Origin of the sequence: Microbacterium sp. Cr-K20, assembly GCF_000708325.1 — a bacterium.
GTDB lineage: Bacteria > Actinomycetota > Actinomycetes > Actinomycetales > Microbacteriaceae > Microbacterium.
On the sequence record NZ_JARE01000004.1, the window covers coordinates 54,362 to 163,864 of the forward strand.

The following is a 109,503-nucleotide window of genomic DNA, read 5'->3' on the forward strand; positions in this document are numbered from 1 at the left end:
GCACGTGCTGACGTTCGACCAGCTCAACGCATACGACGTGCTCGTCTCCGACGACATCGTCTTCACCCAGGCCGCGCTCGAGGGCTTCATCGCCTCCAAGTCCGGCGCCAACCAGGAGGTCTCCGCATGAGCGAGCAGGCATCTGTTCTCCAGACGGCCCTGAACAAGGACCCGCGCGACATCATCCTGAAGCCGGTCGTGTCCGAGAAGAGCTACGGGCTCATCGATGAAGGAAAGTACACCTTCCTCGTCGACCCGCGCGCTTCGAAGACCGAGATCAAGCTCGCCATCGAGAAGATCTTCGGCGTCAAGGTCGCAGGGGTCAACACCCTCAACCGCGTCGGCAAGGCTCGTCGCACCCGCTTCGGCACCGGCAAGCGCAAGGACACCAAGCGCGCCATCGTCACCCTGAAGTCGGGCACCATCGACATCTTCACGGCAATCGGCTGACCCGGGGGATAAGGACAATAATGGCTATTCGCAAGTACAAGCCCACGACCCCGGGCCGTCGCGGCTCGTCGGTGGCTGACTTCGCCGAGATCACTCGATCGACGCCGGAGAAGTCGCTGCTGCGCCCGCTCTCGAAGACCGGTGGTCGCAACAACCAGGGCCGCATCACGACCCGTCACATCGGTGGTGGCCACAAGCGCCAGTACCGCGTCATCGACTTCCGTCGTAACGACAAGGACGGCGTCAACGCCAAGGTCGCTCACATCGAGTACGACCCCAACCGCACCGCGCGCATCGCGCTGCTGCACTACTTCGACGGTGAGAAGCGCTACATCCTCGCTCCGGCGAAGCTGAAGCAGGGCGACATCGTCGAGTCGGGTGCCGGGGCTGACATCAAGCCGGGCAACAACCTCCCGCTGAAGAACATCCCCACGGGTACCGTCATCCACGCGATCGAGCTCCGCCCCGGTGGCGGCGCGAAGATGGCACGTTCGGCCGGTGCATCCGTCCGTCTCGTCGCCAAGGACGGCCCCTACGCCCAGCTGCGTCTCCCCTCGGGCGAGATCCGCAACGTCGATGCGCGCTGCCGCGCGACCATCGGCGAGGTCGGCAACGCCGAGCAGTCGAACATCAACTGGGGCAAGGCCGGTCGCATGCGCTGGAAGGGCGTCCGCCCGACCGTGCGTGGTGTCGCGATGAACCCGGTGGACCACCCGCACGGTGGTGGTGAGGGTAAGACCTCTGGTGGTCGTCACCCCGTCTCCCCGTGGGGCCAGGCTGAGGGTCGTACCCGTCATGCCAACAAGGAAAGCGACAAGTACATCGTGCGTCGTCGTAACGCCGGCAAGAAGCGTAAGTAGGAGTAAGAGAAGATGCCTCGCAGTCTTAAGAAGGGCCCCTTCGTCGACGATCACCTGCTTCGCAAGGTGGTCGTGCAGAACGAAGCCGGCACCAAGAACGTCATCAAGACCTGGTCCCGTCGGTCCATGATCATCCCGGCCATGCTGGGTCACACGATCGCGGTCCACGACGGACGCAAGCACATCCCTGTGTTCGTGTCCGAGACCATGGTCGGTCACAAGCTGGGCGAGTTCGCGCCCACCCGCACCTTCCGCGGCCACGAGAAGGACGACAAGAAGGGGCGGCGCCGCTAATGGTCGAATCGATCGCACGCGTGCGACACATCCGCGTGACCCCTCAGAAGGCTCGTCGTGTCGTCGCGCTCATCAAGGGCAAGCAGGCCCAGGAGGCTCTGGCGATCCTGAAGTTCGCACAGCAGAGCGCCAGCGAGCCGATCTACAAGCTTGTCGCGTCGGCCATGGCCAACGCGCAGGTCAAGGCAGATCGCGACGGCGAGTTCCTCGACGAGAAGGACCTGTACGTGGCCAACGCGTACGTCGACGAGGGCACCACGCTCAAGCGTTTCCAGCCCCGTGCACAGGGTCGCGCTTTCCAGATCAAGAAGCGCACGAGCCACATCACGGTCGTGCTCTCGACGCCTGAGGCAGCTCCGGCCGCCGCGGGCGACAGCAACAAGAAGGCGAGCAAGTAATGGGACAGAAGGTAAACCCGTACGGCTTCCGTCTCGGCATCACGACGGACCACGTCTCGCGTTGGTTCTCTGACTCGACGAAGCCGGGTCAGCGTTACGCCGACTACGTCGCCGAGGACATCAAGATCCGCAACCTGCTCAAGACGCAGCTCGACCGCGCCGGTGTCTCGAACATCGAGATCGAGCGCACCCGTGACCGCGTCCGCGTCGACATCCACACCGCCCGTCCGGGCATCGTGATCGGTCGTCGTGGCGCCGAGGCCGAGCGCATCCGCGGCGACCTCGAGAAGCTCTCGGGCAAGCAGATCCAGCTGAACATCCTCGAGGTCAAGAACCCCGAGGCCGACGCTCAGCTCGTCGCACAGGGCATCGCCGAGCAGCTCTCTGCTCGCGTGGCGTTCCGTCGTGCGATGCGCAAGGGTCTGCAGGGCGCTCAGCGCGCCGGCGCCAAGGGCATCCGCATCCAGGTCTCCGGCCGCCTCGGCGGCGCCGAGATGAGCCGCTCGGAGTTCTACCGCGAAGGTCGTGTGCCGCTGCACACGCTGCGCGCGAACATCGACTACGGCTTCTACGAGGCGAAGACCACCTTCGGCCGCATCGGCGTGAAGGTCTGGATCTACAAGGGCGACCTGACCGCCAAGGAGCTCGCTCGCGAGCAGGCCAACGCACCCAAGGCTCGTCGTGACGACCGTGGTGGCGACCGCCGCCGTGCCCCGCGCAACGAGGCACCTGTCGCAGAAGGAGCGTCGGCATAATGCTCATCCCCCGTAAGGTCAAGTTCCGCAAGCAGCACCACCCGGGTCGCTCGGGCCAGGCAACCGGCGGCACGAAGGTCTCCTTCGGCGAGTACGGCATCCAGGCTCTGACCCCCGCTTACGTGACGAACCGTCAGATCGAGTCCGCTCGTATCGCGATGACCCGTCACATCAAGCGTGGTGGAAAGGTGTGGATCAACATCTACCCCGACCGTCCGCTCACGAAGAAGCCTGCCGAGACCCGCATGGGTTCCGGTAAGGGTTCTCCCGAGTGGTGGGTCGCCAACGTCAAGCCGGGCCGTGTCCTCTTCGAGGTCGCGGGTGTCGACGAGGAGCTCGCTCGCGAAGCTCTGACCCGTGCAATTCACAAGCTGCCGCTCAAGGCACGCATCATCAAGCGCGAGGAGGGCGACGCGTAATGGCGATCGGCACCAAGGAGCTCGCCCCGGCAGAGCTCGATACATTCGAAGACCAGCGCCTCGTTGAGGAGCTGCGCAAGGCCAAGGAGGAGCTGTTCAACCTCCGTTTCCAGTCGGCCACCGGCCAGCTGGAGAGCCACGGCCGCATCCGCGCCGTCAAGCGCGACATCGCGCGCCTCTACACCGTGATCCGCGAACGTGAGCTGGGCATCCGTGCGACGCCCGCTCCGGTCGAGGCTCCGGCCAAGAAGGCGACCAAGTCGAAGGCGAAGAAGGCGGACTCCGCCGACGACGCCGTGAAGGAAGAGGCTGAGTGATGGCCACCAAGAAGGAAGCGACTGTGGAGACGCAGGCCGCAGGACACGAGTCGTCCGAGCACGACGTCCGCGACTCCGCTGCCCGCGGTTACCGCAAGGCACGTCGCGGCTACGTCGTCAGCGACAAGATGGACAAGACCATCGTGGTCGAGGTCGAGGACCGCGTGAAGCACCCGCTTTACGGCAAGGTCATCCGCCGCACCTCGAAGGTCAAGGCGCACGATGAGGCGAACTCCGCCGGCATCGGCGACCTGGTCCTGATCAACGAGACCCGCCCGCTGAGCGCCACGAAGCGCTGGCGTCTGGTGGAGATTCTGGAGAAGGCCAAGTGATTCAGCAGGAATCCCGACTCAAGGTCGCCGACAACACCGGCGCCAAGGAGCTCCTCACGATTCGTGTCCTCGGTGGCTCGAAGCGTCGTTACGCCGGTCTCGGCGACACCATCGTCGCGACCGTCAAGGACGCGATCCCCGGTGGCAACGTGAAGAAGGGCGACGTCGTCAAGGCGGTCATCGTCCGCACCAAGAAGGAGGTCCGTCGTCCGGACGGCTCCTACATCAAGTTCGACGAGAACGCCGCAGTGATCCTGAAGAACGACGGGGAGCCCCGCGGCACCCGTATCTTCGGGCCGGTCGGTCGTGAGCTTCGTGACAAGAAGTTCATGAAGATCGTCTCGCTGGCGCCGGAGGTCATCTAATCATGGCGAAGATCAAGAAGGGTGACCTGGTTCAGGTCATCACCGGTGCCACGCAGGAGCGTGGCGGCGACCGTGGCAAGCAGGGCAAGGTCCTCGACGTCCTCGGTGACAAGAACCGCGTGATCGTCGAAGGCGTGAACTACGTCACCAAGCACACCCGCGTCGGACAGACGCAGCGTGGCACCAAGACCGGAGGCATCGAGACCGTCGAAGCCTCCATCCACATCTCGAACGTCGCACTCGTCGACCCTTCGACCAAGAAGCCGACCAAGGTCGGCCACCGGGTCGAGGAGCAGACCAAGGACGGCGTCAAGCGCACCGTCCGCGTGCGGTACGCGAAGAAGAGCGGTAAGGACCTCTGATGAGCACCGACACTGCCGCGCCGGCTGGCAAGATCCAGCCGCGCCTGAAGCAGAAGTACAACAGCGAGATCAAGAAGGCTCTGCAGGACGAGTTCGGTTACGCGAACGTCATGCAGATCCCCGGACTGGTCAAGGTCGTCGTGAACACCGGTGTCGGCGAGGCAGCTCGCGACAGCAAGGTGATCGATGGCGCGGTCGACGACCTCACCAAGATCACCGGCCAGAAGCCGATCGTCACGAAGGCCCGTAAGTCCATCGCGCAGTTCAAGCTGCGTGAGGGCCAGGCCATCGGCGCGCACGTCACCCTCCGCGGTGACCGCGCGTGGGAGTTCGTGGACCGTCTCGTCTCGCTGGCCCTGCCCCGTATCCGCGACTTCCGCGGTCTCTCGGGCAAGCAGTTCGACGGCAACGGCAACTACACCTTCGGTCTCCAGGAGCAGAGCGTGTTCCACGAGATCGATCAGGACAAGATCGACCGGGTTCGCGGTTTCGACATCACCGTCGTCACCACCGCGAAGACGGATGACGAGGGACGGGCACTGCTCCGTCACCTCGGCTTCCCGTTCCGCTCGGAAGACGCACAGGCGTGACCCTTCGACAGGCTCAGGGACCCATGGGTTGCTGAGCCTGTCGAAGTACTCGCCGACATGCACCTACAATTGAAGATTGCGTGTCATCGCAGGCCGTCTGTCGTGTAACGGCAGCCGGAACCTCATGAACAAAGGAAAACAACAATGACAATGACAGACCCGGTCGCAGATCTGCTGACCCGTCTGCGTAACGCGAACTCGGCGCACCACGATTCCGTGACCCTGCCGTCGAGCAAGCTCAAGACGAACATCGCTCAGATCCTCCAGCAGGAGGGCTACATCGCCGGCTGGGAGACCTCTGACGCTCGCGTCGGACAGAACCTCACGCTGACGCTGAAGTACGGCCCCAACCGTGAGCGCTCGATCGCTGGTATCAAGCGCGTCTCGAAGCCCGGCCTCCGCGTCTACGCGAAGTCCACCGAGCTCCCCACGGTCCTCGGCGGCCTCGGCGTGGCCATCCTGTCCACCTCCTCCGGTCTCCTCACCGACCGTCAGGCTGAGCAGAAGGGCGTGGGCGGAGAAGTTCTCGCCTACGTGTGGTAATTCGAAATGTCGCGTATTGGACGACTTCCCATCGACGTTCCCGCGGGCGTGACCGTTTCGGTCGCAGGCCGCGTGGTCTCGGTGAAGGGCCCCAAGGGTGAGCTCACCCTCACGGTGGCCAACCCCATCGAGGTCGCGGTCGAGGAGAACCAGGTTCTGGTCTCCCGTCCCGACGACGAGCGCGAGTCTCGGTCGCTTCACGGCCTGACCCGCACGCTCATCAACAACAACATCATCGGCGTGACCCAGGGCTACACCAAGGGTCTCGAGGTCGTCGGCACCGGTTACCGCGTGCAGCAGAAGGGGAGCTCGGTCGAGTTCGCCCTCGGCTTCTCGCACCCGGTCCTGATCGACCCGCCCGCCGGCATCACGCTCACGGTCGAGGGCACCACCAAGCTCACCGTCAGCGGGATCGACAAGCAGGCTGTCGGCGAGGCAGCTGCCAACATCCGCAAGATCCGCAAGCCCGAGCCGTACAAGGGCAAGGGTGTGCGCTACGCCGGCGAGAACGTGCGTCGCAAGGCCGGAAAGAGTGGTAAGTAACCATGGCTCTCAAGTCAAAGTCTGACGCCCGCGCGCGTCGTCACGCCCGCCTTCGCAAGAAGGTCGTCGGCACCGAGGTGCGTCCGCGCCTCGTCGTCAACCGCTCGGCCCGCCACGTCTTCGTGCAGCTGGTCGACGACAGCAAGGGTCACACCGTCGCGTCGGCTTCGACGCTCGAGACCGACCTGCGTTCGCTCGAGGGTGACAAGACCGCCAAGGCCCGCAAGGTCGGCGAGCTCCTCGCCGAGCGTGCGAAGGCTGCCGGCGTTTCCGAGGCAGTGTTCGACCGTGGCGGCAACCGCTACGCCGGTCGTGTCGCCGCCATCGCCGACGGCGCCCGCGAAGGGGGTCTGGCACTGTGAGTGACAACAAGGAGAACGAAGTGACCGAAGCGGCAGCTGCCACTTCCGAGACGGCTGCGGGCACCACGCAGGCAGAGCCGGCTCGCGATCAGCGTGATGGCCGCCGCGGTGGCCGCGGTGACCGCAACCAGGGTGGCCGCGACCGCAACTCGCGCGACCGTGGTGACAACCAGTTCCTGGAGCGCGTCGTCACGATCAACCGTGTCTCGAAGGTCGTGAAGGGTGGTCGTCGCTTCAGCTTCACCGCCCTCGTGGTCGTCGGTGACGGCAACGGTCTGGTCGGCGTCGGCTACGGCAAGGCCCGAGAGGTCCCCCTGGCGATCTCGAAGGGTGTCGAAGAGGCCAAGCGCAACTTCTTCCGCGTTCCGCGCGTCGGCAGCACCATCCCGCACCCCGTGCAGGGTGAGGCCGCCGCAGGTGTGGTCCTGCTCCGTCCGGCCGCTGCCGGTACCGGTGTCATCGCCGGTGGTCCGGTCCGCGCCGTGCTCGAGTGCGCCGGTATCCACGACGTGCTGTCGAAGTCGCTCGGCTCGTCGAACACGATCAACATCGTGCACGCGACGGTCACGGCCCTGAAGCAGCTCGAGGAGCCTCGTGCGGTCGCCGCGCGTCGTGGCCTCGAGTTCGACCAGGTCGCCCCTGCCCGCCTCGTGCGTGCAGAGGCCGAGGCCATCGCCGCACAGAAGGTAGGTGCCTGATGGCCGCGCGACTGAAGGTCACGCAGATCAAGTCCAAGGTGAGCGAGAAGCAGAACCAGCGTGACACGCTGCGCAGCCTCGGTCTCAAGCGGATCGGTGACACCACCGTCCGCCCCGACGACGCGCAGACGCGCGGTTACGTCAAGACCGTCGCACACCTCGTCAAGGTTGAGGAGATCGACTAATGGCTGAGAAGAACGAGGCCGTCGAGGCTGAGAAGGCCCCGAAGAAGGCTGCAGCTCCCAAGGCTGCCGCTGAGAAGAAGCCCGCCGCGAAGAAGGCTCCGGCCAAGACCGCTGCGTCCGCCGCCAAGGCTGACGCTCCGGCCAAGAAGCCGGCCGCCAAGAAGGCTGCGCCTGCGAAGGATGCTCCGGCATCCCGCCCCGGCGTCCTGAAGGTGCACCACCTGCGTCCGGTCCCCGGATCCAACACCGCCAAGACTCGCGTCGGCCGTGGTGAGGGCTCCAAGGGTAAGACCGCCGGTCGTGGTACCAAGGGCACCAAGGCGCGCAACACCGTTCGCGTCGGCTTCGAGGGTGGGCAGATGCCGCTGCACATGCGCACCCCGAAGCTGCGCGGGTTCAAGAACCCGTTCCGCGTCGAGTACCAGGTCGTGAACCTGGAGAAGCTCGCGGAGCTGTACCCCAAGGGTGGCGATGTCACCATCGGCGACCTGGTCGCCAAGGGTGCCGTTCGCAAGAACGAGAAGGTCAAGGTTCTCGGAAACGGCGACATCGCCGTGAAGCTCACCGTTTCGGTCGACAAGGTCTCGGGTTCTGCCGAGCAGAAGATCGTCGCGGCGGGCGGATCCGTCAAGTAACCGCAAGATGAGAGGGGCCGGAGATTCTCCGGCCCCTCTCGTCGTTTCACACTCCGAGACCTCGCTCTGGGGCCGCATCCGGCGGGCCTGGTATCGGTGACGAATTCCGGGAACCCCGGATTGCGTTACCCTGGTCTTTCAGCCGTCCTTCGGGAATCGGCAACTTTTCAGGAGGAACGTCCTTGTTTAGCGCCATCGCGCGGATCTTCCGCACCCCGGACCTGCGTCGGAAGATCGGTTTCACCCTCGCCATCATCGCGATCTACCGTCTCGGCTCCAACGTCCCTGCGCCGTTCGTGAACTTCCCGAACGTCGAGGAGTGCCTCGCGGCGAACGCGGGCACCGACGGCCTGCTCGGACTGGTCAACCTCTTCTCCGGCGGCGCGCTGCTGCAGCTGTCGATCTTCGCGCTCGGCGTCATGCCGTACATCACGGCGACGATCATCACCCAGCTCCTTCGCGTGGTGATCCCGCACTTCGAGGCGCTGCACAAGGAAGGACAGGCCGGTCAGGCCCGTCTGACCCAGTACACCCGGTACCTCACCATCGCGCTCGCGCTCCTCCAGTCGACGACGCTCGTGACGGTGGCGCGAAGCGGCCAGCTGTTCGGATCCACCGATCTCGCCGCCTGCCAGCAGCTGCTGACCAATGACGTGTGGTGGGCGCAGCTGCTCATCATCATGACCATGACGGCCGGTACCGGTCTCATCATGTGGTTCGCCGAGCTGGTCACCGAGCGCGGCATCGGCAACGGCATGTCGCTGCTCATCTTCACCTCCATCGCCGCGACGTTCCCCGGTGCCATGGGCCTCATCTGGCAGACCAAGGGCTTCGAGGTCTTCCTCCTCGTGCTGCTGGTGGGAATCATCGTCATGGGGCTCGTCGTCTTCGTCGAGCAATCCCAGCGACGGATCCCCGTGCAGTACGCCAAGCGCATGGTCGGTCGCCGCACGTACGGCGGCACCAACACGTACATCCCGATCAAGGTGAACATGGCGGGTGTGATCCCCGTGATCTTCGCGTCGTCGCTGCTGTACATCCCGGCTCTCATCGCGCAGTTCAACACTCCGCAGGACGGATCCACGCCGCCCGAGTGGGTCAGCTGGATCACCGCGAACTTCACCACGGGCAACAGCCCGGTGTACATGGCCGCCTACTTCCTGCTGATCATCGGCTTTACCTACTTCTACGTGGCGATCACGTTCAACCCGGTCGAGGTCGCGGACAACATGAAGAAGTACGGCGGGTTCATCCCCGGCATCCGTGCGGGTCGCCCGACCGCCGAGTACCTCGACTACGTGCTCACCCGCATCACGCTCCCGGGCTCGCTGTACCTCGGTCTGATCGCGCTCATCCCGCTGATCGCACTGGCCACGGTCGGCGCGAACCAGAACTTCCCGTTCGGCGGCGCCTCGATCCTCATCATCGTGGGTGTGGGTCTCGAGACGGTCAAGCAGATCGACGCTCAGCTGCAGCAGCGACACTATGAAGGGCTCCTCCGATGACAGCATCCGCACGTCTTCTCATCGTCGGCCCGCAGGGCTCCGGCAAGGGCACGCAGGGCGTGCGCATCGCCGAGTCCTACGGCATCCCGGTCGTCTCGACCGGTGACATCTTCCGCGCGAACATCAAGGAGGGGACGCCGCTGGGCCAGCAGGTCACGGCGATCCTCGACAAGGGTGACCTCGTTCCGGACGAGCTGACGAGCGAGATCGTGCGCGACCGGCTGTCGCAGGACGATGCAGCCCACGGGTTCCTGCTCGACGGGTACCCGCGCAACACTGCGCAGGTCGCCCACCTGGAGTCGTTCCTCGCGGGGCGGGGGGAGTCGCTCGACGCGGTCATCCTCCTCGACGTGCCGCGCGAGGAGAGCCTGGAGCGTCTGACGCTCCGCGCCACCGAGCAGGGCCGTTCGGATGACACCCCGGAGGCCATCGGCCACCGTCTCGACATCTACGAGCGGGAGACCGCTCCGATCATCGAGGTGTACGGTGCCAAGGGCATCGTCGACCGCATCGACGGTACCGGCGCTCTCGACGACGTCACCGAGCGGATCACGGCGGCTCTGGCCGCCCGCGGCCTGCGCCTCGCGGCCTCCGCCTCCTGAGATGTTCCGCCGGTCGATCTACAAGACCCCGGCTCAGCTGCGAGCGATGGTCGAGCCGGGGCTCATCACGGCCGCAGCGCTGGATGCCGTCCGCCCGCTGATCAAGGCCGGCGTGACGACCCTCGAGCTGGACGCGATGGCCAACCGCACGATCCTGGCCCGCGGCGCGGAGTCGAACTTCCAGCTGGTGCGCGGCTACCATCACACGACGTGCATCTCGGTGAACGAGCAGGTCGTGCACGGGATCCCGGGTGAGCGCGTGCTGCAGCCCGGCGACATCGTCTCGGTCGACTGCGGCGCGCAGTTCAAGGGCTGGAACGGCGACAGCGCGATCACGGTCGTGGTTCCCGACCCGGAGCGGCCGGAACTGGTCGCGCAGCGCGAAGAGCTCTCCCGAGTGACCGAGGGATCCATGTGGGCGGGGATCGCCGCGATGGCATCCGTCTCGTCGATCGATGAGATCGGCGCGGCCATCCAGGACTACATCGAGGCTCAGGGCCCATCGGCGGTGTCGGGAGAGTCGTACGGCATCCTCCGCGAGTACGTCGGGCACGGCATCGGCCGCAAGATGCACGAAGCCCCCAGCGTCTTCAACTACCGCACGCCGGACCGTGGCGAAGAGGTCAAACCCGGTCTCGTGCTCGCGATCGAGCCGATGGTCACCGCGGGTGGGGATTCGACGTTCATCGAGGATGATGACTGGACCGTCACGACGGTCGACGGCACGGACGGCTCCCATTGGGAACATAGCGTCGCCCTGCATGATGGGGGTATCTGGGTGCTGACTGCGCCCGATGGCGGAAGAGCCCGACTCGCTCCATTCGGAGTCGAGCCTCGAGAGATCGGAAAGTAATGGCAGCGGCGAAGAGCAACACCAACTGGTTCGCGATCGGCGTCTCCATCGCCGTGGTCGTGGTGCTGGTGGCGATCGGTGGACTCGTGGTGTTCCTCAACAACCAGGCCACCTCGCCCGGCGCGGCACCGAAGGCCAACGACACGTTCAACTCAGAGACCGGTGCGATCTCGTTCGGTGACGGCGAGGACACTGTCGCGGTCTTCGTCGACTTCCAGTGCCCGATCTGCGCCAGCTTCGAAGAGCAGTACGGCGAGCAGCTGGAAGCCGCTGCCGCCGACGGTCGCATCACCCTCGAGTACCACCCCATCGCGATTCTGGACCGCTACTCGCAGGGCACCGAGTACTCGTCTCGCTCCGCCGGCGCGGCCTTCTGCGTTGCGGAGTCGAACCCGGATCTCTACCTCGACTACTCCAAGACGCTGTTCGACAACCAGCCGGCGGAGAACTCCGCGGGTCTCACCACGGATCAGCTCGCCGACTTCGCATCGCAGGTCGGCGCTGACGATGCGGTCTCGTGCATCACTGACGAGACCTATCGCAAGTTCGGAGCGGCGCAGGCGAAGGCTCATGAAATCGGCGGCACGCCGACCATCGAGGTCAACGGCAAGCGCCTCGACCTGCAGGCCGGCGAGATCACCGAGATGGAGAAGCTGATCGGTTGATCCGACAGCTGTCCGCCACGGGCGGTCAAGTTGCCGGATGACTCCGGAGCGTCTAACATAGATCTTTGGTGCTTTGTGCCTTGATTCGGCGTGTCCGTCGGCGCAGCACCACAAACCCAATCACCCACCGCAGATCGACCGATCTGCAGAAGCGTCAGCGAGGCTATGGCTAAGAAAGACGGTGTCATCGAGATCGAGGGCGTGATCTCCGAGGCTCTGCCCAACGCGATGTTCCGCGTTGAGCTCAGCAACGGACACAAGGTCCTTGCAACGATCTCCGGCAAGATGCGGCAGAACTACATCCGTATCATCCCCGAGGACCGTGTGGTCGTGGAGCTCAGCCCCTACGACCTGACCCGCGGCCGTATCGTCTACCGCTACCGCTGATCGGTCGAGAAGTAACGGCCTGCCCCTGCCTGGGGCGGTACGAAGACAGCGAACAGGAAACATCATGAAGGTCAACCCCAGCGTCAAGCCCATCTGCGATCACTGCAAGGTGATCCGCCGTCACGGCCGCGTCATGGTGATCTGCAAGAGCAACCCGCGTCACAAGCAGCGCCAGGGCTGAGTCCCCGGCGGGCCCGCCGATCCGCTCGACGGGCCCGAGCTGCGCGGCATCGCTCACGCACATCTCATAACTGAAAACACAACGGCAGGATCAGAACCCGCGGAAGCGGGGGACACCTCGGGGCGGAGGCCCGGGCACCGATCCTGTTCCACACCTCCACAACACCCAGGAGAACCGCATGGCACGTCTTGCCGGCGTTGACATCCCGCGCGACAAGCGCGTGGTGATCGCCCTTACCTACATCTACGGCGTCGGCCGTACCCGCTCGGTCGAGATCCTCAAGGCGACGGAGATCGACGAGAGCATCCGCGTGAAGGACCTCAGCGACGACCAGCTGATCGCCCTCCGCGACCACATCGAAGGCAACTACAAGGTGGAGGGTGACCTGCGCCGCGAGGTTGCAGCAGACATCCGCCGCAAGGTCGAGATCGGCTCCTACGAGGGCATCCGCCACCGTCGTGGTCTCCCGGTCCGTGGTCAGCGCACCAAGACCAACGCCCGTACCCGCAAGGGCCCGAAGCGCACCGTCGCAGGCAAGAAGAAGGCCCGCTAAGCGCGGCCCCAGGGACTAGGAGAACACTTTCATGGCTGCACCCAAGGCCGCCGCGCGCAAGCCGCGCCGCAAGGAAAAGAAGAACATCGCGCTGGGCCAGGCCCACATCAAGTCGACGTTCAACAACACGATCGTCTCGATCACCGACCCGTCCGGCGCTGTCATCGCCTGGGCATCGTCGGGTGGCGTGGGCTTCAAGGGCTCCCGCAAGTCGACCCCGTACGCCGCCGGTATGGCTGCCGAGTCCGCAGCCCGCCAGGCCGCGGAGCACGGCGTCAAGAAGGTCGACGTCCTCGTGAAGGGTCCGGGCTCCGGCCGCGAGACCGCGATCCGCTCGCTGCAGGCCGCAGGCCTCGAGGTGGGTTCGATCCAGGACGTCACCCCCCAGGCGCACAACGGCTGCCGTCCGCCGAAGCGTCGCCGCGTCTGATACGCGCCTCGAGCCGCTCGGCCCATTCGTGGTCCGAGCGGCTCGACGCCCGCGTACGGGCATCGACTTCCACAACTCAAAACCTCACCCCACCACATGTCATATAGCGGGCATGTGATCGAAAGGAACACAGAGTGCTTATTGCACAGCGTCCCACACTGACCGAGGAAAAGATCGTCGAGAACCGTAGCCGGTTCATCATCGAGCCTCTGGAGCCCGGCTTCGGTTACACGATCGGCAACGCGCTGCGCCGCAGCCTGCTGTCGTCGATCCCCGGTGCTGCTGTCACCAGCGTTCGCATCGACGGCGTGCTGCACGAGTTCAGCACCATCCCCGGCGTGAAGGAGGATGTCACCGAGATCATCCTCAACATCAAGCAGCTGGTCGTCTCCTCGGAGCGCGACGAGCCCATCACGGCGTACCTGCGCAAGACCGGTTCGGGCGAGGTCACCGCCGCCGACATCTCGGCTCCGGCCGGTGTCGAGGTGCAGAACCCCGAGCTCGTCATCGCGACGCTGAACGAGACCGCGAAGTTCGAGCTCGAGCTCACGATCGAGCGTGGCCGTGGCTACGTCTCGGCGACGCAGAACCGCAACGAGTACGCCGAGGCCGGTCAGATCCCGATCGACTCGATCTACTCGCCGGTCCTCAAGGTGAGCTACCGCGTCGAGGCGACTCGTGCCGGTGAGCGTACCGACTTCGACAAGCTCGTCCTCGACGTCGAGACGAAGTCGGCGATCAGCCCCCGCGACGCCGTCGCGTCGGCTGCGAAGACGCTCACCGAGCTGTTCGGTCTCGCCCGCGAGCTGAACGTCGAGGCCGAGGGCATCGAGATCGGCCCGGCGCCGGTGGAGGCTGTGAACTCCAGCGAGCTGTCGATGCCGATCGAAGACCTCGACCTGTCGGTCCGCTCGTACAACTGCCTGAAGCGTGAGGGCATCAACACTGTTTCGGAGCTCGTCGCCCTGTCGGAGACGCAGCTCATGAACATCCGCAATTTCGGCCAGAAGTCGGTCGACGAGGTGCGCGACAAGCTCATCTCGCTCGGTCTGTCGCTCAAGGATTCGGTGCCCGGTTTCGACGGCGCCCACTTCTACGGCGGCAGCGAAGACGAGTCCTTCTGAAACCCGACCTTTCTGACCAGGAGTTAGACGATTATGCCCAAGCCCACTAAGGGTCCCCGCCTCGGAGGCGGCCCCGCACACGAGCGCCTGATGCTTGCCAACCTCGCGGCGGCGCTCTACACCCACAAGTCGATCAAGACGACCGAGACCAAGGCCAAGCGCCTTCGTCCGCTCGCCGAGCGTCTGATCACCTTCGCCAAGCGTGGCGACCTGCACGCGCGTCGTCGCGTGCTGTCGGTCATCGGTGACAAGGAAGTCGTGCACATCCTGTTCTCCGAGATCGCACCGCTCGTCGCCGAGCGCGAGGGTGGCTACACCCGCATCACGAAGGTCGGCAACCGCAAGGGCGACAACGCTCCGATGGCCGTGATCGAGCTCGTTCTCGAGCCCGTCACCCCGAAGGCGAAGTCGACCAAGAAGGCTGCTGCTGCGCCGAAGGCCGAGAAGGCCGAGAAGGCGGAGAAGCCCGCCGAGGTCGTCGAGGAGACCCCCGCTGAGGAGGCTCCCGCCGAGGACGCAGCCGAGGCCGGCGCCGAGTCGCAGGCCGAAGGCGAAGCAGCCGAGGCTGCCGCTGAGGACGCTGTCGAGAAGAAGTCCGAGTAAGCACTTCGCTCACGAAGAAGCCCGCCGCCCCATTCGGGGTGGCGGGCTTCTTCGTTTGCCGGGCGACGGGGCGCGGCGGGATCGTATCACGGTGACGGGGGAGTGACCGAGACGACGATCGAGGTCATCGCGTCACTGGCGTTGATGTAGCGATGCGGCTGGCGGGAGTCGAAGGTGATCGACTCGCTGCCCACGATGATGTACGTCTGCCCCGCGATCTCGACGGTGAGTTCCCCGCTGATGACGAAGACGCACTCGGTCGACGGGTGGCCCCAGGGGTGTGCGGAGCTCGCGGCCCCCGGGGGGATGTCGGCGGTGAGGACTTCGAGGTCGCCGCGTCCCGGCGTCAGTCGCTCGTAGACGAAGCCCGCGTCGGATCCGCTGAGTCGATGCCGGGCGCCCGGCCGGCTGACGGACACGTTGGGGGCATCCGGATCGCTGAACAGCGTGGCGATCGAGGCTTCGAACACCTGGGCGAGCTTGCGCAGCGAACCGAGACTCGGGTCGGCCGAGCCGCTCTCGATCTGGCTGAGCATGCTGACCGAGAGGCCGGACAGGTCGGAGAGCTGCCGCAGGGTGAGACCCTTTGCGGCCCTGAGGGATTTGAGGCGTTCGCCGAGCACGTGATTCATCGATCCTTTCGATCGAACGGATGACTGTTGCATGTTCGATTTCAATGTGATTGTATCTTTTAATCGGATTGAAAATCTCGATCAGATTGAAATCCGTTCCCCCGAACGCGCGAGCAACCGGATCAACTTCCCAGAACTCTACTGCGTCCTGCCCCCTGATCACAGGAAGATCGACGATGACTTCATCCTTCGCGAAACCCCTCGCACTGGCCTCATCTCTCGCCGTCGCCGCACTCGTGCTCGCCGGTTGTTCAGCTTCATCGAACAATGCAGCCTCGGGCGGCGGTGGGACCCTCACGGTCGACACCTCGTTCGTGCTGAAGACCCTCGACCCGGGACTCGTCTACGAGCAGACCGGCAACATCATCGTGCACGCGCTGTACGACACGCTCGTGACGTACGAGGGCTCCGACGTCACCACTGTCGTGCCGGAACTCGCCAGCGAGTGGGTGCAGTCCGACGACGGCACGACCTGGACCTTCACGTTGAACCCGGACGCCACGTTCGCCGACGGCTCCGCGGTGACCGCGGAGGACGTCGTGTTCAGCCTCACGCGCCTGCAGAACCTCAAGGGGTCCTCCTCCCAGACCGTCGAGGGGCTGACCTTCGCCGCGGACGGTGACGACACCGTCGTCGTGACCAGCCCGACCCCGAACCCGAACGTCCCGGTCGTCCTCGCGATGCCCGCGGCGAGCATCCTGAACGCCGAGGAGGCGGAGAAGCTCGGCGCGACCGACGCGGCCGATGCAGCCTCCGCGGACACGATCGGCACGCAGCTCGACGAGGTCAGCCTCGGTTCCGGTCCGTACAAGATCAAGAGCTACGACTCGAGCTCGAAGGTCGTGCTCGAGGTGAACGAGGACTACTGGGGCGACGCCCCGGCCTACTCGCGCGTGGTCGTGCAGAACGTCGACGTCCAGAACCAGAAGCTCACGATCTCGCGCGCAAAGGCAGACGAGATCGCCCTGGATCTCTCCGGTCCACAGGCGGCCGAGCTCTCTGACGACCTCCAGGTCTCCGGGGTCGCCGACACCTCCTACTTCCTCAGCGTGAACCAGGACCCCGCCGTCTCGGAGATCACCTCCAACCCGGCGTTCCTCGCGGCGCTGCGTGCCAGCGTCGACGGTGCGGGGATCGCCGAGATCTTCGGCGAGGGCGCGACGGCCGCGGCCGGGCTCGTTCCGCCCGCATTCGGCGGCGCGCTCGACGAGTCCGAGGTGCAGCCGCAGGACATCGAGAAGGCGAAGTCGCTGCTCGAGGAGGCGGGCATCCCCGCACCGAAGGTGAACCTCGTGTATCCGGCGATCACCTATCGTGGCGTCGACCTCGGCACCATCGTCACGAAGGTGCAGCAGGACGCGAAGAAGGCCGGCATCGAGATCGAACTCCAGCCCGAGCCGATCAACGTCTTCCTGCAGTCGCAGTCCGAGGGCAAGAACGAGATCAACTTCTCGCCGAACAGCCTGAACTACCCGGCCGCGGACTCGCTCGTGAACAACATGGCACCCGCCGCCTCGACCTCGACCCGCGCGGGATGGACCGTGGAGCGCGCAGATCCGCGCGCCGTCGAGGCCAGCGACGCCGTGAACGCCGAGGTGACGCCGGAAGGCCGTGCCGAGGCGATGATCGCCTGGCAGAAGGTCATGAACGAGACTTCGCCCTTCGTGGTCCTCGCGAACAACGCCGGCATCGTCGTCGCCACCTCGAACCTGGTCGGTGCGTCTTACACGCCGGCAGGCTGGACGGTCGACCTCGCGGCCATCTCCGCGAAGTAGTCCGCCGCGGTCGGCCGCCTGTCCCTCCTGTCGGGCGGCCGACCTCCGGTTCTCACCACCTCACCGAAGGCGAACGAGCAATGCCAGCCCTCCTGCAGATGATCGGCCGCCGGCTGATCAGCGCGATCATCCTCCTCTGGGGGGTCACCGTCGTGACCTTCGCGCTCATGACCATCGTCCCCGGGGACCCGGCCGCCGCGAACCTGTCGCAGCAGGCCTACGACGACCCCGAGCTGCGTGCCGCGTTCGAGCAGAAATGGGGGCTGGACCAGCCCATCTGGGTGCAGTACGGCCGCTACATCGCGAACCTCTTCCAGGGTGATCTCGGTATCTCGCAGCAGACCCACCGCCCGATCACCCAGGACCTCGCGCAGTACATCCCCGCGACGCTCGAGGTGGCGCTGCCCGCCATGATCCTCGCGATCGTCATCGCCGTCGCGCTGGGCATGATCGCCGCCACCCGCAAGGGCTCGGCCATCGACGGCGGCATCCGCGGCGTGTCCCTCGTCGGGCTCTCGACCCCGCCGTTCTGGCTCGCCCTGGTCGCTCTGTACGTCTTCTTCTACGCGCTCGGACTCGTCCCCAACGGCGGGCGACTGAGCAACGAATACGACCCGCCGCCCACCGTCACCGGTATGTACACGCTGGACGCCGTGTTCGCCGGGCAGTGGGACGTGTTCGCCGACGCCGTCTGGCACCTCATCCTCCCCGTCGGCATCCTCACCGCGCTCACCGTCTCGGGCCTGCTGCGCTTCGTGCGCTCCGCCATGATCGAGGTGCTGGACGCCGAGTACATCCGCGCCGCCACCGCGAAGGGCCTCCCGGCGCGGACGATCACCTGGCGCCACGTCTTCAAAGCGGGACTGCTGCCGGTGCTCACGGTGACCGGGCTGATGTTCGCCTCGCTGCTCGGTGGCGCCGTGCTCGTCGAGCAGGTGCTCTCGTGGCCGGGGCTCGGCCAGTACGCCTACAAGAGCGCCCTCTCGCTCGATCTGCAGGCGATCCTCGGCGTGACGCTGTTCATCGCCGTCGTCTACACCCTGATCAACCTCCTCGTCGACGTGCTCTACACGATCGTGGACCCCCGGATCGGAGCGAAATGACCATCCTGTCCTCCGACCGGCTCGCCGTCGCGAAGGAGCCGCGTCGTCGCGGATTCCGTCGCAACCGCCGGTTCACCCCGCGCACGTCGTTCTGGACGCCCGTGACCGTGATCTCCTTCGGTGTGATCGCCGCGTGGATCCTCGCGGCGCTCCTCGCCCCGGTCATCGCGCCGTACGACCCGCTCGAGACGAGCGGACCGTTCCTGGATGCGCCGTCCGCCGCGCACTGGATGGGCACGGACGACCTCGGTCGCGACGTGCTGAGCCGAGTGATCTACGGTGCCCAGCTCTCGCTGCCCCTCGCCCTCGCGATCGTCGTGTTCTCGCTGCTCGTCGGCGGAACCGTCGGCCTCGCGGCCGGGTACTTCGGCAAGGCGGCGGACAACGTGCTGATGCGCGTGGCCGACCTCGTGCTCGCGTTCCCGCAGATCATCCTCGCCATGGCGGTCGCCGCGGCCTTCGGGCCGAGCGTCGGAAACGCCGTGCTCGCCCTCGTGATCGTCTCCTGGCCGCTGTACGCGCGGATCATCCGCAGCTCGGTGCTCAGCGTGCGCGAGCAGGAATACGTCTTCTCCGGACGCCTGCTCGGGTCGACGACCCTGAAGTCCATCGTCAAGGACGTCATCCCCAACAGCGCCGGCCCGGCGCTCGTGATGGCGACGATCGAGCTCGGCAACGCCATCCTCATGCTCGCCGCGCTGTCGTTCCTGGGCCTCGGCCCCCGGCCCCCGGCTGCGGAATGGGGTGCGATGATCGCCCTCGGCTCGCAGAATCTCGGGAACTGGTGGATCAGCCTGTTCCCCGGCCTCGCGATCCTCACGATCGTGATGGCCTTCAACCTGCTGGGAGACGCCGTTCAGGACTACCTGGATCCGCGCTCACGAAATGCGAGGAAGCGATGAGCGACGCGACGCTGCTCTCGATCGAGGACCTCTCCGTCGTCATGCCGACGCCGGAGGGCGAGATCGAGCTCGTGCACGACACGAGCATCCGGATCGGACAGGGTGAGGTCGTCGGCCTCGCCGGCGAGAGCGGCTCGGGAAAGAGCATGACGGCCTCGGCGGTCATGGGCATCCTTCCCGAGGGCGCGACCGCCTCCGGCCGGGTCCTGTTCGAGGGGCGTGATCTGCTGACCCTCAGCACCCGGGAGCTCAACGAGGTGCGCGGCAATCGCATCTCCATCGTGTTCCAGGATCCGACCGCCGCACTGCACCCGCTGCTGCGGATCGGCACGCAGATCACCGAGCACCTCATCCACCACACCGGTGTGAGCCAGAAGCAGGCGCAGGCGCGAGCGATCGAGCTGCTCGATCTCGTGCGCATCCGCGACCCGCACCAGGCGATCACGGCGTATCCGCACCAGTTCTCCGGAGGCATGCGGCAGCGTGCGGCCATCGCGATCGCGCTCGCGTGCGAGCCCCGCCTGCTGATCGCCGACGAGCCCACCACCGCGCTCGACGTCACGGTGCAGGCCGGCATCCTCCGCCTGTTCGACCGTCTGGCGCGCGAGACGGGGGTGTCGATGCTGTTCATCACGCACGACCTCGGGGTGATGAGCGCGATCGCCGACCGGACCTACATCTTCAAGGAGGGCACCGTCGTCGAGCACGGTCCGACGAACGAGATCCTCAACACGCCGTCGCACGAGTACACCCGCGCGCTGATCGCATCCAGGGCGCAGTCGCTCGCCGCGCAGCGCACCCACCGAGGAGGCGCACGATGAGCGCGTTGGAGATCGACGACGTCGTCGTCACGCACCGCCGGCGCGGCGCCCCGCCCGTGCACGCGGTGAAGGGCGTCTCGCTGACCGTCGAACGCGGCCGGATCGTCGGACTCGTGGGGGAGTCGGGATGCGGAAAGTCGTCGCTCGCCCGGGTCGCCGTGGGGATCGACCGTCCGACCTCCGGCACGGTGCGCTTCGACGGAGAGCCGCTGCATCCGCTCACGATGCGCCGCCGCCCGAGCCGCGACCGCGGGTTGCAGATGGTGTTCCAGAACCCGTATGCCTCGCTGAGTCCCCGTCGCTCGATCGGAGCGCAGCTGCTGGATGGCGCTCCCGATGCGCTCGAACGATCCGCCCGTGCTGCCGAGGTCTCACGACTGCTGCGACTGGTCGGACTCGACGAGTCGGCCGCCTCTCGCTACCCCACCCAGTTCTCGGGTGGTCAGCGGCAACGGCTCGCGATCGCCCGTGCGCTCGCCGCCCAGCCCAGCGTGGTCGTCGCCGATGAGCCGGTCACGGCCCTCGATGCCTTCTCGTCGGCGCAGATCGTCGAGCTGCTGCAGGGCCTCGTCCGCGAACTCGGCATGGCGATGCTGTTCATCTCGCACGACCTGTCGTTGGTGCGGGCGATCGCCGACGAGACCGCGGTGATGTACGCGGGTGAGATCATCGAGCGCGGGCCCAGCGAACAGCTGTGGCAGCACGCAGAGCACCCCTACACGCAGCGCCTCATCGATGCCATCCCGGAGATCGGCCCGACGAAGCGGCTGCCGGGCAGAGAAGAAGACCTCGCGGAGGCCGTCGCGGCCCCCGCCACGGGAGGAGAAGCATGATCACCATCGCCGAGGACCGCCGCGTCCTCCTCACCGGAGCCCGCATCTTCGACGGGCGCTCCGAGCACCTGCGGGACGGGAACGACATCCTCGTCGACGCCGACGGAGTGATCGCGGGGCTCGGCGCCACCGGCACCCTCGACGCCGGCGACGCACGGGTCATCGACCTGGCCGGCCGGATCCTCAGCCCGGGGTTGATCAACATGCACGTGCACCTGGGGCTCGCGCTTCCCGGGACCGCAGGGGCGGAGATCGCCTCCAAGGGCGACCCCGACCTGCTGCTGGTGATGGCCGACAGTGCCCGACGCACCCTGCATGCCGGCGTCACCACCGCGCGGCTGGTCGGCGAGAGCCGCTACCTCGACTTCGCCCTGCGCCGCGGCATCGACGCCGGGATCATCGCGGGCCCACGGCTGTACACCGCCGGACACGCACTGTGCTGCACCGGTGGGCACGGGTGGGAGTCCGATGCGCTGGAGGGCGACGGCGCCGACGACCTGCGCCGACTGACGCGGCTGCAGATCCGCCACGGCGCCGACCTGATCAAGGTCTGCATCTCGGGCGGGATCGCGGGGGAGCACGAGCAGATCGACACCCCGCAGCTGACCGACGACGAGATGGCCGCCGTCATCCAGACCGCGCATGACTGGGGCCGCAAGGTCACCGCGCACGTCGGGCCGTCCGAGACGCTGCGGCGTGCCATCGAGCTCGGCCTGGACTGCGTCGAGCACGGCTACGAGCTCACCCGCGAGGTCACCGACCTGATGAGCGATCGCGGCGTCTGGTACGTGCCGACCATCACGGTCAGCCGGTGCGAGGAGTTCTTCGACGCGCAGGGCGTGCCCACCTGGATGAAGGAGCGTGCGCTCGGTGCGGGGCCGCGTCACTGGGAGAGCCTCGAGAACGCGATCGCGAGCGGGGTGCGCATCGCCATGGGCACCGACATGCCGCCCGCCGCGGACTTCGACGGCACGACCGCGACGGTGCGCGAGATGGAGTTCATGGTCGACGCGGGCATGAACTCGCTGGACGTCATGCGCTCGGCCACCTCGTCCGCGGCGGAGCTGCTCGGAGCTGACGACCTCGGCGTCGTCGAGGTCGGTGCGAGGGCGGACTTCATCGCCACGGACGCGGATCCGACAGCGGATGTGGCTGCGCTGCGCGGAATCGACTGGGTCATGCAGGGCGGCGCCGTGCTGCGGGACGACCGGGCCGGACGGTGAACACCCCGACCTCGGGCACCTCGACCGTGCGCATCGCCGACGAGTACGTCGCGACACTCGCCGACCACGAGCCGGCCGCTGCGCAGGCGCTGGGCGTCACCGCGCAGGATCGACTGCCCGATCTCAGCGCCGAGTGGGCGGTCGAACGCCGCGCGCTCGCCGTGCGCACGCGCGACGCGCTGGCGACCGTCGAACCGACGACGGAGGATGCAGCGCTGCACGCCGCTCTTCGGGAGCGCATGGACAGCGACATCGCCCTGTTCGACACCGGCTTCACTGCGCGGCTGCTCGCACCGCTGGCGACACCGGTGCATCTGGTGCGCGAGGCGTTCGACGACGTCACCGTCACGGATGACGCCGCCGGCGACGAGATCATCACCCGCCTGTCGGGGGTGCCCCGGGCGCTGACCCAGCTCGACGACCGCCTGAAGTGGGCGCGCGCGGCGGGGGAGCGCGGCGAATTCATCGGCACCGGCATCGCCGCGGAACGGCAGGTGCGTGAGGTCGCGGATCAGATCGCGGGCTGGATCGACCCCGACGGAGTCGACTACTTCCGATCCCTCCGCGCGACAGATCTGTCCGCCTCCCGCCGCATCGCCCTGGATCGTGCGGCACTCGCGGCGACCGACGCGATGGCGGGGTTCGAGCGGATGCTGCGCGACGAACTGCTGCCCCATGCGCCACGGCAGGATGCCGTCGGTGAGAGCGTCTATCGCGCGACCGCGCAGAGCTTCCTCGGCACCGAGCTCGACCTCGACGAGGTGTACGACTACGGCTGGCACGAACTCGATCGACTGTGGCGGCAGGCGCGCGGTGTCGCGGGAGAGATCCTCGGCACCGGCGCGCCGGCAGACGTCTCGGTCGCTGCACGCACGCTCGCGCAGGACCCGGGGCACCGCGTCGATGCGGACGACGTCGTCGGCTGGCTGCGCGATCGCCTGGACTGGACCCTGGATCGGGTCGACGGCACGGCCTTCGCGCTGCCCGCGGATGTGCGCGATGTCGACATCGTCGTTCCGCGGGCCGCGAAGGGCGTCGTCTACTACACGCCCGGAGCGCCCGACGGCTCGGCGCGCAGCAAGATCGTCTGGACGATCCCCGCCGGAGCGACGTCGGTGCCGACCTGGCAGGAACTCACGAGTCTCCACCATGAGGGCGTCCCCGGGCACCACCTCGAGCATGCGGTGAACCGGGCCAATGCGTCCCTGCACCCCTGGCAGCGCTACCTGTGCGAGATCCACGGGTATGCCGAGGGCTGGGCGCATTACTCGGAGGCGCTGTCGGACGAGCTGGGTCTGCTGCGCGATGCCCCGGAACGGCTGGGGATGCTGCTCGGACAGCTGTGGCGCACGGTGCGCATCGTCGCCGACATCGGGTTGCACACCGGTCGGCCGCTGCGGCGCAACGAGGTCACCGACCAGACGGAGTGGACGCCGGCGATCGCCCGCGACTTCCTGGTGCACTACGGCCTCGTCGATCCCGTGACCGCACGGTTCGAGGTGGACCGCTACCTCGGCTGGCCGGGGCAGGCCCTGGCGTTCAAGGTCGGCGCGAAGCTCTGGGCCGAGGCGCGCACGGCGAGCACCGCATCCACACTCGACTTCCACACCCGGGCCCTCGCGCTCGGACCGATGGGGCTCGCGCCGCTGCGCGAGCGTCTGCTGCAGGACCTGACGAAGGAACACGCATGACCACCACCGCCGAGCTCGAGAGCTTCATCGTCGCGCTGTACGAGGACCTCGCCGATCGCGTCGCGTTCGATGCGCGCCTCGCCGATGACGTGACGGTGTGGGAGACCCCCTGGCCGACGCTCATGCACGGTATCGCCGAACTCGACGAGCTGCGGGGTCCTGCTGCCGACCCCGACGAGCGCCGGCGGACGCTGCCGAGCGTCGTGCCGACCGGCATCGTCACGAGCGACTTCGGTGACACCGGGGTGATCCGGTACGTGCTCGAGGTGCGCACCGCGGCGGGCGAGCCGCTGGTCGAAGTGGTGCGCGTCACGGATGTGGTGCGCCGAGACGCGGACGGATGGCGGATCGTGCACCACCACGCCCAGGACATGCCGGTCGAGTGAGTCGGACGAGTCGGAGCAAGGAGAGACAGATGGACCGCAACACCGTCGACTGGCACGGGTACATTCCCGCGATCACCACCCCGTTCACGCGCGAGGGGGAGCTGGATCCCGTCGCGTTCGAGGGACAGATGCAGTGGCTGGCCGCGCAGGGGATGCACGGCGTCATCCTCGCCGGCACCTCCGGCGAGTGGTTCAGCATGACCGAGGCCGAACGCGCTGAGCTCTTCACCCTCGGCGGTCGGTTCCGCGCGGACATGCGCGTGATCGGCGGCTGCAACGCGTTCACGGCGGCCGAGGCGATCCGGCACGCGCACGCGGCGGAGGAGGCCGGGCTCGACGGTATCCTCGTGACGCCGCCGCCCTACATGGTGCCCACCCGCGAGGAGATCGTGGCCTTCTACCAGGAGGTCTCCGACGGCACATCGCTCCCCGTCACCGTGTACAACTGGCCGCGCGGCTGCATCGTCGACCTGAGCCCGGACCTCCTGAGCGAACTGGCCGACATCGAGAACGTCGTGGCGATCAAGAACTCCACCGGCGACTTCCGGGCTTTCCTCGACGCCATGTATCTCGTGGAGGATCGCGTGCGCTACTTCGGCGTCCCGACGAACGCGCTCGGAGCCGACCTCGCGACGCTCGGTCACGGAGACGGTCTCATGGGCTCCGGAGCCCCGCTCGGCAACGACCACCCCGGCTTCTGGGATGCGCTCGCCGCGGGGGATCGGGCGCGGGCGATCGAACTCGGCGCTCGTGATCGCGTGGTCATGACCAGCTGGTTCGGGCCGGACTACGGCGCGCAGTTCGGGAACCAGCAGGCGATCATGAAGACCGCCCTTCGGTTGCAGGGCGTTCCGGCCGGTTTCGTCCGCCGCCCCCTGCTCGAACTCTCGACCGAGCAGGTGGACCGTGTCCGCACCACGCTGGAGGGGCTCGGCATCGCGACCGTGCCGTTGTCGTGAGCATGCGGTACGACGCGGTCGTCATCGGCGGTGGCCTGCTCGGCGGGGCACTGACCTGGATGCTGGCACGCGAGGGCGCCTCCGTACTGCTGCTGGAGAAAGACCAGTTGAACCAGCACGCCTCCGGCCAGAACGCCGGCAGCCTGCACTTCCAGCTCGAGTATCGGATGGTCGAGAACGGGTGGGAGTCGGCGCGCACCGCCGCCGCAGCCATGCCCCTGCATCTGGACGCCGCCGAGGCCTGGACGCGGCTGGGAGATGAGCTGGGCGAATCGGTCGGTGTCGTGCAGCGCGGCGGCTTCATGCTCGCCGAGACGGCGGAGCAGGTGGCGGTGCTCGAACGCAAGGTCGGTCTCGAGCAGGAGTGGGGGCTGGATGTCACCCTCCTCGACGGTGATGAGGCGCGGCGCATCGCGCCCTACCTGTCGGAGTCGGTGCTCGCGGCCGCCTTCTGTCCGATCGAGGGCAAGGCCGAGACGCGCACCGCGGGGCCCGCTCTGGTGCGGGGTGCCGTGAAGCTCGGCGCAGAAGTCCGCACGCACACCCGTGTGAGCGGGCTCGAGCGCGACGCGCGCGGCTGGAAGGTGACCGCCGCCGGTCCGGATTCGACGTTGAGCATCCACGCCGACACGGTGATGATCGCCGCGGGGGTGTGGACCACGGACGTGGGTGCGCTCGCCGGCGCGGACCTGCCGACCATCCCGCTGGCTCTCATGATGAGCGTGAGCGCGCCGGTCGAGCCCTTCATCGGACACCTGATCCAGCACGCCGGCGCCAAGCTCTCGCTCAAGCAGACGAAGGACGGCACGGTGCTGATCGGCGGGGGGTGGCCGGCAGCACTCAGCCGCCGCGCGGGCTCCCCGGACCTGGAGACGCGTCCTCGCCTTCTCCCGGAGTCCATCGTGGGCAACGCCCGCGCGGCGATCGGCGTGGTGCCGGGCACAGCCCGACTGCCCATCGTGCGGTCCTGGGCGGGGACCACGACAGTCACGCCGGATCAGCTGCCACTCGTGGGAGAGGTGCCCGGATGCCCGGGGATGTTCGTGGCCACCGGCGGATCGGCCTTCACGCTCGGGCCGAGCTTCGCCCATTCCCTCTGCGACCTGGCCGCCGGTCGCACACCCCACATCGACCTGCGGCCCTACGCCCCGGACAGATTCGGAGTCATGGCATGAACGACCAGCCCCTCGCCGATCGCGCGGTGCCGCGGCGACTGGATGTGTACTTCGTCGTGGACGGTCGGTCCGTGCGCGCCGCTGCGGGGGAGACCGTGGCGGCGGCGATGCTGGCCGAGGGCGAACGGTGCTTCGCTCGGCGGGGCGGCGAGCAGCGCGCGCCGCTGTGCAACATGGGCACCTGCTTCGAGTGCGCGATCACGGTCGACGGCGTGCCGATGACGCGCACCTGTCTGACCACCGTCCGCGACGGCATGAACGTGCGGACCGGCGCATGAGCGCCGACCTCTACGACCTTGCGATCGTCGGGGCAGGACCGGCCGGTCTGGCCGCAGCGCTCGAGGCGCACGCACAGGGCCTTCGGACGCTCGTGATCGACGAGCAGCGCGCCGCCGGGGGACAGATCTTCCGTCAGCCGCCCACCGAGTTCGACGAGCCGGTGCGGTCTCCGGTCGGGTATCCCTGGGCGGCGGATCTGCTCGCGGATGCCGCCGCGGCGACCGGCATCGACTGGTGGTTCGAGTCGACCGTGTTCGGCGTGCTCGATGCGCGCTCGACCGGGCGCGACGATTTCGAGGTGCTCGTCACGGGCCCTCAGGGTTCGCGGCGCGCGCACGCGCGGAGGCTGCTCGTCGCCACCGGCGCCTACGACATGCCGGTGGCGATCCCCGGATGGACGATGCCTGGCGTGCTGATGGCCGGCGCGGCACAGGGTCTCCTGAAGGCACAGCATTTGCGGGCAGCGGGTCCGGTCGTGCTGGCGGGTTCGCATCCGCTGATGCTGATCGTGGCCGCCCAGCTGGTCCGTTCGGGGGCTGAGGTGACGGAGGTGGTCTTCGCCCGCGGAGTGCCCTCCGTGCGCGAGCTGTTCCTCGCCGCTCCGGCCGTGTCCGGGCACGTGCGCCTGCTGGCCGAGCTGGCAGGCTGCGTGCTGACCCTCGTGCGGCACGGCGTCCGGATCACGACGTCGACGGTCCCCACGGCGATCGTCGGCGACGGTGGCGTGAGTGGCATCCGACTGGCGAAGGCCGACCGGGCGTGGCGCGTGCGCGGACCCGAGCGCGAGGTCCCGGCGCGGACCGTCGTCCTCGGCTACGGGTTCCAGGCCTCCACGGAGCTCGCGCGTCAGCTCGGATGCCCGGTGCGTTGGGACTCGGCCGCCGGCGGATGGCTGGTGGACGTCGACGGCAACTTCGAGACGGGCGTTCCCGGGGTCTTCGTCGCGGGTGAGCCCACCGGTGTCTCCGGGGCCGAGCAGTCACGGGCGGAGGGGGCCGCGGCTGCGGCGGCGATCGCCGCCGGTCTCGGCAGGCCCGTGGACGCCGTGCGCGCTCGGGCGATCGAACGGGACCTGCGCCGCTCCCGACGGTTCGCCGCGGTCGTGCAGCGGATGTTCGCGCCCGAGCGACCCGGCCTCACGGCGCTCGCCTCCCCGGCGACGACGGTCTGTCGGTGCGAAGGGATTCCACGGTCCGATGTCGACGGGTTCCTTGAGGCGAACCGGCATGCCGACACCGTGGATGCGGTCAAGCTGAGCTGCCGGACGGGCATGGGGCCCTGCCAGGGGCGGTACTGCGAGACGACTGTGGCCGGTGCGGTCGCCGCCGCGCGCGGCGGGACGGTCTCCGACGCCGGTCGCTTCGCCGCTCAGCTGCCCGTCAAGCCGGTGTCCCTGCAGACGTACGCCGACCTCTTCGACGCGGACTGATCGCGGTCGGCGCCCGGCGGGCGCCGACCGCGGCGTCAGCGGACCCGCAGGTCCTTGCGGAGGATCTTCCCGGAGCTCGACTTCGGGATCACCTCGATGAACTCGACCTGTCGCACCTTCTCGTGCGGGGCGACATGGGCGGCGACGTGCGCCATGACCGCATCCGCGTCGAGGTCGGTATCCGGCTGCCGCACCACGAACGCCTTCGGCACCTCCTGGCCGTCGTCGTCGAGGGCGCCGATCACGGCGGCGTCGGCGATGGCGGGGTGTTCGAGTAGCACCGCCTCCAGCACGGCGGGGGCGACCTGGTACCCCTTGTACTTGATGAGCTCCTTGAGCCGGTCGACGATGCGATAGATGCCGTCGTGGGTGACGGTCGCGACATCGCCGGTGTGCAGCCAGCCGTCGGCGTCGAGCATCTCGGCGGTGGCATCGGGGCGATTGAGGTATCCGACCATGACCTGCGGCCCGCGCACCCACAGCTCGCCCGGCTCGCTGGCACCCTCGGCGGGCACCGGCACGTCCTCGCCCGATTCCGGATCGACCAGTCGTGCCTCGGTGTTGGGCACGAGTGGGCCGATGGCGGAGCGGTCGATGTCGTCGCGCGTCTCGGAGGTGAGGTTCACGGCGGGGCTGGTCTCGGTCATCCCATACCCCTGGGTGACGATGCAGTCGAGCCGGCTCGCCACCGCCGACGCCAGCGCGCCGTCGAGGGGAGCGGCGCCGGAGAAGACCACCTTCACCGGCGAGAGATCGTACTGGTCGACGATCGGATGCTTGGCCAGTGCGACGGCGATCGGGGGCGCGACGAACACCCAGGTCGTGCGGTGCTCCGCGATGATGCGGAGGAACTCGGGCAGATCGAACTTCGGCATCGTGACGAGTCCGGCGCGCTGGCGGAGCGCGAAGTTCAGCAGCACGGTCATCCCGTAGATGTGGAAGAAGGGGAGCAGGGCGAGGAGCCGATCGCTCGCCGTGACACCGAGAACGGGCCGGCACTGCGACACGTTGGCCACGAGGTTCCGATGCGTGAGCATCACGCCCTTGGGTCGCCCGGTCGTGCCGGAGGAGTAGGGCAGGACGGCGAGGTGCGTCGCCGGATCGAACGACACCTCGGGTGCGTGATGCCCTTCGCCCAGCAGCGCCGGCAGCGAGGGATGGCCCTCCGCTCCGTCGAGGACTATCACGTGATCGGCCGAGAGGCCGAGCTTCTCCGCGGCCGCCAGAGCCCCGGGGAGCAGTGGTGAGACGGTCACGAGCCACGTCGCCCCCGCATCGGCGAGCTGATTCGCGATCTCGTCCGCCGTGTAGAGGGAGTTGATGGTCGTCGCCGTCGCCCCCGCCCGGAGGATGCCGTGGAACACCGTCGCGAACGCGGGGATGTTCGGGCACAGCACCCCGACCGTGGTCCCCACACCCACCCCTCGGGCGGCGAGGGCTCCCGCGAAGAGGTCGATCTGTCCGACGAGCTGCCGGTAGCTGGTCGTCGCGCCGCTCACTCCGTCGATGAGCGCGATCGAGTCGAGCTCGGTCTCGTCGAGCCCGCCGAAGAGGAACTCGTGGATGGAGACCTCGGGGATCTCCACATCGGGGTAGGCGCTGCGAACCATGAGATCTCCTTCGATCCGGGATGCCGACGTCGTCGTCGAATGCGATCCAGTGTCGCACACAACGGCACCGAGTCCCAGGGCTCGGAAGAGGTCAGACCGCGCCGTGCAGCCGGTACCGCGTGCTCGGCCGACCCTTCGTCGAATAGTCGAGCGTGCGGATCGCTCGACCGGCGCTCGCGAGGTGCTCGAGGTAGCGTCGCGCGCTGACCCGGGAGATGTCGAGGTCATCCCCGATCTCGGTCGCCGAGGCATCGGGGCGGGCCGCAAGTGCCGCGACCACGCGATCGAGCGTCTCGGCGCTGAGCCCCTTGGGAACGCCGAAGCGCTGACGGAACGCGATGATCGCATCCGCGGCCTCGACGCGGCGGACGACGTCGTGGAGCTCCGTGTGATCCCGGAGCAGCAGAGTCGCCCCGATCTCGCCGCCGTCCGCGTCGCTGCCGGTGCTCCGGGCGACGAGCACGTGCGAGCCGACGATCACGGGCCGCCCGGCCGCCTCGCCCTCGCGGAGCACGGTCGTCAGCTCGTCGCCCAGCACCTCCGCGGCCGAGGCGCCGTCGAGGTCGGCGGCATCCCGGCCGAGGAAGCGCGCGGCCGCGTCGTTGACCAGGGTGATCCGTCCCGCTCCGTCCACCGAGATCACGCCTTCGCTGAGCCCGTGCAGCGTGGTCTCCTGGTTCTTCACGAGCGCGGCGATCTGATGGGGCTCGAGCCCGTAGATCCGACGGCGGATGATCGACGTCACCCATGCCGAACCGAACACCCCGAACACCGCGGCCGCGAGCATCGCCGAGATCAGCCAGACCAGGTTCGCGGTGAACTCCTCGTTGAGCTCCGATTCGAGGATCCCGACCGACGCGGTGCCGATGACGGTGCCGTCGTCGTCGCGGATCGGGACCTTGACCCGCCAGGACGTGCCGAGCGTTCCGGTCTGCGTGCCCACGTAGACCTCGCCGGAGAGGGGGATCGAGGGGTCGGTGGACACCTTCTCCCCGATGCGCTCCGGATTCGGGTGCGAGTAGCGGATGCCGTCCTCGTCGGCCACGACGACGTACGCGAGGTCGGATGCCTCGCGGATGACCTCGGCGATCGGCTGGATGGTGGTCGAGGGCTCCGCATCGTCGAAGGCGTCGAGGACGGTCGGCAGTGCGGCCACCGACTGGGCCACGGCCTGCATCCGGTCTTTGTAGGCCTCGCGGAGCGCCTGCTCCTGGAACGCGCCGGCCACGATGCCGGTCGCCAGGGTCACCAGGAACACGATCAGCGCCTGCAGCACGAGGAGCTGCACGCGGAGCGTCATCTTCGAGGCCACCACCTCCCCATTCTCACGCGTCGTCCCCGGCCTCGCGAGCGGGGGACGACACCGTCTCCGACCAATAGTTCCGAAACTCCGACCAATGGTTTCCGAAGCTTGAGCGCGGCCATCCGTCCTCACAGGGTGGACGGACAGCAGCACGAACGCTCAAGGAGGAGCGCACATGAAGAACGCACGCATCGCCACCCTGACCGCACTCGCGGCAGTGGCCGCATTCACCCTCACCTCATGCGCCGGAGGCAGCGCGGCGAACGACGGCGGCGGCGGTGAGACCGAGGTCGCCGCGGTCACCGACGTCTCGATCGTCGTCCCCGCAGACCCCGGCGGAGGCTGGGACCAGACCGGCCGTGCCGTGTCGCAGGTGCTCACCGAGGAAGACATCGTCAGCTCGGCTCCCGTGACCAACGTCGGCGGCGCCGGCGGAACGGTCGGCCTGGCCCAGCTCGCCAACGAGAAGGACCCGAACACCCTCATGGTGATGGGGCTCGTGATGGTCGGCGCCGTCGAGACGAACGCCTCGGCGGTGCGGATCGAGGACACGACGCCGATCGCCCGCCTCACGGATGAGCCGCTCGTCGTGGTCGTCCCGGCCGATTCGAAGTACGACACCCTCGAGGATCTGGTGGAGGACATCGCCGACAACGGGCAGTCGGTCACGATCACGGGCGGCTCGGCGGGAGGGGCCGATCACATCCTCGCCGGGCTGATGCTCGAGGAGGCGGGCCTCGACGGTGCGGAGATCGCGGAGAAGCTGAACTACACCCCGAATTCCGGCGGGGGAGAGGCGGTTCCGCTGCTCATCGGCGGCAAGGTCGCTGCGGGCATCTCCGGCGTCGGCGAGTTCGCCCAGCACGTCGAGAGCGGCGACCTTCGTGCGCTGGCGGTCTCGAGCGAGGAGCCGGTCCCCCAGCTTCCGGACGTGCCGACCATCACCGAGGAGGGCTACGACGTGGTGCTCACCAACTGGCGCGGCGTGATCGCGCCCGGGGGTATCTCGGATGGGGAGAAGGACGAGCTGGTGCGTGTGATCACCGAGTTGCACGAGTCCGAAGCCTGGACCGATCAGTTGGAGACCAAGGGCTGGGCCGATGCGTTCCTGGTCGGCGCGGAGTTCGACGACTTCCTCACCGGGGACATCGAAGAGGTCACCGCGACGCTGAAGAACATCGGGCTGGTGCAGTGACATGACGGTCCCCGCATCGTCGGGGACCGAGGAGCGGGGCGTGCGAGACGGCCATGACGGCCGGCTCGCACGCCGTGCTCCCTCCGTCCCCCTCGGCGAGCTCGTGTTCGCCGGCATCATGGTCGCCCTCGGCGTCTTCGCTGTGGTCGGCATCTTCCTGATCCACGTCCCCGTCGGCATGAAGGCAGGTCCCACGGTCTTCCCGATCTTCGTCTCGGTCATCCTGCTCGCCTCCGCGGTCGCCGTCCTCATCGGCGTGCTGCGCGGGGAACGCGGCGGGGCGGAGGACGCGGAAGACATCGATCAGAGCCTCCCGACCGACTGGGTCACCCTCGCCAAGCTCGCGGGACTCGTCGTCGCGCACCTCCTCCTGATCGAGCCGCTGGGATGGGCCCCCGCGGCCGCCCTGCTGTTCGGCGGAGTCGCGTGGTCGCTGGCCGCCAAGCGGTGGTGGATGGCGTTCCTCATCGGCATCGCCGTGGCCCTCGTGATCCAGATCGTCTTCGGCGGTCTGCTCGGACTGTCGCTGCCGTGGGGTCCTGCTCTCGGCTGGCTCGGAAGGATGTTCTGATGGACAGCTGGACCCTGCTCCTGGAGGGATTCGCGACGGCGCTGCAGCCGCAGTACCTGGCATTCGCCTTCCTCGGCGTCTTCGTCGGCACCGCGGTCGGCGTGCTGCCGGGCATCGGCCCCGCGATGACGGTGGCGCTGCTGCTTCCCCTCACCTACACGCTCGATCCCGCCGCGGCGCTCATCACCTTCGCCGGCATCTACTACGGCGGCATGTACGGTGGCTCGACGACGAGCATCCTCCTGAATACCCCAGGGGAGTCGGCGTCGATAGTCACGGCGATCGAGGGCAACAAGATGGCCAGGATGGGGCGTGGCGCTGCGGCGCTCGCCACCGCGGCCATCGGATCGTTCATCGCCGGCACCCTGGCGACGCTCGGGCTGACGCTGTTGGCGCCGCTGCTCGCGCAGTTCGCGGTGAACCTCGGCCCCGCCGATTACGTGGCTCTCATCGTGATCGCGTTCATCACGGTCGGCGCGCTGATCGGCAGCTCGATCTCGCGCGGCATGCTCTCGCTCGGCGTCGGCCTGTTCCTCGGACTCGTGGGCACCGACTGGCTCTCCGGGCAGCAGCGGTACACGCTCGGGCTCCCGGCGCTGTCCGACGGCGTCGACATCGTCCTGGTCGCGGTCGGCCTGTTCGCGGTCGGGGAGACGTTCTACATCGCCGCCCGGTTGCGGCACGGCGGCGTCGATGTGATCCCCGTGACCCGCGGATGGCGGTCGTGGATGACGAAGGCCGACTGGCGCCGTTCGTGGAAGCCGTGGCTTCGGGGGACCGCGATCGGCTTCCCGATCGGCACCATCCCGGCCGGCGGCGCGGATGTCGCCACGTTCCTGTCGTACGCGACCGAGCGCAAGCTGTCGAAGCACCGCGACGAGTTCGGACGCGGTGCGATCGAGGGCGTCGCAGGCCCCGAGTCGGCGAACAACGCGGCCGCCGCCGGTGTGCTGGTGCCGCTGCTCACGCTGGGCCTGCCGACGACGGCCACCGCGGCGATCATCCTCACGGCGTTCCAGTCGTACGGCATCCAGCCGGGGCCGCTGCTGTTCGAGAGCCAGTCGAACCTGGTGTGGGCTCTCATCGCGAGCCTGTACATCGGCAACGTCATCCTGATCGTGCTCAACCTGCCGCTCGTGGGCATGTGGGTGAAGCTGCTGCAGATCCCGCGGCCGTACCTGTACGCGGGCATCCTGCTGTTCGCGGTCTTCGGGGCGTACGCGCTGCACAGCTCGCCGACCGACATCGTGATCCTGCTGGTCGTCGGCATCCTCGGCTACTTCATGCGGCGGTACGGCTACCCCGTGGCGCCGCTGGTGGTCGGGATGATCCTGGGGCCGATGGCCGAGGAGCAGCTGCGCAAGGCGCTGCAGCTGAGCCAGGGGGATCTGAGCACGCTGGTCCTGCAGCCGTTCGCGGCGGCCGCCTACGCCGTGCTCGCGCTGCTGATCGTCGGCGGGCTGTGGCTGCGGCGTCGGCAGCGCCGGTACGAGCAGGCGCTGACCGAGTCGATCGCGGTGCCGATCAAGGCCGACTCCGAGGTCTGAGTCCGAGGCGGTGGGTTCGAGAGGGGAGGAGGCCGCGAGTAGGCTGATCCGGTGAGTGACGTACAGGCCCCCGCGCGAGGGCCTCGCGCCTACGCAGCATTCATCGGGATCGGCCTTCTCGCCGGTCTCCTCTCCGGACTCTTCGGCGTCGGCGGCGGCACGGTCATCGTCCCGCTGCTGGTACTCCTGCTGCACTTCGACCAGCGGCTCGCGGCGGGCACCTCGCTCGCGGCGATCGTGCCGACGGCCGGTGTCGGCGTCATCTCCTACGCCACGACCGGGTCGGTGGCCTGGATCCCCGCCATCATCCTGGCGGCGGGTGCCGTGGTGGGTGCGCAGATCGGCACTCGCCTGCTGCCGCGCATCTCGCAGACGGCGCTGCGGTGGGGCTTCGTCGGGTTCCTCGTCGTGGTGATCGTCAGCCTGTTCCTGGTGATCCCCTCGCGTGATGCGGCCTTCGAACTCTCCTGGCTGACGGGCATCGCGCTCGTCGGGGTGGGCGTCGGCACGGGCATCCTCGCCGGGCTGATCGGCGTCGGCGGCGGCGTGATCGTCGTCCCGGTGCTGATGCTGGCCTTCGGCACGAGCGACCTCGTCGCCAAGGGCACCTCACTGCTGATGATGATCCCGACGGCGATCTCCGGCACGGTCGGCAACCTCCGCAACCGCAACGTCGACCTGCTCGCGGCGGCCCTCATCGGCGTCTCCGCCTGTACGACGACCGCGCTCGGAGCGTGGCTGGCGACCATCGTCGACCCGACGCTGGGCAACATGCTGTTCGCGGCATACCTCGTCGTGATCGCGGTGCAGATGGCGATCAAGGCCGTCCGCGGGCGCAAGCGCGGCTGAGAACGCGTGGATGAAGGGATCTTCATCCACGACTCATCTGCGCATCATGATCGACGGGCATCATGGGGTCATGACCACCCCACGCCGCCTTCTCGTCACCGGAGCGCTGATCGCGATCCCGGTCGCCTTCGCGGTCGGGAGCGTCGTGCTGGCGCAGATGCCGCCGTCGCCGCAGATCCCCGCCGAGCCCGTGTCGGTCCAGCTCGCGCCGCCGGTGCCGAGTGAGAAACCTGCACCCGCTCCCGCACCGGCTCCCGTCGTTCCTGCTCCGGCGCCCGCACCGCCGCCTGCGCCCGCGCCGGCCCCACCGGCCGGTGACGACGACGACGATGATGACGGCGGCGACGATGACTGACGCCCCCACCCTGCCCCTCGACCTCGGCGAGCCCGTCGTTCCGGCTCGTTCGGAGACGCGCGTGGTGCCGCAGGGGCACGCCGCCTCCGGTGCTCCGCTGCGCACACTGCGCCGGCGCACCCTGCCCGCCCGCTGGCGGATCACGCTGTGGATCATCCTCAGCACCGCCATCACGCTCCTCGCCGTCGGAATGATCGGCCGTAGCATCTTCCTCGCGGGGGTGGAGCAGTCGGCCAACGCAGAGATCGAACAGGAGGCCGCCGAGTTCTCCCGATTCGCGGAGGATGCCGCGGCAAGCGGCCACACCACGGCTGAGGAGCTGGTCGGCGAGTACGTCGACCGACAGTCCGTGCACGAGGACGAGGTCGTCATCGCCACCGTCGACGGGGCGGTGGTCGCGGTCGCGAACGGCCGTGTGGAGGCGACGGATCCCTCCACGCTCTCGGCCATGCCCGGCGCGGAGGAGCTCGTGACCGCGCTGCTCGGCGAGACCGCGGCCTCCGGTGCGATGGACTCCCCGGACGCGGGCCCGTTGCGTTGGGGCCGCCTGGATTTCACGACCGGTGATCGCAACGGCGCCGTCCTGATCGTGCAGTACACGCAGGAAGCCAGGTCGCAGGTCGATGCCGGTTTCGCCACTATCGCGTGGGTGGCGCTGATCGGCATCCTGCTCAGCTCCGGTGTCGCCTGGCTCGTGGCCGGCCAGATCCTCGCACCCGTGCGAGAGGTCTACCGGGTGGCCCGCGATATCGGCGAGCACGATCTCACCGCGCGAGTGCCGGTCGAGGGGACCGACGACATCGCCGCCGTGGCCACGACCTTCAACCAGATGCTCGACCGTCTCGAAGCCGTGCACGCCACGCAGCAGCGATTCGTCGACGACGCAGGACATGAGCTGCGCACCCCGATCACGATCGTGCGCGGGCAGCTGGAACTGCTCAGCGAAGATCCCGAGGAGCGCGCGGCGACCCTGCGTCTCGTGAGCGACGAACTCGACCGAATGAGCAGGATCGTCACCGATCTCCTCGTGCTCGCCCGTGCGGAGCAGCCCGACTTCGTGCGGGTCGCGAACTGCGACATCGCCGCCCTCACCCTCGACATCGAGGCCAAGGCACAGAACCTCGGCGATCGTCGGTGGCAGCTCATGGAGGTGGCGGAGGGTACGGCGGCTCTCGATCCGCAGCGGGTCACGCAGGCGATGCTCCAGCTCGCGGCGAACGCGGTGCAGGTCACCGAGGTGGGCGACCGCATTCTCATCGGCTCGCGCTTCGACGGCGACGGGACAGAGCGCCGGCTGCGGTTGTGGGTGCGCGACTCCGGTCCCGGCGTGGCCGCCGCGGATGCCGAGCGCATCTTCGAGCGCTTCGCCCGTGGCGACAGCACCGGTGCGCGTCGCGGGTCGGGGCTCGGGCTCGCGATCGTGCGGGCGATCACCGACGGACACGGCGGTTCGGCCTGGGTCGACAGCGTGTTCGGCGAGGGCGCCACCTTCGGTATCGACCTTCCGGCACCCACCAGCGCGCGGCTCGACGCCGCGGCAGAGAGGAGCGAGTGAGATGCGCAGCATCCTCATCGCCGAAGATGACCCGCACATCACCTCGTTCGTCCGCCGGGGCCTGCGGGCGGCCGGCTACGAGACCGCCGAGGCGGCCGACGGGCACACCGCGCTGCTGATGGCTCGCAGCGGCATGTTCGACCTCGTGCTGCTCGATATCGGGCTCGGCGGCATGGATGGCTTCGATGTGCTGGCGAACCTTCGCGGTGAGGGCGTCTCGACCCCCGTGATCATCCTCACCGCGCGCGACTCGGTCATCGACACCGTGCGGGGCCTGGAGGGTGGGGCGAACGACTACGTCACCAAGCCGTTCCAGTTCGCCGAGCTCATCGCGCGCGTGCGGCTGCGGATCGGTGACGGCGAGGGTCGTGCAGCGGGCCCCGTTCTCACCCATGATGACGTGCGCGTCGATGTGCGGGCCCGCACGGTCACGGTCGACGGAGACATGCGCGAGCTCACCTCGCGGGAGTTCGCCCTGCTCGAGGTGTTCCTGCAGAACGCCGGTCAGGTGCTGTCACGCGACCAGCTGATCGGGCATGTCTGGGGGATGGACTTCGATCCGGCCTCCAACGTGGTCGACGTGTACGTGCGCGCTCTGCGCGGCAAGATCGGTGTCGACCGCATCGAGACCGTGCGCGGGGCGGGATACCGATTCCGATGAGTGATCAGACCGACACCACGAGCCCGGCGGCCGAGATGACGACGGTCGAGCGCACGCGCTTCGCGACGATGCCGCCCGAGCGACAGGGGCTGCCCGTCGGACGCCGATCCGAGCGCCCTCGACTCGGACGTGCGAGCATCCTCCGCCTGGTCGCACTCGGACTCGTGCTGGTCGCCGCGGCCGGGATGGTCCTGGCCGCGCTGACGCGGTCATCCGGAGACAGCGCGCCGACCTTGCCGATCGCGGTGACCCTCACCGTCTTCCTGCTCGCCGTGTGGGCCTGGACCTCGACGCGGCTCGACGACACGCTCGTCGCCTTCCTCGCGGCGATCGCCTTGATCGTCACCGGGGTGCTGCCGGCGAGCGACTTCTTCGCCTCGCTCGGCGACGAGACCATCTGGCTGCTCATCGGCGCCTTCGTGATCGCCTCCGCCGTGTCGTCCTCGGGCCTCGCCCTGCGCGGCGCCTCCCATCTGCTGCGGTTCGCACGGGGAACCCGGAGCCTCTTCCACCTCACGACGGTCGCGCTCACGCTCACCGCCTTCGCCGTGCCCGCGACGTCCGGGCGTGCGGCGCTCGCCGTACCGGTGTACACCGCGGTCTCGGTCGCGCTTCCCGGACGCGAGCGGGTGGTCCGCGCCCTCGCCCTGCTGATGCCGACCGTGGTGCTGCTCTCGGCCGTCGGATCCCTGCTCGGCGCGGGAGCGCACATCGTCACGGACCAGCTCCTGCGGGCAGCAGGCGAGGCGGGGTTCACCTTCCTGAGCTGGCTCTGGCTCGGGCTGCCGTTGGCGATCTTCTCCTCGCACCTGGCTTGCGAGATCATCCTCTGGCGCTTCACCCGCCGTGCCGACCGCGCAATCCCCCTGCGCATGGATGCCGCGGAGATCGGCCGTTCCGCATCGACCGCCGTGACCGGGCCGCTCAGCATCCTGGAGCGGCGAGCAGCCGTGCTGCTGGGCGGTGTGATCCTGCTCTGGGCCACCGAACCGCTGCACCACCTGTCGCCGGCCCTGGTCGCGCTCCTCGGAGCCGTTGCCGCCGTGACGCCGGGGATCGGCTGCCTGACCTTCCCCGCCGCGATCAAGCGGGTGCCGTGGTCGCTGCTGCTGTTCCTCGCCGCGACACTGGCGCTGGCATCCGCGCTCACCACCACGGGAGCCGCGGCCTGGCTGAGCTCCTCGGCGCTCGCCCCGCTGCGTGGACTCGGTGCTGCCGGGGCCGTCGCCTTCGTGCTCGTGGTCATCGCGATCTCGACCGCGGCTCACCTGCTGATCCCGTCACGGTCGGCGCGCTCCGCCGCGATCATCCCTGTCGTGATCGCGCTCGCTCCTGCCCTCGGCGTCTCCCCGATGGCTGCGGCCTTCGCCTCGACCGCCGCGGCCGGTTTCTGCCACACGCTTCCCAGCTCGGCAAAACCGGTCGCGATGTTCGCCGACCCCGACATCGTCAGTGGGGGCTTCACCCCACCCGATCTCCGTCGGCTCTCGGCGCTGCTGGCGCCCGCGATGTTCGTGCTCGTCGCGGTCTTCGCGCTGTGGATCTGGCCGCTGATGGGGCTGCCGCTGCTGCTCTGATCCGCGGCATACGCCCCGTCACACCCGCTTCACTCCGTGTGCGCCGCCGGTGCACCGGTGCTCGTCGTGCCCGCACACCGGGCATTCGTCGCCCGTTCGGGCGCAGAAGGAGGAACCATGTCGATCCACACCCCGCAGCGCATCCTGGTCGCACCGAGCGGATTCAAGGAGAGCCTGAGCGCCGAGGCCGTCGCCCAGGCGATCGCCGCCGGCGTGCGTCGGGTCATCCCCGGCGTGCAGGTCGACGAGTACCCGGTGCCGGATGGCGGGGAGGGCACCGCCGCCGCGCTCGCCGCCGCCACCGGAGGGGAGCTCATCGCGGCACGGGTCACCGGTCCCGTCGGCGACCCGGTCGATGCGCACTGGGCACGGCTCGGAGGACGCGCGGCGGGCACGGCCGTCGTCGAGATGGCATCCGCCGCCGGACTGCGACTCGTGCCCCGTGACCGCCGCGACCCCGGTGAGACCACCACTCGCGGAGTCGGCGAGCTGATCGCGGCGGCTCTGGACGCCGGGGTCGAGCGGATCGTGGTCGGCTGCGGCGACTCCGGTACGAGCGACGGCGGTGCCGGTGCGCTCGAAGCTCTCGGTGCGCGCATCCTCGATCGCGACGGCGTGCCCCTCGCCGCGGGCGGTCGACACCTTCGAGATGCGGCGAGCCTCGATCTCGCAGGGTTGCACCCTCGCATCGGAGAGATCGAGATCGTGCTCGCGTGCAACATCCACAACGTGCTGTGCGGGCCGCGCGGTGTGGCACGGGTGTTCGGCCCGCAGAAGGGAGCGACGCCGGAGCAGGTGGACGAGCTCGCGACCGCCCTGGACGTCTGGGCTGGTCTGCTCGAGGAACAGAGCCCGTTCGGCGCGGCGATGGACGTGCGCACCGGCGGCGGCACGGGAGCATCCGGCGGACTCGGGGCTGGGCTGGCCGCGGTGCTCGGTGCGCGTCTCGCCCCGCGCTTCGAGGTGCTGCTCGACAGCGGTCTGCTGCCGGAACCGCTCGACGAGCTGATGGCGGTGGCCGACCTCGTCATCACCGCCGAAGGTGCCATCGACTTCCAGACACCTCGGGGCAAGGTGCCGGCCGAGATCGCCATGCGGGCCCGGGTCGCGGGCGTCCCGGTGCTCGGCATCGCCGGGTCTCTCGGGGTCGGCGCCCCGACCGTGCACGACATCGGCATCGACGCGATCGCCTCGATCATCACCGTGCCGATGCCCCTCGAACAGGCCGTCGAGCACGGCGAGGCCCTGCTGCGCGACGCCGCGGAGCGCAGCATGAGGATGGTCCTGCTCGGATCGGCCATGTCGGCGCGGGCGGCCTGAGCGCTCCTGCGCCTGCCATGTCGGCTGAACGTCGGCCGGGCCTCGGTAGGATCGAGGGGTGGCAGTGAACCAAGAACTGGTCGGCCGGGAGTTCCCGCCGACGGCCCCCTACCTCGTCGGCCGCGAGAAGGTGCGCGAGTTCGCGCGCGCCGTCTTCGCCGATGCTCCGCAGCACACCGACGTCGAAGCGGCCCGCGCGGCCGGCTTCTCCGACGTCGTGGCGCCGCCGACCTTCGCGATGGTCATCCAGGACCTCACGCTCCAGCAGCTGCTGGCGCAGGAAGACTCCGGCATCGTGCTCGCCCGCACGATCCACGCCGAGCAGCGCTTCACCTACACCCGACCGATCGTGGCGGGCGATGAGCTCACCGCGCAGCTGCGCGTCACCGGCATCCGGATGATGGGCGGCAACGCCATGATCACCAGCGAGGCCGCGATCACCGACGCCGCGGGCGACCACGTCGTCACGGCGACGAGCGTGCTGCTGGTGGGCGCCGAGAGCACGGACGAAGGGAAGGCCGCCTGATGGGCTACACCGTCGGAGACGTGGTCGCCGAGCGCACCGTGCATCTCACCCGCGAGTCGCTCGTGCGCTACGCGGGAGCGTCCGGAGACTTCAACCCCATCCACTACCGTGACGATGTCGCCGAATCCGTCGGGCTTCCCGGCGTGCTCGCGCACGGCATGCTGACGATGGGCATCGCCTCGTCGGTGGTCGTCGCCGCCCTCGACCCGGCCGCGAAGATCCTCGACTACGGGGTGCGCTTCACCAAGCCGGTCGTCGTCGACCCGGTCGATGGTGCCGACATCACCGTCGTAGCCACGGTCGGCGCGGTCGATGAAGAGGTCGCGCGCATCGACCTCAAGGTCACGTTCGGCGAGACCACGGTGCTCGTCAAGGCGCAGCTGCGCGTCGCCGTCTGATGAGGACGCTCTGATGCGGGAGATCGAGCCGGTCCGCCTGGCCGAGCTGACCACGCTGCGCACGGGCGCCGCTCCCGAGCGGATGCAGGAGGCGACGACGACCGCCGGTCTGATCGAGGCACTGCGCGACACCTGGGCCCGCGGTGACGAGTGGTTCGTCCTCGGTGGCGGTTCCAACCTCTTCGTCGGCGACGAGCCCTTCGAAGGCACCGTCATCCGCGTGCGCACCGAGGGGATCGAAGAGATTCCGTCGCCGCACCCGGGTCGCATCCGTCTGCGCGCGCAGGCCGGGCACTCCTGGGACGACCTGGTCGCCTATGCGGTCGCGCACGGCTACGCCGGCCTCGAGGCCATGAGTGGGATCCCCGGCACGGTCGGCGCGTCCCCCGTGCAGAACATCGGCGCATACGGACAGGAGATCCAGGAGACGCTGGTCGAGGTCGAGTTGATCGACGAGTCGACCGGCGAGGTCTCGACCGTTCCCGCGGCCGAGCTCGGATTGGGTTTCCGCACCTCCGTCCTCAAGCACCACCACGGCAGCGTGCCGCTGCGACGTGCCGTGATCCTCTCCGTCACCGTCGACCTGGCGATCGCCGGTGAGCGCGTGGTGCGCGGCGAGCAGCTGCGTCGGGCGCTCGGGCTGACCGATGAGACACCGGTTCCGCTGAGCTGGGTGCGCGAGCGCATCCTCTCGACCCGCGCGTCGAAGGGCATGCTGCTCGACGACGCCGACCCCGACACCCACGGCGTCGGCTCGTTCTTCCAGAACGCGATCGTGACGGCCGCGGTGGCAGGCGCGCTGCCGCCGGAGTGCCCGCGCTGGCCGGTGGCGCCCGATCTGGATGCCGTGACCGTGATCCCGCTCGCGTCCTACGACGGGCAGGTGCCGCTGTCGAAGCCGACGACCGTCTCCGACGTGAAGGTCAGCGCAGCCTGGCTGATCGAGCAGGCGGGCATCCGCAAGGGGTTCAAGCTTCCGCGCTCGCGCGCTTCGGTCTCGACCAAGCATGCGCTGGCGCTCACGAACCGCGGCGGCGCGACCGCGGGCGAGGTCGCCGAGCTCGCGCGGTTCATCCAGAGCCGGGTCCACGCCGAGTTCGGTCTCGTGCTGCAGCCGGAGCCGGTGCTGGTCGGCGTCGACCTGTAGGGCGATCGTCCTGTGGGGCGTCGTCGGTCGCGGGCTACACTCGCGGCATGAGCGGACTGATCCCGTACCTGCTGTTTCCCGGCAACGCCGCAGAGGCGCTGCGTCACTACCGCTCGGTGTTCGGCGGTGAGCTGCAGCTGCTCGACTACGCCACGGCGGGCCGGCGTGACGGACCCGGCGATGCCGTCGCGCACGGCCAGCTGAGCGGGCCGGTCGAGCTCGCCGGCGCCGATGCCGGAGCCGACGACGACGCCGTGCAGATGAGCGGCATGTTCCTCTCACTCCTCGGCACGGCGGATGCGCTGACCCTCACCGGCTGGTACGACAAGCTCGCGGCCGACGGCCGAGTGATCGACGCCCTGCAGAAGCGCCCGTGGGGAGACTTCGACGGCACGCTCGTCGACCGCTACGGCATCCGCTGGCTGATCGGCTTCCAGCCCGAGGACTGATCACGCCGCGAAACCCGAAGGCCCCCTCCCGTCTGTCGACAGGAGGGGGCCTTCGGTACGAGCGGGGTCAGGCGAACAGGCGCTGCAGGCGCTGCACGCCCTCGAGCAGCTGGTCGTCGCCGAGGGCGTACGACATGCGGATGTAGCCCGAGGGGCCGAAGGCCTCGCCGGGAACGACCGCGACCTCGGCCTGGTCGAGGATGAGGTCGGCGAGCTCGAGCGAGGTGGTCGGCGTCACGCCGCCCCAGGTGCGACCGAGCAGACCCTGCACGTCGGGGTACACGTAGAACGCGCCGAGCGGGTTCGGAACCACGAGGCCGTCGATCTTCGACAGCTCCGACACGATGAGCTGGCGACGGCGGTCGAATGCCTGGCGGAACTGTTCGGCCTCGTCCTGCGGTCCGTTGAGGGCGGCGATGGCAGCCTTCTGGGCGACGTTGTTCACGTTGCTGGTGAGGTGCGACTGCAGGTTGCCGGCGACCTTGATGGCGTCGGCCGGTCCCACCATCCAGCCCACGCGCCAGCCGGTCATGGCGTAGGTCTTCGCGACGCCGTTGACGAGGATCGTCTGACCGGCGACCTCGGGCACGGCCTCGACGATCGAGGTGGCCTTGACGCCCTCGTAGGTGAGGTTCTGGTAGATCTCGTCGCTGATGATCCAGATGCCGTGCTCGAGTGCCCACTCGCCGATTGCCTTGGTCTCCTCGGCCGTGTAGACCGAGCCGGTCGGGTTCGAGGGCGACACGAACACGAGCGCGGTGGTGCGGGCGGTACGAGCGGCCTCGAGCTGCGCGACCGTGACCTTGTACTCTTGGTCGGCGCCGGCGAACACCTCGACGGGAGTGCCGTCGGCGAGGCGGATGGCCTCGGGGTACGTGGTCCAGTACGGCGCGGGCAGAAGCACCTCGTCACCCGGGTTCACCACGGCCTGGAAGGCCTGGTAGACGGACTGCTTGCCGCCGTTGGTGACGATGACCTGGCTCGGGGAGACTTCGAGACCGGAGTCACGCAGCGTCTTCGCGGCGATCGCCTCGCGCAGTGCCGGAAGACCCGGAGCGGGCGTGTACCGGTAGCTCGCCGGGTCGGCCAGCGCCTCGTCTGCGGCATCCACGATGAACTGCGGCGTCGCGAAGTCGGGCTCGCCGGCGGCGTACGAGATGACGTCCTTGCCTTCGGCCTTGAGGGCCTTGGCCTTGGCGTCGACCTTGAGGGTCGCGGACTCGGCGATGGCGGACAGCTTGCGGGAGAGAGGAGCGCGTTCGGTCACGACTACGAGCGTACTCGGCTCGATGCGGTGGGAGCGGTGTGGGATATCGCCAAGATCCGAGGTTCTTTCGGGTTCGGAAGGTCAGCGGGCGGCGAGCCCGTGCGCCTGGGCGACGGCCGGGAGCGTGATGCGTCCGCCCTGCACGTTCAGACCCGCGGCCAGCGCCGCGTCTTCGGAGGCCGCGCGCTCCCAGCCCTTGCCGGCGATCGCCGAGACGTAGGGGAGGGTCGCGTTCGTCAGTGCGCGGGTCGCGGTCTCGGGAACCGCGCCAGGCATGTTCGCGACGCAGTAGTAGATCGAGTCGTGGACGGCGAACGTGGGGTCGTCGTGCGTGGTCGGACGCGAGCCCTCGAAGCATCCGCCCTGGTCGATCGCGATGTCGACGAGCACGGAGCCGGGCTTCATCGCGGCGACCATGTCGTCTGTCACGAGCTTGGGGGCCGCGGCACCGGGGATGAGCACGGAGCCGATCACGAGGTCGGCGGCCTTGAGCTCTTCGGCGATGTCGTAGCGACTCGAGGCGCGGGTCTCCAGCGCTCCGCCGTAGCGGTGCTCGAGTTCGCGCAGACGCGGCAGCGAGACGTCGACCACGGTCACCTTCGATCCGAGACCGAGCGCGTTCGCGGCGGCGTGCTCTCCGGCGACGCCGCCTCCGATCACGACGGTCTTGGCGCGCGGAGTGCCGGCGATACCGCCCAGCAGCATCCCGCGTCCTCCTTGCGAGCGCAGCAGCGAGTGCGAGCCCATCACGACCGAGAGCCGCCCGGCGATCTCGCTCATCGGCACGAGCAGCGGCAGGCTGCGGTCGGGCAGCTGCACGGTCTCGTAGGCCACGGCGGTGGTCCCGGCCTCCACGAGCGCCGTGGTCAGGGCGCGGTCAGCGGCGAGGTGCAGGTAGGTGAAGAGGGTGAGGTCCTCGCGCAGGAACCCGTACTCCTGCGCGATCGGCTCCTTGACCTTGATGACGAGGTCGGCGTCGCCCCAGGCCTCGGCGGCGGTCGCCACGATCTCGGCGCCGGCTGCGCGGTAGTCATCGTCCGTGATGCGCGAGCCGAGGCCCGCGCCGGACTGCACGAGCACCCGATGGCCCTCGTGCACCAGCCGGTCGGCGCCGGCGGGAGTGAGGGACACGCGGTTCTCGTTGTTCTTGACCTCGGTGGGGACGCCGATCTTCATTGATCCTCCTGGGTTGATGCGGTGCGGCACCAGGATCGCAGAAACATCGACGGAACAACAGAATCGCTGAAGATGATTCGCGAAGAAGCGCCATCGTGAATAATGCTTCGTATGGAGACGACTTCAGGAGCCTCGGAGCCGAACAGTGTTCGGGCACCCGCCCTCGATGCGATCGATGCGCGGATCGTGCAGTTGATGACGGCAGACGGGCGCATGACGAACGCCGAGCTCGCCGGACGCCTCGGCGTCGCGCCCTCGACCGCACACACCAGGCTGCGCGCCCTCGTCGACCGCGGCGTGATCACGGGGTTCCATGCGAGTGTGGACGAGCGGATGCTCGGAGCAGGGCTCCAGGCGGTGATCGGCGTCACACTGCGCCCGAGCGGACGGCGCGAGAGCATCGTCGAGTTCGCGGACCGTGTGCGCGTGCTGCCGCAGGTGATCCAGGTCTTCTTCCTCGGCGGTGACGATGACTTCCTGCTCCACATCGCGGTCGCCGACTCGTCCGAGATGCGCGAGTTCGTGCTCGAGCATCTCTCGGCACAGAGCAGCGTCGCCTCCACTCGCACCAGCATCGTGTTCGACTATCACCGCAACTCGGTCGCGGCCTCGTTCCGCTGACGCGGGAAGAGGTCCCGCTCAGCGGCCTCCGAGGAGGGTCGCCAACCGGAGTACGGCTTCCTCGACGAGAGTGTCGTCGAGGTTGCCGTAGCCGAGCACCAGGGAATCCGGATGCCGGTCGCGGACCTCGTAGCGGGCCAACGGTGTGAGCGCCAGGCCCGCTGCAGCCCCTGCTGCGGTGATGTCGGTGGAGGATGAGCCGGTGGGCACGGCCAACACCAGATGCATCCCCGCGGCGATGCCGGTCACGGTCAGCTCGGGCAGGGCGCGTTCGAGCGCGTCGAGCAGCCGCTGCCGCCGGCGACGGAACCGGGTGCGGGACGAGCGCAGGTGACGTTCGAGGTCACCGCGCGTGAGGAACTCCGCGAGGGCGGCCTGGTCGATGAGGGAGGGCGGAGCCGTCGAGACCGGGGAAGCGATGTCCGGCGGGAGCAGCATCCATCCGAGCCCCAGCGCGGGCGAGACCGACTTCGACAGCGAGCCGATGAGCGCGACGCGGTCCGGCGCGAGGCGCTGCAGGGCGGGGACGGGTCGGCGGTCATAGCGGAACTCGGCGTCGTAGTCGTCCTCGATCACCAGCGCGTCCCGATCCCGGGCCCAGCGCACCAGTTCCTCGCGGCGGGCGGGAGCGAGTGCCGCGCCGAGGGGGAACTGGTGGGCGGGAGTCACGAGGGCGGCCCCGGCCCCGGTGCGGGATGCGAGCGCGCGCAGCTGCGCGGTGTCGATGCCGTCGTCGTCCACGGGCACCGGAACCGGGTGCAGACCGTTCTCCTCCGCGACTGCGCGCAACCGCGGCCAACTCGGGTCCTCCACGAGGATCGTCCGGTGGCCGCGGCGGTGCAACTCGCGGGCGAGCATTCCCATGCTGTCGGTGGCGCCGTGGGTGATCGTGATCCTGGTGGGGTCGGCGATGGCGTGCCGCGAGCGTGAGAGGTACGCGGCGACCGCATCGCGCGCCGGTGCGTAACCATACGGGTGAGCGGCGGCGAGGTCGTGGTCGGGGAGCGCAGCGAGGGCCGCGCGCAACGCGGCCGACCAGCGTGACCTCGGAGTCGCCCGCAGGTCGGGGATGCCGGGACGCAGGTCGTACCGTGTGGGCGGGCCGGCCACGGTGGCGACGGAAGAGGGTGTGTGCGGTGCCCGCAGCGGAGCCCCGCCCTGCTCAGCCACACGGGTGGCCGAACCGGTCCTCGCCTCCAGCACCCCCTCGGCCACCAGCTGTCCGTATGCCTCGGTCACGACCCACCGGGAGACGCCGAGCGTCTCCGCGAGGGTGCGACTGGGCGGCACAGCGGCGCCGGAGGAGAGCCGGCCCTCGTCGATCGCGCGGCGCAGCGCGGTCTCCACGCGGTCCCGCAGAGGCTGGGCAGCGTCGGAGCCGCGCGTCTCGTCGAGGTCGAGGAGTGTCTCCCACACGAGAATCGGTCTGGTGTTCTGCATCGTGATTGGAGTGTATCCCCGAGCCGATCTGTTTCTACGGTGGAGCCATCCCCCGAGAAAGGAACACCATGCAGTACCGCACCCTCTCCGATGGCCGCACCGCGTTCGACGTCTCGACGCTGTGCCTGGGAGCCATGAACTTCGGTACCCGTACCGACGGGGACACGTCACGCGCCATCCTCGACCGGTTCGTGGAGGCGGGCGGCACCTTCATCGACACCGCCAACAACTACAGTCTCTGGGCGGACGGCCACGGCCGCGAGAGCGAAGACCTGCTCGGTCGTTGGATGAGGGATCGCGGCAACCGCGACGCGCTCCGCATCGCCACCAAGCTCGGTGCCGCGCAGAAGGACCCGTCGAAGCCGCTGTCGAACACCCCGCCGACGAACTTCGAGGGACTCTCCGCCGAGGTGATCCGCCGGCAGGCCCCGGAGAGCGCCCGGCACCTCGGCATCGACCACATCGACGTGCTCTACGGCCACGTGGACGACCGCGATGTGGCTCTGACCGAGACGGTCGGCGCCTTCGGCGAGCTCCAGGAAGAAGGGCTCGTCGGCATCACCGGAATCTCCAACGTGCCGACCTGGCGCGTGGTCGAGGCGCGAGAGGAGGCGCGGCGGCAGAGCATCGCGCCCTATGGAGTGGTGCAGCAGCAGTACAGCTATCTGTACCCCGCGCCGCGCATCGGGCGGAACAACTTCGTCACGCCCGACCTGCTCGACTATGCGGCATCCACCGGCACGCCCGAGCGTCCGCAGCTCGCCATCACCGTGTACTCGCCGTTGCACCAGGGTGGGATCGCGCGTCTCGACAAGCCGCTGTGGGGTGGGGTCGATCACCCGACCAGCCACGCCCGCCGTGCGCTGCTGCACGAGGTCGCGGCCGAGATCGGCGCGACGCCGAACCAGGTCGCCCTCGCGTGGCTTCTCGGCGCGGAGGTCCCCGTGATCCCCGTCGTCGGGGTCTCTTCTCTCGAGCAGCTGGAAGAGGCGCTGGGCGCTGCCGACCTGGTGCTGGACGAGGAGGTCCGCGCGCGCCTCGACGCCGAACCGGGCGACACGCGCTGAGCAGTCTGGTGGATCAGGCTCCGTACGAGGCCGGCAGCGAGCAGTAGTCGGCGAACCGCCGCACCGGATGGTCGGGGTCGCTCACATCGACGATCGACCCCGCGACCGTGTGCGGCGGCTCGTCGCCGGCCAGCTGCCACACGGCGTAGTTCCACATTCCCCTGGTGCGCTCGCCGAGTAAGGCCGCGGGCCCGGAGGCGAGCAGGATGCCCTCGCTCTTCGGGTCTTCGCGGAAAGCGGTGACCGTCGCGCGCACCCCGGCTTCGTCGCCCTCGGGCGAGTGCTCGCGGAGGACCGGCTGCCCCGCCTTCGTCAGCGCGACAGTGAGGTCGTCTGCCGCCTGTCGCGAGCGCTCGGCATCCGCCCCGGCGACCGCGAGCAGCCGCCGGCCGCGCGGGTAGAAGTGCAGGAACTCGGAGGCGATGTCCGCCCAGACGTCGGTCATGCCTCCAGGCTACGCCCGCCTGTCGGCACCGGCGCCGGACGCGGAAGAGCCCCCGAGCGCGGCATCGGCCGCGGTCGGGGGCTCTTGCGTGCGCTCAATCCTCGTCGACCAGGAACCGGCTGTAGGCGCCCAGCGTGAGGAAGGTCGGGAACTCCTCCTGCAGGGCGACCTCGCGGAAGATCTCCGCCGCGTCGTCGTACAGGTCGCCGTGGCTGCGCGTCGCCTGTGCGAGCACCTGCGCGATCAGTCCCTCGATGTACTCCGCTGTGATGGGGGTGCCGTCCTGTGTCGTCCGGTCCTGGTGGATCCACTGCCACACCTGCGAGCGGCTGATCTCGGCCGTCGCGGCATCCTCCATCAGATTGTCGATCGCGACCGCGCCGAGTCCGCGCAGCCAGGCCTCCAGGTAGCGGATGGCGACCGAGACGTTGTCCCGCACACCCTGCGCCGTGATCGGCCGACCGATGTGCAGGTCGAGCAGATCACGGGCCTCGACGTGCACGTCGTCGCGCTGGCGGTCGACCTGGTTGGGGCGGTCGCCCAGCACGGCGTCGAACTCTGCCTGAGCAGTGGGGATCAGGTCGGGATGCGCCACCCACGTGCCGTCGAAGCCGTCGCCGGCCTCGCGCTTCTTGTCGGCGGTGACCTTCTCGATCGCCCGTGCCGTCACCTCGGGGTCGCGGCGGTTCGGGATGAACGCGCTCATGCCGCCGATCGCGAAGGCTCCCCGCTTGTGGCAGGTCTGCACGAGCAGGTCGGTGTACGCCCGCATGAACGGCACGGTCATCGTGACCTCGCTGCGGTCGGGGAGCACGAAGCGTGCACCGCGGCCGCGGTAGTTCTTGATGATCGAGAAGATGTAGTCCCACCGCCCGGCGTTCAGTCCGGCGCAGTGGTCGCGCAGCTCGTAGAGGATCTCGTCCATCTCGAACGCGGCCGGGAGGGTCTCGATCAGCACCGTCGCGCGGATAGTGCCGTGCGGGATGCCGATGTACTCCTCGCTGAACGAGAAGACGTCGTCCCACAGCTTCGCCTCCTCGCTCGACTCGAGCTTGGCGATGTAGAAGTAGGGGCCGCGGCCGCCGTCGATCAGTGCCTGCGCGTTGTGCAGGAAGTAGAGGCCGAAGTCGACGAGGGAACCGGATGTCGACGTGCGACGACCGGCGCGGTCGATGAAGGCGATGTGCTTCTCGGGCAGGTGCCACCCGCGCGGACGCATCACGATCGTGGGCGTGCGCTCGGCCGTGACCCGGTACTCCTTCCCTTCCGGGGAGGTGAACGACAGCTCGCCGCGGATCGCATCTCGCAGCGACAGCTGCCCCTCGATCACGTTCTTCCAGGTCGGGCTCGTGGCATCCTCCTGGTCGGCGAGCCACACGCGGGCCCCGGAGTTGAGGGCGTTGATCGTCATCTTCGGATCGGTCGGCCCGGTGATCTCGACGCGGCGGTCCTCGAGACCGGGACCGGCACCGGCGACCCGCCAGTCGCGGTCGTCACGGATGTGTGCCGTGTCTTCGCGGAAGCGCGGGTCGTGCCCGTTGCCGATCTCGAAGCGGCGGCGCATCCGGTCGGCCAGCCGGTCGTGACGGCGGGAGGCGAACCGGTGGTGCAGCTCGGTGAGGAAGGCGATGGCCTCGGGGGTGAGGATCTCCTCGTAGCGGTCGCGCATGGGTCCGGTGACTTCGATCGCCGGACCCTGCTGGGTCGTCTGGATCGGAGCCGTGGTCGGGGGAGCGGTGGGAATGGTCATGATCGTGAGTCCTTTGCGTTGCGTTGCGTCGCGATGCGAAGAAGGCGGCGGGGATCAGTGGAACTGCGCGGCTTCGGTGGAGCCGGCGAGGGCGAGAGTCGCGCTGTCGGGGTTGAGCGCGGTGGAGATGACGTCGAAGTATCCGGTGCCCGCCTCGCGCTGGTGCTTGGTGGCGGTGTAGCCGTGGGCCTCGGCGGCGAACTCGGCTTCCTGCAGCTCGACGTAGGCGCTCATGGCGCGATCGGCGTAGCCGCGGGCGAGATCGAACATCGAGTGGTTCAGAGCATGGAAGCCGGCCAGGGTGATGAACTGGAACTTGTAGCCCAGGTCTGCCAGCTCCTGCTGGAACGTCGCGATCTCGGCGTCCGACAGGTGCTTCTTCCAGTTGAAGCTCGGTGAGCAGTTGTAGGCCAGGAGCTTCCCGGGGAACTCCGCGTGGATGGCGGCGGCGAACTCGCGTGCCAGCGTGATGTCGGGCTCCCCCGTCTCGACCCACAACAGGTCGGCGTAGGGGGCGAAGGCGAGGCCGCGGCTGATGACCGATTCCAGACCCGGGCGGATCCGGTAGAAGCCCTCCGTAGTGCGCTCGCCGGTGGTGAACTGCTGGTCGCGTTCGTCGACGTCGCTGGTGAGCAGGTCGGCGGCGAGAGCATCCGTGCGGGCGATGATGACGGTCGGCACCCCGGCGACGTCGGCGGCGAGGCGGGCGGCGTTCAGCGTGCGGATGTGCTGCTGGGTGGGCACGAGCACCTTGCCGCCGAGGTGGCCGCATTTCTTCTCGCTGGCCAGCTGGTCCTCCCAGTGGATGCCGGCGGCACCCGACTGGATGAGCGACTGCGCGAGCTCGTAGGCGTTGAGCGGTCCGCCGAAGCCGGCCTCGGCGTCGGCGACGATCGGGGCGAGCCAGTCCTGCGTGGTCTCGCCTTCTGCGTGCTCCAGCTGGTCCTGGCGGATGAGCGCGTTGTTGATACGGCGTACGACCGCCGGCACCGAGTTCGCGGGGTACAGCGACTGGTCGGGGTAGGTGTGACCGGCGAGGTTGCCGTCGGCGGCGACCTGCCATCCGGAGAGGTAGATCGCCTTGAGCCCCGCCCGCACCTGCTGCACGGCCTGGCCTCCGGTGTAGGCGCCGAGCGCACGGACGTAGTCCTCCGTATGCAGGAGGTTCCAGAGGTTCTCAGCACCGCGGTGCGCGAGCGTGGAGTCCTCTCGGACCGAGCCGCGGATGCGGATGACATCTTCGGCGGAGTAGGTGCGCTCGACGCCGTCCCAGCGGGGATCGGTGTCCCAGATCTCCTGGAGCTCGGCGGCCGTCTGAACCTGGTCGCCGGCTCGCAGACCGGCGGGGCGGGGCGTCGGGGTGTGGGCGGTGTTCGTCATGGTGTCTCCTCGGTGGATCCGGCTGCGGTGCCGGTGTGGCGTGGTTCCACTGTGCGTGAAGTTCGGGACGTCGAACGACCGATACCGGAGAGAAGATCGCTCGAAATTCTGTTTCTGTGACAGAATCTGCCGCATGAGCATCGATGAAGCTGCAGAAGAGACCGACGCCCTCACGATCGGTCGTCGAATCCGCCGGCTCCGCACGGCGAAGAGCATGACCCTCGACGACCTGGCCTCCGCCGTCGATCGGGCGCCGAGCCAGATGTCGATGATCGAGACCGGCAAGCGCGAACCCAAGCTCACGCAGCTGCAGGCGATCGCCCGCGCGCTCGGTGTGACGCTCGACGCGCTGCTCGAAGGGGAGCCGCTCGACGAACGCAGCGCGATCGAGATCGCCCTGGAGCGCGCGATGAAGGGGCAGACGTTCCAGGCCCTGGGCATCGAGCCGTTCCGTATCGCGAAGAGTCTGCCGACGGATGCGCTGAAGGCCCTGCTCGCGCTGCACGGGGAGATCGATCGGCTCAAGGACGAGCGGGCCGCGACGCCCGAGGAGGCCAGGCGGGCGAACGTCGAGCTGCGGCACCTGATGCGCAGACAGGACAACCACTTCGCCGACCTCGAGGCCAAGGCTGCCGAGATCCTCGCCGCGGTCGGCCACCCCGGCGGCCCTCTGACACAGCGCACCGCATCCGAGATCGCGGCCTACCTCGGCTTCACCCTGCATTACGCGCCAGACCTGCCGCAGACCACCCGCAGTGTCGCCGATCTCGCGAACGGTCGGCTGTACCTGTCGAGCAGCGTGCCCGCGAAGGGCGATGCTCGCACCGCGGTGCTGCAGGCGCTGTCGAGCCGCATCCTCGGGCACTCCGAGCCGCGCAGCTATGCCGAGTTCCTGCGGCAGCGCGTCGAGACCAACTACCTCACGGGCGCCCTCCTCATCCCGGAGGCGCATGTCGTGCCCGCGTTGAGGGATGCCAAGCAGCGGCGGGCGATCTCGATCGAAGACCTCCGCGATGCGTATTCGGTGTCGTACGAGACGGCCGCGCACCGCTTCACGAACCTCGCGACACGTCACCTCGACATCCCGGTGCACTTCCTGAAGGTGCATGAGTCGGGCACGATCACCAAGGCGTACGAGAACGACGACGTGAACTTCCCGACCGACCGCCTCGGCGCCATCGAGGGGCAGATGTGCTGCCGCCGGTGGACCTCGCGCGTGGTGTTCGACGAGGACGACCGCTTCAACCCGTACTACCAATACACCGACACCGGCAACGGCACGTACTGGTGCACGGCGCGGGTCGAGTCCTCGAGCGAGGGGCTGCACTCGGTGAGCGTTGGTGTGCGCTTCGACGACACCAAGTGGTTCGTGGGGAGGGACACCCCGCACCGCGGCGTCTCGAAGCACTCGGTCGAGGTGTGCTGCCGCCGGGCTCCCGCCGAGTTGGAAGACCGCTGGCGGGAGAACTCCTGGCCGAACGTGAAGACGCCGCGCACGCTGCTCGCGACGCTGCCGACCGGCGCGTTCCCCGGGGTCGACACGACTGATGTGTACGAGTTCCTGGAGGCGCACGCGCCGCAGTGAGTTCAGAGAGTCCCCGCTGTTTCGTCAAAAGTTAGTTTCATCTTGCTTAGTCAATCTTGACTATGTTACTTTCGACGAGCCATCAATGACGAACGGCCGAGAAGGGACCCTCATGGCTACTTCCTCTGCGGAAACCCGATTCCGCATCACTGCCACCCTGACGTGCGTTCTCGCCGCCACGCTGACGCTCGGAGCATGCTCCGCGCAGACGCCAGGCGGCGATACCGCCCCCACGAGTGCGAGCGACACCGACGCCTGCAAGCGCAATCAGGATGCCGGCACCATCACCTACATCTCCGGCTACGGCTACTCCGCCAGCGCCGGACAGCTCGACGTGTTCCTCGCCGAGGAGCTGGGCTATTTCGACGACCTCTGCCTCGATGTCGAGATCAACGCCTCCGGTGCGAACGGGCAGCAGCTCGTGGCATCCGGTCAGGCGCAGTTCACGGCGCTCGGCTCCGCATCCGACGTGATGCTGGCCGCGGCGAACAGCAAGAACCTCACGGCCGTCGCCACCTACGGCACCACCCCGCCGTTCTCCATCTTCGGTAACGAGAAGCTCGACAGCCTCAAGGATCTCGAGGGGGGATCGCTCGGGTACTTCATCAACCTGACCCCGATCGCCTCGGCCATGCTCGACGAGGCCGGCGTCGATGTCTCGAAGGTCGAGATGGTCAAGATGACCAACTACGACCCGACGGTCGTGGTGCGCGAGCAGGTCGATGCGATCGTCGGCTACGCCTCGAACCAGCCGCAGTCGCTCAAGGCGCAGGACCTGCCGTTCAGCGAGTTCCTCCCCTCCGACCTCGGCGTCGAGGGCACGTACAACGTGATGGAGGTCAACTCCCGCTTCCTCGACGAGCACCGCGAGGTCGCCGCCGACTTCATGCGGGCGAGCCTCAAGGCGCTGCAGTACTGCCTCGACGAGTCGGATGCCTGCATCGACAAGCTCGCGAAGCTGGCCGAGGACAACAACCAGGGCGCCGCGTTCCCGCGCGACCAGCTGGCCCGCACCTGGGAGGTGGAGTCCGCCTGGGTCCGCGAGAGCGCCGGTGGCAACCCCGGTGTGCAGAACGAGTCGATGTGGGAGCCGGAGTACGCGCTCGTCGAGAAGTACGGCGACGTCAAGGACCTGCCCGCGATCGCCGACATGATGGACGCCGATCTCGTCGCCGACCTCTACGACGGCGACACCCTCATCTGGCAGGCCGAGTGATGTCGGTCGCACAGGGAGCAGGCGTCGAAGTCAGGAACGTCTCGAAGTCCTTCGGCGTCGACGGCGCGAAGGTCACCGTGCTCGACGACGTGAGTCTCACGATCGGCATGGGCGAGTTCGTGTCGGTGATCGGTCCGAGCGGCTGTGGCAAGTCCACGCTGCTCAAGGTGGTCGCCGGTCTCCTCGACGCCGACTCGGGCACCGTCACGATCGACGGCGAGAGCGTCACCGCGGCCTCGCGCGACAAGAAGATCGGCCTCGTGCCGCAGTCGCCCGCGCTGTTGCCGTGGAAGACCGTGCGCGAGAACGTCGAACTGCCGGTGCGCATCAACGCCAAGGCGAACTCCGGGCGAGCGCTGCGCGACCCCGCGGAGCTGCTGGCGACCTTCGGCCTCGGTCAGGCGATGACGAAGTACCCCGGTCAGCTGTCCGGCGGCATGCAGCAGCGTGCCGCGATCGCCAGGGCGTTCGTGTTCGACCCGGCCATCATGCTGATGGACGAGCCGTTCTCGGCGCTCGACGAGATGAACCGTGACCTGCAGCGCATCGCCCTGCTGGAGTTCTGGCAGTCCAACCGCAAGGCCGTCATGTTCGTCACGCACTCCGTGCCGGAGGCGATCATGCTCTCCGACCGCATCGTGGTGATGGCCGCCCACCCGGGGCGCATCGCCCAGGTGATCGACGTGAACCTGCCGCGGCCGCGCGACGAGCAGTCGTATGCCACGGAGGAGTTCCGCGAGATGGAAGCCGTCGTGCGCGATGCGCTGCGCGCGCAGACGGAGAAGGCCCATGTCTGAGCTGACGATGAGAGACACGACCGCGACCCTCGCGACCGCCCGCTTGAAAGCCCAGCCGCATCGGGGCATCCCCGCCTGGCTGCGCTGGGGATCGTGGGGTCCGACTCTGATCACGTTCGTGATCGCCGCGCTGCTCTGGCAGGTCGTGGCCTGGACCAACCCGTATGTGCTCCCGACGCTGGAGGCGATCGGGGGCAGCCTCGTCGACGACGCCGGCATGTACTGGTCGAACTTCCTCGTCACGCTGCTCGAAGTGGTGGTCGGCGCCTCCGCCGGCATCCTCGCCGGTTTCCTGCTGGCCGTGGTGATGGCCGAGTTCCAGATCATCGAGCGGGCCGTGATGCCGCTCGTGATCATCGTGATGGTGACCCCGATCGTGGCGATCGCCCCGGCGCTGGTCGTGGCCTTCGGGTTCGGCATGGTGCCGAAGTTCATCGTGACGGGGCTCGTGGTCTTCTTCCCGATGCTCGTGAACTCGCTGGCCGGTCTCCGCGATGTCGATCAGAAGGCGATGGATGTCTTCAAGACGCTGCACGCCTCGCGGTGGGAGATCTTCCGGGAACTGCGATTCCCCGGCAGCATGCCCTATGTGTTCGCAGGGCTCCGCATCGCCCTGCCGCTCGCGGTGGTCGGTGCCGCAGTCGCCGAGTTCGTCGCGGCGGGACAGCAGGCCGGTCTCGGTTCGCTCGTCACCACCTCCGCGGCACAGGCGAACCTGCCCGTCACCTGGGCCAGCATCGCCCTGCTCTGTCTGCTCGGCGTGCTCCTGATCATCGTCCTCGCCCTGGTGCGCAAGCGCGTGCTCTGGTGGAGCGACGGCGAGGTCACGGCCAAGGGCTGACACGGCATCCGGATCCCGGGGCGGGCGCTCCACCCGCCCCGGGGTTCCTCCGGCGTGCCCGGAACCACTCCAGAACGACCAGAACCACCCACAAGGAAGGCACCCGCACATGACCGATCAGAACACCGTCAAGCAGCTGCGCCTCGGCCTCTTCGAGAACGCCCAGGCGAACGACTCCGGCACCGCCACCTGGCGTCACCCCGACAACGGGCGCTACCTGTTCGACAAGCTCGAGTACTGGCGCGACACCGCACGCATGGTCGAAGACGCCGGGTTCGACTTCCTGTTCCTCGCGGATGCCTGGGGCTGGGCCGATGTCGCCGGCGAGCGTCCCGACATCTGCTCGACCGAAGGGCTCGACCTGCCGCGGCTCGACCCGGCGATCATCCTCGCCGCCCTCATTCCCGAGACCACGCGTCTGGGCCTCGTGGCCACCGGCTCGACCCTCCTCGAGCCGCCCTACTCGTTCGCGCGCCGGATGGCGACGCTCGACATCCTCTCCGGCGGCCGCATCGGCTGGAACGTCGTCACCACCGGCACGGCCGACACCGCGGTGCAGGGCTTCGGCGTGCCGATGGTCGGTCATGACGAGCGCTACCTGATGGCCGACGACTTCATGCAGGTCGTCTACAAGCTGTGGGAGCAGGCGTGGGAGGAGGGGGCGCTGGAGCGCGACAAGTCCGGCCGCTTCGCCGACCCGTCCAAGGTGCACCGGATCGCGCACGACGGCCCCTACTTCCGTTCGCACGGTTACGGCAACACGTCGCGCTCGCCGCAGGGCACCCCGGTGCTGTTCCAGGCGGGGGCGTCGCCCGCCGGCCGTGAGTTCGGCGGCAAGCACGGCGAGGCGATCTTCGTCGGCAGCGGCTCCGTCGAGCAGCTCCGCGCACACTCCTCGGCGATCCGCGAGGAGGCCGTGAAGAACGGACGCGGAGCCGACGAGGTCAAGATCATGTCGGCGTTCGCCGCGATCGTCGGCAGCACGGAGGAAGAGGCGCAGCGCAAGTACGCCGAGGTCGCCGACGCGCAGAACCCGGATGTCACGGTCGCCTCGTACGCCTGGTTCACCGGCCTCGACCTGTCGGCGTACGCACCCAACACGCCGATGTCCGAGCTGAGCACCGAGCTCTCGCAGACGCAGGTCGCCCGCTTCGCCGACAAGACCGTCGGCGACGTGCTCGGCGACTGGCACGCGCACGGTGTCGGCGCCCGCCCGATCGTGGGCACCCCCGAGCAGGTGGCTGACCGGATGATCGAGCTCGCCGACGGGGCCGACCTCGACGGGTTCCTCTTCGCCCCCGTCATCCCGCCGGCATCGACCGTCGACTTCATCGAGCATGTGCTGCCGATCCTCAAGGAGCGCGGCGCGATCGTCGAACCCTCGTCGGAGCCGCAGTCGCTGCGCGAGCGTCTGATCGGCACGCCGACCCCGGCACTCGCCGATTCGCACACCGGATCGCAGTACCGGCGGACGATGTCGCGTGTCTGACACCCTCGCCGGTGTCGCCGTCGTGGGGAGCGCGAACCTCGACCTCGTGGTCGAGGTTCCGCGCCCCCCACGCGTCGGCGAGACCCTCCTCGGGCGAGCCGGCGGACGCTTCTCCGGCGGCAAGGGCCTGAATCAGGCCGTGGCATCCGCCCGCAGCGGGGTGCCCACGCGGTTCTGCGCCGTAGTGGGAGCGGATGAGGCAGCCGACCTGCTGCAGCAGACGCTGACGGAGGCCGGAGTGGTGGCGGCTCTCCGCCGCAGCGATACCGCTCCGACCGGGGTGGCCCACGTGCTCGCCCTCGATGGCGGGGACAACAGCATCATCGTCGCGGCCGGCGCCAACGCCGATCTCACCCCGGAAGACGCGGTCGGCGGGATCGCAGGAGCCGGGGTCGTGCTCGCGCAGCTGGAGGTGCCCGTCGAGAGCGTGGCCGCAGGGTTGCGTGCGGGGCGCGCTGCCGGCGCACTGACGATCCTCAACGCCGCCCCCGCGCATGCCGCGACGATCGGGATGCTCGCCGACGTCGATGTTCTCGTCGTGAACGAGACCGAGTGCGTCGAACTCGGCGGCGTCGACCGACTCCATGCGGCCGGTGCGCAGACGGTCGTTCTCACGCAGGGTGCCGGGGGAGTGACGCTCCATCGCTCGGGGAGCGATCCCGTGCACGTCGCCGCCTTCCGGATCGATTCGGTGGACACGACGGGAGCCGGCGATGCCTTCTGCGGTGCGCTCGCTGCGGCGCTCGCCCAGGGAATGGCGATCGAGGACGCCCTGGTCAGAGCCTGCGCGGCAGGAGCCGTCGTGGCTCAGCACCGCGGGGCGACCACGCCGCAGTTGACGCCCGGATCGATCGCGGCGTTCGTCGACTCGCGCTGAGCCGCTACTGCGAAGGGGGCGTGGCGGGCGATGCGACCTCTTCCGCCTCGCCGGCGAACGTGTACTCACCCCCGCGCAGGCGCTCCAGCAGGTCGAGCAGCCACTGCTTCTCGGCGGTGAGGCGGGCGGTGGAGAGGTCGAAGATCTCCCGCACGTACTTCGGTGTCGTCTCGGAGCGCAGAGTGTCCTGCACGTCGAAGCCGTTCTGGGTGATGATCGCGTCGCTCTTGATGAGGCGGTGCTCGAGGCCGGCGATCACCTCCTGGCGGCTCAGCACGAACATGAACGAGGCCACGGTCATGATGGCCTGGGTGTCGAAGGCTGCGACGTTCCAGAGGTTCTCACGCAGCATGCGCTGCAGCTCGACCTCGCCGGCCGGAGTGATGCGGTAGGTGGTGCGTGCCGGGCGCTTGCCCTCGGCTTCGGTGCCGCTCTCGGCGATGTAGCCGTCGACCTCGAGGGCGCGCAGGGCGTTGTAGATCGAGCCGGGCTGGATGTGCGCCCATTCGTCGACGTGCCACGTCATGAGCTCGCGGCGGAGGAAGTAACCGTGCACGGGCTGGAACTGCTTCACGGCGCCGAGGACGACGAGGCGGGTGGTCGACATGCCCCTCATGCTAACGGCTGGTACCCCACATTCTTGTTGTTTGCATGATCAAACTTGTCTATTATGAGTACTAGTCAAAGTTGACTAACGAAAGGAAGCCGAAATGACGACTGCCGTGACCGACGCCCTGCCGCGCGACCTCGCCCTCCGCCGGGCGTTCTCGGTGTATCCGACCGGCGTCGTAGCCCTCGCCGCGAATGTCGATGACCGCGCTGTCGGGATGGCGGTCAACTCCTTCACCTCGATCTCGCTCGAGCCCGCCCTCGTCGCGATCAGCGCGGCGCGGACCTCGAAGACCTGGCCGCTGCTCCGCGAGGTGCCCGAGCTCGGCATGAGCGTGCTGGCCGCGCATCACGAGCCGCTCAGTCGCTCGCTCTCGGCGCGTGAGGGCGATCGCTTCGGCGGGCATGACTGGCAGCGCACCGAGCGCGGCGCCGTGCTGATCTCGGATGCCGCGCTCTGGCTCACCTGCCGCCTGCACAGCACCTTCGATGGCGGGGACCACGAGATCGCCCTGTACGAGATCGCCGACATCACCCTGTTCGACGATGTGGAGCCGCTGGTCTTCCATCAGAGCCGCTATCGGTCGATCGCCGGGTCTGCGAGCGCGTGAGCGCTTCGCCGTCCGCGATCGTCGTCGGCGTGGTCGTGCCCGGTGACGGGCGGGGGCGCGAGCTCGGCTTCCCGACGGCGAACCTGGCGCTGGACGGCAGCGACCTGCCCGCCGATGGGATCTACGCGGCGTGGACGCGTATCGACGACGAACCGGAGGTCTGGCCCGCGAGCGTCAGCGTCGGGACGAATCCGACCTTCGCCGGCGACCGGGAGAGGCGGGTCGAGGTGTATCTGCATGATGTGAACCTCGATCTGTACGGCCGGACGCTGGCGGTGACGCTCGTCGCCCGCCTGCGGCCCACGCTGCACTTCGAGGGGGTCGATGCGCTGGTCTCGCAGAGTGCGGACGATGTCCGCCGCTGTCGACGGCTCCTGGCTGGTCGTGGACCGGCTGGGGTCGCCTGAGAGGCGAGGACCGCCGCAGATCGAGTACTGTTTTACATTTCACTCCTGTGGTACTTTCTCCGCATCACCGACGATCCGGAGGAAAACCCATGCTCGCCCGCAAGAAGACCGCTTTCTTCACGTCCGCCGTCGTGGCACTCACCCTGTCACTGACAGGTGTGTCATCGGCTCATGGCGCCACCGGCTACTCCGCGCCCGAAGCTGCGGCTGCGACGAGCGCCGGGCTGCAGGCCGCGGGCGACGAGGCCGACCTCGATCCTCGCCTCGCGTCGTCGACCGACCTGGAGCTGCTGCTCCTTGTCATGACGGGACGCGGAGCCCTCGCCGATGCGCACCCCGAACTGATCGCCGAGCTCGGCATCACTGTGTCGACACAGGCGCAGGCCGACGCGATGGCGGCCATCGCCGCGCAGTTCCTCACCGTCTCTCCCGCATTCTCCGCGACATGGGCGCCCGCGATCAGGAGTACCGACCCGGCCGTGAGGGATCAGGGCATCTCCGGATTCATGACGGACTTCATGGCTTACGTGATGTCGCACTGCCGACCCTCGTGCACCGTGTGAGCGGTCGGCCCACACCGCAGCGGATGCTCACTCCGACGAGGTGCCGCGCGGCAGCTGGTGCCGGGTGCCGCCGTCACTGCGGCGACGCCCCGTCGGAGGAGGCCCCTCGCCGGAAAGCACGGTGCGGGGGACGCTCCAGCGTGCCGTGGTTCCGCGCTCCGTCCGCTGATCCAGCGTGAAGGTGCCGCCATGCAGCGCCGCACGTTCGGCGAGGTTCTCGGTCCCTCCGGGGTCGCCGAGGGACTCCGCGATCCCGTCACCGTCGTCCTGCACCGAGACGATGACCTCTTTCTCCGAGACGGCGACCGTGACGGCGCAGGTGCTGGCCTGGGCATGGTGGGCGACGTTGGCGAGCGCTTCGCGGATGACGGCGATGACGTCATCCGCGAGCTTCCCGGTGACGACCGGATCGACCGGCCCCACGAAGGTGATCGTCGGCGCGGACGGCAGCGCGGGAGTGAGTTCGGTGATCACGTCGAGCGCGCGCCGGCGCACAGGACGGTCTTTTCTCTTCACGCGGCGCGTGCGGAGCGAGAATATCCCGGAGCGAATGTCGGTGATGGCCGCGTCGATCTCCGCGACGTGCTGCTCGAGTTCTTCGGCGTGGGCGGGGTCGGTGGCAGCGAACGCCTGCAGGCTCATCCCCGTCGCGAACAGCCGCTGGATGACGTTGTCATGCAGGTCGCGGGCGATGCGGTTGCGCTCTTCGATGATGTCGAGGTGCTGCCGATCCTCTCGAGCCCAGGCGAGTGAGGTCGCGAGACCCGCCTGGGCGACGAAATCGGAGATCGCGTCGATCTCGCTCGGGGAGAAGTCGCTGCCGGATGCCACTCGCGTGACGCACAGCGCCCCGATCGCATGCCCGGCAGCCACCAGGGGGACGGCCACCGTGGGCCCTGCCGCATCCTGGTCTCCGGCCAGGCTGGCGTGGGTGTCCTCATCGGTGAGGCTTCCGCTCACCACCCTTCCGCTGGCGATGGCGTGCGCGGCGACCGAGCTCGCCGCCGGGAGGACACCGTGTTCGTATGCGGCGGACAGCGGTCCGCGGGCGGCGTCGATGCGGAGACGGTCGGCATCCACGTGGACGACGATCGTCACCAGGTCGCAGGCGACCACGTGAGTGACGCGCTCGGCCATGACGTCGAGGATGTCCTCGCGCTGAGGGGTCAGGAGCACGGCGCTCACGTCCGAGAGCGCTCGATTCAGTCGCTGCTGGCGACGAGCCTCTTCGGCCGCGCGGGCGTTGTGGATGGTGATTCCCGCGGTCGCGGCCATCGACTCGATGAGCTCCTCATCCTCGAGCGTGAAGACACCGGTTCGCCGATTCGACAGCACGAGGACGCCGCACACCTCGCCGTGGCTTCGGACCGGGACCCCGAGGAACCCCTCCATGGCAGGGTGATGCGGGGGGAAACCCGCGGACCGAGGGTCATCGCTCATCTGGTTCAGACGGATCGTGCGTCCGCTGTCGACCACCGCGCGGAACAGGGTCCCCGGCTCGGGCGGATCGGCGATCGTGGCCGCACTTCGCTGGTCGATGCCCACGTGGATGAATCGCTCGACAGCGCCGGCCGCGTCGATCACGATCAGCGCGCCGTATCGGGCTTGGATGAGGTCGGCGGCAGCTCGGACGATGCGTGTGAGAATCCTGTCGGCGTCGAGTTGGTCCGACGCGTCCGGCGAGAAGTCGACGAGACCGCGGAGCTGGCGGCGGGTGGCGAGGAGCCGAGGTGCGCGTGTCACGGGAGCGTCGTCCCCGTCGTCCTGCTGGGGGCCGGGCGTAATATGCGTCTGTCGGCATCTGTCCTGCATCCCTCCACCTTCCCCGGAGACCGACCGGTCTGCAACGCTCAGCCGGTATATGGCAGGCGCGTCGCCGGCAGGACTCCCGCTGCCGGAGGCCCGCTTTCCCGATCGAGCGGGGACCATGGTCCCGGCCGAGGCCGCGAAACGCCCGTTACGGTGCGAGAGACGTGCCTGGGCAGACCGGGCGAGCGAGCAGGCAGGAACGGGAGAGTGCGGGCATGACCTCAGTGTTCCTGGTCGACGATCATGAGATGGTGCGCAGGGGTGTCGCCGCTGTGATCCAGGCCACCCCGGATCTCGATGTCGTCGGTGAGGCGGGGGGCTACCGGGAGGCGACGAGGCGGATCGCGGCCACTCTTCCCGATGTCGTGGTCCTCGATGTGCACCTGCCGGACGGCAGCGGGATCGACCTGTGCCGGGCGATCCGCCAGAAGCATCCGGGGATGCGGTGCCTGATCCTCACGGCCTACGACGACGACGACGCGGTGATCGCGGCCGTGATGGCGGGGGCGGACGGGCATCTGCTCAAGACGGTGCGCGCTGCGGACCTTCCCGAAGCGGTGCGTGCCGTCGCTGCCGGACGTCGGCTGCTCGATCCCGCCACGGTGCGTCGGGCGACGGGCCAGGTCGCCTCGGGGTCGGCTGATTCGGCTGATCCCCGGTTCGCGTCCTTGACCATGCGCGAACGGCAGATCCTCGCTCTCATCGCCGACGCCCTGACGAACCGTCAGATCGCGGACCGGCTCGGTCTCGCTGAGAAGACGGTCAAGAACTACGTCACCTCGATGCTCGGGAAGCTGGGTTTCACCCACCGGACGCAGGCGGCGGTCTTCGAACTCTCGCGGATGCACGACGAAGGCTGACGCGCGGACGAGGATCCTCCCGGCGGGAGGCCGAGGGACGAAGGGCCCTAGAGCGCTGCTGTCTTCTGAGTGAGGGTGGCAGAGGACGATCTGGAGTCAGGCGAAGGGACGAGACGGTGAGCATTGCGATGCACAGCGACGCCGTGGGACTTCGGGCGCGAGGGGTGGAGGGCGGAGCGAACGACGATGGGGGCGTTCGCCCGGTGATGGGGACTGCGTGGGTGGCCGGGGGAGCCGTCCGAGCGGTTGCGGGGCTGTGCGGGTGGCTGTGGGAGCTGCGCGGACGGCTGTCGGGGGTTGCGGATGGCGGGGGCGCCGTCCGGGGGACGTGGACGGCTGTGGGACCGGTCCACGGATGAACGGATGGCTGTGGGGAGCTGTTCGGGCAGCGAGGGGCGGGCAGGCCACCCGCCCCTCGCTGGTCGTCCGCGAGTCGCGCGAGGTCAGTCCCGTGCCGTCTGCAGGAGGGTCCACAGTTCAGCCCGTGCGGGAAAAGCCGAGAGGTCGATGTCGAGCAGGCCTCCGGCCTGAGCGATGCGGGACCGCAGGGTGTGCCGATGCACGCCGAGTGCCGTCGCCGCGGATTCCGCCTTGGCATCGTGCTCCAGCCAGGTGCGCAACGAGCGCTCCAGCTCGGCGCCGGTGCGGGCATCGTGCTCGCGCAGCGGCGCGAGACGTGACTCCGCGACGAGGCGGGCCTCATCGGTCGCCAGCGCGGTGAGGATGCTGGAGCCCACCGTCTCGGAGTATCGTGCCGCCCCGTGCGTTCCCTGCTGGCGAAGAGCCGTCAGTGCTTGCGCGTGCGCCCGGGCGAACGAGTCGTACCCGTCGGGATCGGAGACGCCGATGCGGATGCCGAAACGCGTGGCGACCTCGTCGAGCAGTGCTTCCTCGCCGGCGGAGACGCACATGGTCACGCCGTCCTCGGATTCGGCGAGGAAGACGGGAGTGCCGTGCTCGGAGCGATGCCGCTCCCACCATTCGCCCAGCGGACCGGCCGGGGCATCCGCGGCGACGGCCACGATCACCGGAGCGGGGGGCAGACCGCCGAGCACTCTTCTCGCCAGCGTGGGATCGTCGGCGAGCAGGGAGCCGAGGAGCTGGGCGTGCAGGCGCCGCCGGCTCCGTGCGAGCTGCTCGCTCTGCTCCATCGCGAGTCCTGCCATGGCGATCACCGACGTCACGACCGACCGGGCCTCGGGATCGAGCGCATCGAGCGCCAGCGCGATCACCCCGCGCAGATGCCCTCCGCGGCCCACGGTGAACAGCATGAACGCGTGCTCGCCGAGGGTGAGCGACTGACTCGCTTCCAATCCGCGCGTGAGAATCTCCATCACCCGCCCGCTCAGGGCGTCGAGTAGCTCGGCATGGAGGCGGTCGCGCGGGTGGGCGGCGACGACCGCGCCCGCAGCATCGAACATCCCCGCCCAGACGTCGAGGCGTCGTCCGAGTTCCGCGATGGTCGCCTCGAGCCCGCTGGGGCGGAGAGCTGCGAGGGCGAGGGCGCGCTGGGTGTCGAGCGCCCAGGATCGCCGGGCGTACGCCTGAGCGGCGATCGCCTCGGAGTGGGCGCGGGCCACAGCGATGAACGGCGTGCGATACGGCACCGCGAACAGCGGCATCCCGTGTGTGGCGCACGAGGCGACGAGCTCCTCCGGAATGCCCGATCGATGGACCTCGGTGCCGAAGCCGAGCCCGAGGACGCCCCGGTCGGCGAGGCGTCCCACGTAGATGTCGATATCGACGGCCTCGTCGAACTGCGTGCCCGTGGTCAGCAATGCGAGGTCCTCGGAGAGGAAGGGGGTCGGGTCGGCCAGGTCGGAACTGTGCACCCAGCGCAGCGGGCGATCGAGAGCCCCCTCCGGCAGGTCTTCTTCGAGGGGTACGAGTGCGAGCCCGAGGTCCCGACGGCGGAGCAGCGCCCGCAGCGTCGGCTGGTCGGGTTCGGTGGTGGCCATGATGAACCTCTCGGCTGTACAGTCTGGCGAACGCTCTGCCTAGATTGTACAAGTTGGCTAGTGCGGCGGCCTCCATTGCCGCCGTACGCTCGCGAACATGGCACTCCTCGACACCGCAGCCCCCGCAGTCCCTCTCGGCGGACCCGACCTCCCGCAGGAGCGTCGCCTGGTCACGGACCTCCCCGGACCTCGCTCGGCCGAGATCCTCGCACGCAAGGCGGATGCCGTCGCGGCCGGTGTGGGGCACACCGTGCCGATCGCGGCCGTGGCAGCCGGCGGCGGAGTGATCGTCGACGCGGACGGCAACTCGCTCATCGACCTCGGCTCCGGTATCGCCGTGACCACGGTCGGCAACGCGCACCCGAAGGTCGCCGCAGCCGTGGCCGCGCAGGCCGCGCAGTTCACGCACACCTGCTTCATGATCTCGCCCTACGAGTCGTACGTCGGCGTCGCCGAGGCCCTCAACCGCGTCACCCCCGGCGACTTCGCGAAGAAGAGTGCCCTGTTCAACTCGGGTGCGGAGGCCGTCGAGAACGCGATCAAGATCGCCCGCAAGCACACCGGACGTCAGGCGGTCGTCGCCTTCGATCACGGCTACCACGGCCGCACGAACCTGACCATGGCGCTCACCGCCAAGTCGATGCCGTACAAGAGCGGCTTCGGTCCGTTCGCCCCGGAGGTGTACCGCGCTCCGATGTCGTACCCGTTCCGCGATGGGCTCGACGGAAACGAGGCCGCGGCCCGCGTCATCCTCCAGCTCGAGAAGCAGATCGGCGCCGACAACCTCGCCGCGGTCATCATCGAGCCGATCCAGGGCGAGGGCGGCTTCATCGTCCCGGCCGACGGTTTCCTGCCGGCGATCGTCGACTGGTGCCGCGCGAACGGCGTCGTCTTCATCGCAGACGAGGTGCAGACCGGATTCGCCCGCACCGGGCACATGTTCGCGAGCGAGATCTTCGGCATCGAGCCCGACCTGATCACCACGGCCAAGGGCATCGCCGGCGGTCTCCCGCTCGCGGCCGTCACCGGTCGCGCCGAGATCATGGACGCCTCGCACTCCGGCGGCCTCGGAGGTACCTACGGCGGCAACCCGATCGCCTGCGCCGCCGCCCTCGCCTCGATCGATGTGTTCGAGAACGACGGCGTGATCGAGCGTGCCCGTGAGATCGGGGCGACTCTCACGCAGCGTCTCACCGCGATCCAGCAGAACGACCCGCGCGTCGGCGACGTGCGCGGCCACGGTGCGATGATCGCCGCTGAGTTCGTCGACCCCGAGACGCAGGCCCCGGATGCCGCTCTCACGGCCGCCGTCGCGAAGGCGTGCATCGCCCAGGGCGTCGTCGTCCTCACCTGCGGAACCTACGGGAACGTCATCCGCTTCCTTCCCCCGCTCTCGATCGGCGACGATCTGCTGAACGAAGGACTCGACATCGTCGCTGCGGCGCTCGCCGCGGCCTGACACCCCTGTCCGGTCGCGACCCCGATCGGGGGATTTCGGGTCGCGACCGGCACTGTTTCACCCAACGAAGGAGTTGCAGATGGCTGAGATCACACGCGACGTACTGATCATCGGTGCCGGAGCCGCAGGGCTCACGGCGGCGAACGACCTCCGCAAGGCCGGCCTCTCGGTCGCCGTGCTGGAGGCCCGTGACCGCGTCGGCGGGCGCCTGTGGACCGACGTGATCGAGGGCGCCATGCTCGAGATCGGCGGCCAGTGGGTGTCGCCCGACCAGGACGCGCTCAAGGACACGATCGAGGAGCTGGGGCTCGAGACCTACAGCCGCTACCGTGAAGGCGACAGCGTCTATGTCGGCCCCGACGGGAAGGCACACCGCTTCACGGGCGAGATGTTCCCGGTGGCGCCCGAGACCGAGGCCGAGATCGCCAGGGTCACCGAGATCCTCGACGCACTGGTCGCCGAGATCGACCCGGACCGTCCCTGGGCCCACCCCAGCGCCGAGGACTGGGACACGATCACCTGGGACGCCTGGCTGCGCTCGCAGACCGACGACGACGAAGCCGTGCGCAACCTGGCCTTCGCCACCGGTTCCGCGATGCTCACCAAGCCCACACACTCCTTCTCCCTGCTGCAGTCGCTGCTGATGGCCGCGTCCGCAGGTTCCTACTCGAACCTCGTCGACGCCGACTTCATCCTCGACAAGCGAGTGGTCGGCGGTCTGCAGCAGGTTCCGCTGCGCCTCGCTGAGCGCCTGGGCGACGACGTGCTGCTGAACCAGCCAGTGCGCGGCCTCGAATGGTCCGACACGGGTGTCGTCGCCACCACCGATCAGCACACGGTGCGCGCCCGCCACGCGATCCTCGCGCACGCGCCGGTGCTCTACAGCCGCATCGCGTTCGACCCTCCGCTGCCGCGCCGACAGCATCAGCTGCACCAGCACCTGTCGATGGGCTTCGTCATCAAGGTGCACGCCGTGTACGACCGGCCGTTCTGGCGCGAGCAGGGCCTCAGCGGCACCGCCTTCAGCCCGTACGAGCTCTCGCACGAGGCCTATGACAACACCAACCACGGCGACGAGCGCGGCACCCTGGTCGGCTTCGTCTCCGACGCCAACGCCGACGGCGTGTTCGAGCTGTCGGCCGAGGAGCGCAAGGAGCGCATCCTCGAGTCGCTGTCGCACTACTACGGACCCGAGGCCAAGAACCCGGTCGTCTACTACGAGAGCGACTGGGGCAGCGAGGAGTGGACGCGCGGCGCCTACGCCGCGAGCTTCGACATGGGGGGCCTGCACCGCTACGGCGCGGACCTCCGCACGGCGGTCGGCCCGATCCACTTCGCGTGCAGCGACATGGCCGGCGCCGGGTACCAGCACGTCGACGGCGCGATCCGCATGGGCCACCTCGTCGCATCGAACATCATCGACGCGAGTCGCGACGCCGGCGCTGTCGAGAGCGGCAGCTGATGACCGGCTCGGTCGTCGTCGGATACACGGCGACGGACGCGGGAGCGGATGCCGCGGCACTCGGCGCCCGGCTCGCTCGCAGCCTCGGTGCGACCCTGCACCTGGTGATCGTGCTGCCGAACGAGGGCACGCGCAGCGCGGCAGTCCCACCGGAGCGCGCGTACGAGGAGCACATCAGGGCGCAGGCGCGGCAGTGGCTCAAAGACGCCGTGGTCCGGCTCCCGCAGGAGCTGACCCGCAGCGGTCACGTGCGCTTCTCCGAATCGTTCGCCGAGGGCCTGATCGCCGCCGGCGAGGAATTCGGCGCCAGGGTGATCGTGATCGGCGCGGCCGGGGGCGGCATCTTCGGACGCCACCGTCTCGGCAGCGTCGCCTCCGAGCTGCTGCACTCGTCGACCATTCCGGTGGCGCTCGCGCCCGTGGGCGCCGCCCAGCAGGACGATCACGTCCTGCCGCGCGTGACGGTCGCCGTCGGATCCCGACCCGGTGCCGACGCCCTCCTCGACGAGGCCGTCGCGCTCGCCGGAGACAGCGGTGTCGACCTCCGGCTCGTATCCCTCGTTCCGTTCGACGTTCCCCCCGGACTCGACACCGGAGCGATCCGCACGGTCGGCGACACCCACGGTCAGGAGGTGCTCGCCGTCGCCGCCGAGTTGCTGCCGGACGGTCGCACGGCCGCGGTCGAGAGGGCACCGGGCGACTCGGTCGAAGACGCCGTCGCCCATCTCTCCTGGCTTCCCGGCGAGGTCGTCCTGGTCGGCTCCAGCCGGCTGGCGCAACCGCGTCGTCTGTTCCTGGGCTCCACGGCAGCGAAGATGCTGCACGAACTGCCCGTTCCCATGATCGTCGTCCCGCGTACCCGCAACGAAGCAGGAGACCGCTGATGAGCAGCACGAACCGGGCGACGGAGCCCGAATCCGGTGTCACGACCGGCATCTCCACCAAGGGCCTGAGCGCCGGAACGGTCGGCCTGATCGGCGCGGTCGTGATCGGCATCTCGTGCATCGCCCCCGCGTACACCTTCACCGCCGCCGTCGGCCCCACGGCATCCGAGGTCGGGGCGCAGATCCCGGCCATCATCCTCGTCGGCTTCATCCCGATGCTCCTCGTCGCCTTCGGCTACCGCGAGCTCAACAATCGGATGCCGGACTCCGGCACGTCGTTCACCTGGGCGGCCCGAGCGTTCGGACCGTGGGTCGGCTGGATGGCCGGCTGGGGTCTGGTCGTCGCGACGATCCTGGTGCTGTCGAACCTCGCCGGCGTCGCGGTCGACTTCCTCTTCCTGCTGCTGTCGCAGATCACCGGGAACCCGGAGATCGGCGACCTCGCCGGTGTCACCTGGATCAACATCGGCGTCTGCCTGCTGTTCATGCTCGGCGCGACGTGGATCTCGTATCGCGACATGCAGACGACGCAGAAGCTGCAGTACTGGCTCGTCAGCTTCCAGATCCTGGTGCTGGTGTTCTTCGCCGTCGCGGCCATCGTGCAGGCGGTGAACGGCAACGGCTTCGACTACCAGCCGTTCGACCTGAACTGGTTCAACCCGTTCGCGATCTCCTCCTTCAGCGCGGTCGCCGCCGGCCTCTCGCTCTCGATCTTCATCTTCTGGGGCTGGGATGTCACCCTCACCATGAACGAGGAGACCAAGGATCCGGAGAGGACACCGGGTCGCGCGGCCACCGTCACGGTGCTCACGATCGTGTCGCTGTACCTGCTGCTCGCGGTCGCGATGATCATGTTCGCCGGCGTCGGCACCGGGGCCCTGGGGCTCGGCAACGCGGACATCCAGGAGAACGTGTTCTTCCACCTCTCCGGCCCGATCCTGGGGCCGCTCGCGTTCCTGGTGTCGCTGGCCGTTCTGACCAGCTCCGCGTCGTCGCTGCAGTCCACGTTCGTGGGCCCGGCGCGCACACTGCTGGCCATGGGGCACTACGGCGCCCTGCCGAAGGCGTTCGCGAAGGTCAGCCCCCGCTTCTTCACGCCGGGGTACGCGACCATCATCTCGGCGATCGTGGCCTCCGCGTTCTACGCCGTGATGCGCGTCGTCAGCGAAGACACGCTGTGGGACACGATCCTCACGCTCGGCATGATGATCTGCTTCTACTACGGGATCACCGCGTTCGCGTGCGTGTGGTACTTCCGCAAGCAGTGGTTCGACTCGACGAGGAACGTCTTCTTCACGTTCCTCTTCCCGCTCGTCGGTGGCGCGATCCTCGCGGTGCTGTTCTTCACGACGCTGATCGACTCGATGGACCCGGACTACGGTTCCGGATCGCAGATCGGCGGGGTCGGCATCGTCTTCATCCTCGGGATGCTGATCATCGTCGTCGGCATCGCGGTCATGATCTGGAACGCGGTCCGCCGGCCCGCCTTCTTCCGCGGCGAGACGCTGGGCATCGACGCACCGCCCAGCCGACGCAAGCGCGCATAGCCCTCCTCACAGAAAGAGAATCATGAGCACTCAGACCGAACAGGCGCTCCTCGACAGCATCCCCACCGGCCTCTTCATCGGCGGGCAGTGGATCGACGGCGAGACCGGCGGCACCTTCGACGTGCAGGACCCGGCGACCGGCACGGTGATCCGGACGATCGCCGACGCGACGCCGGCCGACGGCATCCGTGCCCTCGACGCCGCGGTCGCCGCTCAGGACGAGTGGGCGGCTACCGCCCCGCGCGTGCGCAGCGAGATCCTCCGCAAGGCGTTCGACCTCGTGCAGGAGCACAAGGAGGACCTGGCGCTGCTCATGACGCTCGAGATGGGCAAGCCCCTCGCCGAGGCCCGTGGCGAGGTCGTCTACGGCGGCGAGTTCCTGCGCTGGTTCAGCGAGGAGGCCGTGCGCATCAGCGGTCGCTACGGCATCAACCCCGAGGGCACCGGCCACATGGTCGTGTCGCAGCGTCCGGTCGGACCGTCGTTCTTCGTGACGCCGTGGAACTTCCCCTTCGCGATGGCCACCCGCAAGATCGCTCCGGCACTCGCGGCCGGGTGCACGGTCGTCATCAAGCCCCCGGCGCTGACTCCCTTGACGACGATCTTCTTCGTCTCGCTGCTCGAGAAGGCAGGGCTCCCGGCGGGCGTCGTCAACGTCGTGCAGACGTCGAAGTCCAGCGCGCTGTCGGCACCGATCATCGCCGACCCGCGGCTGCGCAAGCTCTCCTTCACCGGATCGACCGAGGTGGGGCGCAAGCTCATCGCCCAGGCGGCCGAGGGCGTGCTGCGGGTGTCGATGGAGCTCGGCGGCAACGCGCCGTTCGTGGTGTTCGACGACGCCGACCTGGACAAGGCGGTGGAGGGTGCACTCGCCGCGAAGTTCCGCAACATCGGCCAGGCCTGCACCGCAGCCAACCGCTTCATCGTGCACAAGGACGTCGCGGGTGAGTTCGCCAAGCGTGTCACCGAGCGCGTCAACGGCATGAAGATCGGTCGCGGTACCGAGGAAGGTGTGGCGATCGGACCGCTCATCGACGCGGATGCCGTCGCCAAGGCGGGCGAGCTCGTCGACGAGGCCGTCGGTCGCGGTGCGACTCTGCTCGCCGGTGGCAAGGCCGTCGAGGGCACCGGCACGTTCTACGAGCCCACCGTGCTCACCGACGTCGTCGCCGGCAGCGCGATCCTCCGCGAGGAGATCTTCGGCCCGGTGCTCGCGATCGCGACCTTCGAGACCGAGGACGAGGCTGTACACCTTGCGAACGACACCGAGTACGGGCTCGTCTCGTACGTGTTCACCGAGAACCTGCAGCGCGGCCAGCGGATGATCGACAAGCTCGAGACGGGCATGATGGGTCTCAACGTGGGCGTCGTCTCCAACGCCGCCGCACCCTTCGGCGGAGTGAAGCAGTCCGGCGTCGGACGCGAGGGCGGGTTCGAGGGCATCCACGAGTACCTGTCCACCAAGTACACGCTGATCCCGGTCTCCTGACCGAGCAGCCAGAGGAGGAGAGAACATGACCGACTACGCCGTCATCAACCCCGCCACCGGAGAGACGCTGGCGTCCTTCGACACCTTCACCGACGCTCAGATCGAGGAGGCGGTCGCCGCCGCCGACGAGGCCCACCGCGAGTGGTCCCGTTCGTCGACCGTCGCTGAGCGTGCAGCCCTCGTCCGCCGCGCGGCCGAGCTGCACCGCGAGCGTCGGGAGGAGCTCGCCGACATCTTCGTGCGCGAGATGGGCAAGCCCCGCGAGGCCGCCCTCGGGGAGGTCGACTTCGCCGCCGACATCGCCGAGTACTACGCCGACCAGGCGGAGTCGATCATGGCCGACCAGCCGATCGCGATCCTGGGGGAGGGGTCGGCCATCATCCGCCGCTCCTCGCTCGGCCCGCTCGTCGGCATCATGCCGTGGAACTTCCCGGCGTACCAGATCGTGCGCTTCGCGGCTCCGAACCTGATCGTGGGCAACACGATCCTGCTCAAGCCCGCGCCGCAGTGCCCGGAGTCCTCGTCCGCGATCGAGGCGATCTACCACGATGCCGGCTTCCCGAAGGGTGCCTACCAGAACGTGCTCGCCACGAACGAGCAGATCGCGACGATGATCGCCGACCCGCGCGTGCAGGGCGTCTCGCTCACCGGGTCCGAGCGTGCCGGGGCCGCCGTCGCCGAGATCGCCGGTCGCAACCTCAAGAAGGTCGCCCTCGAGCTGGGCGGGTCCGACCCCTTCATCGTGCTCTCGACAGACGACCTCGACGCGACGGTGCAGGCCGGCGTCGACGCGCGCCTCGACAACAACGGTCAGGCGTGCAACGGCGCCAAGCGTTTCATCATCGTCGACGGGCTGTACGACGCGTTCGTCGAGAAGTTCACGGAGAAGATGGCCGCCGTCGAGGCGACGGATCCGGCGCTCGACGACACGGTCCTCGGACCGGTGGCCTCCGAAGCCGCGGCCGAGAACCTGCAGAAGCAGATCGATCAGGCCGTCGAGCAGGGCGCGACGCTGCTCACCGGCGGCACCCGCGACGGAGCGTTCTTCGCGCCGACCGTGCTCACCGACGTGACGCCCGAGATGAACGTGTACCGCGAGGAGCTCTTCGGTCCCGCAGCCGTCGTCTACCGTGTGGCGGACGAGGACGCGGCGGTCCAGCTCGCGAACGACACCACCTTCGGCCTCGGCTCCTACGTCTTCACGACGGATGCCGAACAGGCCGAGCGCGTCGCCGACAAGATCGAGGCGGGCATGGTCTATGTCAACCTCGTGCTGGCCGACAGCCCCGAGCTGCCTTTCGGTGGCGTCAAGCGCAGCGGCACGGCCCGCGAGCTGGGCCACCTGGCCGCCGACGAGTTCGTGAACAAGAAGCTGATCCGCATCGGCTGACGCGAGCAGGTCGGGGGCTCGCGCCCGGAAGGAGATCTCGCGGAATGAAGGAGCGGATGCCGCATCCACTCCTTCACACCGTGAGATCTCCTTCCTTTCGTGCGACCTCGGAGAGGTGGTGCGTCCTCCTGTCAACGCCCGAGCCGCCGTCGCTGCTCGGGCGTAGGGTCGAAGCATGGCCAACGTCGCTGAGAACATCGTCAAGACTCTGCATGCCAACGGGATCGACCGTGTCTACGGCATCCCCGGGGACTCACTGAACGGCTTCACGGACGCGCTGCGCAAAGACGGCACGATCCGCTGGGTGCACGTGCGGCACGAAGAATCCGCCGCCTTCGCGGCCGCCGCGGATGCCGCCACCACGGGAGAGCTCGCGGTCGTCGCCGGCTCGTGTGGTCCGGGCAACCTGCACCTCATCAACGGCCTCTACGACGCCAACCGCTCGCGCGTGCCCGTGCTCGCGATCGCCGCGCACATCCCCACCACCGAGATCGGCACCGGGTACTTCCAGGAGACGCATCCGCAGGAGCTCTTCCGCGAGTGCAGCGTCTACGTCGAGTACGTCGCCGACCCGAAGCAGATGCCGAGACTGCTCGAGATCGCCATGCGCGCGGCCATCGAGGAGCGGGGCGTCGCGGTACTCGTGATCCCGGGCGACGTCGCCCTCGCCGACATCGCCGACGACCGCGCCGTCGTGATCGAGCGCGCGCTGCCCGTGGTGGTACCCAACCCGGCAGAGCTCGAGAAGGCAGCCACTCTGCTGAACGCCGCGAAGAATGTGACGATCCTCGCCGGGGCCGGTGTCGAGGGTGCGCACGACGAGGTCATCGCGCTCGCCGACAAACTGGGCGCCCCCATCGTGCACGCGCTCCGTGGCAAGGAGTTCATCGAGTACGACAACCCCTTCGACGTCGGGATGACGGGCCTGCTGGGCTTCGCCTCCGGCTTCCGGGCCATGGAGGCCGCGGACGCCCTGCTGGTGCTGGGCAGCGACTTCCCGTACGAGCAGTTCTACCCGGATCACGCCAAGACCATCCAGGTCGACATCCGCGGCGCGCAGCTCGGCAAACGGCATCCGCTCGATCTGGGGCTGGTCGGCGACGTGCGTGCGACGGCTGACGCGCTGCTGCCGCGAGTGGCGAGGAAGGACGACCGCGGCCATCTCGACGACGCGATCGCGCACTACCGCAAGACGAGGAAGAAGCTCGACGAGCTCGCCGTCCCCGCCAAGGGCAACCGGCCCATCCACCCCCAGTACCTGGCTCGACTTCTGGACGAGCACGCGGCCGACGACGCGATCTTCACCGCCGACGTGGGATCACCGACCGTGTGGGCGGCGCGCTACCTCTCGATGACGGAGCAGCGTCGCCTGATCGGCTCCTTCACACACGGCTCGATGGCGAACGCCCTGATGCACGGCATCGGCGCGCAGGTCGCGCATCCCGACCGTCAGGTGGTCGCGCTGGCCGGCGACGGCGGGCTCGCGATGATGCTCGGCGAGCTCCTCACGCTCACGCAGAACAAACTGCCGGTGAAGACGATCGTGGTCAACAACTCCTCGCTGAACTTCGTCGAGCTCGAGATGAAGGCGGCGGGCTTCGTCACGTACGGCACCGGGCTGGAGAACCCGAGCTTCGCCGCGATCGCCGAAGCCATGGGGATCTTCGCGCGTCGTGTGGAACGCAGCGAAGACCTCCCGGATGCCGTGCGCGAGGTGCTCGCACACGACGGCCCGGCCCTGCTCGACGTCGTCACCGAGCGGCAGGAACTCTCCATGCCGCCGGCGATCGAGGCCGCGCAGGTCAAGGGGTTCGCGCTCTATGCGATCCGCACGGTGATGTCCGGCCGCGGCGACGAGCTCCTCGACCTTGCGAAGGCCAACTGGCGCCAGCTCTTCTGACCCGCGGGTCAGCTCTGCACGAGGGCCCGCACCTCGGCAGCCTCACCGTGCCGCCCGAGCGACTCGAGCACGTTGCCGAGCTCGAGGGCTGCGACCTGGAGCAGCGGAGGGTGGTCGGCGGCGTGGTCGATGGCGCTGCGGTAGAGGGGTACGGCATCGGCTGCGCGGTCGTTCCCTGCCAGCACGCGGGCGGCGAAGAGCTCGGAGCCGCCGGCCGAGCCGAGGTCGCCGAGCGCGGCGAACCCGTCGGCCGCGGTGAGGGCGGCGGCGACCGCTTCGTCGATCCGGCCGAGCTCGGCCAACGCACGTCCGCGGGAATCGGTGACGTCGGCGAGAAGCCACTCCGCCTCGTGCTGCTGTGCGAGGGCGGCGACCTCGTCGAAGAGCGCGAACGCACGTTCGTCGCCGCGTCCGCCGTACGCCTGGCCGAGGCTGTGCAGCACTTCGCTCAGCGCGCCCACGGCCTCGGGTGCGCGCCGCACGGTCTCGGCGGCGGACTCGAGCAGTTCGATCGCGTCGTCGTGCTCGTCGAAGCGGGCGAGGATCTTGGCCTGCTCGGTCATGGACATCGCCTGGTCGGCGTGTTCCTCTGCCTGTCCGAAGAGCTCGGAGGCGTAGCTGTGAGCACCGACGGCCTGGCCGAACTCACCGGCCGCGCTCAGTGACCGTGCCAGCATCGAGGCGGTCATCGCGCGCGAGCCGGCGGCCACTTCCGCTTCCTCCTCGCGCTGCAGGACGTCGCCGAACAGCTCTGCGGCCTCTTCGGCGTCGCCGGCGCGCAGCATGACCCTGGCGAGTCGGAAGTCCACGCCGGTCGAGTCGCCGTCGCCTTCGCTCGCGATGTGCGCGGCGAGACGGTAGCGGGAGACGGCCTTCTCCGGTTCGTCCGCGTCTTCCCAGAGCGCCCCGGCGAGCAGGTGCGCATCGCCGAGAGCGCGGGTCGCGCCCAGTTCCGCGAGCAGCCGGCATACCTCGTCGGCGTCGGCAGCGCCCTCGGCATAGCTGTTGCCGCCGCCGCGCACGCGAGCCCTGGTCTGCAGGGCCTGCGCGCGATGCCCGGTGCTGAGGTCTTCCTGAGAGAGGAAACGGTCGAGCAATGCGGTCGCCGCCTCCATGTCGCCCTTGCGCAGCACGGCCGAGATCGCCACCAGAGTCGTCGTGTTCGCGAGCCGCGTGTCATCCGCCTCCGCGAAGGAGCGCGCGGCGAGCTCGGCGAGGTCCAGCGCGGCGTCCGCCTCCCCGGCCTGCAGGTGAAGTGCGGCGCGGCTGAGGGCCAGGTCGCCGCGCGACCAGGCGGGCAGCGACGCGGCATCGGCGATCGCGTCCTCGAGGTCGGCCGTCGCCTCTGGTGTGTCGATCCCGAAGGTTGCGAGGCCCAGACGTTCCTCCAGCGCGGCCTGCTCATCGCGCCCGGCGGCGCGGAGTGCGGCGATGCGCTGGGGAAGCAGCTCCAGGGCTTCGTCGGCGCGTTCGAGGGCGATGAGGATCCCGAGGCGCATGGAGAGCAGCTGGGCGCGCTTGTACGGGTCCTCGACCTCGAGGGCGCGGGGGAGGGCGTCGAGGGTCTCGTGCTCCGCACCGAACTGGGCGAGCTGCATGGCGCGCTCGAACCACCCGTCGGCGTCCACCGGAGCTGTCGAGGGGGCAGGGGCCACGAACGCGTCCGAGCGGATCGGCACGTCGTACTGCTCGTCGGAGAGCGCACGCATGCGCCCCAGGCTGCGTGCGTGGCCGTCGGTGCCGTCGCGCTCGTCGAACGCGGTGGCGATGCGGTCTGCGGCCGTCCAGGCGGACGCCGCGAGTTCGGCGGCGCTCCAGCGGCCCTCATGCTCGCCGAAGAACGGCACGAGCGCCGGCGAATCCGCTCCGCGTACCGGGGTGTCGCCGTGGCCGGCAGCCGTGACGCGGTCGAGCGCGACGGCGAGGGCGGCGAGGGCGGCGAAGTGCGCGTCGACGTTCAGCCCGTCGTGGGCGAGCCAGGCGATGTGCTTCTCGACGAGTGCGAGCGCACGGGCCTCGTTCCCGGTGAGCGCCGCGAAGACGATGTTGTTGGCGACGATGCGCAGGTTGTCGGGGTTGTCCTTGGCCAACCGGTAACTGCGCAGGTGCGCGGTCTTCGCCTCGTCGAAGCGCCCGGCGCGGAGGTAGGGGAGGAGCACGCGGGAGAGGGCGTGCTCAGGCTCCTCTCCGCAGGAGAAGCCGCCCTCGATCATCTCTTCCACCAGGACGATGGCCTCCGCGTCGCGGTCGGTGTCCGCGAAGAAGCCCGCGATCTGGCTCCGACCGCAGGCGTCGCAGTGGCTGTGGTCGTCGCGCGGTGTGGCTTCCAGCTGCACCCGCAGCGTCTCGGCTTCGTCCATGCGTCCGGCATCCCAGGCGTCCTCGAAACGGGCGGTGAGCACACCGCTCAGGCCGAGGCCGCCGGCGCGGTAGTGCTTCTCCATGTCGTCGAGCACGGCGGCGATCTGGTCCTGGGAGAACGCCGGCGAGGAGCGCAGAGACGCCGCCATCCACTTGAACTGCCACATCAGGTCGGCGCCGCCGTTGTCGAGGTCGGCGGGGAACCGCTGCGGGTCGGCCTCGTGGTGCGCGAGGCACCAGGCGAACGAGTTCAGCATCACATCGGTCGCGCCGCCCATGTTCGCCGAGGCCGTCTGCCGCATCCGCGCCTCGTACTCGAGTCGCTCGTCGCCGATCTCCACGGCCAGCACCACCGCCTCCGAGACCAGGGCCTGCTCGGCGGGTCCCCACGGGGTGCGATCGATCTCCTCGATCAGCTGCTGGAAGCGCTTCTTCGGACGTGCCATGGGGGAACCCTTCGGTGGGATGTGTCAGCGGACGTCGCCGAAGGGGATCTGGTCCCCTTCGATGCCGGCCGAGAGGGAGACGAGGTCGGCGAGCGCGCTGGTCATCAGCGCACGGTCGGCGTCGGCGAGCGGATGGTGTCCGGCGAGCAGCGCCTGGATGTACAGGAGCTGCACGGTGCGGGCGAAGACGGCGTCGTCCTGCACGCGCACCAGGGCGCGGACCACCCGGTTCGACCAGTTCAGGCACAGGCGGGCGCGGAGGTCGTCGTCGCGGGCCGCGGACAGGGTCTTGTCGATGCGGTCCAGCACGCCTCCCCACAGTGCGCCGGTGACGCCCTTCGTGCGGCCGCGGTCGATCGCGCGCAGCACCTCCGGGTCGGCGACGTAGAGCCCGGCGAGATCGGCGCGGTCGATCGAGCGCACGACCACCGAGCAGTCGGAGGCGGCGAGCACGGCACCCGCGCGCGTCTCCAGTGCCACGGCGGCGTCGCGGTCGTCGAGTGGGGGCGGATCGAGGCGATCGAGCTCTCCGGTGACGTCGACCTGCTCGACGGTGACGTGCGGGTACAGGTCGGGCAGCATCCGGATCAGGTCGGCGTCGTACAGGTATCCGCCGTTGACGAGCACCTCTCCGGCGGGGGAGATGCCGGCCACCTGACGGAACTCGTCGACGGTCTGCGCATAGCGGATGTGCGGGTATCGCTCGACGAGGTCGCCGATCCGCACCGTGCCGTGCGTGGTCTCGACCGTCAGCCAGCGGGAGATGAAGTGTGCCAGCTCCTCGTCGTGGCGTACGAGGGACTTGAGTCCGACCTCGTGCACGGCGACGAACTGAGCGAGGCGGTGCGGCTCGCTCAGCCCCAGCTCCAGGACCCAGCGGCGGATGCCGGCGCCGAGCTGCGCGCGGACCCGCTCGAGCGCCGCGTCGTCGACGAGCGACTCCCTGCTCGCGGTGGGGGCGAGCCCGGTGGAGTCGACCACGGCGCGGACGAAGAACGCCCATTCGGGGAGGACGTCGTCGACGCGCTCGGAGAGCAGCATCCGTCCCAGATACATGCGCGTCGCCTGACGTGCGCCCGGCGGCGGAGCGTAGGGCAGCACGTAGGCGAGGCCGCGGGTGCCGGTGGCGGGCTCGCTCAGCTCGATCACGTCGAGCGGACTCGCTCCGAGGAGGTCGCGCCCGTACTGCACGGCGGACTCCGGGTCCTGGGCGGCGTCGAGGAACGGCGCGTCCCTGGTGATGTCTATGTCGCCGCCGGCGGTGTCGATCGTGACCCGCACGGGCAGGAACTCGCCGAACGTCGTCGCGAGCTCGTGCACGGCGGCGGGACGCAGCAGGTCGTCGGCGTCGAAGCGCGGCACGAGGTGCACGCTGGTGCCGATGGGGAGCTCCTCGTCGATCTCCGCCACCTGGAACGTTCCGTCGGCGCTTCCCGTCCACTCGACCGAGGCGCCGCCCCGGGCGCTGCGGGAGCGGATGACGATGGTGTCGGCGACCATGAAGCAGCTGAGCAGACCGATGCCGAACTGACCGAGGTAGTCGCTGCGCGGGAGGTCGAAGATGTCGCGCTTGGAGCTGCGCCCGACGGTGGCCAGCAGATCGGCCACCTCGGTGACCGTCAGGCCCACGCCGTCGTCGCGCAGGACGAACTCGCCGTTCTCCGCGGTCAGCGGGGTGATCCGGATGCGTCCGCCGCCGCCGTCGACCTCGCGGCGTGCAGTGATCGCGTCGCGGGCGTTCTGCAGGAGTTCCCGCAGGTACACCCGTGGACTGGAGTAGATGTGTCTGCTGAGCAGATCGACCACTCCGCGCAGATCCACCTGGAACTGCTGCACCTCAGCGCTCACCGGCGCTCCCTCCTCCTGCATACGCTCGCTGAGCCTAACAAGAACACGCCTTCGCGATCCCGGTTCGGCGCCACCGGATCGATGCCGTATGCTTGTGGGGCAGTTGTTCTCTGCATTCTTTCGCCATGCCTGGGGTCTCCCGATCACGGTCGCGGTGGCAGAGTGGAGAGAGAACCCCGAGACCTCCCGGTCTCTAGGGCGGTAGCTCAATTGGCAGAGCAGCGGTCTCCAAAACCGCAGGTTGCAGGTTCGATTCCTGTCCGCCCTGCGCGTCAGCGCAACGCTGACACACGAAAGGTACATTCAGGATGGATCAGGACGAACCGCGCGGCGAGGTCGTCGCGGCCGGCGCCACCCGCGAGAAGAAGGGCAACCCCTTCTCACGGTTCTTCGGGGGTATCGCCCTGTTCATCCGCCAGGTCATCGCCGAGCTCCGCAAGGTCGTCACCCCGACTCGCAAGGAGCTGTTCAAGTTCACCCTGGTGGTGCTCGTCTTCGTTCTGATCGTCATGGGCATCGTCTACGGCTTGGACACGCTGTTCGCGTTCTTGACGCACTGGGTGTTCGGAATCCCTGGCTGATGACCCCCGCGGCTCGCGCCGCAGCTATGGAGAAGAAACAACGTGTCTGAACGATATTCCGACGACGCCGACTGGGCGACCGCCGCAGAGCAGTCCAGCGAGGAAGACGAAGCCCAGGAGGGCAACGTCCTCGCTGAGGAAGAGCTCTCGGCCACCCCGGCCGAGCACATCGCGGTTCACGTCGAAGACGAGGACGGCGAAGAGGATGACACGGCTGACATCGACATCGACATCGACGACCCGGAGGCGGACGCGATCGTGAACGACGCTCTGAACCTGGACGAAGCGGCTGAGTCTGAGGCTGCCGCTGAGGTCCTCAACGAATCTGTGGCCGAAGAGGCCGCCGACCTCGACGCGGCTGCGGCCGACGAGGTCACCCCGTACGACGGCCCCGAGCTCGGTGCGGACGACGTGCAGGGCGGCGAGGACTCCTCCGCCGATGAAGTTGACGAGGACGCCGAGGAAGACCCGTACGAGGCCTTCCGCATGGACCTCCGCATGCTCCCGGGCAAGTGGTATGTCATCCACTCCTACGCCGGCTTCGAGCGCAAGGTGAAGGCGAACATCGAGCAGCGCAAGTCGACGCTCGAGGTCGAGGACGAGATCTACCAGATCGAGGTCCCGATGGAAGACGTGGTCGAGATCAAGAACGGCCAGCGCAAGATGGTCACCCGCGTGCGCATCCCCGGCTACGTGCTGGTGCGCATGGAGCTCACGGAAGACACCTGGTCGGTCGTGCGTCACACCCCGGGTGTCACCGGCTTCGTGGGCAACGCCCACAACCCGACGCCGCTGCGCTTCGAAGAGGCCTTCAACATGCTGAAGTCGCTCGTCGAGGTCAAGGACGTCCCCACGGCCAAGAACATCGCGTCGAAGGGCGGCGTCGCCGTCGCTCGTCCGCTGCCGGCCGAGGTCGACTTCGAGGTCGGCGAGACCATCACGATCAAGGAGGGCTCGTTCGCGGGTCTTCCCGGTTCGATCAGCGAGATCAAGCCCGAGAGCGGCAAGCTCACGGTCCTCGTCTCGCTCTTCGAGCGTGAGACCCCGGTCGAGCTGTCGTTCGACCAGGTCACCAAGATGGTCTGACACACATCCTCACGAGAACGGCCGTCCCTTTCGGGGCGGCCGTTCTTGCGTTCGCTCCCTTCTCGCGAGGGGTCAGAACACGCCGCAGCACGTCGGGCGATTGCGGCGTGTCTTGGCTCCTCGGCTCGGCATGACGCGGCGTTCGTGCTGTGCGGCAGCATCAGGTAGACTTGTGTGGTTTGTGTGCCGCTTCGGCGTGCGCAGAGACGACCACGATCCGGAAACGCCGGATCTGTGGGAGAAGCGGATGCTCCGGCATCCGATTCGATGAAAGGAAAGAGAATGGCACCGAAGAAGAAGGTGACCGGCCTGATCAAGCTTCAGATCAACGCCGGTGCAGCCAACCCGGCGCCGCCGATCGGCCCCGCGCTCGGTCAGCATGGCGTCAACATCATGGAGTTCTGCAAGGCGTACAACGCCGCGACCGAGTCGCAGCGCGGCAACGTCATCCCCGTCGAGATCACCGTCTACGAGGACCGCAGCTTCACCTTCGTCCTGAAGACCCCGCCGGCGGCGGAGCTCATCAAGAAGGCCGCAGGCGTCCCCAAGGGCTCCGCGACCCCGCACACCGTCAAGGTCGCGAAGATCACCAAGGACCAGGTCCGCCAGATCGCCGAGACCAAGCAGGCCGACCTGAACGCGAACGACATCGAGGCCGCGATCTCGATCATCGCCGGCACCGCCCGTTCCATGGGCATCACGGTCGAGGGCTGAGGAGAATAATCATGGCTACCAAGTCCAAGGCTTACAAGGCTGCCGCCGAGAAGATCGAGGCAGACCGTTTCTACACCCCGACCGAGGCAGTCGCCCTCGCGAAGGAGACCGGCTCGTCGAAGTTCGACTCGACCGTCGAGGTCGCGCTGAAGCTCGCGGTCGACCCCCGCAAGGCAGACCAGATGGTGCGCGGCACCGTCATCCTGCCCCACGGCACCGGTAAGACCGCCCGCGTCATCGTCTTCGCCACCGGCCCCGCGGCCGAGGCAGCGATCGCCGCAGGTGCGGATGAGGTCGGCGGCGCCGAGCTCATCCAGAAGGTCGCCGATGGCTGGACCAACTTCGACGCCGCAGTCTCCACCCCGGAGCTCATGGGCCAGGTCGGTCGTCTCGGAAAGGTGCTCGGACCGCGTGGTCTGATGCCGAACCCGAAGACCGGCACCGTGACCCCGAACCCGGCCAAGGCCGTCGAGGAGATCAAGGGCGGAAAGATCGAGTTCCGCGTCGACAAGCACGCCAACGTGCACTTCGTCGTCGGCAAGGCATCGTTCACCGCAGAGCAGCTCGACGAGAACATCGGCGCAGCGCTCGAGGAGATCGTCCGCCTCAAGCCCTCGAGCTCGAAGGGCCGTTACATCCAGAAGGGTGCGGTGTCGACCACGTTCGGCCCCGGCATCCCGCTGGACGTCAATTCCATCTGAGTCTGACTCGCAGAAACGCCCCCGGGTTCTCCCGGGGGCGTTTCTGCGTTGTCGGAGAGGGGCCGGGGTGGCAGGATGCCGTGATGGGCACTGTCGACGACTATCTCGAAGAACTCGTTCCTGCGGATCGTGACGCGATCGACCGCGTGTACGCGGTCGCACGTCGGGAGGCTCCGGATGCCGAGCAGGGCAAGGGCTACGGCATGCCGGCCCTCGTCCACGCCGGGAAGCCGCTGCTGTCGGTGATGCGCGCCAAGAAGCACATCGGCATCTATCCGTTCAGCCCGGATGCCGTCGCGGCGGTGGCGGGAGCGCTGGAGGGTCATCCGGGTGTCAGCGTCGACAAGGGGACCATCCGGTTCCAGCCGGAGCATCCGATCCCCGATGACGTGCTCGAGCAGCTGGTCCGGGCGCGGGTGGCGCAGATCGACGGCTGATCGGTCAGCGGCCCAGTACCGGCAGCACGAGACTGATCGCGATGGCGATCATGATCACGGCGATCACCGCATCCAGGATGCGCCAGGAGCGCGGCGTACGCAGCCAGCGTCCCAGATAGCGCGCACCGAACCCCAGCGCCGTGAACCACAGGATGCTGGCGGCCATGGCGCCGCCCGCGAACAGCCAGCGTTCCTCGCCGTGAGTGGCCGCGATCGAGCCGAGCATCAGCACGGTGTCGAGGTAGACATGCGGGTTGAGCCACGTGAGCGCGAGCGTGGTCAGGACGACAGGCGCCAGCCGGGTGCGGGTGAGGGTCGCCGTCGCGCTGCCCGGCGTCGCCGAGGCCGAGTCGGCGACATCCGCTCCGTCCACCTGAAGCTCTTCGCCGCCGCGCCAGGCGCGGCGCGCGGCCAGGATGCCGTAGCTCAGCAGGAACAGCGCCCCCGCCCAACGAGCCACGACGACGAGCCATGGGGCGGCCGACAGCACGAATCCGAGCCCCGCGACGCCCGCGGCGATCAGTGCGGCATCCGACAGGGCGCAGATGATCACGACAGCCCACACGTGCTCGCGGCGGATTCCCTGGCGCAGCACGAAGACGTTCTGCGCGCCGATGGCGACGATGAGGGAGAGGCCGAGTCCGAGGCCGGCGAGAACGGTGAGCATGGGTCCAGCCTAGGAACCGCCCACCTTGAAGAGAAGCGAAGATTCCTACCGAACCATTAGCATCGCTTATGTGAGGATCGACCCGGAACTCGCCGCCACGCTCGCCGCGATCGTCGACGAGGGCACGCTCGACGCCGCTTCCAGGCGACTGCAGATCACGCCGTCGGCGGTGAGTCAGCGCCTGAAGACGCTGGAGCAGCAACTCGGTCGGATCCTGGTCGTGCGTACGAAGCCCGCGCAGTTGACCGAGGCGGGGGAGGCCGTCGTCCGCCTGGCCCGTCAGATAGCTCTGCTCGAGCACGACGCGCTCCTCGGCGTGGGGATCGACGAGGTCGCGGAGAGCCGGCGGATCAGCATCCCGCTCGCCGTGAACGCCGATTCGATGGCGACGTGGTTCCTCGCGCCGCTCTCCCGGCTCGCGGCCGGCCACGACATCGACTTCGATCTGCACCGCGACGACCAGAACTTCACCGCCCGGCTCCTGGAATCCGGTACCGTGATGGCCGCGGTCACGAGCGAGGCCGCGCCGGTCGCCGGATGCTCGGTGTCGCCGCTCGGCGTACTCGAATACCGGGCGATGGCGGAACCGGGGTTCGCAGCGCGCTGGTTCGCCGACGGAGTGACGGCGGAGGCCCTGAGGGTCGCACCGTTCGTCGACTTCGACCGGCGGGACACGCTGCAGCACGAGTGGCTCCGGGCGATGTCCGTCAGCGAGGCGGGGGTGCCGCGGCACTACGTTCCGGCGTCCCATGACTATGCGCTCGCCGTCGGGCTCGGGCTCGGGTGGGGGATGGTCCCGCTCCTGCAGGAGTCCTCCGGGCTGATCCCGTTGGGCGGCCCGACGCTTCGGGTCCAGCTCTACTGGCAGCAGTGGAATCTGCGCTCGGAGCTGCTCGACACCATCGCTGCCGAGATCGCCGCCGAGGCACGTCGGGTGCTCGGGGAGACGCCCGTCACTCCGAAGCGATCGCGTCCGGGCTCGCGCCCGAAGCGAGGGCGTGCAGCAGGCGGGTGAGGCTCCCGATGTCGGCGAGGCTCCAGTCCTCGAGCGTGCGGAGCAGCCGGCCTTCCTGAGGGAGCCGCGCGGCTGCGAGGCGCTCTTCCCCCAGGGGCGTGAGCTGCAGCAGGAAGGAGCGGCCGTCGGCGGGATCGGTCGAGCGTTCGACGAGATCGAGCTCCTCGAGCTCGCGCACCATCCGACTGACCTGCCCCTTGTCCAGCAGCATCCGCTCGGACAGCGACGACACCGTGACGGTCTCGCATCGCGCGATCGTGGTGAAGATCTTGTACGCGCCGGGCAACAGGCCGGGGCTCACGCGGTTGGCGTTCTCCGAGATCACGCGACGGAAATGCGTGATCAGCTCGCCGAACTCCGCCTCGAGGGCGCGGACCGCAGCGGCCCGCGCCTCGGGGGTGTCGGACGGGGGATCAGCGTCCGGCATCGGCGGCTGCATCGTCGTGGGCGTCGCGTGTGCGGCCGACGACGGTGACGGTGCCGGTCGTCGGTGCACCGGAGAGCGCCGTGGCATCGGCGATCGCGACGTCGGCCGCGTCATCGACCGGGGTGGCATCGTCGTCTGCGGCGGCGTCCGACTTCGCCGCATCCGCGTGCGCCCGCTCGGTGGTCGTCATCGTGGTGAGCGGACGGTTCGGCAGGAACAGGATCGCGATGAGGCTGATCACCGCGAGCGGGATGCCGATCACGAACGCGTGCGAGATGGCCTGCGCGTAGAAGTCCTCGATGATCGAGCGCACCGGCTCCGGAAGCAGCCGGACCTCGGGCAGCGTTCCGCTGGAGAGCTGCGCGGCGACATCGGCGCCCTTGTCGCCGAGCTGGGCGATCGCCGCCCCGATACGCTCCTTGCCGTCGCTGAACAGGCTGGTGAGACTGTTCGCCAGTACGGCGCCCATGACCGAGACCCCGACCGTGCCGCCGAGGCTGCGGAAGAACGTCACGCCCGAACTCGCGACACCCATCTCACTCGGCTTCGCGACGTTCTGCACGATGAGGACGAGGTTCTGCATGGTCATGCCGACGCCGGCGCCCATCACGAACATGTAGATCGAGACGAGGACGAAGTTCGTGTCGTAGTGCAGCGTCGACAGCATGACGGAACCGGCGATCAGCAGCACGGAGCCGAGGATCAGATAGCCCTTCCACTTGCCGAAGCGGGTCACGAGCTGGCCGATGACCATCGACGAGATCAGGAGCCCCGCCATCATCGGCAGGGTCATGAGGCCGGCCTCGGTCGGCGTGGCGCCACGGGAGAGCTGCATGTACTGCGCGAGGTACACCGAGGTGCCGAACATCGCGACGCCGATCGAGATCGATGCCAGCACCGACAGGGTGAACGTGCGACCGCGGAAGAGCGTGAGAGGGATGAGGGGCTCGCGGACCTTGAGCTCGACGATGATGAAGGCGATGGCCGAGACGATCGCGCCGCCGACCATGAGCACGGTTTCGGTGCTCCACCAGTCGAACGTCGAGCCGGCGTTCGTGATCCAGATGAGGATCAGCGACACCGCGGCCGAGAGCAGCACGATACCGACGTAGTCGATCGAGACCTTGCGGGTGCGCTCGGTGCTGATATGCAGCGTCTTCTGCAGGATGATCAGCGCGGCCACGGCGAAGGGGAGGGCGACGAAGAAGTTCCAGCGCCAGTTCGCGACGTCGGTGATCCAGCCGCCGAGGAGCGGGCCGCCGACGGTGGCGACGGCCATCACGGCGCCGAACAGCCCCATGTACCGGCCGCGCTCGCGCGGGCTGATGATGTCGGCCATGATGACCTGGCTGAGGGCGGCGAGTCCGCCACCGCCGATGCCCTGGATGGCGCGGAAGGCGATGAGGGTGTTGGTGTCCTGCGCGAATCCGGCCGCCGCGGTCGCTCCGACGAAGATGACGATCGCGATCTGGATCAGGAGCTTGCGGTTGAAGAGGTCGGCGAGCTTGCCCCAGATCGGCGTGGAGATCGCTGTCGTCAGGAGGGTCGCGGTGATGACCCAGGTGTATGCGGCCTGGTCGCCGCCGAGGTCATGGACGATGACCGGCATCGAGGTGGAGACCACCGTGGTGGCGATCATCGAGACGAACATGCCGAGGAGGAGCCCGGTGAGGGCTTCGAGCACCTGGCGATGCGTCATCTTGACGGGGGAGTCCGTGGTCATGCGAGACCTTTCGCGGTCGGAAGGACGGATGCTGCGACAGCTCTGGCGCGCACAAGATGGTTGAACTGCGTCAACTATATGGGAATCGTTGATCTACGTCAACCATTGTGGCGGGAAATGCGGTGCGCGCGATGTGCCTCGGACGTGCGCGAAATCGCCTTGTTCTGGGGGAAGGCGTCAGTGAGGATGAGGGCACGGCGGGGATGCGGGGCCTCTGCGAGGCGGTCGTTCTCAGGCATTCACGCGATCGCCTGATTCCTGAGGGGGACTCCGATGGCTACCAAAGACACGCAGCGCAAGGTTCTCGCCGTTCTGGCGGGCGGACTCGTCCTCGGGGTGGGGGTGGCCGTCACACTCGCCGCGTGGAACGACTCCGAGTTCGCGAACGGGACCTTCACCGCCGGATCCTTCACGTTCACGGGCTCCACCGACGGAACGACGTTCAGCGAGCACGCGACCGACGACGCGGCAGCCTCGCTGACCTTCGAGCTCAACCCGACGAACCTCAGCCCGGGCGACGTGGTGTACGCGCCGTACGCCCTGCGTCTCGGCGGCACCTACGACGCCACGCTCGACGCCGTCGCTCCCGTCGGGGCAGGCGACTTCGCCACCGGCAGCAAGCTGACCTACGACGTCGTGTCGACGGGGACGACCTTCGGCTGCGACGAGACCGCGTTCGCCGCGGGAACCGCGGTACCTGCGACGATGACGCCGGGCACGGACGTCAACCTGTGTATCCAGGTCACCGCCGCCTCCGGTGCGGGCGGGATCGAGCAGGGCGACACGGGAACCGTCACATGGCAGTGGAACGCGACCTCGGTGCAGCCGTAGCGCCTACTCGTCGCTCATTGCGCGCAACTCTCCCGCCGCGGCCCTCGCGCACGTTTCGGCGCGTGCGGGCCCTGCTCGCCGGCGGGCTGGTGCTCGGCGTCGGCGCGACGATGACGATCGCGGCGTGGACCGACCAGGAACTCGCGACGAGCACGGTCAGCGCCGGGAGCTTCTCGATCGCGTCGCGGTCCGATCAGGGCGCATTCGCCTCGCACGGACCCACCGAGACCGTGCTCACCGTGCCTCTCGACGCGACGGGCCTCTACCCCGGGGTGAAGAAGGCGGCGTATGTGCAGGTGCAGGCGTCGGGCACCCTGGGTGGCACGGTCAACCTCACCGCCGTCGCTGTGACGAACAACGCGGGCACGGCGCCGACCGGAGCGGACCTCGCGCTGCAGAACGCGATCAGGGTCAACATCGCCGTGGTCGCTGCACCCGCCAACTGCACGACGAGTGCGACCGCGACGGCCGCGCTGACCGCGGTTCCCGCGCTCCCCGCGCAGACCCTGACCGTGAGCCCGCTCAACACGATCACCTACTGCGTCGTGCTCGAGCTGCCGGCAGACGCGACCGGAACAGCACAGGGCGGCACCGTGAAACCGACCTGGACCTTCACCGGAAGCACGAGCTGAGCGACGACATGGCCACCATCGCACGCGGCGCCCGCGCAGTGGGACGCGGAGTGCGCGAGGTGCTGCTCACTCTGGCAGCCATCGGCGGTGTGATTTGCATCGTGCTCGTGATCATGGCCTTCACCGGTGGTTATTCGCTCATCATGTTCAAGACCGGGTCGATGGCGCCGACCATCCCTGCTGGATCCGTCGCACTCGTGCAGAAGATACCCGCTTCCGACATCGCGGTCGGTGACGTCGTGACGGTGGATCGGGATGCAGCCCTGCCGATCACGCACCGCGTCACCGGGGTCGAGCCGGCGGATGCGGGCGACATGCGCACCCTCACCATGAAGGGTGACGCGAACGACGTCGAGGATCCGGCGCCGTACACCGTGTCCGACGTCCGCATCGTCCGTGGCTCGGTGCCCGCCCTCGCGAATGTCATCGTCTGGTTCGGCAGCCCGTGGGTGCTCGGCGGGGTCACGCTCGGTGCATCGCTGCTGGTCGTGTGGGCGTTCTGGCCGCGGAGGGAGCGCGTGGCGCCGGAGGAATCCTCCGACGACGTCGAGGGTCCAGCGGCTCCGGACGCGCTGGTCGCGGCGGGGGCCAGACGGAGGGATCGGCGCCCATGAGACGCCTGAGCGTCGGAGTCGTCGTGCTCTTCATGCTGCTCGGCTCGGCGGCCCCTGCGTGGGCGTCGCCGACGACGGAGGTCATCCAGGGGCGCATCCTGCGGCTCGTCTCGGTGGCGGACTGGGAAGCCGCCGGATCGCTGCTCCCCGGGCAGCAGGTGCGATGGGATGTCGCCGTCAGCGCAGAGGCGCCGGATCCGGGGGTCGTGACGATAGCCCTGAGCGCCACCGGCGAAGCGCCGCTGGTCCTCGACGTGTCCATCTGTCTGCGCGCCTGGGAGGGGAGCGTATGCCCCGGCGGTGCCGTGATCGTGCGCTCGGCATGGCAGGTGCCGCGCGACGGCGGCGAGGTGCGGCTCGGCGAGGTCGCCGACACCGACGTCGCGCACGTCCGGCTCTCCATCGGGCTCGGCGAAGAGGCGGCGGGCTCGACGACTCTCCGCCTCCATGCCAGCGGCATCGGTGAAGACGTGATCGTCGGTCCCGGTGGAGGCCTGGCAGCGACCGGCCCGACGCCGCTGCCGCCGTGGGTGCTCGCCGGTGCATCGGCGCTGGTCGTCGTCGGTGTCCTGCTCGTCGCTCGTCGTCGTGCCGTGTCGATCGGTGTCGAGCCGCGTGAACCCGGCGGTGTCCGATGAGTCCCGAGAAGCGTCTGCGGTCGGCGGGCGCCGTGCTCGGAATCTCGCTGCTGATCGGGGTCGGCCTCGCCCCGACCGTCCCGTCGACCGAGGCGGCGTGGACGGATGTGGAGCGGGCGACCGCGACCGGAACCTCGATCAACGTCCCGGAACCCATCGCCTCCGCATCTCCCGGCTGCGTGGCGAGCAGTGGACTGCTGGGCGCCAACCCGAAGGTGACCATCTCCTGGCGGGCACCGGCCGCCGCGACGGGGTACGACCTGACGAAAGCCGAGTTCGGGCAGATCGTCAATCAGGGCCTCCTCGAGCCGATCCTGAGCAACCTCCTCGGGAACGTCCAGACGACGGGATCCGCGGCTGCCTACGTCACCGTCATCGACGGGGGCCTGCTCACGGGGCTTCTGGGGGCGACGAAGACCTTCGGCATCCGCTTCACCGGGCCGGGCGGGTGGAAGTCCGACTGGCTCGTGGCGAACGCGACCATGGGATTGCTCGGCGCGAACCCGCAGTGCACGATGGGCACCGCAGCCAGCTACTAGGTCGAAGCCGAGAGGTCAGTCGGCCAGTGCCAGTGCACGGAACGCGTCGCGTTCGCGGAGCTGCTCGCGGCGGCTGGCTGCGGCATCCTCCGGAGTGAGGCTCGGGACCTGCCGGCCGGTGGTGCGTCGGTAGAGCTCGTCGATGAGGTCGGTGGCGAGGCCGACCAGCTTGGCGATCTCGCGGTCGTCGCGGTCGATCCATACACAGCGCGGCTCGTCGTGGATCGGGGAGAAGTCGACGTGCTCCTCCCAGACGAACAGTGTCCGCTCGGCGCCGAGGACGTGCTGCTGCCACCAGATCTGGCGGAGGTAGGTGCGCGGGATGCCGCGGAACGCCTTGTTGGTCGTCTTGATCTCGGCGAGCTTCACTCGCCCCTCGGCGTCGACCGCGATGCCGTCGGGCGTGGCCAGGTGCCGGTGCTCGACCTCGGCGCGGAACAGGGCGGAAGACGGGAGGATGCCGTGGGTCGCTGCCACCCACGCCGCGATCTCGGGCTCCCGCCGCCGGCCGTGATCGGTGTAGGCGTTGCCGCCGAAGCGGGGGCCTCCGCCGAGCTTGGAGTCCGCCGCGCGAGCGATCGACTTCTCGGAGGTGAGTCCGGCGACGTCGGTGGCGGTGATCCCCCGGGAGCGTGCGCGCATCCACGCCACGCGGTCGCGAGAATCCGCGACGATGCGGGCGGCGAGTTCGGGGGTCACCCTTCGACCCTAACCCCGCCCGCCGACCCTCCCTCGCACACACGCCGCCCTCCCGCCTCCGCATCCCCGGCCCTCCCCTTCCGCCGAGTGCACGGCTTGATGCCGAGCGCACGGCCCGTTCGCGCGTGTAGCCCGTGCGCTCGGCAGCATCCGGTGCACTCGCGGCGCAGCACCCGTCCTGCACAACGAGCCGCGGCAGCAAGAAGAGGGGAGAGGGGTGGGGAGGAGGGATGCCGGGAAGGGGGACGGCGGAACTATGAGGCATGCCGACGACAACTGCGCGTGCTCTCACCCAGCTCGTCCGATCGCGGGCAGATCTCTTTCTGAACGGGTGGACGGATCGGAGGATCGCCGCCGCGCTGCAGAGCGGAGTGCTGTTCAGTATCCGGCGAGGGTGGTTCATGGACACCGCCGATCGGGAGTCTCTGCGGCCGGAACAGCGGCACCACGCGCACGTCATCGCTGTGGCCCGAGATGCGAGCGGTTCCGCGGTCATGTCCCATGCGTCGGCGGCCGTGCTGTGGGGACTGCCGCTGTACGCGATGCGCCTCGCCCGTGTCCATATGACCACTCCGTCGCCGCGGAGGATCTCGAGTGCGCCGGACGTGTTCCGTCATGTCGCGCCGCTCCCGATCTCCGACGTCACAGTGCGCAGCGGCATCCGGTGCACCACCTTGTCGCGTACGGTGTTCGATCTCATCCGCGCATTGACGCCGCCCGCGGCCGTGGCACTGGCGGACGCTGCGGAGCGGCAGATGGCGGAGCGGCAGTGGGAGTGGGACATGGATGCCGTCCTCTCTTGGCGTCGTGAACTTGCGGCCAGGTTGACCGCTGCCGGGGGAGCGCGGGGGATCCGCCAGGCGCGGTGGGTCGCGGACTTCGCCGACGGGCGGGCGCAGCTTCCCGGTGAGAGTGTGAGCCGGTTGCATCTGCACAGACTCGGCTTTGCCGCCCCGGACCTGCAGGTGCCGGTGGACGGGCCCGGCGGCACTCGCTACTTCGTCGACTTCGGGCTCGCCGATGTCCGCAGTTTCGGTGAGTTCGACGGCAAGACGAAATACCTCGACGAGGCTCTGCGCTCGGGGCGCACGCTCGAGCAGGTCCTGCTCGCGGAGAAGCAGCGCGAGGACTGGATCCGGGGTCGCACGCAGTGGCGTTTCGCCCGATGGGGGTCGGAGCACATCGGGTCGCCCGCGGCCCTCGCCGCGCGCCTCGCCACCTTCCACATCACTCCGCCCTGACCCTCGCCGCCCCATCGAGACGCCGACTGTGCGGCCCGCCGCCGAGCGCACCGCGTATTCACGGCAACAACCCGTGCATTCGTCAACAACCCGTGCACTCGGCGAAGAGGAGAGGAGGGGGAGGGGAGGGGGAGGGGGATTTGGGGGAGAGGAGCGGGTGAGGTAGAGTTGTGGCAACCGAAGACCGCTGGTCATCAGGCGTGAGCAATCACGCAGGATCGAAGCTCTGCACAGCAGGGGCCCGCGCAGGACACGAACTTCTCAAAGCTCCGTGCGCTTGCGCCGGAGCTTTTTTCTGTGCAGGTGGTCCAGGTCGGCGCCCCACCACCGTGCGGCGCCTCGTACACACCAAGGAGTGACCATGGCGCAGAAGGATGCATCGGTCGCCGAGCTCACGAAGTCATTCGAGAACTCGAACGCCGTCCTGCTGACCGAGTACCGCGGTCTGACGGTTGCCCAGCTCAAGGAGCTGCGCAACAGCATCCGTCAGGACGCTGAGTACGCCGTGGTGAAGAACACGCTGACCAAGATCGCCGCCAACAAGGCTGGCATCTCCGCGCTGGACGACGACCTCAAGGGTCCGTCGGCTGTCGCGTTCGTGCACGGTGACTTCGTCGCCACCGCCAAGGCTCTGCGTGACTTCGCCAAGGCCAACCCGCTTCTCGTGATCAAGTCCGGCATCTTCGAGGGCAACGCCCTCACCGCGGACGAGGTCAACAAGTACGCCGCGCTCGAGAGCCGTGAGGTTCTGCTGGCGAAGGCTGCGGGCATGATGAAGGCGACGATGGGCAAGGCTGCCGCCACCATCGATGCTCTTCGCGAAAAGCTGGAGACCGCAGAGGCCGCGTAAGCGACCTGCGATCTCGTCTACAAACCCCATCTATCTAGGAGATACATCATGGCTAAGCTCACCACTGAGGAGCTGCTCGAGCAGTTCGCCGGCCTGACCCTCGTCGAGCTCAACGACTTCGTCAAGGCGTTCGAGGAGAAGTTCGAGGTCACCGCTGCTGCTCCCGTCGCCGTTGCCGGTGCTGCGGGTGGCGCAGGCGCCGCTGAGGCTGAGGAAGAGAAGGACTCCTTCGACGTCATCCTCGAGGCTGCTGGCGACAAGAAGATCCAGGTCATCAAGACCGTCCGCGAGCTCACCTCGCTGGGTCTCGGCGAGGCCAAGGCTGTCGTCGACGGTGCCCCGAAGGCTGTCCTTGAGGGCGCCAACAAGGAGACCGCCGAGAAGGCCAAGGCTGCTCTCGAAGAGGCAGGCGCCACGGTTACCCTCAAGTAATCGCGACGCTCACGCGTTTCTGATCGAAGGCCCCGGGTTCGCCCGGGGCCTTCGTGCGTCTCCGGCGCTTTCCGCGCAGGTCAGCGCGGCGGAGCGGTGGAGTTGCGCACCACGAGGGCGGATGCCGCCGCCACATGTTCGAGCGGAGCATCCGGCCTGTCGATCCGCTGCATCAGGAGGCGCACGGCCTCGTGTCCCTGTTCGCGGGGCGATTGCCCGATCGTGGTCAGGGCGAACATGTCGGCGTGCTGATGGTCATCGATGCCGACGACGCTGAGTTCGGTAGGCACCGCGATGCCCAGGCGACGCGCGGCGATGATCGCGCCGATGGCCGCCTCGTCGCACACTCCGACGATCGCGGTCGGGCGGTTCCGACGGTCGCCGAGCAGACCGGCCGTCGCTGCGTAGCCGCCCGGCATGGTGGGAGTGGCGCCCGCGACCCGCGCGTGCTCGGTGAGTCCCGCGGCGCGCAGCGCGCCGCGATAGCCGTCGAGTCGCCGGGCGTCGCCGAGGCTCAGTGCTTTCCCGTCGGACGTGCCGCCGACGAAGGCGATATCGGTGTGACCGAGTTCGATGAGATGCTCGGTGGCGATGCGGGCTGCGGCGGCGTCGTCGATGGAGACGGCAGTGGATCCTTCGCTGTACGGCCCCACGCTCACCAGCGGACGCCCGGTGAGCTGCAGGCGTTCGAGCTCGAGGGCGCTGGGCTGGATGTCCACGGCGATGATGCCGTCGAATCGTCGCCCGGGAAGCACGTTCTCGAACAGTCGATCTCGCATCTGCGAACCCTCGGGCACGCCGTAGAGCGCGAGGTCGTAGTCGAGCGTCAACAGAGATTCCTGGATGCCCGCCAGCAGTTCGGCGAAGAACCAGCGGTCCACGGGCGGCATCACGACGCCGACCGTCTGCGTGCGACCGGTGGCCAGGCTCGTCGCGGAGGAGTGCGCGACATACGAGAGCTCGCGCGCCGCATCCGTGACGCGGGCACGGGTGTCCTCCGAGACATAACCGCGCCCGCTCAGCGCACGGCTCGCGGTGGCCTTCGACACCCCGGCACGCGCAGCGACGTCCGCGATCGTGCTCATCGGTCCTCCTCGACCTGATCACGCGGTTGCGTGGGTGGCGGCGCGGTCGCCGCGCCGGGTGACAGCGTAGTCCTCGAAGCGCTCAAAAGGAACCGGTTCCACACTGTGCGCGAGGGAGCGCTCCCATCGACGGCGTCGATCTGAGTCGAATGGTTGTGAGCTTGTGACCCTTCCGTGTTGTGCCGGGATATCGATCGCCAGTAGGTTGGCCTGGAATCGGTTCCCTACCGGTGCCGCGGGGTGGCATCGCATCAGGTGGGACCCTGTACTCGAAGAGGAGAATTCACATGGCTCTGTCACAGCGTTCCCGGCGTTACGCGCCGCTCGCCCTGCTGGGGGTCGCGGGCATCGCGCTCGCCGGATGCGGGGCTCCCGGTGGGACCTCCGGAGGCGGCGGTGGTGGCGGCGGAGACAACACCGTCACGATCTACGGCACGATCGTCGAGGGCGAAGCAGAACTCCTCGCGGAATCCTGGGCGGATTTCGAGAAGGAGAACGACATCGAGATCAAATACGAGGGCAGCCAGGACTTCGAGACGCAGCTCGGCACCCGCGCACAGGGCGGCAACCCGCCCGACATCGCGATCTTCCCGCAGCCCGGCCTGTTCGCGGACTACGCGTCGCGTGACCTGCTGAAGCCGGCTCCGGAGGCGGTCAAGAAGAACGCCGAGGAGTACTGGACGCAGGGCTGGGTCGACTTCGGCACCTACGACGGCACGTTCTACGGCGCACCGCTGATGGCGAGCGTCAAGGGGTGGGTCTGGTACTCGCCGACCAAGTTCGCCGAGTGGGGTGTCGAGGAGCCGACCAGCTGGGACGAGCTGCTGACGCTGACGCAGACCATCAAGGACAAGAGCGGCGCCGCCCCGTGGTGCGCCGGCTTCGAGTCGGGCGTCGCGACCGGCTGGCCGGGCACCGACTGGATCGAAGACCTCGTGCTCCGCAACGCGGGTCCTGACGTCTATGACCAGTGGGTCAAGAACGAGATCCCCTTCACCGATCCGCAGATCAAGGAGGCGTTCGACGCCACCGGTGAGATCCTGCTGAACCCGGAGTACGTCAACGCCGGCTTCGGTGACGTGCGTTCGATCAACTCCACCGCGTTCGGTGACGTGGCCGCGAAGGTCGCGAGCGGCGAGTGCGGACTGACCCACCAGGCCTCGTTCCTGTCGGGCTTCTACCCCGAGGGCACGAACTTCGCCGAGGACGGCGATGTCTGGGCGTTCCTGACGCCGAGCCCGAACCCGGACGAGACCCTCATCACCGGTGGTGGCGAGATCGTCGGCGCGTTCAGCGACTCCGAGGCGACGCAGAAGGTGCTCGAGTACCTGTCCAGCCCTGAGTGGGCCAACAGCCGTCTCGCCCTGGGTGGCGTGACGTCGGCCAACAAGGGTGTCGACCTCGACGTGGTCGAGGACCCGATCCTGCAGGAGTCGATCAAGCTCCTCCAGGACGACTCGGTGACGTTCCGCTTCGACGGTTCGGACCAGATGCCCGGTGCTGTCGGCTCCGGCACCTTCTGGAAGGGCATCGTCGCCTGGGTCAACGGGACCTCCACCGATGAGGTGCTGACCCAGATCGAGACCGGCTGGCCTTCCAGCTGATCGGATGAGGAGGGCCGCCCCGCGGGGCGGCCCTCCTTCTCACACCCGGTCCACGCATCGCCGCGCCGACCGCTGATCAGCTCCGTCTCATGAAGGGGAATCCATGAACGCGACTGTGTTCTTCCAATGGATCGGGACACTCCCGCCGATCCTCCAGGCGCTCGCCGTGGTCATCGCATTCGCGGTGGTCGTGGTGGTGATCCTGCTGCTCGTCGACATCGCACCGCGCAAGGGCGCTCTCTACACCGGCATCCGCCTCGCGATGTGCCTGCTCATCCCGCTCGCGGTGATGTGGTTCTTCAACTCCTATTACTGGGCGATGGGAGTCGCGGTCGCCGTCGGTGCACTGTTCTTCTTCCTGGACTATCGGTCCCGCGACGGCGCGGGCTACCTGATCCAGCTCGTGGCCTTCATGGCCCCGGCGATTCTGCTGCTCCTCGCCGGCCTCATCCTGCCGTCGATCCAGACCGTCTATGCGTCGTTCTGGAACTCGACGGGCAGCGACTTCGTCGGGTTCTCCAACTATCTCTGGATCTTCACCCAGTCCGACGGCGTGACCTCGGTGATCAACACGATCGTGTGGGTGCTGCTCGTCCCGACGCTCTCCACGATGATCGGCCTCGGGTACGCGGTGTTCATCGATCGGACCCGTGGGGAGAAGATCTACAAGCTGCTGGTGTTCATGCCGATGGCGATCTCGTTCGTCGGTGCCAGCATCATCTGGCGCTTCGTGTACGCCTACCGCGGCCCGGAGTTCGAGCAGATCGGTCTGCTCAACCAGATCCTGGTCTGGTTCGGCGGTGAGCCGCAGCAGTTCCTGCTGAACAGTCCGTGGAACAACCTGGCGCTCATCGTGGTGCTGATCTGGGTGCAGACCGGTTTCGCGATGGTCGTGCTCTCGGCGTCCATCAAGGGCGTGCCGGCCGAGCTGCTGGAAGCGGCGGAGCTCGACGGCGCCAACGCCTGGGAGCGTTTCAAGTCGGTGACGATCCCGTCGATCCGTCCGGCGCTCATCGTCGTGCTGACCACGATCTCGATCGCCTCCCTGAAGGTGTTCGACATCGTTCGCACGATGACCGGTGGAAACTACGGCACGTCGGTGCTGGCGAATGAGATGTACACCCAGTTCTCGAAGTTCGAGGCGGGTCGCAGCGCTGCGCTCTCCGTCATCCTGTTCATCCTGGTGCTGCCGATCGTCATCTACAACGCACGCCAGATCAAGAAGCAGCGGGAGATCCGATGACCGACACCGTGAAGACAGACGCCGACGACAGCACGCGGGCCATCACGACCGCGGGCCGGTTCGAGGCTTCGGCCGGTCGCACCCGCAAGCGTCTCAGCCGGCCCTGGGCGAGTGTCGCCGCGATCATCATTGCCGTCATCTGGACCGTTCCGACGCTCGGCCTCTTCATCTCGTCGTTCCGCGACCGGGAAGCGATCGAGACGACCGGCTGGTGGACCGTGTTCACCGACCCCCGGCTGACGCTCGACAACTACGCGGCGGTGCTGCAGTCCGGCACCACGCAGCTGACGATCCTGGAGTCCTTCTTCAACTCGATCGTGATCACGATCCCGGCGACGCTCATCCCGCTGATGATCGCGGCGATGGCGGCGTATGCGTTCTCGTGGATCGAGTTCAAGGGTCGCAACGCGCTGTTCATCTTCGTGTTCGCGCTGCAGATCGTGCCGATCCAGATGGCTCTGGTGCCTCTCCTGTCATCGTTCTCCCGAGGGATCAACCTGTTCGGTGTGCAGGTGACGGAGGGCCTCGACGTTGCCGGCGGCTATGCGCAGGTGTGGATCGCCCACACGATGTTCGCGCTGCCGCTCGCTATCTACCTGCTGCACAACTTCATGTCGGAGATCCCCGGCGAGATCATCGAGGCCGCGCGCGTCGACGGCGCATCGCGCGGACAGATCTTCTTCCGCGTGGTGCTTCCGCTCACGATGCCGGCGATCGCGTCGGTGGCGATCTTCCAGTTCCTGTGGGTCTGGAACGATCTGCTCGTGGCCCTCGTGTTCGCCGACGGCGCCGCCTCTCCGATCACGAAGGTGCTCGCCGAGATCACCGGACGTGGTGAGGGCTGGTACCTGCTCACTGCGGGTGCGTTCGTCTCGATCATCGTCCCGCTCATCGTGTTCTTCGCGCTGCAGCGGTACTTCGTACGCGGCCTGCTGGCGGGGTCGACGAAGGGCTGACGCTTCGGAAGACACAGGGGGCCTTTCGTGAGAACGGATGCCGCGGGTGGGCGAAACACAGCCCCGCCCGCGGCATCCGCGCGTCTACCCTGAAGTCATGAAGTACGCAGACTCGATCGTCGACCTCGTCGGCGACACGCCCCTCGTGAAGCTCACTCACGTCACCGAGGGCGTCGCGTGCACGGTGCTCGTGAAGCTCGAGTACCTGAACCCGGGCGGGTCGTCGAAGGATCGCATCGCCGCGCGCATCATCGATGCCGCCGAGGCCTCCGGCGACCTGAAGCCCGGCGGCACGATCGTCGAACCCACCAGCGGCAACACCGGAGTGGGCCTGGCACTCGTCGCCCAGCAGCGCGGCTACAAGTGCGTGTTCGTGCTGCCCGACAAGGTGGGCGACGACAAGATCGACGTGCTGCGGGCCTACGGCGCGGAGGTCGTGGTGACGCCCACGTCGGTCGCGCCGGAAAGCCCGGAGTCGTACTACAGCGTCAGCGACCGACTCGCCCGTGAGATCCCCGGCGCGTTCAAGCCGAACCAGTACGAGAACCCCAACGGTCCGCGCAGCCACTACGAGACCACAGGGCCGGAGATCTGGCGCGACACCGAGGGGCAGGTCACGCACTTCGTGGCCGGCGTCGGCACGGGCGGCACGATCACGGGGACCGGGCGCTACCTCCGCGAGGTGTCGGAGGGGCAGGTGCGCATCGTCGGCGTCGACCCGGAGGGCAGCGTCTACAGCGGCGGCACCGGTCGTCCCTACCTCGTCGAAGGCGTCGGGGAGGACATCTGGCCCGGTGCCTACGATCCGACCGTCCCGCACGAGATCGTGGCGGTGGGCGACGCGGACTCGTTCGCGATGACGAGACGGCTCGCCCGCGAGGAGGGCATCCTCGTCGGCGGATCGAGCGGCATGGCCGTCGTCGGCGCGCTGAGGGTGGCACGGGATCTGCCTGCGGATGCCGTGATGGTCGTGCTCCTCCCTGACGGCGGCCGCGGCTACCTCGGCAAGATCTTCAACGACGGATGGATGCGCTCCTACGGGTTCAGCGATGTGGAGGAGGGCGAGACCATCGCCGACGTGCTCGCCGCGCGGCCGTCGCGCCAGGGGGAGCGGATCCCCAACCTCGTGCACGCGCATCCGACCGACACGGTTCTCGAGGCCATCGGGATGATGACGCACTACGACGTCTCGCAGCTGGTCGTCCTCAGCGCCGAACCGCCCGTCATGATGGGCGAGGTCGTCGGCACTGTCGACGAGAAGGGGCTGCTCGACCTGCTGTTCCGCGGCGAGGCGAGTGCGACCGATGCCGTCGGAGCGCACGTGGGGGAGCGGCTCCCGCTCATCGGCATCCACGCCTCCGTCGCCCAGGCGAAGACGGCGCTCGCCGACGCCGATGCCCTGCTGGTCACGGAAGACGGCAAGCCGCACACGGTGCTGACGCGACAGGATCTGCTCGGGTACCTCTCCCGCTGAGCGTCGACCACTCTCGCCGCTGCGGCACCGCTCGTGGTGCACCGCAGGTAGTGTCGTCTTTGTGAAGATCGACTGGTACCTGTTCATCGGCTCGCTGTTCCTGCTCGTTTTTATCGTGACGCGGTGGGTGGACAGCTCTTTCTGGAACGGCCTCGGCGTCGGCCTCGGCCTGGTCAGTCTTCTCGCGCTCGGCGTCGGCATCAGCAACCTGCGAAACAAGAAGCCGCGCGAGCAGCCGTGACGGACGCCAGCCGCGACTGACGTTCGCGGCTGCTCTCTTTCCGTCGCCTGACCCCGGGCGTAACGGGAGGGCCTCCGCTGCGGGGGCGGTCGTAGGCTGAGGGCATGTCCGACCACGCCTTCGCCACTCGCGCCATCCATGCAGGACAAGCTCCCGACCCGACGACGGGGGCGATCATCCCGCCGATCTACCAGTCCTCCACGCACGTGCAGGACGGCATCGGCGGTTTCCGCGAGGGCTACGAATACAACCGTGCCGGCAACCCCACGCGGTCGTCGCTCGAGACGCAGCTGGCCGCGCTCGAAGGCGGCGCGAGCGCACTCTCCTTCGCCTCGGGTCTTGCCGCCGAAGACGCTCTGCTGCGCGGCATCCTGAAGCCGGGCGATCACGTGCTGCTCGGCAACGACGTGTACGGCGGCACGTACCGACTGCTCACCAAGGTGCTCTCGCCGTGGGGAATCGACACGACGACGGTCGAGCTCTCGGATGTGGATGTGCTCCGCGCCGCGATCCGCCCCGAGACGAAGATCGTGTGGCTCGAGACGCCGAGCAACCCGCTGCTGAAGATCGTCGACATCGCCCTGATCGCCGAGGTCGCACACGAGTCCGGTGCGATCGTGGTCGTGGACAACACCTTCGCCTCGCCCGCGCTCCAGCAGCCGCTCGCGCTCGGGGCCGACCTGGTCGTGCACTCCACGACGAAGTACCTCGGCGGCCACTCGGACGTGCTCGGGGGCGCCGTCGTGTTCAGCGACGACCGCTTCTTCGATCAGGTGAAGTTCCAGCAGTTCGCGGTCGGTGCGGTATCCGCGCCCCTGGACGCCTGGCTCACCACGCGGGGCATCAAGACGCTGGCGCTGCGGATGCGCCAGCACTCCGAGAACGCGCAGGCGATCGCGGAGTGGGCGGCGGCGCGCCCCGAGTTCGCGCAGGTGTACTACCCCGGACTCGCGGCACACCCCGGTCACGAGATCGCCGCCTCGCAGATGAGCGCCTTCGGTGGGATGCTCTCGCTCGGACTCGCCGCGGGTGCCGATGCCGCACGGGCATTTGCCGAGAGCACCTCGCTGTTCCAGCTGGCCGAGTCGCTGGGCGGCGTGGAATCCCTCATCGGGTACCCGCCGGACATGACGCACGCGTCGGTGCGCGGCACCGAGCTCGCCGTCCCCGAGAACGTCGTGCGACTCTCGGTCGGGATCGAGGACATCGGCGACCTGCTCGCCGACCTCGAGCAGGGTCTGGAGCGCATCGCGCGCTGACCTCCCGCCCGGAGCCATCGCGGGGGTGGGGTCGGGTCGGCGGTAGCATGGGTTCTTCCCCTGGCGAATCGATTCGACCACGCACCCCGAACACTGGAAGGACGTCGTGTCCGACGCTCCCCGCACTGACTCCATCCCCACCGCGCGACCCGACGGGTCGGACGCCGTTCCGGCCGCAGAGCCCGAGCGCACCGCCACCGGCAGCATCCGCACCTCCACCGCCACCGGCGCCATCCGCACCCTCGGCGCGAACCCGGCGACGGCGCCCATCATGCTGCACCCCGGGGATGCGATCTCCCTCGGTCGCCGGACGCTGTACATCATCCTGCTCGGCGCGCTCACGGCGCTCGGGCCGTTCACGATCGACCTCTACCTCCCCGCCTTCCCGGTGCTGGAGGAAGACTTCCAGACCACGGCTGCGGCGATCCAGCTGACCCTCACCGGCACGATGATCGGCTTCGCCCTCGGGCAGCTCGTCGTCGGTCCGCTCAGCGACAAGGTCGGCCGCCGGGTGCCGCTGATCGCCGTCACCGCCCTGCACGTTCTGGCCAGCGTCGGAGCGGCGTTCGCCCCTGACCTCGGCCTGCTCAGTGCGGCGCGCGTCCTCATGGGTGTGGGGGCTGCGGCCGGTGGCGTCGTGGCCATGGCCATCGTGCGCGACCTGTTCGGCGGCCGCCGCCTGGTCGTCATGCTCTCGCGTCTCGCGCTGGTGTCGGGTGTTGCCCCGGTCATCGCGCCGCTCATCGGCTCCTGGCTGCTGACTCTCATGCCCTGGCGGGGGATCTTCGTCGTCCTCGCCGCCTACGGCATCGTGATGCTGGCCTCGGCGATCCTGTTCATCCCGGAGACGCTGCCCGTCGCCCGCCGACAGGATCGCGGTGGCGCGACGATGCTGCAGCGCTATCGCTCGGTGCTCTCGGATCGGGTCTTCCTCGGTGTGCTGGTGATCGGTGGCATGACCTTCTCGGGGCTGTTCTCCTACCTCTCGGCTTCGCCGTTCCTGTTCCAGGTCACGCACGGACTCGATGCGCAGCAATACGGCCTGCTCTTCGCCGTGAACTCGCTCGGCGTCGTCGCGGGCGTCCAGACCGCGTCTCGTCTCGCCGCCCGGTTCGGACCGCAGTGGGTCATGGCCTACTCCACCGCCGTGCTGCTGCTCGCCGGCGTCGCGATCATCGTCACAGATCAGCTCGGTCTCGGGCTCTGGGGAACGGTCATCCCGCTCTTCGTGTTCATGACCGCCTGCGGTTTCACGTTCCCCAACGTGCAGGTGCTGGCGTTGGACCGCCACGGGAAGGCGGCCGGCACCGCGGCCTCCATCATCGGCGCGACGAACTTCGGTGTCGCCGGGCTCATCTCACCGGTCGTCGGATGGCTCTCCCACGACGCCGGGATCACCGCGACCACCATGGCCTCGGTCATGGTCGGCTGCGCCGCCATCGGCATCCTCTCGCTCTGGTTCGTCGTGCGTCCGCGGACCGTCGGGATGCTCAATCCCTGATCGGCAGGGCCCCGTCCCGCAGAATGGGACGATGGACAGGCGGATGCTGCTGTGGTGGGGAGTGGGCCTCCTCGCGCTCGCGACGGTGCTCGGTGCCCTGGTGGTGTTCGTGTATCCGGAGACGCCCGGCTTCGACCACTGGTGGAACGAGACCGTCGCCGGCATCCGGGGTGACTGGCTGCTGCAGTTCGCGCTGGTCATGGACTGGATCGGCGGCGGCTGGGTGGCGATCCTCGGGGTGCCGCTGCTGGCGATCCTCGTGCTCGTGCTCGCACGACGCTGGCGTGGTGCGGTCTTCGCGGCCGTGTGCTTCGCCGCGAGCGCCGGTGCGGTGCAGCTGCTCAAACAGCTCTTCGGAAGAGCGCGCCCGGAGGACATGCTGGTGGTGAGCGACTACGGCTCGTTCCCATCCGGCCACACCGCGAACGCGGCGACGATCGCGCTCGTGGTCTGGGTGCTGTTCCCGCGGGTCTGGACCGCGATCCTCGGTGTGCTGTGGGTGCTGGCGATGGCGCTCTCGCGGACATTCCTGTCGGTGCACTGGGCCACCGACACGCTCGGCGGTGCGCTCGTCGGCGCCGGCGTCGTGCTCGTGCTGGCGGCGTGGCTGCTGCCCTGGGTGCAGCAGAAGAAGTCCGAGGTGGAGGCGCCGATAGGCTGAACCGGACCGTTCAGTCAGAGGAGCCTTCGTGTCGCGCATCCGTCCCTACCGCCCCACCGATCGTGCCGCGCTGTACGAGATCTGCGTGCAGACCGCCGACGCGGGCGGGGATGCGACCGGCATCCTCTCCGACGACTCGCTGTGGGGCGACCTGTTCGCCGTTCCTTATGCCGAGCGGCATCCCGACATCGCCTGGGTGGTCGAGAGCGACGACGAGCGCACCATCGGGTACATCGTGGCGACGGACGACACTGACGCTTTCTACACCTGGTTCCGCGACGAGTGGTGGCCCGGGCTGCAGGAGCGATACCCCCGGTCTGCGGAGCCCGCGACCCGGGAGGAGCGGATGGTCGAGTACGGGTACGAGCGAGCCCCCGGCATCGAGCCGAACGCCGCCGAGTACCCCGCCCATCTGCACATCGATCTGCTCCCCGAGACACAGGGGCAGGGACTCGGGCGCGGGCTCATGGAGACCCTGTTCGCCGAGCTGACCCGCCGCGGGGTGCGCGGACTGCACCTGGGGATCGACCCGAACAACGCCGGAGCGGCCGCGTTCTACGAGCGGCTCGGGATGACGCGCCTACCCGCAGCGCCCGGTGGGCAGATCTACGGCGTGCGCTTCGACGGCTGAGTGAGCCGGGGGCGTATCCCGGCGCTCGCTCCTCCCCGAATCCCCGTACTGGAGAGAAACGCGAGAAGGGCCCCCGCTGGCGCGGAGACCCTTCATGCGTTTCTGGCGGTGACGGCGGGATTCGAACCCGCGGTTGCTTGCACAACACACGCTTTCCAAGCGTGCTCCTTCGGCCGCTCGGACACGTCACCAGGAACAACCTGTCCATCCTATCCGATCGGGGGAGGGCGGCGTGACAGAGCCGTCGCGCGCAGCTGTGGGCGGATCCTCGTCGTGCTGTGGGCAGAATATTGCATGTCACACGTCAGCTGTATAGCCTCAGATGAGGACAGATCGTTTTCGATCAAGGTCCATGTCTTCTGGGGGGAACATGCAGGACAGCGCGACCACGGCATCACGGCCAAGCCACCGCACGGCCACTGCTTTCGAGCAGTACGTCAGCGGAAGGCGGGGAATCGTCGAGGGCGCCGTGTTCTTCCTCGAATCCGGAGACCACATCGAGGAGGTGCTGCGCGCGGCGGAGCCCTGCGACATCGTGATCGCCCCTGTGCGACATGCCGATCCGCGGACCATCGGATATGACGGCTCCTTCCGCGAGCCCGGCGACGAGATCATCGTCGACGGGCGCCACGCATTCGAACTGCAGGACTACCTCGCGGCCCCGTTCCTCTCCATCGTCGGACTCACCATCGTCCGCCAGGGGTCGGCGGCGGGGCTCGCGGCCTTCCTCAGCGACGCCGACACCGCGCGAGAGTCGGGCTTCTTCGTGGATCAGCTCCTCAGCGGGTTGGTTCTCCTGGACTCGCGCACCTCGTTCGTCCGTGCGGACGAAGACGAGGCAGACCTGGTCCGCGTGCACGTCACCGGGTCCGGCGAGTATCGAGACGGGCCCGACGGGCTCCTCCTCGGCAGCGTGGGTGATGAGCGGGCCGACGTCGAGGCGACGGCCGCGGAGAGCAGCGGTCGCGGCCGGGCGTTCGCGCGGATCGTCGACCCCCGCGTGCTCGAGGCGGATCTCGACGACAGGCCCTGGCTCGCGAGGTACGTCGCCGCTCTCGACCTGCTGCGGCAGTGGAACGGTGCCCTGACACGGCCCGCCATCTCGGGTTTCGGCGGACACCTCGTCCGAGCTCTCGACGAGGGCGCTGCCGCGGCCGTCGCCTCCGAGGCGCCTTTCCTGGTGACGGGTGACGGCGTGGAGTACATCCTGGTCGATCCCGTGAGCCTCAGACGTTTCCGGCTCGGGGTCGACGCCGCGCGCGCAGCCGAGTGCCTGATGGCGACCGGGGACGAGGCCGCGGCGTCGGTGATGCTCGCCACCGAACTCGGACGGCGCACAGGGGAAGCAGCCGAGGTGCTGCGGGACGTCCAGGGGAGGTTCGCGCAGGCGGGTCTCGATCTCGTCTCCCACGGGCGGAGCGGCGAGTGATGCGCGAGGGCAGTGCGTCACGGCCTCCACTCTGGGAGAGCCTCACACCGCCCAGCATGTGGGGGCGCCCGCAGGAGCACGCGGTCGCGGCCGCGGGCGTGCGGGTCCGCACGGCCGACGGCATCACGAGACTCTGTGCGACGAGTGGGCTCTGGAACGTTCCGCTCGGCTACGGGAATGAGGCTGTGGCCGATGCCGTGGGGGCGGCGTTGCGGTCCGCCTCCTATCTCTCCCTCTTCCGCTCCTCGCACTCCTATGCTCAGGAGGCTGCGGAGATGCTCCTGGCGCGGGCGGGTGACTACGCGCGTGTCATCTTCGCGACCTCCGGAGCGGCGGCGAACGATCTGACGATGAAGCTCGTGCGTCAGGCGGCTGCACTGAAGGGCGCACCGCACAAGAACCTCGTCGTAGGCACACAGGGCGGATATCACGGGCTCAGTTACGGCGCCTTCGCCCTTACCGGCGAGGCGCTGGGCCAGTCCGTATACGGCGTGGATCGGCGGGCGGTGAGGCACGTCTCCCCGCATGACGGCGGGGCACAGCTGCGGACGCTGTTCGCCAGGGAAGGAGATCGGATCGCCGCTCTCGTGCTCGAGCCCGTGCAGGGATCGGGTGCGATCGCCCTCGACGAAGAGTTCCTCGCGACCGTCGCCGAGATCCGAGCGTCGTTCGACGTCGTGCTGGTCGCCGACGAGGTGGCGACGGGGTTCGGGCGCACCGGTCTGCTCTTCGCCTCCGAGCGCTGGGCAGTCGCCCCCGACGTGCTCCTGCTGTCGAAGGCACTGACGAACGGTGCGGCGGCGGCATCGGCTGTGCTCGTCTCCGCGGAACTCTGCGATGTCTTCGACAGCCGCGACGCGATGTTCGTCCATGCGGAGACGCAAGCCGGTACCCCTGCCTCCTGCGCAGCCATCCTGGCTGCCGCGTCGGAGTTCGACCGAATGGATGCGCTCCGTCTCTCGCAGAAGCTGGGTGCGGCGCTGGACGGGACGATCGCGCGGATCGTGGCACATCCCCACGTGATCGGCACCGGCGGGATCGGTTGCTTCCGCTCCGTGGTCCTCGCGCGGGACGGGCGGCTATTCGACGGCGGTGAGATCGCGGGAGTCGTGGCCGCGGTGCGGAAGGCGGGGGCGATCGTGCAGCCGGGACCGGGCTGCATCCAGGTGATCCCCGCGTACCTCTACGGCAGGGCGGAGCTCGACGAACTCGAGACCGCGATCCTGCACGGCATCGACGACCACGAGCGCGCCGCGTGAACTCACTGAGGGAGGCTCACAATTCAGTACGGGTGACGGCGGGAGCCGGAGCGACCTCGGCCGTCCTCTCCCGACTCTCGCTGGGCGAGCGGCCACTCGTCGTCCGCGATGCGGCCGTCGACGGGATGAGTATCTCGTTGCCGCCGGGAGCCACCGAACTCCGTATCGATGCGCAGGCGGTCGACGCGGGCACGATCGCCGAAATCGTCTCCGCCGGGCAACGTGCAACTGCGGTCGTGGCGCTCGGCGGAGGCACCATCCTCGACGCCGCGAAGATCGCACGGCTACTGATCACGACACCGCGATTCGTTCTGCCGCTACGCAGGCTGACGGCACGCAGCGGCTTCGTCCGTCTTCCCGAGGCGAATATCACCCGCGACCAGGAGCTGCCCCTCGTCGCCGTCCCGACGACCATCGGTACCGGCTCCGAGGTCAGCAGCGTCGCCTGTCTCGTGACGCCGTCGGGGCGGCGCCTCCTCTTCAGCCCTGCGTTGCTTCCCGATCATGCAGTCCTCGACCCCTTGCACACCGCCACCCTGCCTCGAGTGCTGCAGGTGGAGGGACTGATCGAAGTGATCCTCCGCGTGCTCGGCCCCGTGATCGGGAGCCGGGTCGATCTCGCCGCCGATCACGATGCCGAGTCGATCGTGAACGGCGCAGGGCGGATGGGCGAACTGCTCAGGCTCAGATCCCTGACGCCCGAGGAACGTCTGTTCGCAGGGCAGCTCAGCGCAGCGAGTCATCGCAGCTGGGCCCTCGTCGGGCGGGAGAGCTATGCGGCGAAGCACTGGTATCTGGCGAATGAACTGGCCTGGGTGACGGGTGCCCGTAAGATCCCGGCGACCCTGTCGATCCTGCCGACCATCTGGGGTGCCATCGCCGACGGCGACCGGCGCTGGGGCTCGACAGAGAGACTCGCGTCAGCCTGGTCCTGGGTCCGCGCCGTCATCCCCGAGCTTCCCCTCGACATCCGCGATGGCCTCGCGACACTGTTCCAGCGCTGGGGACTGTGCACCATCGATGCACCGAGTGCATCGATGCGCATGCAGGCGTCCGAGCGGGTCCGCACCTCTTGGGGTGGATCGCTGCCGGCGCTCGGACGCATCGCCCCGGAAGCCATCGATCAGATCTTCGCCGCGTCGTTTGCGGCAGGCGCGGATCCGATCACGAAGCGACGAGAGGAGGTGACAGAGAAATGACCACTGCACTGGACCTGCAGATCGAGGAGCTGCCGACGATGGACGCCCCATCCGAATGGACGGACTTCGTCAACGGAATCGGCACGGGTATGGGGATCGTCGTCATCATCGCCGCTCTCACCTGAGCGGCGGACGCCCGGAACGGTACGACAGAGGAGGTGAGAACACATGGAGATCTCAAAAGACCTGCGCTTTGAAGAACTGGAGTCGATGGACACCCCCGACTTCTGGACCTGGTACGCCGCGGTGAAGATCGGCGCCGTCATCGCCATCATCGGCATCGCGACGTGATCCGCGA

The 109,503-nt window shown here is 68.6% G+C and carries 119 protein-coding genes and 2 tRNA genes (1 of these 121 running past the window's edge); 101 read left to right on the forward strand and 20 right to left on the reverse strand.

Features of this window, described 5'->3' with window-relative positions; translation table 11 throughout:
• From rplD to rplQ, 28 genes are all read left to right on the forward strand, one after another.
• Positions 1–130, forward strand: partial view of a 50S ribosomal protein L4 gene (gene rplD / locus GZ67_RS0100665; protein ID WP_021201122.1) — the 3' portion only. Its footprint begins 533 nt before the window's first position; the window shows 130 of its 663 coding nt (coding positions 534–663); the start codon falls outside the window, past its left edge; its stop codon occupies positions 128–130.
• Positions 127–450, forward strand: a complete 324-nt coding sequence (rplW, locus tag GZ67_RS0100670) for a 50S ribosomal protein L23 (RefSeq protein ID WP_017829206.1) — start codon at positions 127–129, stop codon at positions 448–450. The genes rplD and rplW overlap by 4 nt, the downstream gene beginning before the upstream one ends.
• Positions 451–470: 20 nt before the next feature.
• Positions 471–1,310 (forward strand): 50S ribosomal protein L2, encoded by an 840-nt coding sequence (gene rplB / locus GZ67_RS0100675; protein ID WP_017201590.1) that lies wholly within the window; start codon positions 471–473, stop codon positions 1,308–1,310.
• Between the two features lie 12 nt (positions 1,311–1,322).
• Positions 1,323–1,604, forward strand: coding sequence for a 30S ribosomal protein S19 (rpsS, locus tag GZ67_RS0100680; RefSeq protein ID WP_017829205.1), 282 nt, complete (start codon positions 1,323–1,325; stop codon positions 1,602–1,604).
• Positions 1,604–2,002, forward strand: a complete 399-nt coding sequence (rplV, locus tag GZ67_RS0100685; RefSeq protein WP_017829204.1) for a 50S ribosomal protein L22 — start codon at positions 1,604–1,606, stop codon at positions 2,000–2,002. Before rpsS ends, rplV begins: the two co-directional genes overlap by 1 nt.
• Positions 2,002–2,757 (forward strand): 30S ribosomal protein S3, encoded by a 756-nt coding sequence (gene rpsC, locus GZ67_RS0100690; protein ID WP_017201587.1) that lies wholly within the window; start codon positions 2,002–2,004, stop codon positions 2,755–2,757. Before rplV ends, rpsC begins: the two co-directional genes overlap by 1 nt.
• Positions 2,757–3,176: a 50S ribosomal protein L16 gene (gene rplP, locus GZ67_RS0100695; RefSeq protein WP_017829203.1), complete on the forward strand. Its 420-nt coding sequence runs from the start codon at positions 2,757–2,759 to the stop codon at positions 3,174–3,176. Before rpsC ends, rplP begins: the two co-directional genes overlap by 1 nt.
• On the forward strand, positions 3,176–3,493 hold the full coding sequence (gene rpmC, locus GZ67_RS21105; protein WP_017829202.1) for a 50S ribosomal protein L29: 318 nt from the start codon (positions 3,176–3,178) through the stop codon (positions 3,491–3,493). The genes rplP and rpmC overlap by 1 nt, the downstream gene beginning before the upstream one ends.
• Complete coding sequence (gene rpsQ / locus GZ67_RS21110) at positions 3,493–3,825, forward strand: 30S ribosomal protein S17 (protein ID WP_021201120.1); 333 nt, start codon at positions 3,493–3,495, stop codon at positions 3,823–3,825. The genes rpmC and rpsQ overlap by 1 nt, the downstream gene beginning before the upstream one ends.
• Positions 3,822–4,190, forward strand: a complete 369-nt coding sequence (gene rplN, locus GZ67_RS0100710) for a 50S ribosomal protein L14 (RefSeq protein WP_017201583.1) — start codon at positions 3,822–3,824, stop codon at positions 4,188–4,190. Before rpsQ ends, rplN begins: the two co-directional genes overlap by 4 nt.
• Positions 4,191–4,192: 2 nt before the next feature.
• A complete protein-coding gene (gene rplX, locus GZ67_RS0100715) occupies positions 4,193–4,552 on the forward strand; it encodes a 50S ribosomal protein L24 (protein ID WP_029260922.1) in 360 nt (119 codons plus the stop codon).
• Positions 4,552–5,142, forward strand: a complete 591-nt coding sequence (gene rplE / locus GZ67_RS0100720) for a 50S ribosomal protein L5 (RefSeq protein WP_029260923.1) — start codon at positions 4,552–4,554, stop codon at positions 5,140–5,142. Before rplX ends, rplE begins: the two co-directional genes overlap by 1 nt.
• 144 nt (positions 5,143–5,286) lie before the next feature.
• Positions 5,287–5,685: a 30S ribosomal protein S8 gene (gene rpsH / locus GZ67_RS0100725; RefSeq protein ID WP_029260924.1), complete on the forward strand. Its 399-nt coding sequence runs from the start codon at positions 5,287–5,289 to the stop codon at positions 5,683–5,685.
• A 6-nt stretch (positions 5,686–5,691) separates the two neighbouring features.
• Positions 5,692–6,228: a 50S ribosomal protein L6 gene (gene rplF, locus GZ67_RS0100730; protein WP_029260925.1), complete on the forward strand. Its 537-nt coding sequence runs from the start codon at positions 5,692–5,694 to the stop codon at positions 6,226–6,228.
• 2 nt (positions 6,229–6,230) lie between these two features.
• Positions 6,231–6,590 carry a 50S ribosomal protein L18 gene (gene rplR, locus GZ67_RS0100735; RefSeq protein WP_029260926.1) on the forward strand — a complete coding sequence of 120 codons (360 nt, stop codon included), beginning with the start codon at positions 6,231–6,233 and terminating at the stop codon, positions 6,588–6,590.
• The gene (rpsE, locus tag GZ67_RS0100740) at positions 6,587–7,288 is read left to right on the forward strand and encodes a 30S ribosomal protein S5 (protein WP_029260927.1); all 702 of its coding nucleotides are present in this window, start codon (positions 6,587–6,589) and stop codon (positions 7,286–7,288) included. The genes rplR and rpsE overlap by 4 nt, the downstream gene beginning before the upstream one ends.
• The gene (rpmD, locus tag GZ67_RS0100745) at positions 7,288–7,473 is read left to right on the forward strand and encodes a 50S ribosomal protein L30 (RefSeq protein ID WP_017201575.1); all 186 of its coding nucleotides are present in this window, start codon (positions 7,288–7,290) and stop codon (positions 7,471–7,473) included. Before rpsE ends, rpmD begins: the two co-directional genes overlap by 1 nt.
• Entirely contained in the window at positions 7,473–8,108 is a 636-nt protein-coding gene (gene rplO / locus GZ67_RS19495) for a 50S ribosomal protein L15 (protein ID WP_036302867.1), read from the forward strand. Before rpmD ends, rplO begins: the two co-directional genes overlap by 1 nt.
• Before the next feature lie 182 nt (positions 8,109–8,290).
• Entirely contained in the window at positions 8,291–9,613 is a 1,323-nt protein-coding gene (gene secY, locus GZ67_RS0100755) for a preprotein translocase subunit SecY (protein WP_029260928.1), read from the forward strand.
• On the forward strand, positions 9,610–10,215 hold the full coding sequence (locus tag GZ67_RS0100760; RefSeq protein ID WP_029260929.1) for an adenylate kinase: 606 nt from the start codon (positions 9,610–9,612) through the stop codon (positions 10,213–10,215). The genes secY and GZ67_RS0100760 overlap by 4 nt, the downstream gene beginning before the upstream one ends.
• A 1-nt stretch (position 10,216) precedes the next feature.
• Entirely contained in the window at positions 10,217–11,068 is an 852-nt protein-coding gene (gene map / locus GZ67_RS0100765) for a type I methionyl aminopeptidase (RefSeq protein WP_029260930.1), read from the forward strand.
• Complete coding sequence (locus GZ67_RS0100770; RefSeq protein ID WP_029260931.1) at positions 11,068–11,733, forward strand: DsbA family protein; 666 nt, start codon at positions 11,068–11,070, stop codon at positions 11,731–11,733. The genes map and GZ67_RS0100770 overlap by 1 nt, the downstream gene beginning before the upstream one ends.
• A gap of 165 nt (positions 11,734–11,898) precedes the next feature.
• Complete coding sequence (gene infA / locus GZ67_RS0100775; protein ID WP_017201569.1) at positions 11,899–12,120, forward strand: translation initiation factor IF-1; 222 nt, start codon at positions 11,899–11,901, stop codon at positions 12,118–12,120.
• Between the two features lie 64 nt (positions 12,121–12,184).
• On the forward strand, positions 12,185–12,301 hold the full coding sequence (rpmJ, locus tag GZ67_RS0100780) for a 50S ribosomal protein L36 (protein ID WP_005050492.1): 117 nt from the start codon (positions 12,185–12,187) through the stop codon (positions 12,299–12,301).
• 178 nt (positions 12,302–12,479) lie between these two features.
• Positions 12,480–12,854 (forward strand): 30S ribosomal protein S13, encoded by a 375-nt coding sequence (gene rpsM / locus GZ67_RS0100785; RefSeq protein ID WP_017829190.1) that lies wholly within the window; start codon positions 12,480–12,482, stop codon positions 12,852–12,854.
• A 31-nt stretch (positions 12,855–12,885) separates the two neighbouring features.
• A complete protein-coding gene (gene rpsK / locus GZ67_RS0100790) occupies positions 12,886–13,284 on the forward strand; it encodes a 30S ribosomal protein S11 (RefSeq protein ID WP_017829189.1) in 399 nt (132 codons plus the stop codon).
• Between the two features lie 134 nt (positions 13,285–13,418).
• Positions 13,419–14,408, forward strand: coding sequence for a DNA-directed RNA polymerase subunit alpha (locus GZ67_RS0100795; RefSeq protein WP_029260932.1), 990 nt, complete (start codon positions 13,419–13,421; stop codon positions 14,406–14,408).
• A 33-nt stretch (positions 14,409–14,441) separates the two neighbouring features.
• Complete coding sequence (rplQ, locus tag GZ67_RS0100800) at positions 14,442–15,011, forward strand: 50S ribosomal protein L17 (RefSeq protein WP_029260933.1); 570 nt, start codon at positions 14,442–14,444, stop codon at positions 15,009–15,011.
• Positions 15,012–15,097: 86 nt separating this feature from the next.
• Here the strand turns inward: rplQ and GZ67_RS0100805 are convergent, their stop codons facing one another.
• Positions 15,098–15,643 (reverse strand): helix-turn-helix domain-containing protein, encoded by a 546-nt coding sequence (locus GZ67_RS0100805; RefSeq protein ID WP_036302868.1) that lies wholly within the window; start codon positions 15,641–15,643, stop codon positions 15,098–15,100.
• Positions 15,644–15,819: 176 nt separating this feature from the next.
• Between GZ67_RS0100805 and GZ67_RS0100810 the strand changes: the two genes are divergently transcribed.
• The 12 genes from GZ67_RS0100810 (at position 15,820) to GZ67_RS0100865 (ending at position 28,219) form a co-directional block, all read left to right on the forward strand.
• Positions 15,820–17,418 carry an ABC transporter substrate-binding protein gene (locus GZ67_RS0100810; RefSeq protein ID WP_029260935.1) on the forward strand — a complete coding sequence of 533 codons (1,599 nt, stop codon included), beginning with the start codon at positions 15,820–15,822 and terminating at the stop codon, positions 17,416–17,418.
• A gap of 80 nt (positions 17,419–17,498) precedes the next feature.
• Positions 17,499–18,521: an ABC transporter permease gene (locus GZ67_RS0100815; RefSeq protein ID WP_029260936.1), complete on the forward strand. Its 1,023-nt coding sequence runs from the start codon at positions 17,499–17,501 to the stop codon at positions 18,519–18,521.
• A complete protein-coding gene (locus tag GZ67_RS0100820) occupies positions 18,518–19,423 on the forward strand; it encodes an ABC transporter permease (RefSeq protein ID WP_029260937.1) in 906 nt (301 codons plus the stop codon). Before GZ67_RS0100815 ends, GZ67_RS0100820 begins: the two co-directional genes overlap by 4 nt.
• Positions 19,420–20,244 (forward strand): ABC transporter ATP-binding protein, encoded by an 825-nt coding sequence (locus GZ67_RS0100825; RefSeq protein ID WP_051662233.1) that lies wholly within the window; start codon positions 19,420–19,422, stop codon positions 20,242–20,244. The genes GZ67_RS0100820 and GZ67_RS0100825 overlap by 4 nt, the downstream gene beginning before the upstream one ends.
• Positions 20,241–21,077 (forward strand): ABC transporter ATP-binding protein, encoded by an 837-nt coding sequence (locus tag GZ67_RS0100830; protein ID WP_051662235.1) that lies wholly within the window; start codon positions 20,241–20,243, stop codon positions 21,075–21,077. Before GZ67_RS0100825 ends, GZ67_RS0100830 begins: the two co-directional genes overlap by 4 nt.
• Entirely contained in the window at positions 21,074–22,300 is a 1,227-nt protein-coding gene (locus GZ67_RS0100835; protein ID WP_036302869.1) for an amidohydrolase family protein, read from the forward strand. The genes GZ67_RS0100830 and GZ67_RS0100835 overlap by 4 nt, the downstream gene beginning before the upstream one ends.
• Positions 22,297–23,991, forward strand: coding sequence for a DUF885 domain-containing protein (locus GZ67_RS0100840; protein WP_051662237.1), 1,695 nt, complete (start codon positions 22,297–22,299; stop codon positions 23,989–23,991). Before GZ67_RS0100835 ends, GZ67_RS0100840 begins: the two co-directional genes overlap by 4 nt.
• Positions 23,988–24,377 carry a nuclear transport factor 2 family protein gene (locus tag GZ67_RS0100845; protein WP_029260942.1) on the forward strand — a complete coding sequence of 130 codons (390 nt, stop codon included), beginning with the start codon at positions 23,988–23,990 and terminating at the stop codon, positions 24,375–24,377. The genes GZ67_RS0100840 and GZ67_RS0100845 overlap by 4 nt, the downstream gene beginning before the upstream one ends.
• A gap of 29 nt (positions 24,378–24,406) precedes the next feature.
• Positions 24,407–25,336: a dihydrodipicolinate synthase family protein gene (locus tag GZ67_RS0100850; RefSeq protein WP_029260943.1), complete on the forward strand. Its 930-nt coding sequence runs from the start codon at positions 24,407–24,409 to the stop codon at positions 25,334–25,336.
• A 2-nt stretch (positions 25,337–25,338) separates the two neighbouring features.
• Positions 25,339–26,511, forward strand: coding sequence for an NAD(P)/FAD-dependent oxidoreductase (locus tag GZ67_RS0100855; RefSeq protein ID WP_036302910.1), 1,173 nt, complete (start codon positions 25,339–25,341; stop codon positions 26,509–26,511).
• Complete coding sequence (locus GZ67_RS0100860; RefSeq protein ID WP_051662239.1) at positions 26,508–26,789, forward strand: 2Fe-2S iron-sulfur cluster-binding protein; 282 nt, start codon at positions 26,508–26,510, stop codon at positions 26,787–26,789. The genes GZ67_RS0100855 and GZ67_RS0100860 overlap by 4 nt, the downstream gene beginning before the upstream one ends.
• Positions 26,786–28,219: an FAD-dependent oxidoreductase gene (locus GZ67_RS0100865; protein ID WP_029260946.1), complete on the forward strand. Its 1,434-nt coding sequence runs from the start codon at positions 26,786–26,788 to the stop codon at positions 28,217–28,219. The genes GZ67_RS0100860 and GZ67_RS0100865 overlap by 4 nt, the downstream gene beginning before the upstream one ends.
• 35 nt (positions 28,220–28,254) lie before the next feature.
• Here the strand turns inward: GZ67_RS0100865 and GZ67_RS0100870 are convergent, their stop codons facing one another.
• Positions 28,255–29,829 (reverse strand): AMP-binding protein, encoded by a 1,575-nt coding sequence (locus tag GZ67_RS0100870; RefSeq protein ID WP_029260947.1) that lies wholly within the window; start codon positions 29,827–29,829, stop codon positions 28,255–28,257.
• A gap of 91 nt (positions 29,830–29,920) precedes the next feature.
• The gene (locus GZ67_RS0100875) at positions 29,921–31,144 is read right to left on the reverse strand and encodes a PAS domain-containing protein (protein WP_231481659.1); all 1,224 of its coding nucleotides are present in this window, start codon (positions 31,142–31,144) and stop codon (positions 29,921–29,923) included.
• A 163-nt stretch (positions 31,145–31,307) separates the two neighbouring features.
• On the opposite strand from GZ67_RS0100875, the gene GZ67_RS0100880 reads away from it, so the two are divergent.
• The 13 genes from GZ67_RS0100880 (at position 31,308) to GZ67_RS0100940 (ending at position 43,282) form a co-directional block, all read left to right on the forward strand.
• Positions 31,308–32,327, forward strand: a complete 1,020-nt coding sequence (locus tag GZ67_RS0100880) for a Bug family tripartite tricarboxylate transporter substrate binding protein (RefSeq protein WP_029260949.1) — start codon at positions 31,308–31,310, stop codon at positions 32,325–32,327.
• Between the two features lies 1 nt (position 32,328).
• A complete protein-coding gene (locus GZ67_RS0100885) occupies positions 32,329–32,898 on the forward strand; it encodes a tripartite tricarboxylate transporter TctB family protein (RefSeq protein ID WP_029260950.1) in 570 nt (189 codons plus the stop codon).
• Entirely contained in the window at positions 32,898–34,445 is a 1,548-nt protein-coding gene (locus GZ67_RS0100890; RefSeq protein ID WP_029260951.1) for a tripartite tricarboxylate transporter permease, read from the forward strand. Before GZ67_RS0100885 ends, GZ67_RS0100890 begins: the two co-directional genes overlap by 1 nt.
• A gap of 51 nt (positions 34,446–34,496) precedes the next feature.
• Positions 34,497–35,294, forward strand: coding sequence for a sulfite exporter TauE/SafE family protein (locus GZ67_RS0100895; protein ID WP_029260952.1), 798 nt, complete (start codon positions 34,497–34,499; stop codon positions 35,292–35,294).
• Between the two features lie 70 nt (positions 35,295–35,364).
• Positions 35,365–35,649 (forward strand): hypothetical protein, encoded by a 285-nt coding sequence (locus tag GZ67_RS0100900; protein ID WP_029260953.1) that lies wholly within the window; start codon positions 35,365–35,367, stop codon positions 35,647–35,649.
• Complete coding sequence (locus GZ67_RS0100905; RefSeq protein WP_081859839.1) at positions 35,642–37,204, forward strand: sensor histidine kinase; 1,563 nt, start codon at positions 35,642–35,644, stop codon at positions 37,202–37,204. Before GZ67_RS0100900 ends, GZ67_RS0100905 begins: the two co-directional genes overlap by 8 nt.
• A 1-nt stretch (position 37,205) precedes the next feature.
• A complete protein-coding gene (locus GZ67_RS0100910) occupies positions 37,206–37,865 on the forward strand; it encodes a response regulator transcription factor (RefSeq protein WP_029260955.1) in 660 nt (219 codons plus the stop codon).
• On the forward strand, positions 37,862–39,442 hold the full coding sequence (locus tag GZ67_RS0100915; protein WP_231481661.1) for an SLC13 family permease: 1,581 nt from the start codon (positions 37,862–37,864) through the stop codon (positions 39,440–39,442). The genes GZ67_RS0100910 and GZ67_RS0100915 overlap by 4 nt, the downstream gene beginning before the upstream one ends.
• Before the next feature lie 117 nt (positions 39,443–39,559).
• Positions 39,560–40,762 carry a glycerate kinase family protein gene (locus GZ67_RS0100920; RefSeq protein WP_029260957.1) on the forward strand — a complete coding sequence of 401 codons (1,203 nt, stop codon included), beginning with the start codon at positions 39,560–39,562 and terminating at the stop codon, positions 40,760–40,762.
• A gap of 58 nt (positions 40,763–40,820) precedes the next feature.
• The gene (locus tag GZ67_RS0100925; protein WP_029260958.1) at positions 40,821–41,288 is read left to right on the forward strand and encodes an FAS1-like dehydratase domain-containing protein; all 468 of its coding nucleotides are present in this window, start codon (positions 40,821–40,823) and stop codon (positions 41,286–41,288) included.
• Positions 41,288–41,686: a MaoC/PaaZ C-terminal domain-containing protein gene (locus GZ67_RS0100930; RefSeq protein ID WP_029260959.1), complete on the forward strand. Its 399-nt coding sequence runs from the start codon at positions 41,288–41,290 to the stop codon at positions 41,684–41,686. Before GZ67_RS0100925 ends, GZ67_RS0100930 begins: the two co-directional genes overlap by 1 nt.
• A gap of 13 nt (positions 41,687–41,699) precedes the next feature.
• Positions 41,700–42,833 carry a UDP-N-acetylmuramate dehydrogenase gene (locus GZ67_RS0100935; protein WP_029260960.1) on the forward strand — a complete coding sequence of 378 codons (1,134 nt, stop codon included), beginning with the start codon at positions 41,700–41,702 and terminating at the stop codon, positions 42,831–42,833.
• Positions 42,834–42,880: 47 nt separating this feature from the next.
• A complete protein-coding gene (locus GZ67_RS0100940; RefSeq protein ID WP_029260961.1) occupies positions 42,881–43,282 on the forward strand; it encodes a VOC family protein in 402 nt (133 codons plus the stop codon).
• A gap of 67 nt (positions 43,283–43,349) precedes the next feature.
• On the opposite strand, the gene GZ67_RS0100945 is transcribed toward GZ67_RS0100940, so the two are convergent.
• Both GZ67_RS0100945 and ald read right to left on the reverse strand, forming a co-directional pair.
• Positions 43,350–44,549: a pyridoxal phosphate-dependent aminotransferase gene (locus tag GZ67_RS0100945; protein ID WP_029260962.1), complete on the reverse strand. Its 1,200-nt coding sequence runs from the start codon at positions 44,547–44,549 to the stop codon at positions 43,350–43,352.
• A gap of 81 nt (positions 44,550–44,630) precedes the next feature.
• Complete coding sequence (gene ald / locus GZ67_RS0100950; RefSeq protein WP_029260963.1) at positions 44,631–45,725, reverse strand: alanine dehydrogenase; 1,095 nt, start codon at positions 45,723–45,725, stop codon at positions 44,631–44,633.
• A 102-nt stretch (positions 45,726–45,827) separates the two neighbouring features.
• Between ald and GZ67_RS0100955 the strand changes: the two genes are divergently transcribed.
• Positions 45,828–46,346, forward strand: coding sequence for an Lrp/AsnC family transcriptional regulator (locus GZ67_RS0100955; RefSeq protein ID WP_029260964.1), 519 nt, complete (start codon positions 45,828–45,830; stop codon positions 46,344–46,346).
• Between the two features lie 18 nt (positions 46,347–46,364).
• On the opposite strand, the gene pdxR is transcribed toward GZ67_RS0100955, so the two are convergent.
• Positions 46,365–47,786, reverse strand: a complete 1,422-nt coding sequence (gene pdxR, locus GZ67_RS0100960) for a MocR-like pyridoxine biosynthesis transcription factor PdxR (RefSeq protein WP_029260965.1) — start codon at positions 47,784–47,786, stop codon at positions 46,365–46,367.
• A 68-nt stretch (positions 47,787–47,854) separates the two neighbouring features.
• Here pdxR and GZ67_RS0100965 point away from each other — a divergent pair, with 68 nt between their 5' ends.
• Positions 47,855–48,853, forward strand: a complete 999-nt coding sequence (locus GZ67_RS0100965; RefSeq protein WP_029260966.1) for an aldo/keto reductase — start codon at positions 47,855–47,857, stop codon at positions 48,851–48,853.
• Positions 48,854–48,866: 13 nt separating this feature from the next.
• Here GZ67_RS0100965 and GZ67_RS0100970 read toward each other — a convergent pair whose 3' ends face one another.
• From GZ67_RS0100970 to aceA, 3 genes are all read right to left on the reverse strand, one after another.
• A complete protein-coding gene (locus tag GZ67_RS0100970) occupies positions 48,867–49,298 on the reverse strand; it encodes a hypothetical protein (protein WP_029260967.1) in 432 nt (143 codons plus the stop codon).
• A 94-nt stretch (positions 49,299–49,392) separates the two neighbouring features.
• Positions 49,393–51,048 (reverse strand): malate synthase A, encoded by a 1,656-nt coding sequence (gene aceB, locus GZ67_RS0100975; protein WP_029260968.1) that lies wholly within the window; start codon positions 51,046–51,048, stop codon positions 49,393–49,395.
• 54 nt (positions 51,049–51,102) lie between these two features.
• On the reverse strand, positions 51,103–52,428 hold the full coding sequence (aceA, locus tag GZ67_RS0100980; RefSeq protein ID WP_029260969.1) for an isocitrate lyase: 1,326 nt from the start codon (positions 52,426–52,428) through the stop codon (positions 51,103–51,105).
• Between the two features lie 133 nt (positions 52,429–52,561).
• Between aceA and GZ67_RS0100985 the strand changes: the two genes are divergently transcribed.
• From GZ67_RS0100985 to GZ67_RS0101010, 6 genes are all read left to right on the forward strand, one after another.
• On the forward strand, positions 52,562–54,013 hold the full coding sequence (locus GZ67_RS0100985) for a helix-turn-helix domain-containing protein (RefSeq protein ID WP_029260970.1): 1,452 nt from the start codon (positions 52,562–52,564) through the stop codon (positions 54,011–54,013).
• 112 nt (positions 54,014–54,125) lie between these two features.
• Positions 54,126–55,229 (forward strand): ABC transporter substrate-binding protein, encoded by a 1,104-nt coding sequence (locus GZ67_RS0100990; RefSeq protein WP_231481663.1) that lies wholly within the window; start codon positions 54,126–54,128, stop codon positions 55,227–55,229.
• A complete protein-coding gene (locus GZ67_RS0100995) occupies positions 55,229–56,026 on the forward strand; it encodes an ABC transporter ATP-binding protein (protein ID WP_029260972.1) in 798 nt (265 codons plus the stop codon). The genes GZ67_RS0100990 and GZ67_RS0100995 overlap by 1 nt, the downstream gene beginning before the upstream one ends.
• Positions 56,019–56,867: an ABC transporter permease gene (locus GZ67_RS0101000; RefSeq protein WP_029260973.1), complete on the forward strand. Its 849-nt coding sequence runs from the start codon at positions 56,019–56,021 to the stop codon at positions 56,865–56,867. Before GZ67_RS0100995 ends, GZ67_RS0101000 begins: the two co-directional genes overlap by 8 nt.
• 109 nt (positions 56,868–56,976) lie before the next feature.
• Positions 56,977–58,356 (forward strand): NtaA/DmoA family FMN-dependent monooxygenase, encoded by a 1,380-nt coding sequence (locus GZ67_RS0101005; protein ID WP_029260974.1) that lies wholly within the window; start codon positions 56,977–56,979, stop codon positions 58,354–58,356.
• Positions 58,349–59,233, forward strand: a complete 885-nt coding sequence (locus GZ67_RS0101010; protein ID WP_029260975.1) for a ribokinase — start codon at positions 58,349–58,351, stop codon at positions 59,231–59,233. Before GZ67_RS0101005 ends, GZ67_RS0101010 begins: the two co-directional genes overlap by 8 nt.
• 4 nt (positions 59,234–59,237) lie before the next feature.
• Here GZ67_RS0101010 and GZ67_RS0101015 read toward each other — a convergent pair whose 3' ends face one another.
• Positions 59,238–59,840: a PadR family transcriptional regulator gene (locus GZ67_RS0101015; RefSeq protein ID WP_029260976.1), complete on the reverse strand. Its 603-nt coding sequence runs from the start codon at positions 59,838–59,840 to the stop codon at positions 59,238–59,240.
• Between the two features lie 103 nt (positions 59,841–59,943).
• Here GZ67_RS0101015 and GZ67_RS0101020 point away from each other — a divergent pair, with 103 nt between their 5' ends.
• The 3 genes from GZ67_RS0101020 to GZ67_RS0101030 all read left to right on the forward strand — a co-directional run bounded on the left by GZ67_RS0101020 (position 59,944) and on the right by GZ67_RS0101030 (position 61,423).
• Positions 59,944–60,453: a flavin reductase family protein gene (locus GZ67_RS0101020; protein WP_029260977.1), complete on the forward strand. Its 510-nt coding sequence runs from the start codon at positions 59,944–59,946 to the stop codon at positions 60,451–60,453.
• Complete coding sequence (locus GZ67_RS0101025) at positions 60,450–60,860, forward strand: riboflavin kinase (protein WP_036302874.1); 411 nt, start codon at positions 60,450–60,452, stop codon at positions 60,858–60,860. The genes GZ67_RS0101020 and GZ67_RS0101025 overlap by 4 nt, the downstream gene beginning before the upstream one ends.
• Positions 60,861–60,949: 89 nt before the next feature.
• The gene (locus GZ67_RS0101030) at positions 60,950–61,423 is read left to right on the forward strand and encodes a hypothetical protein (protein WP_029260979.1); all 474 of its coding nucleotides are present in this window, start codon (positions 60,950–60,952) and stop codon (positions 61,421–61,423) included.
• 27 nt (positions 61,424–61,450) lie between these two features.
• Here the strand turns inward: GZ67_RS0101030 and GZ67_RS0101035 are convergent, their stop codons facing one another.
• The gene (locus GZ67_RS0101035) at positions 61,451–63,166 is read right to left on the reverse strand and encodes a sensor histidine kinase (RefSeq protein ID WP_029260980.1); all 1,716 of its coding nucleotides are present in this window, start codon (positions 63,164–63,166) and stop codon (positions 61,451–61,453) included.
• A gap of 281 nt (positions 63,167–63,447) precedes the next feature.
• Between GZ67_RS0101035 and GZ67_RS0101040 the strand changes: the two genes are divergently transcribed.
• Positions 63,448–64,092 carry a response regulator gene (locus GZ67_RS0101040; RefSeq protein ID WP_029260981.1) on the forward strand — a complete coding sequence of 215 codons (645 nt, stop codon included), beginning with the start codon at positions 63,448–63,450 and terminating at the stop codon, positions 64,090–64,092.
• A 443-nt stretch (positions 64,093–64,535) separates the two neighbouring features.
• Here the strand turns inward: GZ67_RS0101040 and GZ67_RS0101045 are convergent, their stop codons facing one another.
• Positions 64,536–66,050: a PucR family transcriptional regulator gene (locus GZ67_RS0101045; RefSeq protein ID WP_029260982.1), complete on the reverse strand. Its 1,515-nt coding sequence runs from the start codon at positions 66,048–66,050 to the stop codon at positions 64,536–64,538.
• A gap of 97 nt (positions 66,051–66,147) precedes the next feature.
• On the opposite strand from GZ67_RS0101045, the gene gabT reads away from it, so the two are divergent.
• From gabT to poxB, 7 genes are all read left to right on the forward strand, one after another.
• Positions 66,148–67,509, forward strand: coding sequence for a 4-aminobutyrate--2-oxoglutarate transaminase (gene gabT, locus GZ67_RS0101050; RefSeq protein WP_029260983.1), 1,362 nt, complete (start codon positions 66,148–66,150; stop codon positions 67,507–67,509).
• Between the two features lie 79 nt (positions 67,510–67,588).
• Complete coding sequence (locus GZ67_RS0101055) at positions 67,589–68,971, forward strand: flavin monoamine oxidase family protein (RefSeq protein WP_029260984.1); 1,383 nt, start codon at positions 67,589–67,591, stop codon at positions 68,969–68,971.
• Positions 68,971–69,855, forward strand: a complete 885-nt coding sequence (locus GZ67_RS0101060) for a universal stress protein (protein WP_029260985.1) — start codon at positions 68,971–68,973, stop codon at positions 69,853–69,855. Before GZ67_RS0101055 ends, GZ67_RS0101060 begins: the two co-directional genes overlap by 1 nt.
• Positions 69,855–71,402: an APC family permease gene (locus GZ67_RS0101065; protein ID WP_029260986.1), complete on the forward strand. Its 1,548-nt coding sequence runs from the start codon at positions 69,855–69,857 to the stop codon at positions 71,400–71,402. Before GZ67_RS0101060 ends, GZ67_RS0101065 begins: the two co-directional genes overlap by 1 nt.
• A gap of 22 nt (positions 71,403–71,424) precedes the next feature.
• A complete protein-coding gene (locus GZ67_RS0101070; protein WP_029260987.1) occupies positions 71,425–72,891 on the forward strand; it encodes an NAD-dependent succinate-semialdehyde dehydrogenase in 1,467 nt (488 codons plus the stop codon).
• A 25-nt stretch (positions 72,892–72,916) separates the two neighbouring features.
• A complete protein-coding gene (locus GZ67_RS0101075) occupies positions 72,917–74,281 on the forward strand; it encodes an NAD-dependent succinate-semialdehyde dehydrogenase (protein WP_029260988.1) in 1,365 nt (454 codons plus the stop codon).
• Positions 74,282–74,456: 175 nt separating this feature from the next.
• The gene (gene poxB, locus GZ67_RS0101080) at positions 74,457–76,181 is read left to right on the forward strand and encodes a ubiquinone-dependent pyruvate dehydrogenase (protein WP_029260989.1); all 1,725 of its coding nucleotides are present in this window, start codon (positions 74,457–74,459) and stop codon (positions 76,179–76,181) included.
• A gap of 8 nt (positions 76,182–76,189) precedes the next feature.
• Here the strand turns inward: poxB and GZ67_RS0101085 are convergent, their stop codons facing one another.
• Both GZ67_RS0101085 and GZ67_RS0101090 read right to left on the reverse strand, forming a co-directional pair.
• Entirely contained in the window at positions 76,190–78,988 is a 2,799-nt protein-coding gene (locus GZ67_RS0101085; RefSeq protein ID WP_029260990.1) for a tetratricopeptide repeat protein, read from the reverse strand.
• Positions 78,989–79,012: 24 nt separating this feature from the next.
• The gene (locus GZ67_RS0101090; RefSeq protein ID WP_036302919.1) at positions 79,013–80,836 is read right to left on the reverse strand and encodes an HSP90 family protein; all 1,824 of its coding nucleotides are present in this window, start codon (positions 80,834–80,836) and stop codon (positions 79,013–79,015) included.
• A gap of 195 nt (positions 80,837–81,031) precedes the next feature.
• Between GZ67_RS0101090 and GZ67_RS0101095 the strand changes: the two genes are divergently transcribed.
• From GZ67_RS0101095 to GZ67_RS0101120, 6 genes are all read left to right on the forward strand, one after another.
• Positions 81,032–81,104: transfer RNA gene (locus GZ67_RS0101095), tRNA-Trp, on the forward strand.
• 40 nt (positions 81,105–81,144) lie between these two features.
• Positions 81,145–81,417: a preprotein translocase subunit SecE gene (secE, locus tag GZ67_RS0101100; protein WP_029260992.1), complete on the forward strand. Its 273-nt coding sequence runs from the start codon at positions 81,145–81,147 to the stop codon at positions 81,415–81,417.
• 42 nt (positions 81,418–81,459) lie between these two features.
• On the forward strand, positions 81,460–82,503 hold the full coding sequence (nusG, locus tag GZ67_RS0101105) for a transcription termination/antitermination protein NusG (protein ID WP_029260993.1): 1,044 nt from the start codon (positions 81,460–81,462) through the stop codon (positions 82,501–82,503).
• A 282-nt stretch (positions 82,504–82,785) separates the two neighbouring features.
• The gene (rplK, locus tag GZ67_RS0101110) at positions 82,786–83,217 is read left to right on the forward strand and encodes a 50S ribosomal protein L11 (RefSeq protein ID WP_017829145.1); all 432 of its coding nucleotides are present in this window, start codon (positions 82,786–82,788) and stop codon (positions 83,215–83,217) included.
• An 11-nt stretch (positions 83,218–83,228) separates the two neighbouring features.
• Complete coding sequence (rplA, locus tag GZ67_RS0101115; RefSeq protein WP_029260994.1) at positions 83,229–83,918, forward strand: 50S ribosomal protein L1; 690 nt, start codon at positions 83,229–83,231, stop codon at positions 83,916–83,918.
• 83 nt (positions 83,919–84,001) lie between these two features.
• Positions 84,002–84,355, forward strand: a complete 354-nt coding sequence (locus GZ67_RS0101120) for an iron chaperone (RefSeq protein WP_029260995.1) — start codon at positions 84,002–84,004, stop codon at positions 84,353–84,355.
• Positions 84,356–84,359: 4 nt separating this feature from the next.
• On the opposite strand, the gene GZ67_RS0101125 is transcribed toward GZ67_RS0101120, so the two are convergent.
• Positions 84,360–85,022 carry a LysE/ArgO family amino acid transporter gene (locus GZ67_RS0101125; protein WP_029260996.1) on the reverse strand — a complete coding sequence of 221 codons (663 nt, stop codon included), beginning with the start codon at positions 85,020–85,022 and terminating at the stop codon, positions 84,360–84,362.
• A 70-nt stretch (positions 85,023–85,092) separates the two neighbouring features.
• Between GZ67_RS0101125 and GZ67_RS0101130 the strand changes: the two genes are divergently transcribed.
• Entirely contained in the window at positions 85,093–86,037 is a 945-nt protein-coding gene (locus GZ67_RS0101130) for a LysR family transcriptional regulator ArgP (protein WP_029260997.1), read from the forward strand.
• Here GZ67_RS0101130 and GZ67_RS0101135 read toward each other — a convergent pair.
• Positions 85,976–86,464, reverse strand: a complete 489-nt coding sequence (locus tag GZ67_RS0101135; protein WP_029260998.1) for a MarR family winged helix-turn-helix transcriptional regulator — start codon at positions 86,462–86,464, stop codon at positions 85,976–85,978. The genes GZ67_RS0101130 and GZ67_RS0101135 overlap by 62 nt on opposite strands.
• Positions 86,451–88,187: a DHA2 family efflux MFS transporter permease subunit gene (locus GZ67_RS0101140; protein ID WP_029260999.1), complete on the reverse strand. Its 1,737-nt coding sequence runs from the start codon at positions 88,185–88,187 to the stop codon at positions 86,451–86,453. Before GZ67_RS0101140 ends, GZ67_RS0101135 begins: the two co-directional genes overlap by 14 nt.
• 273 nt (positions 88,188–88,460) lie before the next feature.
• Between GZ67_RS0101140 and GZ67_RS0101145 the strand changes: the two genes are divergently transcribed.
• The 5 genes from GZ67_RS0101145 to GZ67_RS0101165 all read left to right on the forward strand — a co-directional run bounded on the left by GZ67_RS0101145 (position 88,461) and on the right by GZ67_RS0101165 (position 91,441).
• Complete coding sequence (locus GZ67_RS0101145) at positions 88,461–89,018, forward strand: SipW-dependent-type signal peptide-containing protein (RefSeq protein WP_029261000.1); 558 nt, start codon at positions 88,461–88,463, stop codon at positions 89,016–89,018.
• Between the two features lie 62 nt (positions 89,019–89,080).
• The gene (locus tag GZ67_RS20695) at positions 89,081–89,650 is read left to right on the forward strand and encodes a SipW-dependent-type signal peptide-containing protein (protein ID WP_051662243.1); all 570 of its coding nucleotides are present in this window, start codon (positions 89,081–89,083) and stop codon (positions 89,648–89,650) included.
• Positions 89,651–89,658: 8 nt separating this feature from the next.
• Entirely contained in the window at positions 89,659–90,264 is a 606-nt protein-coding gene (locus tag GZ67_RS0101155) for a signal peptidase I (RefSeq protein WP_051662245.1), read from the forward strand.
• Positions 90,261–90,902 (forward strand): hypothetical protein, encoded by a 642-nt coding sequence (locus GZ67_RS19500; protein WP_036302877.1) that lies wholly within the window; start codon positions 90,261–90,263, stop codon positions 90,900–90,902. Before GZ67_RS0101155 ends, GZ67_RS19500 begins: the two co-directional genes overlap by 4 nt.
• Positions 90,899–91,441, forward strand: coding sequence for a hypothetical protein (locus tag GZ67_RS0101165; RefSeq protein WP_029261003.1), 543 nt, complete (start codon positions 90,899–90,901; stop codon positions 91,439–91,441). Before GZ67_RS19500 ends, GZ67_RS0101165 begins: the two co-directional genes overlap by 4 nt.
• Before the next feature lie 15 nt (positions 91,442–91,456).
• Here the strand turns inward: GZ67_RS0101165 and GZ67_RS0101170 are convergent, their stop codons facing one another.
• Positions 91,457–92,140 carry a YqaJ viral recombinase family protein gene (locus GZ67_RS0101170; protein WP_029261004.1) on the reverse strand — a complete coding sequence of 228 codons (684 nt, stop codon included), beginning with the start codon at positions 92,138–92,140 and terminating at the stop codon, positions 91,457–91,459.
• A gap of 401 nt (positions 92,141–92,541) precedes the next feature.
• Between GZ67_RS0101170 and GZ67_RS0101175 the strand changes: the two genes are divergently transcribed.
• The 3 genes from GZ67_RS0101175 to rplL all read left to right on the forward strand — a co-directional run bounded on the left by GZ67_RS0101175 (position 92,542) and on the right by rplL (position 94,663).
• Positions 92,542–93,381 (forward strand): hypothetical protein, encoded by an 840-nt coding sequence (locus GZ67_RS0101175; protein ID WP_136025907.1) that lies wholly within the window; start codon positions 92,542–92,544, stop codon positions 93,379–93,381.
• A 361-nt stretch (positions 93,382–93,742) separates the two neighbouring features.
• Positions 93,743–94,231 (forward strand): 50S ribosomal protein L10, encoded by a 489-nt coding sequence (gene rplJ, locus GZ67_RS0101180; protein ID WP_029261006.1) that lies wholly within the window; start codon positions 93,743–93,745, stop codon positions 94,229–94,231.
• Positions 94,232–94,279: 48 nt separating this feature from the next.
• Entirely contained in the window at positions 94,280–94,663 is a 384-nt protein-coding gene (rplL, locus tag GZ67_RS0101185; RefSeq protein WP_029261007.1) for a 50S ribosomal protein L7/L12, read from the forward strand.
• A gap of 80 nt (positions 94,664–94,743) precedes the next feature.
• On the opposite strand, the gene GZ67_RS0101190 is transcribed toward rplL, so the two are convergent.
• A complete protein-coding gene (locus tag GZ67_RS0101190) occupies positions 94,744–95,748 on the reverse strand; it encodes a LacI family DNA-binding transcriptional regulator (protein ID WP_029261008.1) in 1,005 nt (334 codons plus the stop codon).
• Positions 95,749–96,035: 287 nt separating this feature from the next.
• Here GZ67_RS0101190 and GZ67_RS0101195 point away from each other — a divergent pair, with 287 nt between their 5' ends.
• The 9 genes from GZ67_RS0101195 (at position 96,036) to GZ67_RS0101235 (ending at position 105,318) form a co-directional block, all read left to right on the forward strand.
• Positions 96,036–97,352 carry an ABC transporter substrate-binding protein gene (locus GZ67_RS0101195; RefSeq protein ID WP_029261009.1) on the forward strand — a complete coding sequence of 439 codons (1,317 nt, stop codon included), beginning with the start codon at positions 96,036–96,038 and terminating at the stop codon, positions 97,350–97,352.
• Between the two features lie 103 nt (positions 97,353–97,455).
• A complete protein-coding gene (locus tag GZ67_RS0101200) occupies positions 97,456–98,595 on the forward strand; it encodes a carbohydrate ABC transporter permease (RefSeq protein ID WP_029261010.1) in 1,140 nt (379 codons plus the stop codon).
• On the forward strand, positions 98,592–99,551 hold the full coding sequence (locus GZ67_RS0101205; protein ID WP_029261011.1) for a carbohydrate ABC transporter permease: 960 nt from the start codon (positions 98,592–98,594) through the stop codon (positions 99,549–99,551). Before GZ67_RS0101200 ends, GZ67_RS0101205 begins: the two co-directional genes overlap by 4 nt.
• Positions 99,552–99,648: 97 nt before the next feature.
• A complete protein-coding gene (locus GZ67_RS0101210) occupies positions 99,649–101,025 on the forward strand; it encodes a cystathionine beta-synthase (protein ID WP_029261012.1) in 1,377 nt (458 codons plus the stop codon).
• A 61-nt stretch (positions 101,026–101,086) separates the two neighbouring features.
• Positions 101,087–101,266 carry a hypothetical protein gene (locus tag GZ67_RS19505; RefSeq protein ID WP_036302881.1) on the forward strand — a complete coding sequence of 60 codons (180 nt, stop codon included), beginning with the start codon at positions 101,087–101,089 and terminating at the stop codon, positions 101,264–101,266.
• 104 nt (positions 101,267–101,370) lie between these two features.
• Positions 101,371–102,525: a cystathionine gamma-synthase gene (locus GZ67_RS0101220; protein ID WP_029261013.1), complete on the forward strand. Its 1,155-nt coding sequence runs from the start codon at positions 101,371–101,373 to the stop codon at positions 102,523–102,525.
• Positions 102,526–102,631: 106 nt separating this feature from the next.
• Positions 102,632–104,026, forward strand: a complete 1,395-nt coding sequence (locus GZ67_RS0101225) for a multidrug effflux MFS transporter (RefSeq protein ID WP_029261014.1) — start codon at positions 102,632–102,634, stop codon at positions 104,024–104,026.
• Positions 104,027–104,057: 31 nt separating this feature from the next.
• On the forward strand, positions 104,058–104,687 hold the full coding sequence (locus tag GZ67_RS0101230; RefSeq protein ID WP_036302883.1) for a phosphatase PAP2 family protein: 630 nt from the start codon (positions 104,058–104,060) through the stop codon (positions 104,685–104,687).
• Positions 104,688–104,715: 28 nt separating this feature from the next.
• Positions 104,716–105,318: a GNAT family N-acetyltransferase gene (locus GZ67_RS0101235; RefSeq protein ID WP_029261016.1), complete on the forward strand. Its 603-nt coding sequence runs from the start codon at positions 104,716–104,718 to the stop codon at positions 105,316–105,318.
• A gap of 103 nt (positions 105,319–105,421) precedes the next feature.
• On the opposite strand, the gene GZ67_RS0101240 is transcribed toward GZ67_RS0101235, so the two are convergent.
• Positions 105,422–105,509, reverse strand: a tRNA-Ser gene (locus GZ67_RS0101240).
• A gap of 161 nt (positions 105,510–105,670) precedes the next feature.
• Here GZ67_RS0101240 and mpaB point away from each other — a divergent pair.
• Genes mpaB through GZ67_RS21120 form a run of 5 tightly spaced genes read left to right on the forward strand, consistent with a single transcriptional unit; the run spans position 105,671 to position 109,496 of the window.
• The gene (mpaB, locus tag GZ67_RS0101245) at positions 105,671–106,747 is read left to right on the forward strand and encodes a daptide biosynthesis RiPP recognition protein (protein ID WP_168380831.1); all 1,077 of its coding nucleotides are present in this window, start codon (positions 105,671–105,673) and stop codon (positions 106,745–106,747) included.
• A complete protein-coding gene (mpaD, locus tag GZ67_RS0101250) occupies positions 106,747–108,006 on the forward strand; it encodes a daptide-type RiPP biosynthesis aminotransferase (protein ID WP_029261018.1) in 1,260 nt (419 codons plus the stop codon). The genes mpaB and mpaD overlap by 1 nt, the downstream gene beginning before the upstream one ends.
• Before the next feature lie 32 nt (positions 108,007–108,038).
• On the forward strand, positions 108,039–109,205 hold the full coding sequence (locus GZ67_RS0101255; protein ID WP_051662251.1) for an iron-containing alcohol dehydrogenase: 1,167 nt from the start codon (positions 108,039–108,041) through the stop codon (positions 109,203–109,205).
• The gene (locus tag GZ67_RS21115; RefSeq protein WP_269319679.1) at positions 109,202–109,330 is read left to right on the forward strand and encodes a daptide-type RiPP; all 129 of its coding nucleotides are present in this window, start codon (positions 109,202–109,204) and stop codon (positions 109,328–109,330) included. The genes GZ67_RS0101255 and GZ67_RS21115 overlap by 4 nt, the downstream gene beginning before the upstream one ends.
• Positions 109,331–109,373: 43 nt before the next feature.
• Positions 109,374–109,496, forward strand: a complete 123-nt coding sequence (locus GZ67_RS21120) for a daptide-type RiPP (protein ID WP_269319680.1) — start codon at positions 109,374–109,376, stop codon at positions 109,494–109,496.
• Positions 109,497–109,503: the final 7 nt, after the last annotated feature.

Excerpts from the sequence above, each read along its gene's own strand:
- rplW (WP_017829206.1), top strand. The coding sequence starts at position 127 with ATGAGCGAGCAGGCATCTGTTCTCCAGACGGCCCTGAACAAGGACCCG.
- rplB (WP_017201590.1), top strand. The coding sequence starts at position 471 with ATGGCTATTCGCAAGTACAAGCCCACGACCCCGGGCCGTCGCGGCTCG.
- rpsS (WP_017829205.1), top strand. The coding sequence starts at position 1,323 with ATGCCTCGCAGTCTTAAGAAGGGCCCCTTCGTCGACGATCACCTGCTT.
- rplV (WP_017829204.1), top strand. The coding sequence starts at position 1,604 with ATGGTCGAATCGATCGCACGCGTGCGACACATCCGCGTGACCCCTCAG.
- rpsC (WP_017201587.1), top strand. The coding sequence starts at position 2,002 with ATGGGACAGAAGGTAAACCCGTACGGCTTCCGTCTCGGCATCACGACG.
- rplP (WP_017829203.1), top strand. The coding sequence starts at position 2,757 with ATGCTCATCCCCCGTAAGGTCAAGTTCCGCAAGCAGCACCACCCGGGT.
- rpmC (WP_017829202.1), top strand. The coding sequence starts at position 3,176 with ATGGCGATCGGCACCAAGGAGCTCGCCCCGGCAGAGCTCGATACATTC.
- rpsQ (WP_021201120.1), top strand. The coding sequence starts at position 3,493 with ATGGCCACCAAGAAGGAAGCGACTGTGGAGACGCAGGCCGCAGGACAC.
- rplX (WP_029260922.1), top strand. The coding sequence starts at position 4,193 with ATGGCGAAGATCAAGAAGGGTGACCTGGTTCAGGTCATCACCGGTGCC.
- rplE (WP_029260923.1), top strand. The coding sequence starts at position 4,552 with ATGAGCACCGACACTGCCGCGCCGGCTGGCAAGATCCAGCCGCGCCTG.
- rpsH (WP_029260924.1), top strand. The coding sequence starts at position 5,287 with ATGACAATGACAGACCCGGTCGCAGATCTGCTGACCCGTCTGCGTAAC.
- rplF (WP_029260925.1), top strand. The coding sequence starts at position 5,692 with ATGTCGCGTATTGGACGACTTCCCATCGACGTTCCCGCGGGCGTGACC.
- rplR (WP_029260926.1), top strand. The coding sequence starts at position 6,231 with ATGGCTCTCAAGTCAAAGTCTGACGCCCGCGCGCGTCGTCACGCCCGC.
- rpmD (WP_017201575.1), top strand. The coding sequence starts at position 7,288 with ATGGCCGCGCGACTGAAGGTCACGCAGATCAAGTCCAAGGTGAGCGAG.
- rplO (WP_036302867.1), top strand. The coding sequence starts at position 7,473 with ATGGCTGAGAAGAACGAGGCCGTCGAGGCTGAGAAGGCCCCGAAGAAG.
- GZ67_RS0100760 (WP_029260929.1), top strand. The coding sequence starts at position 9,610 with ATGACAGCATCCGCACGTCTTCTCATCGTCGGCCCGCAGGGCTCCGGC.
- map (WP_029260930.1), top strand. The coding sequence starts at position 10,217 with ATGTTCCGCCGGTCGATCTACAAGACCCCGGCTCAGCTGCGAGCGATG.
- GZ67_RS0100770 (WP_029260931.1), top strand. The coding sequence starts at position 11,068 with ATGGCAGCGGCGAAGAGCAACACCAACTGGTTCGCGATCGGCGTCTCC.
- infA (WP_017201569.1), top strand. The coding sequence starts at position 11,899 with ATGGCTAAGAAAGACGGTGTCATCGAGATCGAGGGCGTGATCTCCGAG.
- rpmJ (WP_005050492.1), top strand. The coding sequence starts at position 12,185 with ATGAAGGTCAACCCCAGCGTCAAGCCCATCTGCGATCACTGCAAGGTG.
- rpsM (WP_017829190.1), top strand. The coding sequence starts at position 12,480 with ATGGCACGTCTTGCCGGCGTTGACATCCCGCGCGACAAGCGCGTGGTG.
- rpsK (WP_017829189.1), top strand. The coding sequence starts at position 12,886 with ATGGCTGCACCCAAGGCCGCCGCGCGCAAGCCGCGCCGCAAGGAAAAG.
- rplQ (WP_029260933.1), top strand. The coding sequence starts at position 14,442 with ATGCCCAAGCCCACTAAGGGTCCCCGCCTCGGAGGCGGCCCCGCACAC.
- GZ67_RS0100805 (WP_036302868.1), bottom strand. The coding sequence starts at position 15,643 with ATGAATCACGTGCTCGGCGAACGCCTCAAATCCCTCAGGGCCGCAAAG.
- GZ67_RS0100810 (WP_029260935.1), top strand. The coding sequence starts at position 15,820 with ATGACTTCATCCTTCGCGAAACCCCTCGCACTGGCCTCATCTCTCGCC.
- GZ67_RS0100815 (WP_029260936.1), top strand. The coding sequence starts at position 17,499 with ATGCCAGCCCTCCTGCAGATGATCGGCCGCCGGCTGATCAGCGCGATC.
- GZ67_RS0100820 (WP_029260937.1), top strand. The coding sequence starts at position 18,518 with ATGACCATCCTGTCCTCCGACCGGCTCGCCGTCGCGAAGGAGCCGCGT.
- GZ67_RS0100825 (WP_051662233.1), top strand. The coding sequence starts at position 19,420 with ATGAGCGACGCGACGCTGCTCTCGATCGAGGACCTCTCCGTCGTCATG.
- GZ67_RS0100830 (WP_051662235.1), top strand. The coding sequence starts at position 20,241 with ATGAGCGCGTTGGAGATCGACGACGTCGTCGTCACGCACCGCCGGCGC.
- GZ67_RS0100835 (WP_036302869.1), top strand. The coding sequence starts at position 21,074 with ATGATCACCATCGCCGAGGACCGCCGCGTCCTCCTCACCGGAGCCCGC.
- GZ67_RS0100845 (WP_029260942.1), top strand. The coding sequence starts at position 23,988 with ATGACCACCACCGCCGAGCTCGAGAGCTTCATCGTCGCGCTGTACGAG.
- GZ67_RS0100850 (WP_029260943.1), top strand. The coding sequence starts at position 24,407 with ATGGACCGCAACACCGTCGACTGGCACGGGTACATTCCCGCGATCACC.
- GZ67_RS0100855 (WP_036302910.1), top strand. The coding sequence starts at position 25,339 with ATGCGGTACGACGCGGTCGTCATCGGCGGTGGCCTGCTCGGCGGGGCA.
- GZ67_RS0100860 (WP_051662239.1), top strand. The coding sequence starts at position 26,508 with ATGAACGACCAGCCCCTCGCCGATCGCGCGGTGCCGCGGCGACTGGAT.
- GZ67_RS0100865 (WP_029260946.1), top strand. The coding sequence starts at position 26,786 with ATGAGCGCCGACCTCTACGACCTTGCGATCGTCGGGGCAGGACCGGCC.
- GZ67_RS0100870 (WP_029260947.1), bottom strand. The coding sequence starts at position 29,829 with ATGGTTCGCAGCGCCTACCCCGATGTGGAGATCCCCGAGGTCTCCATC.
- GZ67_RS0100880 (WP_029260949.1), top strand. The coding sequence starts at position 31,308 with ATGAAGAACGCACGCATCGCCACCCTGACCGCACTCGCGGCAGTGGCC.
- GZ67_RS0100885 (WP_029260950.1), top strand. The coding sequence starts at position 32,329 with ATGACGGTCCCCGCATCGTCGGGGACCGAGGAGCGGGGCGTGCGAGAC.
- GZ67_RS0100890 (WP_029260951.1), top strand. The coding sequence starts at position 32,898 with ATGGACAGCTGGACCCTGCTCCTGGAGGGATTCGCGACGGCGCTGCAG.
- GZ67_RS0100900 (WP_029260953.1), top strand. The coding sequence starts at position 35,365 with ATGACCACCCCACGCCGCCTTCTCGTCACCGGAGCGCTGATCGCGATC.
- GZ67_RS0100905 (WP_081859839.1), top strand. The coding sequence starts at position 35,642 with ATGACTGACGCCCCCACCCTGCCCCTCGACCTCGGCGAGCCCGTCGTT.
- GZ67_RS0100910 (WP_029260955.1), top strand. The coding sequence starts at position 37,206 with ATGCGCAGCATCCTCATCGCCGAAGATGACCCGCACATCACCTCGTTC.
- GZ67_RS0100915 (WP_231481661.1), top strand. The coding sequence starts at position 37,862 with ATGAGTGATCAGACCGACACCACGAGCCCGGCGGCCGAGATGACGACG.
- GZ67_RS0100920 (WP_029260957.1), top strand. The coding sequence starts at position 39,560 with ATGTCGATCCACACCCCGCAGCGCATCCTGGTCGCACCGAGCGGATTC.
- GZ67_RS0100930 (WP_029260959.1), top strand. The coding sequence starts at position 41,288 with ATGGGCTACACCGTCGGAGACGTGGTCGCCGAGCGCACCGTGCATCTC.
- GZ67_RS0100935 (WP_029260960.1), top strand. The coding sequence starts at position 41,700 with ATGCGGGAGATCGAGCCGGTCCGCCTGGCCGAGCTGACCACGCTGCGC.
- GZ67_RS0100940 (WP_029260961.1), top strand. The coding sequence starts at position 42,881 with ATGAGCGGACTGATCCCGTACCTGCTGTTTCCCGGCAACGCCGCAGAG.
- ald (WP_029260963.1), bottom strand. The coding sequence starts at position 45,725 with ATGAAGATCGGCGTCCCCACCGAGGTCAAGAACAACGAGAACCGCGTG.
- GZ67_RS0100955 (WP_029260964.1), top strand. The coding sequence starts at position 45,828 with ATGCTTCGTATGGAGACGACTTCAGGAGCCTCGGAGCCGAACAGTGTT.
- pdxR (WP_029260965.1), bottom strand. The coding sequence starts at position 47,786 with ATGCAGAACACCAGACCGATTCTCGTGTGGGAGACACTCCTCGACCTC.
- GZ67_RS0100965 (WP_029260966.1), top strand. The coding sequence starts at position 47,855 with ATGCAGTACCGCACCCTCTCCGATGGCCGCACCGCGTTCGACGTCTCG.
- GZ67_RS0100970 (WP_029260967.1), bottom strand. The coding sequence starts at position 49,298 with ATGACCGACGTCTGGGCGGACATCGCCTCCGAGTTCCTGCACTTCTAC.
- aceB (WP_029260968.1), bottom strand. The coding sequence starts at position 51,048 with ATGACCATTCCCACCGCTCCCCCGACCACGGCTCCGATCCAGACGACC.
- aceA (WP_029260969.1), bottom strand. The coding sequence starts at position 52,428 with ATGACGAACACCGCCCACACCCCGACGCCCCGCCCCGCCGGTCTGCGA.
- GZ67_RS0100985 (WP_029260970.1), top strand. The coding sequence starts at position 52,562 with ATGAGCATCGATGAAGCTGCAGAAGAGACCGACGCCCTCACGATCGGT.
- GZ67_RS0100990 (WP_231481663.1), top strand. The coding sequence starts at position 54,126 with ATGGCTACTTCCTCTGCGGAAACCCGATTCCGCATCACTGCCACCCTG.
- GZ67_RS0100995 (WP_029260972.1), top strand. The coding sequence starts at position 55,229 with ATGTCGGTCGCACAGGGAGCAGGCGTCGAAGTCAGGAACGTCTCGAAG.
- GZ67_RS0101000 (WP_029260973.1), top strand. The coding sequence starts at position 56,019 with ATGTCTGAGCTGACGATGAGAGACACGACCGCGACCCTCGCGACCGCC.
- GZ67_RS0101005 (WP_029260974.1), top strand. The coding sequence starts at position 56,977 with ATGACCGATCAGAACACCGTCAAGCAGCTGCGCCTCGGCCTCTTCGAG.
- GZ67_RS0101015 (WP_029260976.1), bottom strand. The coding sequence starts at position 59,840 with ATGTCGACCACCCGCCTCGTCGTCCTCGGCGCCGTGAAGCAGTTCCAG.
- GZ67_RS0101020 (WP_029260977.1), top strand. The coding sequence starts at position 59,944 with ATGACGACTGCCGTGACCGACGCCCTGCCGCGCGACCTCGCCCTCCGC.
- GZ67_RS0101030 (WP_029260979.1), top strand. The coding sequence starts at position 60,950 with ATGCTCGCCCGCAAGAAGACCGCTTTCTTCACGTCCGCCGTCGTGGCA.
- GZ67_RS0101040 (WP_029260981.1), top strand. The coding sequence starts at position 63,448 with ATGACCTCAGTGTTCCTGGTCGACGATCATGAGATGGTGCGCAGGGGT.
- GZ67_RS0101045 (WP_029260982.1), bottom strand. The coding sequence starts at position 66,050 with ATGGCCACCACCGAACCCGACCAGCCGACGCTGCGGGCGCTGCTCCGC.
- gabT (WP_029260983.1), top strand. The coding sequence starts at position 66,148 with ATGGCACTCCTCGACACCGCAGCCCCCGCAGTCCCTCTCGGCGGACCC.
- GZ67_RS0101055 (WP_029260984.1), top strand. The coding sequence starts at position 67,589 with ATGGCTGAGATCACACGCGACGTACTGATCATCGGTGCCGGAGCCGCA.
- GZ67_RS0101060 (WP_029260985.1), top strand. The coding sequence starts at position 68,971 with ATGACCGGCTCGGTCGTCGTCGGATACACGGCGACGGACGCGGGAGCG.
- GZ67_RS0101065 (WP_029260986.1), top strand. The coding sequence starts at position 69,855 with ATGAGCAGCACGAACCGGGCGACGGAGCCCGAATCCGGTGTCACGACC.
- GZ67_RS0101070 (WP_029260987.1), top strand. The coding sequence starts at position 71,425 with ATGAGCACTCAGACCGAACAGGCGCTCCTCGACAGCATCCCCACCGGC.
- GZ67_RS0101075 (WP_029260988.1), top strand. The coding sequence starts at position 72,917 with ATGACCGACTACGCCGTCATCAACCCCGCCACCGGAGAGACGCTGGCG.
- poxB (WP_029260989.1), top strand. The coding sequence starts at position 74,457 with ATGGCCAACGTCGCTGAGAACATCGTCAAGACTCTGCATGCCAACGGG.
- GZ67_RS0101085 (WP_029260990.1), bottom strand. The coding sequence starts at position 78,988 with ATGGCACGTCCGAAGAAGCGCTTCCAGCAGCTGATCGAGGAGATCGAT.
- secE (WP_029260992.1), top strand. The coding sequence starts at position 81,145 with ATGGATCAGGACGAACCGCGCGGCGAGGTCGTCGCGGCCGGCGCCACC.
- rplK (WP_017829145.1), top strand. The coding sequence starts at position 82,786 with ATGGCACCGAAGAAGAAGGTGACCGGCCTGATCAAGCTTCAGATCAAC.
- rplA (WP_029260994.1), top strand. The coding sequence starts at position 83,229 with ATGGCTACCAAGTCCAAGGCTTACAAGGCTGCCGCCGAGAAGATCGAG.
- GZ67_RS0101120 (WP_029260995.1), top strand. The coding sequence starts at position 84,002 with ATGGGCACTGTCGACGACTATCTCGAAGAACTCGTTCCTGCGGATCGT.
- GZ67_RS0101125 (WP_029260996.1), bottom strand. The coding sequence starts at position 85,022 with ATGCTCACCGTTCTCGCCGGCCTCGGACTCGGCCTCTCCCTCATCGTC.
- GZ67_RS0101135 (WP_029260998.1), bottom strand. The coding sequence starts at position 86,464 with ATGCCGGACGCTGATCCCCCGTCCGACACCCCCGAGGCGCGGGCCGCT.
- GZ67_RS0101140 (WP_029260999.1), bottom strand. The coding sequence starts at position 88,187 with ATGACCACGGACTCCCCCGTCAAGATGACGCATCGCCAGGTGCTCGAA.
- GZ67_RS0101145 (WP_029261000.1), top strand. The coding sequence starts at position 88,461 with ATGGCTACCAAAGACACGCAGCGCAAGGTTCTCGCCGTTCTGGCGGGC.
- GZ67_RS0101155 (WP_051662245.1), top strand. The coding sequence starts at position 89,659 with ATGGCCACCATCGCACGCGGCGCCCGCGCAGTGGGACGCGGAGTGCGC.
- GZ67_RS19500 (WP_036302877.1), top strand. The coding sequence starts at position 90,261 with ATGAGACGCCTGAGCGTCGGAGTCGTCGTGCTCTTCATGCTGCTCGGC.
- GZ67_RS0101165 (WP_029261003.1), top strand. The coding sequence starts at position 90,899 with ATGAGTCCCGAGAAGCGTCTGCGGTCGGCGGGCGCCGTGCTCGGAATC.
- GZ67_RS0101175 (WP_136025907.1), top strand. The coding sequence starts at position 92,542 with ATGGACACCGCCGATCGGGAGTCTCTGCGGCCGGAACAGCGGCACCAC.
- rplJ (WP_029261006.1), top strand. The coding sequence starts at position 93,743 with ATGGCGCAGAAGGATGCATCGGTCGCCGAGCTCACGAAGTCATTCGAG.
- rplL (WP_029261007.1), top strand. The coding sequence starts at position 94,280 with ATGGCTAAGCTCACCACTGAGGAGCTGCTCGAGCAGTTCGCCGGCCTG.
- GZ67_RS0101190 (WP_029261008.1), bottom strand. The coding sequence starts at position 95,748 with ATGAGCACGATCGCGGACGTCGCTGCGCGTGCCGGGGTGTCGAAGGCC.
- GZ67_RS0101195 (WP_029261009.1), top strand. The coding sequence starts at position 96,036 with ATGGCTCTGTCACAGCGTTCCCGGCGTTACGCGCCGCTCGCCCTGCTG.
- GZ67_RS0101200 (WP_029261010.1), top strand. The coding sequence starts at position 97,456 with ATGAACGCGACTGTGTTCTTCCAATGGATCGGGACACTCCCGCCGATC.
- GZ67_RS0101205 (WP_029261011.1), top strand. The coding sequence starts at position 98,592 with ATGACCGACACCGTGAAGACAGACGCCGACGACAGCACGCGGGCCATC.
- GZ67_RS0101210 (WP_029261012.1), top strand. The coding sequence starts at position 99,649 with ATGAAGTACGCAGACTCGATCGTCGACCTCGTCGGCGACACGCCCCTC.
- GZ67_RS0101220 (WP_029261013.1), top strand. The coding sequence starts at position 101,371 with ATGTCCGACCACGCCTTCGCCACTCGCGCCATCCATGCAGGACAAGCT.
- GZ67_RS0101230 (WP_036302883.1), top strand. The coding sequence starts at position 104,058 with ATGGACAGGCGGATGCTGCTGTGGTGGGGAGTGGGCCTCCTCGCGCTC.
- mpaB (WP_168380831.1), top strand. The coding sequence starts at position 105,671 with ATGTCTTCTGGGGGGAACATGCAGGACAGCGCGACCACGGCATCACGG.
- mpaD (WP_029261018.1), top strand. The coding sequence starts at position 106,747 with ATGCGCGAGGGCAGTGCGTCACGGCCTCCACTCTGGGAGAGCCTCACA.
- GZ67_RS21115 (WP_269319679.1), top strand. The coding sequence starts at position 109,202 with ATGACCACTGCACTGGACCTGCAGATCGAGGAGCTGCCGACGATGGAC.
- GZ67_RS21120 (WP_269319680.1), top strand. The coding sequence starts at position 109,374 with ATGGAGATCTCAAAAGACCTGCGCTTTGAAGAACTGGAGTCGATGGAC.